General features: G+C 61.3%; 121 protein-coding genes, 2 tRNA genes and 1 riboswitch (2 of these 124 cut by a window edge). Of the genes, 76 read left to right on the plus strand and 47 right to left on the minus strand.

From position 1 onward, the window contains the following. Positions 1–411, minus strand: partial view of an aldo/keto reductase gene (locus KUV51_RS14325; RefSeq protein ID WP_222522312.1) — the beginning only. Its footprint begins 636 nt before the window's first position; 411 of the gene's 1,047 nt are visible here — the first part of the coding sequence; it begins with the start codon at positions 409–411; its stop codon lies off the left edge, out of view. 221 nt (positions 412–632) lie between these two features. On the opposite strand from KUV51_RS14325, the gene KUV51_RS14330 reads away from it, so the two are divergent. Then, positions 633–1,292: a dimethylsulfonioproprionate lyase family protein gene (locus KUV51_RS14330; protein ID WP_222522313.1), complete on the plus strand. Its 660-nt coding sequence runs from the start codon at positions 633–635 to the stop codon at positions 1,290–1,292. A 123-nt stretch (positions 1,293–1,415) separates the two neighbouring features. Then, on the plus strand, positions 1,416–1,910 hold the full coding sequence (locus KUV51_RS14335) for a GNAT family N-acetyltransferase (RefSeq protein WP_222522314.1): 495 nt from the start codon (positions 1,416–1,418) through the stop codon (positions 1,908–1,910). Between the two features lie 82 nt (positions 1,911–1,992). On the opposite strand, the gene KUV51_RS14340 is transcribed toward KUV51_RS14335, so the two are convergent. From KUV51_RS14340 to KUV51_RS14375, 8 genes are all read right to left on the minus strand, one after another. Then, a complete protein-coding gene (locus tag KUV51_RS14340) occupies positions 1,993–4,191 on the minus strand; it encodes a 3-hydroxyacyl-CoA dehydrogenase NAD-binding domain-containing protein (RefSeq protein WP_222522315.1) in 2,199 nt (732 codons plus the stop codon). A 15-nt stretch (positions 4,192–4,206) separates the two neighbouring features. Continuing rightward, positions 4,207–5,418, minus strand: coding sequence for an acetyl-CoA C-acetyltransferase (locus KUV51_RS14345; protein ID WP_222522316.1), 1,212 nt, complete (start codon positions 5,416–5,418; stop codon positions 4,207–4,209). A gap of 96 nt (positions 5,419–5,514) precedes the next feature. Next, entirely contained in the window at positions 5,515–6,147 is a 633-nt protein-coding gene (locus KUV51_RS14350; RefSeq protein WP_222522317.1) for a glutathione S-transferase family protein, read from the minus strand. 307 nt (positions 6,148–6,454) lie between these two features. Beyond that, on the minus strand, positions 6,455–7,579 hold the full coding sequence (locus KUV51_RS14355; RefSeq protein WP_410001079.1) for an acyl-CoA dehydrogenase family protein: 1,125 nt from the start codon (positions 7,577–7,579) through the stop codon (positions 6,455–6,457). Between the two features lie 29 nt (positions 7,580–7,608). Further along, on the minus strand, positions 7,609–7,905 hold the full coding sequence (locus KUV51_RS14360) for a hypothetical protein (RefSeq protein WP_222522319.1): 297 nt from the start codon (positions 7,903–7,905) through the stop codon (positions 7,609–7,611). Between the two features lie 8 nt (positions 7,906–7,913). Further along, the gene (locus tag KUV51_RS14365; RefSeq protein ID WP_076626669.1) at positions 7,914–8,126 is read right to left on the minus strand and encodes a hypothetical protein; all 213 of its coding nucleotides are present in this window, start codon (positions 8,124–8,126) and stop codon (positions 7,914–7,916) included. 50 nt (positions 8,127–8,176) lie between these two features. After that, the gene (locus tag KUV51_RS14370; RefSeq protein ID WP_222522320.1) at positions 8,177–9,958 is read right to left on the minus strand and encodes an acyl-CoA dehydrogenase C-terminal domain-containing protein; all 1,782 of its coding nucleotides are present in this window, start codon (positions 9,956–9,958) and stop codon (positions 8,177–8,179) included. A gap of 27 nt (positions 9,959–9,985) precedes the next feature. Continuing rightward, complete coding sequence (locus tag KUV51_RS14375) at positions 9,986–10,387, minus strand: MerR family transcriptional regulator (RefSeq protein WP_222522321.1); 402 nt, start codon at positions 10,385–10,387, stop codon at positions 9,986–9,988. Positions 10,388–10,667: 280 nt separating this feature from the next. On the opposite strand from KUV51_RS14375, the gene KUV51_RS14380 reads away from it, so the two are divergent. Both KUV51_RS14380 and KUV51_RS14385 read left to right on the plus strand, forming a co-directional pair. Then, entirely contained in the window at positions 10,668–11,114 is a 447-nt protein-coding gene (locus KUV51_RS14380; RefSeq protein WP_222522322.1) for a universal stress protein, read from the plus strand. A gap of 233 nt (positions 11,115–11,347) precedes the next feature. Next, positions 11,348–12,436: an AI-2E family transporter gene (locus tag KUV51_RS14385; RefSeq protein ID WP_222522323.1), complete on the plus strand. Its 1,089-nt coding sequence runs from the start codon at positions 11,348–11,350 to the stop codon at positions 12,434–12,436. Here the strand turns inward: KUV51_RS14385 and KUV51_RS14390 are convergent. Further along, entirely contained in the window at positions 12,433–12,804 is a 372-nt protein-coding gene (locus KUV51_RS14390) for a MerR family transcriptional regulator (protein ID WP_222522324.1), read from the minus strand. The genes KUV51_RS14385 and KUV51_RS14390 overlap by 4 nt on opposite strands. Before the next feature lie 125 nt (positions 12,805–12,929). Between KUV51_RS14390 and KUV51_RS14395 the strand changes: the two genes are divergently transcribed. From KUV51_RS14395 to KUV51_RS14405, 3 genes are read left to right on the plus strand one after another with little or no spacing between them, the layout of a single operon-like run. Continuing rightward, positions 12,930–13,358, plus strand: coding sequence for a PaaI family thioesterase (locus KUV51_RS14395; protein ID WP_222522325.1), 429 nt, complete (start codon positions 12,930–12,932; stop codon positions 13,356–13,358). Further along, the gene (locus KUV51_RS14400) at positions 13,355–13,855 is read left to right on the plus strand and encodes a PaaI family thioesterase (protein ID WP_222522326.1); all 501 of its coding nucleotides are present in this window, start codon (positions 13,355–13,357) and stop codon (positions 13,853–13,855) included. Before KUV51_RS14395 ends, KUV51_RS14400 begins: the two co-directional genes overlap by 4 nt. A 1-nt stretch (position 13,856) precedes the next feature. Next, complete coding sequence (locus KUV51_RS14405; protein ID WP_222522327.1) at positions 13,857–15,188, plus strand: MATE family efflux transporter; 1,332 nt, start codon at positions 13,857–13,859, stop codon at positions 15,186–15,188. 50 nt (positions 15,189–15,238) lie between these two features. Here the strand turns inward: KUV51_RS14405 and KUV51_RS14410 are convergent, their stop codons facing one another. Genes KUV51_RS14410 through KUV51_RS14420 form a run of 3 tightly spaced genes read right to left on the minus strand, consistent with a single transcriptional unit; the run spans position 15,239 to position 17,051 of the window. After that, positions 15,239–16,282, minus strand: a complete 1,044-nt coding sequence (locus tag KUV51_RS14410; RefSeq protein ID WP_222522328.1) for a quinone-dependent dihydroorotate dehydrogenase — start codon at positions 16,280–16,282, stop codon at positions 15,239–15,241. Further along, positions 16,279–16,707, minus strand: coding sequence for a DUF1330 domain-containing protein (locus tag KUV51_RS14415; protein ID WP_222522329.1), 429 nt, complete (start codon positions 16,705–16,707; stop codon positions 16,279–16,281). The genes KUV51_RS14410 and KUV51_RS14415 overlap by 4 nt, the downstream gene beginning before the upstream one ends. Continuing rightward, entirely contained in the window at positions 16,704–17,051 is a 348-nt protein-coding gene (locus KUV51_RS14420) for a DUF952 domain-containing protein (RefSeq protein WP_222522330.1), read from the minus strand. The genes KUV51_RS14415 and KUV51_RS14420 overlap by 4 nt, the downstream gene beginning before the upstream one ends. Before the next feature lie 143 nt (positions 17,052–17,194). Here KUV51_RS14420 and KUV51_RS14425 point away from each other — a divergent pair, with 143 nt between their 5' ends. Both KUV51_RS14425 and KUV51_RS14430 read left to right on the plus strand, forming a co-directional pair. Further along, positions 17,195–18,754 (plus strand): bifunctional metallophosphatase/5'-nucleotidase, encoded by a 1,560-nt coding sequence (locus KUV51_RS14425; protein WP_222522331.1) that lies wholly within the window; start codon positions 17,195–17,197, stop codon positions 18,752–18,754. 131 nt (positions 18,755–18,885) lie between these two features. Then, positions 18,886–19,557, plus strand: coding sequence for an SOS response-associated peptidase (locus KUV51_RS14430; RefSeq protein ID WP_222522332.1), 672 nt, complete (start codon positions 18,886–18,888; stop codon positions 19,555–19,557). On the opposite strand, the gene KUV51_RS14435 is transcribed toward KUV51_RS14430, so the two are convergent. Then, positions 19,554–19,904 carry a hypothetical protein gene (locus KUV51_RS14435; protein ID WP_222522333.1) on the minus strand — a complete coding sequence of 117 codons (351 nt, stop codon included), beginning with the start codon at positions 19,902–19,904 and terminating at the stop codon, positions 19,554–19,556. The genes KUV51_RS14430 and KUV51_RS14435 overlap by 4 nt on opposite strands. 213 nt (positions 19,905–20,117) lie before the next feature. Between KUV51_RS14435 and KUV51_RS14440 the strand changes: the two genes are divergently transcribed. Next, positions 20,118–21,341 (plus strand): acyl-CoA dehydrogenase, encoded by a 1,224-nt coding sequence (locus KUV51_RS14440; protein WP_222522423.1) that lies wholly within the window; start codon positions 20,118–20,120, stop codon positions 21,339–21,341. 61 nt (positions 21,342–21,402) lie between these two features. Here the strand turns inward: KUV51_RS14440 and KUV51_RS14445 are convergent, their stop codons facing one another. After that, positions 21,403–22,374 carry an ester cyclase gene (locus KUV51_RS14445; RefSeq protein ID WP_222522334.1) on the minus strand — a complete coding sequence of 324 codons (972 nt, stop codon included), beginning with the start codon at positions 22,372–22,374 and terminating at the stop codon, positions 21,403–21,405. Between the two features lie 104 nt (positions 22,375–22,478). Here KUV51_RS14445 and KUV51_RS14450 point away from each other — a divergent pair, with 104 nt between their 5' ends. From KUV51_RS14450 to KUV51_RS14535, 18 genes are all read left to right on the plus strand, one after another. Continuing rightward, positions 22,479–23,525 (plus strand): ABC transporter ATP-binding protein, encoded by a 1,047-nt coding sequence (locus tag KUV51_RS14450; RefSeq protein ID WP_222522335.1) that lies wholly within the window; start codon positions 22,479–22,481, stop codon positions 23,523–23,525. Between the two features lie 94 nt (positions 23,526–23,619). After that, positions 23,620–24,840 (plus strand): ABC transporter substrate-binding protein, encoded by a 1,221-nt coding sequence (locus KUV51_RS14455; RefSeq protein ID WP_222522336.1) that lies wholly within the window; start codon positions 23,620–23,622, stop codon positions 24,838–24,840. A 195-nt stretch (positions 24,841–25,035) separates the two neighbouring features. After that, complete coding sequence (locus KUV51_RS14460) at positions 25,036–26,064, plus strand: carbohydrate ABC transporter permease (RefSeq protein ID WP_222522337.1); 1,029 nt, start codon at positions 25,036–25,038, stop codon at positions 26,062–26,064. Further along, the gene (locus tag KUV51_RS14465) at positions 26,064–27,215 is read left to right on the plus strand and encodes a carbohydrate ABC transporter permease (protein ID WP_222522338.1); all 1,152 of its coding nucleotides are present in this window, start codon (positions 26,064–26,066) and stop codon (positions 27,213–27,215) included. Before KUV51_RS14460 ends, KUV51_RS14465 begins: the two co-directional genes overlap by 1 nt. A 71-nt stretch (positions 27,216–27,286) precedes the next feature. Further along, the gene (locus tag KUV51_RS14470) at positions 27,287–27,817 is read left to right on the plus strand and encodes an ester cyclase (RefSeq protein ID WP_222522339.1); all 531 of its coding nucleotides are present in this window, start codon (positions 27,287–27,289) and stop codon (positions 27,815–27,817) included. 9 nt (positions 27,818–27,826) lie between these two features. Next, positions 27,827–29,155: a histidinol dehydrogenase gene (gene hisD / locus KUV51_RS14475; RefSeq protein ID WP_222522340.1), complete on the plus strand. Its 1,329-nt coding sequence runs from the start codon at positions 27,827–27,829 to the stop codon at positions 29,153–29,155. 3 nt (positions 29,156–29,158) lie between these two features. Next, the gene (locus tag KUV51_RS22295; RefSeq protein ID WP_222522341.1) at positions 29,159–30,163 is read left to right on the plus strand and encodes an ester cyclase; all 1,005 of its coding nucleotides are present in this window, start codon (positions 29,159–29,161) and stop codon (positions 30,161–30,163) included. Beyond that, complete coding sequence (locus KUV51_RS14485; protein WP_222522342.1) at positions 30,160–31,209, plus strand: ester cyclase; 1,050 nt, start codon at positions 30,160–30,162, stop codon at positions 31,207–31,209. The genes KUV51_RS22295 and KUV51_RS14485 overlap by 4 nt, the downstream gene beginning before the upstream one ends. Continuing rightward, a complete protein-coding gene (locus tag KUV51_RS14490) occupies positions 31,206–31,964 on the plus strand; it encodes an SDR family NAD(P)-dependent oxidoreductase (RefSeq protein WP_222522343.1) in 759 nt (252 codons plus the stop codon). Before KUV51_RS14485 ends, KUV51_RS14490 begins: the two co-directional genes overlap by 4 nt. After that, positions 31,964–32,983 carry a LacI family DNA-binding transcriptional regulator gene (locus KUV51_RS14495; RefSeq protein WP_222522344.1) on the plus strand — a complete coding sequence of 340 codons (1,020 nt, stop codon included), beginning with the start codon at positions 31,964–31,966 and terminating at the stop codon, positions 32,981–32,983. Before KUV51_RS14490 ends, KUV51_RS14495 begins: the two co-directional genes overlap by 1 nt. Then, a complete protein-coding gene (locus KUV51_RS14500) occupies positions 32,980–33,948 on the plus strand; it encodes an ester cyclase (protein WP_222522345.1) in 969 nt (322 codons plus the stop codon). The genes KUV51_RS14495 and KUV51_RS14500 overlap by 4 nt, the downstream gene beginning before the upstream one ends. A gap of 42 nt (positions 33,949–33,990) precedes the next feature. Then, on the plus strand, positions 33,991–34,605 hold the full coding sequence (locus KUV51_RS14505; protein WP_315898833.1) for a pyridoxamine 5'-phosphate oxidase family protein: 615 nt from the start codon (positions 33,991–33,993) through the stop codon (positions 34,603–34,605). Then, positions 34,602–35,138 (plus strand): DUF6653 family protein, encoded by a 537-nt coding sequence (locus KUV51_RS14510; RefSeq protein ID WP_222522346.1) that lies wholly within the window; start codon positions 34,602–34,604, stop codon positions 35,136–35,138. Before KUV51_RS14505 ends, KUV51_RS14510 begins: the two co-directional genes overlap by 4 nt. Then, entirely contained in the window at positions 35,135–36,100 is a 966-nt protein-coding gene (locus tag KUV51_RS14515) for a cupin domain-containing protein (protein ID WP_222522347.1), read from the plus strand. Before KUV51_RS14510 ends, KUV51_RS14515 begins: the two co-directional genes overlap by 4 nt. Then, positions 36,088–36,699: a class I SAM-dependent DNA methyltransferase gene (locus KUV51_RS14520; RefSeq protein ID WP_222522348.1), complete on the plus strand. Its 612-nt coding sequence runs from the start codon at positions 36,088–36,090 to the stop codon at positions 36,697–36,699. Before KUV51_RS14515 ends, KUV51_RS14520 begins: the two co-directional genes overlap by 13 nt. A gap of 11 nt (positions 36,700–36,710) precedes the next feature. After that, a complete protein-coding gene (locus KUV51_RS14525; RefSeq protein WP_222522349.1) occupies positions 36,711–37,835 on the plus strand; it encodes a cobalamin-independent methionine synthase II family protein in 1,125 nt (374 codons plus the stop codon). A gap of 3 nt (positions 37,836–37,838) precedes the next feature. Beyond that, positions 37,839–38,531 (plus strand): RraA family protein, encoded by a 693-nt coding sequence (locus KUV51_RS14530; protein ID WP_222522350.1) that lies wholly within the window; start codon positions 37,839–37,841, stop codon positions 38,529–38,531. Then, on the plus strand, positions 38,528–39,052 hold the full coding sequence (locus KUV51_RS14535) for a CIA30 family protein (protein WP_315898834.1): 525 nt from the start codon (positions 38,528–38,530) through the stop codon (positions 39,050–39,052). Before KUV51_RS14530 ends, KUV51_RS14535 begins: the two co-directional genes overlap by 4 nt. On the opposite strand, the gene KUV51_RS14540 is transcribed toward KUV51_RS14535, so the two are convergent. The 9 genes from KUV51_RS14540 to KUV51_RS14580 all read right to left on the minus strand — a co-directional run bounded on the left by KUV51_RS14540 (position 39,049) and on the right by KUV51_RS14580 (position 48,521). After that, positions 39,049–40,281: a mandelate racemase/muconate lactonizing enzyme family protein gene (locus tag KUV51_RS14540; RefSeq protein ID WP_222522351.1), complete on the minus strand. Its 1,233-nt coding sequence runs from the start codon at positions 40,279–40,281 to the stop codon at positions 39,049–39,051. The genes KUV51_RS14535 and KUV51_RS14540 overlap by 4 nt on opposite strands. A gap of 72 nt (positions 40,282–40,353) precedes the next feature. Continuing rightward, complete coding sequence (locus KUV51_RS14545; protein WP_222522352.1) at positions 40,354–41,445, minus strand: Zn-dependent alcohol dehydrogenase; 1,092 nt, start codon at positions 41,443–41,445, stop codon at positions 40,354–40,356. Between the two features lie 74 nt (positions 41,446–41,519). Next, on the minus strand, positions 41,520–42,749 hold the full coding sequence (locus KUV51_RS14550; RefSeq protein WP_222522353.1) for a TCR/Tet family MFS transporter: 1,230 nt from the start codon (positions 42,747–42,749) through the stop codon (positions 41,520–41,522). Next, a complete protein-coding gene (locus KUV51_RS14555) occupies positions 42,746–44,068 on the minus strand; it encodes a lyase family protein (RefSeq protein WP_222522354.1) in 1,323 nt (440 codons plus the stop codon). The genes KUV51_RS14550 and KUV51_RS14555 overlap by 4 nt, the downstream gene beginning before the upstream one ends. 3 nt (positions 44,069–44,071) lie before the next feature. Continuing rightward, on the minus strand, positions 44,072–44,860 hold the full coding sequence (gene pcaD, locus KUV51_RS14560; protein WP_222522355.1) for a 3-oxoadipate enol-lactonase: 789 nt from the start codon (positions 44,858–44,860) through the stop codon (positions 44,072–44,074). Positions 44,861–44,864: 4 nt separating this feature from the next. Continuing rightward, on the minus strand, positions 44,865–46,055 hold the full coding sequence (locus tag KUV51_RS14565; RefSeq protein WP_222522356.1) for an endonuclease/exonuclease/phosphatase family protein: 1,191 nt from the start codon (positions 46,053–46,055) through the stop codon (positions 44,865–44,867). Then, the gene (locus KUV51_RS14570; RefSeq protein ID WP_222522357.1) at positions 46,052–47,023 is read right to left on the minus strand and encodes a threonine/serine dehydratase; all 972 of its coding nucleotides are present in this window, start codon (positions 47,021–47,023) and stop codon (positions 46,052–46,054) included. Before KUV51_RS14570 ends, KUV51_RS14565 begins: the two co-directional genes overlap by 4 nt. After that, positions 47,020–47,838: an alpha/beta fold hydrolase gene (locus tag KUV51_RS14575; RefSeq protein ID WP_222522358.1), complete on the minus strand. Its 819-nt coding sequence runs from the start codon at positions 47,836–47,838 to the stop codon at positions 47,020–47,022. Before KUV51_RS14575 ends, KUV51_RS14570 begins: the two co-directional genes overlap by 4 nt. Next, positions 47,835–48,521: a haloacid dehalogenase type II gene (locus tag KUV51_RS14580; protein ID WP_222522359.1), complete on the minus strand. Its 687-nt coding sequence runs from the start codon at positions 48,519–48,521 to the stop codon at positions 47,835–47,837. The genes KUV51_RS14575 and KUV51_RS14580 overlap by 4 nt, the downstream gene beginning before the upstream one ends. 133 nt (positions 48,522–48,654) lie before the next feature. Between KUV51_RS14580 and KUV51_RS14585 the strand changes: the two genes are divergently transcribed. Continuing rightward, the gene (locus KUV51_RS14585; protein WP_222522360.1) at positions 48,655–49,089 is read left to right on the plus strand and encodes a peptidylprolyl isomerase; all 435 of its coding nucleotides are present in this window, start codon (positions 48,655–48,657) and stop codon (positions 49,087–49,089) included. 45 nt (positions 49,090–49,134) lie between these two features. On the opposite strand, the gene KUV51_RS14590 is transcribed toward KUV51_RS14585, so the two are convergent. Further along, entirely contained in the window at positions 49,135–49,506 is a 372-nt protein-coding gene (locus KUV51_RS14590; RefSeq protein WP_222522361.1) for a hypothetical protein, read from the minus strand. Between the two features lie 148 nt (positions 49,507–49,654). On the opposite strand from KUV51_RS14590, the gene KUV51_RS14595 reads away from it, so the two are divergent. Continuing rightward, on the plus strand, positions 49,655–50,635 hold the full coding sequence (locus KUV51_RS14595) for a glycerophosphodiester phosphodiesterase family protein (RefSeq protein WP_222522362.1): 981 nt from the start codon (positions 49,655–49,657) through the stop codon (positions 50,633–50,635). A gap of 3 nt (positions 50,636–50,638) precedes the next feature. Here the strand turns inward: KUV51_RS14595 and KUV51_RS14600 are convergent, their stop codons facing one another. From KUV51_RS14600 to fabA, 3 genes are read right to left on the minus strand one after another with little or no spacing between them, the layout of a single operon-like run. Further along, positions 50,639–51,430, minus strand: a complete 792-nt coding sequence (locus KUV51_RS14600; RefSeq protein ID WP_222522363.1) for an enoyl-ACP reductase — start codon at positions 51,428–51,430, stop codon at positions 50,639–50,641. 9 nt (positions 51,431–51,439) lie between these two features. Beyond that, positions 51,440–52,669: a beta-ketoacyl-ACP synthase I gene (gene fabB / locus KUV51_RS14605; RefSeq protein ID WP_222522364.1), complete on the minus strand. Its 1,230-nt coding sequence runs from the start codon at positions 52,667–52,669 to the stop codon at positions 51,440–51,442. Between the two features lie 33 nt (positions 52,670–52,702). Then, on the minus strand, positions 52,703–53,212 hold the full coding sequence (gene fabA / locus KUV51_RS14610; RefSeq protein ID WP_222522426.1) for a bifunctional 3-hydroxydecanoyl-ACP dehydratase/trans-2-decenoyl-ACP isomerase: 510 nt from the start codon (positions 53,210–53,212) through the stop codon (positions 52,703–52,705). Between the two features lie 132 nt (positions 53,213–53,344). On the opposite strand from fabA, the gene KUV51_RS14615 reads away from it, so the two are divergent. Next, positions 53,345–54,130: a 2OG-Fe(II) oxygenase gene (locus tag KUV51_RS14615; RefSeq protein WP_222522365.1), complete on the plus strand. Its 786-nt coding sequence runs from the start codon at positions 53,345–53,347 to the stop codon at positions 54,128–54,130. Positions 54,131–54,203: 73 nt separating this feature from the next. Next, positions 54,204–54,623, plus strand: coding sequence for an iron response transcriptional regulator IrrA (gene irrA / locus KUV51_RS14620; RefSeq protein ID WP_222522366.1), 420 nt, complete (start codon positions 54,204–54,206; stop codon positions 54,621–54,623). A 107-nt stretch (positions 54,624–54,730) separates the two neighbouring features. On the opposite strand, the gene KUV51_RS14625 is transcribed toward irrA, so the two are convergent. Beyond that, positions 54,731–55,597 carry a glycosyltransferase family 2 protein gene (locus KUV51_RS14625; RefSeq protein WP_222522367.1) on the minus strand — a complete coding sequence of 289 codons (867 nt, stop codon included), beginning with the start codon at positions 55,595–55,597 and terminating at the stop codon, positions 54,731–54,733. Between the two features lie 117 nt (positions 55,598–55,714). Here KUV51_RS14625 and miaB point away from each other — a divergent pair, with 117 nt between their 5' ends. The 9 genes from miaB to KUV51_RS14670 all read left to right on the plus strand — a co-directional run bounded on the left by miaB (position 55,715) and on the right by KUV51_RS14670 (position 64,244). Next, positions 55,715–57,037 (plus strand): tRNA (N6-isopentenyl adenosine(37)-C2)-methylthiotransferase MiaB, encoded by a 1,323-nt coding sequence (miaB, locus tag KUV51_RS14630; RefSeq protein WP_222522368.1) that lies wholly within the window; start codon positions 55,715–55,717, stop codon positions 57,035–57,037. Positions 57,038–57,237: 200 nt separating this feature from the next. Next, positions 57,238–57,837: an OmpA family protein gene (locus KUV51_RS14635; protein ID WP_410001080.1), complete on the plus strand. Its 600-nt coding sequence runs from the start codon at positions 57,238–57,240 to the stop codon at positions 57,835–57,837. 10 nt (positions 57,838–57,847) lie between these two features. Continuing rightward, positions 57,848–58,150: a hypothetical protein gene (locus KUV51_RS14640; RefSeq protein ID WP_222522369.1), complete on the plus strand. Its 303-nt coding sequence runs from the start codon at positions 57,848–57,850 to the stop codon at positions 58,148–58,150. 146 nt (positions 58,151–58,296) lie between these two features. Beyond that, entirely contained in the window at positions 58,297–59,289 is a 993-nt protein-coding gene (locus KUV51_RS14645) for a PhoH family protein (protein WP_222522370.1), read from the plus strand. Between the two features lie 56 nt (positions 59,290–59,345). Then, positions 59,346–59,840 (plus strand): rRNA maturation RNase YbeY, encoded by a 495-nt coding sequence (gene ybeY, locus KUV51_RS14650; protein WP_222522371.1) that lies wholly within the window; start codon positions 59,346–59,348, stop codon positions 59,838–59,840. Between the two features lie 46 nt (positions 59,841–59,886). Further along, positions 59,887–60,774 (plus strand): hemolysin family protein, encoded by an 888-nt coding sequence (locus tag KUV51_RS14655; protein ID WP_222522372.1) that lies wholly within the window; start codon positions 59,887–59,889, stop codon positions 60,772–60,774. Beyond that, entirely contained in the window at positions 60,771–62,288 is a 1,518-nt protein-coding gene (lnt, locus tag KUV51_RS14660) for an apolipoprotein N-acyltransferase (protein ID WP_222522373.1), read from the plus strand. The genes KUV51_RS14655 and lnt overlap by 4 nt, the downstream gene beginning before the upstream one ends. A gap of 9 nt (positions 62,289–62,297) precedes the next feature. Beyond that, positions 62,298–62,347: riboswitch (SAM-SAH riboswitch) on the plus strand. Between the two features lie 3 nt (positions 62,348–62,350). Continuing rightward, positions 62,351–63,532 carry a methionine adenosyltransferase gene (gene metK, locus KUV51_RS14665; protein WP_222522374.1) on the plus strand — a complete coding sequence of 394 codons (1,182 nt, stop codon included), beginning with the start codon at positions 62,351–62,353 and terminating at the stop codon, positions 63,530–63,532. A gap of 115 nt (positions 63,533–63,647) precedes the next feature. Beyond that, a complete protein-coding gene (locus KUV51_RS14670) occupies positions 63,648–64,244 on the plus strand; it encodes a hypothetical protein (RefSeq protein WP_261385851.1) in 597 nt (198 codons plus the stop codon). A 14-nt stretch (positions 64,245–64,258) separates the two neighbouring features. Here KUV51_RS14670 and KUV51_RS14675 read toward each other — a convergent pair whose 3' ends face one another. The 3 genes from KUV51_RS14675 to KUV51_RS14685 form a co-directional block, all read right to left on the minus strand. Next, positions 64,259–64,852 (minus strand): hypothetical protein, encoded by a 594-nt coding sequence (locus tag KUV51_RS14675; protein ID WP_222522375.1) that lies wholly within the window; start codon positions 64,850–64,852, stop codon positions 64,259–64,261. 32 nt (positions 64,853–64,884) lie between these two features. Next, on the minus strand, positions 64,885–65,205 hold the full coding sequence (locus tag KUV51_RS14680) for a MarR family transcriptional regulator (protein WP_222522376.1): 321 nt from the start codon (positions 65,203–65,205) through the stop codon (positions 64,885–64,887). 129 nt (positions 65,206–65,334) lie between these two features. Continuing rightward, positions 65,335–65,955 (minus strand): hypothetical protein, encoded by a 621-nt coding sequence (locus tag KUV51_RS14685; protein ID WP_222522377.1) that lies wholly within the window; start codon positions 65,953–65,955, stop codon positions 65,335–65,337. Positions 65,956–66,411: 456 nt separating this feature from the next. On the opposite strand from KUV51_RS14685, the gene rpsA reads away from it, so the two are divergent. The 9 genes from rpsA to KUV51_RS14730 all read left to right on the plus strand — a co-directional run bounded on the left by rpsA (position 66,412) and on the right by KUV51_RS14730 (position 72,834). After that, the gene (rpsA, locus tag KUV51_RS14690; protein ID WP_410001081.1) at positions 66,412–68,073 is read left to right on the plus strand and encodes a 30S ribosomal protein S1; all 1,662 of its coding nucleotides are present in this window, start codon (positions 66,412–66,414) and stop codon (positions 68,071–68,073) included. A gap of 275 nt (positions 68,074–68,348) precedes the next feature. Beyond that, positions 68,349–68,633 (plus strand): integration host factor subunit beta, encoded by a 285-nt coding sequence (gene ihfB, locus KUV51_RS14695; protein ID WP_189369183.1) that lies wholly within the window; start codon positions 68,349–68,351, stop codon positions 68,631–68,633. Beyond that, positions 68,633–68,983, plus strand: coding sequence for a LapA family protein (locus KUV51_RS14700; protein WP_222522379.1), 351 nt, complete (start codon positions 68,633–68,635; stop codon positions 68,981–68,983). The genes ihfB and KUV51_RS14700 overlap by 1 nt, the downstream gene beginning before the upstream one ends. Positions 68,984–68,992: 9 nt before the next feature. Beyond that, a complete protein-coding gene (locus KUV51_RS14705; protein WP_222522380.1) occupies positions 68,993–69,637 on the plus strand; it encodes a phosphoribosylanthranilate isomerase in 645 nt (214 codons plus the stop codon). Then, positions 69,634–70,083 (plus strand): GNAT family N-acetyltransferase, encoded by a 450-nt coding sequence (locus KUV51_RS14710; RefSeq protein WP_222522381.1) that lies wholly within the window; start codon positions 69,634–69,636, stop codon positions 70,081–70,083. Before KUV51_RS14705 ends, KUV51_RS14710 begins: the two co-directional genes overlap by 4 nt. Before the next feature lie 15 nt (positions 70,084–70,098). Next, a complete protein-coding gene (gene trpB, locus KUV51_RS14715; protein WP_222522382.1) occupies positions 70,099–71,346 on the plus strand; it encodes a tryptophan synthase subunit beta in 1,248 nt (415 codons plus the stop codon). Between the two features lie 227 nt (positions 71,347–71,573). After that, the gene (locus KUV51_RS14720; RefSeq protein WP_222522383.1) at positions 71,574–71,816 is read left to right on the plus strand and encodes a hypothetical protein; all 243 of its coding nucleotides are present in this window, start codon (positions 71,574–71,576) and stop codon (positions 71,814–71,816) included. Between the two features lie 78 nt (positions 71,817–71,894). Next, positions 71,895–72,326, plus strand: coding sequence for a hypothetical protein (locus KUV51_RS14725; protein WP_222522384.1), 432 nt, complete (start codon positions 71,895–71,897; stop codon positions 72,324–72,326). Next, positions 72,310–72,834 carry a helix-turn-helix transcriptional regulator gene (locus tag KUV51_RS14730; RefSeq protein WP_222522385.1) on the plus strand — a complete coding sequence of 175 codons (525 nt, stop codon included), beginning with the start codon at positions 72,310–72,312 and terminating at the stop codon, positions 72,832–72,834. Before KUV51_RS14725 ends, KUV51_RS14730 begins: the two co-directional genes overlap by 17 nt. A 2-nt stretch (positions 72,835–72,836) precedes the next feature. On the opposite strand, the gene KUV51_RS14735 is transcribed toward KUV51_RS14730, so the two are convergent. From KUV51_RS14735 to KUV51_RS14755, 5 genes are all read right to left on the minus strand, one after another. Then, the gene (locus KUV51_RS14735) at positions 72,837–73,205 is read right to left on the minus strand and encodes a DUF2237 family protein (RefSeq protein WP_222522386.1); all 369 of its coding nucleotides are present in this window, start codon (positions 73,203–73,205) and stop codon (positions 72,837–72,839) included. A 3-nt stretch (positions 73,206–73,208) separates the two neighbouring features. Beyond that, positions 73,209–74,375 (minus strand): serine hydrolase domain-containing protein, encoded by a 1,167-nt coding sequence (locus tag KUV51_RS14740; protein WP_222522387.1) that lies wholly within the window; start codon positions 74,373–74,375, stop codon positions 73,209–73,211. 54 nt (positions 74,376–74,429) lie between these two features. Next, positions 74,430–75,464, minus strand: a complete 1,035-nt coding sequence (locus KUV51_RS14745) for a DUF2332 domain-containing protein (RefSeq protein ID WP_222522388.1) — start codon at positions 75,462–75,464, stop codon at positions 74,430–74,432. After that, positions 75,461–76,138 (minus strand): aminoacyl-tRNA hydrolase, encoded by a 678-nt coding sequence (gene pth, locus KUV51_RS14750; RefSeq protein ID WP_222522389.1) that lies wholly within the window; start codon positions 76,136–76,138, stop codon positions 75,461–75,463. The genes KUV51_RS14745 and pth overlap by 4 nt, the downstream gene beginning before the upstream one ends. Positions 76,139–76,502: 364 nt before the next feature. Then, positions 76,503–77,144: a 50S ribosomal protein L25/general stress protein Ctc gene (locus KUV51_RS14755; RefSeq protein WP_222522390.1), complete on the minus strand. Its 642-nt coding sequence runs from the start codon at positions 77,142–77,144 to the stop codon at positions 76,503–76,505. Between the two features lie 148 nt (positions 77,145–77,292). Between KUV51_RS14755 and KUV51_RS14760 the strand changes: the two genes are divergently transcribed. Then, the gene (locus KUV51_RS14760; protein WP_222522391.1) at positions 77,293–78,465 is read left to right on the plus strand and encodes an MFS transporter; all 1,173 of its coding nucleotides are present in this window, start codon (positions 77,293–77,295) and stop codon (positions 78,463–78,465) included. Between the two features lie 62 nt (positions 78,466–78,527). Here the strand turns inward: KUV51_RS14760 and KUV51_RS14765 are convergent, their stop codons facing one another. Then, positions 78,528–79,691: an alpha-hydroxy acid oxidase gene (locus KUV51_RS14765; RefSeq protein WP_218463174.1), complete on the minus strand. Its 1,164-nt coding sequence runs from the start codon at positions 79,689–79,691 to the stop codon at positions 78,528–78,530. A 158-nt stretch (positions 79,692–79,849) separates the two neighbouring features. Here KUV51_RS14765 and KUV51_RS14770 point away from each other — a divergent pair, with 158 nt between their 5' ends. The 5 genes from KUV51_RS14770 (at position 79,850) to KUV51_RS14790 (ending at position 84,330) form a co-directional block, all read left to right on the plus strand. Continuing rightward, positions 79,850–80,995 carry an Acg family FMN-binding oxidoreductase gene (locus tag KUV51_RS14770; RefSeq protein WP_255553515.1) on the plus strand — a complete coding sequence of 382 codons (1,146 nt, stop codon included), beginning with the start codon at positions 79,850–79,852 and terminating at the stop codon, positions 80,993–80,995. Continuing rightward, positions 80,988–81,434 (plus strand): MarR family winged helix-turn-helix transcriptional regulator, encoded by a 447-nt coding sequence (locus KUV51_RS14775; RefSeq protein WP_218463173.1) that lies wholly within the window; start codon positions 80,988–80,990, stop codon positions 81,432–81,434. Before KUV51_RS14770 ends, KUV51_RS14775 begins: the two co-directional genes overlap by 8 nt. A 75-nt stretch (positions 81,435–81,509) precedes the next feature. After that, positions 81,510–82,208, plus strand: a complete 699-nt coding sequence (locus tag KUV51_RS14780) for a tRNA (guanine(46)-N(7))-methyltransferase TrmB (RefSeq protein WP_218463172.1) — start codon at positions 81,510–81,512, stop codon at positions 82,206–82,208. A 143-nt stretch (positions 82,209–82,351) separates the two neighbouring features. Continuing rightward, positions 82,352–83,701, plus strand: a complete 1,350-nt coding sequence (gene aroA, locus KUV51_RS14785) for a 3-phosphoshikimate 1-carboxyvinyltransferase (protein ID WP_218463171.1) — start codon at positions 82,352–82,354, stop codon at positions 83,699–83,701. After that, positions 83,701–84,330 (plus strand): (d)CMP kinase, encoded by a 630-nt coding sequence (locus tag KUV51_RS14790; protein WP_218463170.1) that lies wholly within the window; start codon positions 83,701–83,703, stop codon positions 84,328–84,330. The genes aroA and KUV51_RS14790 overlap by 1 nt, the downstream gene beginning before the upstream one ends. Here KUV51_RS14790 and KUV51_RS14795 read toward each other — a convergent pair. The 3 genes from KUV51_RS14795 to KUV51_RS14805 form a co-directional block, all read right to left on the minus strand. After that, positions 84,327–84,761 (minus strand): hypothetical protein, encoded by a 435-nt coding sequence (locus tag KUV51_RS14795; protein WP_218464888.1) that lies wholly within the window; start codon positions 84,759–84,761, stop codon positions 84,327–84,329. The two genes, KUV51_RS14790 and KUV51_RS14795, sit on opposite strands and share 4 nt — an antisense overlap. A 109-nt stretch (positions 84,762–84,870) precedes the next feature. Beyond that, positions 84,871–85,665, minus strand: a complete 795-nt coding sequence (gene trpA, locus KUV51_RS14800) for a tryptophan synthase subunit alpha (protein ID WP_218463169.1) — start codon at positions 85,663–85,665, stop codon at positions 84,871–84,873. 61 nt (positions 85,666–85,726) lie between these two features. Further along, positions 85,727–86,212 carry an acyloxyacyl hydrolase gene (locus KUV51_RS14805; RefSeq protein ID WP_218464887.1) on the minus strand — a complete coding sequence of 162 codons (486 nt, stop codon included), beginning with the start codon at positions 86,210–86,212 and terminating at the stop codon, positions 85,727–85,729. Between the two features lie 188 nt (positions 86,213–86,400). Between KUV51_RS14805 and ychF the strand changes: the two genes are divergently transcribed. Next, positions 86,401–87,495 carry a redox-regulated ATPase YchF gene (ychF, locus tag KUV51_RS14810; protein WP_218463168.1) on the plus strand — a complete coding sequence of 365 codons (1,095 nt, stop codon included), beginning with the start codon at positions 86,401–86,403 and terminating at the stop codon, positions 87,493–87,495. 45 nt (positions 87,496–87,540) lie between these two features. Here the strand turns inward: ychF and KUV51_RS14815 are convergent, their stop codons facing one another. After that, positions 87,541–88,545, minus strand: a complete 1,005-nt coding sequence (locus KUV51_RS14815) for an NADP-dependent oxidoreductase (RefSeq protein WP_222522392.1) — start codon at positions 88,543–88,545, stop codon at positions 87,541–87,543. A gap of 207 nt (positions 88,546–88,752) precedes the next feature. Here KUV51_RS14815 and KUV51_RS14820 point away from each other — a divergent pair. Next, a tRNA-Ser gene (locus KUV51_RS14820) sits at positions 88,753–88,842 on the plus strand. 150 nt (positions 88,843–88,992) lie between these two features. Here KUV51_RS14820 and KUV51_RS14825 read toward each other — a convergent pair. Continuing rightward, positions 88,993–92,013, minus strand: coding sequence for a hypothetical protein (locus KUV51_RS14825; protein WP_218463166.1), 3,021 nt, complete (start codon positions 92,011–92,013; stop codon positions 88,993–88,995). A 329-nt stretch (positions 92,014–92,342) separates the two neighbouring features. On the opposite strand from KUV51_RS14825, the gene KUV51_RS14830 reads away from it, so the two are divergent. Then, complete coding sequence (locus tag KUV51_RS14830) at positions 92,343–92,840, plus strand: Dps family protein (protein ID WP_218463165.1); 498 nt, start codon at positions 92,343–92,345, stop codon at positions 92,838–92,840. A 41-nt stretch (positions 92,841–92,881) separates the two neighbouring features. Here the strand turns inward: KUV51_RS14830 and KUV51_RS14835 are convergent, their stop codons facing one another. Further along, complete coding sequence (locus KUV51_RS14835) at positions 92,882–93,697, minus strand: response regulator (protein ID WP_218463164.1); 816 nt, start codon at positions 93,695–93,697, stop codon at positions 92,882–92,884. 99 nt (positions 93,698–93,796) lie between these two features. Between KUV51_RS14835 and KUV51_RS14840 the strand changes: the two genes are divergently transcribed. Genes KUV51_RS14840 through KUV51_RS14850 form a run of 3 tightly spaced genes read left to right on the plus strand, consistent with a single transcriptional unit; the run spans position 93,797 to position 96,257 of the window. Continuing rightward, positions 93,797–93,973 (plus strand): NepR family anti-sigma factor, encoded by a 177-nt coding sequence (locus KUV51_RS14840; RefSeq protein WP_218463163.1) that lies wholly within the window; start codon positions 93,797–93,799, stop codon positions 93,971–93,973. After that, a complete protein-coding gene (locus KUV51_RS14845) occupies positions 93,963–94,511 on the plus strand; it encodes an RNA polymerase sigma factor (protein WP_218463162.1) in 549 nt (182 codons plus the stop codon). The genes KUV51_RS14840 and KUV51_RS14845 overlap by 11 nt, the downstream gene beginning before the upstream one ends. Positions 94,512–94,565: 54 nt before the next feature. Next, a complete protein-coding gene (locus KUV51_RS14850; protein WP_218463161.1) occupies positions 94,566–96,257 on the plus strand; it encodes a sensor histidine kinase in 1,692 nt (563 codons plus the stop codon). Positions 96,258–96,280: 23 nt separating this feature from the next. Here the strand turns inward: KUV51_RS14850 and KUV51_RS14855 are convergent, their stop codons facing one another. Next, complete coding sequence (locus KUV51_RS14855; protein WP_218464886.1) at positions 96,281–96,931, minus strand: Crp/Fnr family transcriptional regulator; 651 nt, start codon at positions 96,929–96,931, stop codon at positions 96,281–96,283. Between the two features lie 167 nt (positions 96,932–97,098). Here KUV51_RS14855 and KUV51_RS14860 point away from each other — a divergent pair, with 167 nt between their 5' ends. Then, positions 97,099–97,497, plus strand: a complete 399-nt coding sequence (locus KUV51_RS14860; protein ID WP_218463160.1) for a hypothetical protein — start codon at positions 97,099–97,101, stop codon at positions 97,495–97,497. A 46-nt stretch (positions 97,498–97,543) separates the two neighbouring features. On the opposite strand, the gene KUV51_RS14865 is transcribed toward KUV51_RS14860, so the two are convergent. Further along, on the minus strand, positions 97,544–97,723 hold the full coding sequence (locus KUV51_RS14865; protein ID WP_218463159.1) for a hypothetical protein: 180 nt from the start codon (positions 97,721–97,723) through the stop codon (positions 97,544–97,546). Positions 97,724–97,925: 202 nt separating this feature from the next. On the opposite strand from KUV51_RS14865, the gene KUV51_RS14870 reads away from it, so the two are divergent. Continuing rightward, a complete protein-coding gene (locus tag KUV51_RS14870; RefSeq protein ID WP_370630853.1) occupies positions 97,926–98,768 on the plus strand; it encodes a formate/nitrite transporter family protein in 843 nt (280 codons plus the stop codon). A 32-nt stretch (positions 98,769–98,800) separates the two neighbouring features. On the opposite strand, the gene KUV51_RS14875 is transcribed toward KUV51_RS14870, so the two are convergent. Continuing rightward, positions 98,801–98,944, minus strand: a complete 144-nt coding sequence (locus KUV51_RS14875) for a hypothetical protein (protein ID WP_218463157.1) — start codon at positions 98,942–98,944, stop codon at positions 98,801–98,803. Positions 98,945–99,342: 398 nt separating this feature from the next. On the opposite strand from KUV51_RS14875, the gene KUV51_RS14880 reads away from it, so the two are divergent. The 12 genes from KUV51_RS14880 to KUV51_RS14935 form a co-directional block, all read left to right on the plus strand. Continuing rightward, entirely contained in the window at positions 99,343–100,653 is a 1,311-nt protein-coding gene (locus tag KUV51_RS14880; RefSeq protein ID WP_370630887.1) for an ABC transporter substrate-binding protein, read from the plus strand. A 103-nt stretch (positions 100,654–100,756) separates the two neighbouring features. After that, complete coding sequence (locus KUV51_RS14885) at positions 100,757–101,704, plus strand: carbohydrate ABC transporter permease (protein WP_218463155.1); 948 nt, start codon at positions 100,757–100,759, stop codon at positions 101,702–101,704. A gap of 115 nt (positions 101,705–101,819) precedes the next feature. Then, the gene (locus KUV51_RS14890; RefSeq protein WP_039682756.1) at positions 101,820–102,758 is read left to right on the plus strand and encodes a carbohydrate ABC transporter permease; all 939 of its coding nucleotides are present in this window, start codon (positions 101,820–101,822) and stop codon (positions 102,756–102,758) included. A 121-nt stretch (positions 102,759–102,879) separates the two neighbouring features. Continuing rightward, on the plus strand, positions 102,880–103,074 hold the full coding sequence (locus tag KUV51_RS14895) for a hypothetical protein (RefSeq protein WP_218463154.1): 195 nt from the start codon (positions 102,880–102,882) through the stop codon (positions 103,072–103,074). Continuing rightward, complete coding sequence (locus KUV51_RS14900) at positions 103,074–104,171, plus strand: ABC transporter ATP-binding protein (protein WP_218463153.1); 1,098 nt, start codon at positions 103,074–103,076, stop codon at positions 104,169–104,171. The genes KUV51_RS14895 and KUV51_RS14900 overlap by 1 nt, the downstream gene beginning before the upstream one ends. Next, positions 104,164–105,162 carry an ABC transporter ATP-binding protein gene (locus tag KUV51_RS14905; RefSeq protein ID WP_218463152.1) on the plus strand — a complete coding sequence of 333 codons (999 nt, stop codon included), beginning with the start codon at positions 104,164–104,166 and terminating at the stop codon, positions 105,160–105,162. Before KUV51_RS14900 ends, KUV51_RS14905 begins: the two co-directional genes overlap by 8 nt. A 15-nt stretch (positions 105,163–105,177) precedes the next feature. After that, the gene (locus KUV51_RS14910; protein WP_218463151.1) at positions 105,178–106,800 is read left to right on the plus strand and encodes a dihydroxyacetone kinase subunit DhaK; all 1,623 of its coding nucleotides are present in this window, start codon (positions 105,178–105,180) and stop codon (positions 106,798–106,800) included. A 6-nt stretch (positions 106,801–106,806) separates the two neighbouring features. Continuing rightward, positions 106,807–107,859 (plus strand): LacI family DNA-binding transcriptional regulator, encoded by a 1,053-nt coding sequence (locus tag KUV51_RS14915; protein ID WP_218463150.1) that lies wholly within the window; start codon positions 106,807–106,809, stop codon positions 107,857–107,859. 22 nt (positions 107,860–107,881) lie between these two features. Beyond that, positions 107,882–108,940: a sugar phosphate isomerase/epimerase family protein gene (locus KUV51_RS14920; protein WP_222522393.1), complete on the plus strand. Its 1,059-nt coding sequence runs from the start codon at positions 107,882–107,884 to the stop codon at positions 108,938–108,940. Between the two features lie 95 nt (positions 108,941–109,035). Next, the gene (locus tag KUV51_RS14925; RefSeq protein WP_218463148.1) at positions 109,036–110,166 is read left to right on the plus strand and encodes a Gfo/Idh/MocA family protein; all 1,131 of its coding nucleotides are present in this window, start codon (positions 109,036–109,038) and stop codon (positions 110,164–110,166) included. Positions 110,167–110,229: 63 nt separating this feature from the next. Next, positions 110,230–110,303, plus strand: a tRNA-Gly gene (locus KUV51_RS14930). An 85-nt stretch (positions 110,304–110,388) separates the two neighbouring features. Then, a protein-coding gene (locus KUV51_RS14935; RefSeq protein WP_218463147.1) for an ABC transporter transmembrane domain-containing protein crosses the window boundary here: on the plus strand, positions 110,389–110,413 show its beginning. 1,787 nt of this gene lie beyond the right edge of the window; the window shows 25 of its 1,812 coding nt (coding positions 1–25); the start codon lies at positions 110,389–110,391; its stop codon lies beyond the right edge, outside the window.

A 110,413-nucleotide genomic window follows, 5' to 3' on the forward strand; every position in this document is an offset into this window, starting at 1 on the left:
GTCGGCAATGTCGGTATCCTTGTCCCAGCCATGGACGTAGTAGAGGTCGATGGCCTCGACCTGCAGCCGCTTCAGGCTGGCGTCAATGGACCGCACAAGGCTGCGGCGCGAGGCACCGGTGCTGCCCGGGGGCGGTGCAAAGCGGCCCTTGGTCGCGATGATCAGATCGTCCATGCCGCCGCGCGCCTTGCCCCACGCGCCGATGATCTCCTCTGAAGCTCCGGCACCGTATCCGTCCGCGGTGTCGATCAGGGTGCCACCATGTTCGATGAACAGATCAAGCTGCCCGTGCGCCTCCGCCGCCTCGGTTTCGACCCCAAAGGTCATGGTGCCCAGTCCCATGCGGGACACGCGCAGCCCGCCGCGACCCAAGATCGTCTGGCCCAACGATGTCGTTTTGTCTGTGCTCATCGGTTCGCCTCCTCTTGTCGCGCGATCCTAGGGTCAATCCGCAGCCTGTGCCCGTCCCCGGCGCTGCAACCCGATTTGCAGGATTGCAAACGCGCATGATTTGAGCATCCCACACACCCGTGCAGTCTACCACAGGGATGCGACGCAACGGGCCATTGCAGGTGCCGCGCTTTCCAGCCATGGGGCGTTTTGACAGACACCTCCAAGCCAGCAGGCCCGGCATGACCACACCTTCGCGACTTTCTGACCACCCGGACTGGACCTACGTGCTGCGCGACAGTTACGACTTCTATCGCCGCCAGTCGGCGGGCGGCAGTGCAAAGATCCGGACCCACCAGCGCAGCGTGCGCGAGCGGATCAACCGCGTGATCAAGGCCAATGCCGAGGTGCGCTTTCCCGAACCGGCGGACAAGCCCGTGACCCAGCACCTGCGCCGCGCGCTCGACAACGGGCGGATGGAGCGGCACGCGCCGTTCATCCGGTCGCTCGATGCGATCCGGCACCGGCTGACCTGGCAATACGGCTATGAGAAAGTACCGCGCGGGCTCGAACGCAAGTTCGCCTATGCCGAACTGGTGGGGCCGAGTGGGCCGGTCATCACGAACGAAGTCATTTTGGGGCTGGTTCTGTTTGCCCCCGCGTGTACCTATCCGGCCCATGCCCATGACGGGATCACCGAAAGCTATATCTGCCTGTCGGGTGCCGTGTCCGAGAACGATCAGGGCGTTTACGGCCCCGGCTCGCTGATCTTCAACCCACCGGAACAGTTGCACCGGATCACGGTGGCCGACCATGTGCCTGCGCTGCTCTTTTATGCGTGGGAAGGCGCGCCGGAGAAGTTGGCGGAACAGAAGATGGTGTTCACTCGCAAGTCACGGTGACGGTGCGCAGTGAATGCGCACCCTACGGGCGTTCGGCTGGTCTTTGCCCGTTCTTTCGGTCGATGTTCAAACGTCTGGTGTCGCTGGGTACACAAGGCGCAAAGCACATCGGGACCGACGGCCATGTTCACATATCGCACTCTGATGGGCGCTAATGCACCCGCGTGGCTGGATTTGCGGCAGGAGGGGGCGCGGGTGGCGCCCGATGGCTTTCTCGTCACGCTGGAAGAAGTGCTTGAAATGGATACAGACCGCGCCCAACAGGTGCTGGATTTCGGCGGTCTCCGGGGTGTGTTCGAAGGGGACAGGCTTGTCGGGTTTTGCGGTTATCGTCCTCAGCGGTTGCAGCGCATTCGGCACCGGGCCGAGCTTGGCCCGTTCTATGTTACACCGTCGCGGCAGGGTTCGGGCGCTGCGCAGGTGATGATGCAGGGCGTGGTGGACGAGGCGCGGGCGGGTGGCGTCGCTCAGATCGAGCTGACAGTCGCGCCGGGCAATGCACGGGCCATTGCGTTTTATGAGAGGCAGGGGTTCCGGAAATACGGGGTCCGTCCGGATGCGATCCGTGAGGGTGGCGTGTCGGAGGACGAGCTGTTGTACCTGCTGCGGGTGGTCTGAGCGCCGCGCATGAAAAAGGGCCGCGTGCTGCGGCCCTTTGTGGTGTTTCGGGTGCGGTGCGCAGTGAATGCGCACCCTGCATTTAAGCGGCCTTGGCGGCGTCGGGGCCGAAGCGGCCATAGAAGCTCTGGTTCTTCTCGGCCATCTCGCGCAGCAGGGCGGGGCATTTGAACCGCTCGCCATACTTGGCTTCCAACTGGTCGCAGCGTTCGGCAGCGTAAGGCGCGCCGATGATGTCGAGCCAGCTGAGCGGGCCACCGGACCAAGGGGCAAAGCCCCAGCCGAGGATTGCGCCCACGTCGCCTTCGCGGATGTCCATCAGCACACCTTCTTCCAGCGCGCGGACGGCCTCAAGCACCTGGGAGAACAGCAGGCGGTGCTGGACTTCGCCCAGCTCGGGCTGGTCGTCCATCAGAGGGTACTTGTCATGCACGCCGCGCCAGATGCCCTGACGTTTGCCCTTCTCATCGTAGTCGTAAAAGCCCGCGTTCGCCTTGCGACCCATGCGGCCCAGCTCTTCCATCCAGAAGATCAGGTCGTCGGAGGGGCTGTCAGGATAGGCGTCGCCCATGGCGGCCTTGGTCGCGCGGGCGATTTTCGCGCCCAGATCAATGGCCGTTTCATCCGTCAATTGCAACGGACCCAGCGGCATGCCGACCATCTTGGCGGCGTTCTCGATCAGCGCAGGCTCGACCCCTTCGGTGACCATCCGCGTCCCCTCGTTGATGTAGGGGATGATGCAGCGGTTGGCGTAGAAGAAGCGCGCGTCGTTGACCACGATGGGCGTCTTGCGGATCTGGCGCACATAGTCGAGTGCCTTGGCCACGGCCCGGTCGCCGGTCTCGGCACCCTTGATGATCTCGACCAGCAGCATTTTCTCGACGGGCGAGAAGAAGTGGATGCCGATGAACTGTTCCTGGTTCTTCGAGGCCTTCGCCAGTTCGGAGATCGGCAGGGTCGAGGTGTTGGAGGCAAAGATGCAGTCGTCGGGGATGATCGCCTCGACCTTCTGGGTGATCTCGGCCTTGACCTTGGGGTCTTCGAACACGGCTTCGATGATCAGATCGCAGCCTTTGAGTTGCTCAAGATCAGGCGTGGCGGTGATGCGGGACAGGAGCGCTTCACCCTTATCCTGCGTGGTCTTGCCGCGCTTGATGCCGCCCTCGACATACTTCTCGGAGTAGTTCTTGCCCCGATCCGCCGACTCTTGGTCGCGGTCGATCAGGACCACTTCGATGCCCGCTTGGGCTGACACCAGAGCAATACCTGCGCCCATCAGGCCCGCACCCAGCACGCCGAGCTTCTTGACCCGCTGGTCTTCGATGCCTTGCGGACGCACAGCGCCTTTTTCCAGCGCTTCCTTGTTGAGGAAGAGCGAGCGGATCATGGCACCGGAGGAGGGGTTCAGCAGCACATTGGTGAACCAGCGCGCCTCGATCTTCAGCGCCGTGTCAAAGGGCACCAGCGCGCCTTCATAGACAGCGCTCAACAGCGCCTTGGCAGCTGGGTAGACGCCTTGGGTCTTGCCGTTCACCATCGCGGCAGCACCGACAAAGGTCATGAAGCCAGCGGGGTGATAGGGGGCACCGCCGGGCATCTTGTAGCCCTTCTGGTCCCAGGGTTTCACAAGGTCCGCGTCAGTCGCGTTCAGCACCCATTCGCGGGCGGCGGCAACGGGGTCTGCGACGACCTCATCGACCAGCTTGCCCTTGGCTTTGGCGGGGGGAACCATCTTGCCTTCCAGTAGGAAGGGCGACGCTTCCATCGCGCCCAGCTTGCGGGCGAGGCGGGTTGTACCACCCGCGCCGGGGAAGATGCCGACGAGGATTTCGGGCAGGCCGACCTTGGCTTTAGGGTTGTCCGCAATGAAGGTGCGGTGGGTCGCCAGCGGCAGTTCCAGACCGATGCCAGCAGCCGTGCCGGGCAGGGCAGCGGCAATCGGCTTTCCGCCCTTGTTGGTCTTGGGATCCATGCCCGCGCGTTCGATCTTGCGCAGGAGCCCGTGCATTTTCATGGTGCCTTCGAACAGGCCTTTGGCGGGGTTGTCGCCCGCCTCTTCCTTCATCTTGGCGAGCAGGTTCAGGTCCATGCCGCCGGCGAAGGTGTCCTTGCCGGAGGTGATCACGACACCTTTGACGGCATCGTCAGCCAGCACCTCGTCGATCATATCGTTGAGCAGTTCCAGCCCTTCGAAGGACATGACGTTCATGGTTTTGCCGGGCACGTCCCAAGTGATGGTGGCGATGCCGTCGGCGTCTTTGGTGAGTGTAAAGTCAGCCATAGTCGTGTTCTCCCCTTACACGCGTTCGATGATTGTGGCGGCACCCATGCCGGAGGCGACGCAGAGGGTGGCAAGGCCGGTTTCCTTGTCGGTCCGCTCCATCTCGTCCAGCAGTGTGCCGAGGATCATGGCACCCGTGGCGCCCAGCGGGTGGCCCATGGCGATGGCACCGCCGTTCACGTTCACCTTGCCGTGGTCGACGTCAAAGGCCTGCAGGAAGCGCAGGACAACGGCGGCGAAGGCTTCGTTGACTTCGAACAGGTCGATGTCACCGATGTTCATGCCATTGTCGCGCAGGATCTTTTCGGTGACAGGCACGGGGCCGGTCAGGTTGATGGTTGGATCGGTGCCGATCTTGGCGGTCGACTTGATGCGGGCACGGGGTTTGATGCCCAGTTTTTTGCCCAAGTCTTCGTTCCCGATCAGCAGGGCGGCGGCCCCGTCCACGATGCCGGAGGAGTTGCCCGCATGGTGCACGTGGTTGATGCGCTCAAGGTGCGGGTACTTCATCAACGCCACCTTGTCGAAACCGGGCATGACCTTGCCCATGGCTTCAAAAGCGGGGTTCAGGCTGCCCAGCGACTGCATGTCGGTCTGCGGGCGCATGTATTCGTCGTGATCGAGGATCGGCAGACCGTTCTGATCCTTGACGGTGATGACCGACTTTTCGAACCGCTTGTCGTCCCACGCCTCTTTCGCGCGACGCTGGCTTTCGACCGAGTACTGGTCAACGTCATCGCGTGAGAAGCCATATTCCGTTGCGATCAGGTCCGCGCCAATGCCTTGAGGGGCAAAGTAGCTTTCCATCGCGATCGAAGGATCGGCAGCAATCGCGGCGCCATCGGAGCCCATGGCGACACGGCCCATCATCTCGACCCCACCAGCGATGTAGCCGTCACCAGCCCCGCCGCGCACCTGGTTGGCAGCGATGTTCACGGCCTCAAGACCGGAGGCGCAGAAGCGGTTGATGGCGATGCCGGGGATGGCTTCATCCAGGTCCGAGGCCAGAACAGCGGTCCGTGCAAGGTTACCACCTTGTTCCATCACCTGCGTTACGTTGCCCCAGATCACATCCTCGACCACGTGGCCGTCGATGTTGTTGCGCTCTTTCAGCGCGTTCAGGGTCAGCGTGGACAGGCGCAGCGAGGTCACCTCGTGCAGCGCACCGTCCTTGCGGCCCTTGCCGCGCGGTGTGCGGATCGCGTCATAGATATAGGCTTCGGTCATCGGGTTGGTCCTCCTGCCATGTGGCGTGTCTTTGTCTTCAAGTGGTGTAGACCGGGTGGTCTAATCAAGGGTGACGTTGCGGCGGTTTAGGTAAACTTACGCACGGTCGGCGGGAGAGCCCGGCATGAGGTCGTAAGGCGCCTTCCAGCCGGGCGTGGCCGAGATGTTGTCGAGCCAACGGTCGATATTGGGCCAGTCAGCGCGCTCAAAGCCGAAGGGTTCGGGGTAGTAGAGGTAGCCGCAGCAACTGAGGTCCGCATTAGTGATCCCGTCCCCCACGATCCAGTCGCGCCCCTCGAGATGGCTGTTGAGCACGGCATAGGCGGCCTTGAGACGTCCCTGGTTGAAGGCAATGACCTCCTGCGGGCGTTTGTCCTCGGGCAGGAAGTTCATCAGAAAGCGGGTCATGCCGCACATCGAACTGAGCTTGTGATTGTCCCACAACACCCAGCGCAGCACCTCGTATCTGTCGTCGTCCTCACCGCCGAACTTGCCGGTCTTGTCGGTGATGTATTGCTGAATGACGCCAGATTGGCTGATGCAGTGCTCGCCATCCTGCAAAAGCGGCGTTTCGCCCATCGGATTGAGCGCCCGAAACTCATCCGTACGGGCGGCCCCACCAAAGAAATCAACAAACACCGGCTCCCAGTCGAGGCCCGACAATTGCAGGGCCAGCGCGGCTTTGTAGGAATTCCCGCTTTCTCCAAAGCAGTGCAGTTTGAGGGTCATGTGTGCGGGCCTTCCCGGTCTTGAGAATTGAGAGGGCAGGACCGGTGGGTTTCACACCCCCCGGCCCCCCCGTGGAGTTTACTTGGCAAGATGAAGTTGGATCTGTTCACCAAGCATTAACGTTAACGCCTCATTCTGAAGGTGCATGGCAGGCTGGAGAGCTGAGCCATGTGCAAGGTGAAGCCCCAACATTCCGCTGTCACAGGCCGGATGGAGGGGTGGATCTTGAGCAGCGACACAGTCTTCATCTTGCCAAGAAAACTCCCCCCGGAGGGCCGATCAGCCACGACCCAATCGGCTAGCCGCATCAAAAGGCCCTCGCAATCAGCTCTTTCATGATCTCGTTGGTGCCGCCGTAAATGCGCTGCACGCGCGCGTCCGTCCACATGCCGCCGATGTCATAGTCATTGGTGAAGCCGTAGCCGCCATGTAGTTGCAGGCACTCGTCCAGCACCCAGGCTTGCGTGTCCGTCGTCCAGTATTTGCACATGGCGGCCTTATCAACCGACAGCTCGCCACGGATATGTTCGGCCACGCATTCATCAAAGAACGACCGGCTGACCATGGTCTTGGTCTTGGCTTCCGCCAGTTTGAACCGGGTGTTCTGGAATTGCAGGAGGTTGCCGCCAAAAGCTTCGCGGTCTTTGCAATAGGCAATCGTGCGCTCGACCGCGCCTTCCATCGCGCCCACAGCAGAGCAGGCGATGACCAGCCGTTCTTGCGGCAATTGCTGCATAAGCTGATAAAACCCTTGCCCCTCGGCGCCGCCAAGAATGTTTTCCGGCGCAATCTCGACATTGTCGAAGAACAGTTCCGACGTGTCCGAGGCGTGCATGCCGATCTTGTCGAGGTTGCGGCCGCGCTGGAACCCGTCCGCCCTGTCGGTTTCCAGCACCACGAGCGAGACGCCTTTGGAGCCTTGGGAAGGGTCGGTTTTCGCGGCCACCACGATCAGGTTGGCGTGCTGGCCGTTGGTGATGAAGGTCTTGGAGCCCGTCAGCTTGTAGGCGTTGCCATCCTTGATTGCGCGGGTCTTGATCGCCTGTACGTCAGACCCGGTCGAGGGTTCGGTCATCGCCAGCGCGCCGACCAACTCACCTGTGACCAGCTTGGGCAGCCAGCGCTGTTTCTGGTCTTCCGTCCCGTAGGCCAGCACGTAGTGCGCGACGATGCCCGAATGGATGCCGTGGCCCCAGCTTGCGAGGTTGGCGCGCGCCGCTTCGATCAGGATGGCCGCCTCGTGGCCGAAATCGCCGCCGGCGCCGCCGTACTCTTCGGGGATCGAGGGGCAGAGCAGACCCAGCTGACCCGCTTGGGCCCAGGTCTCGCGGTCCATTTCGCCCTGCTTGCGCCAGCGCTCGAAGTGAGGCGCCCATTCATTGGTGATGAATTGCGCCGTCATGTCGGCGATCATCTGGTGTTCGTCCGTCATCCATGTGGATGACCCTGTAACCATGTCCTTCAACTCACAGACCTCCCAAATTCAGATATCAGGTAAACGATGCCGGCCACCAACACGATCGCCAGCCCTCCTGTAGCCCAGAGGGCGGAAAAGGCGGCTGCGTATCCGGCGCCGACATAAGACAATGTGTCAGGGTTGATATTCCAGATACCAAAGAGCTTTCCGCATTCTAGGGCGCTTTCGATCGTTTCACATCCAGCGCTCCATCGCACCAGCCCAATGCCCGCAATCATCGCAACCACTGCCAGCAAAGGGCCGAAAGCGAGGACGAGAAAAGTCTTGGCGCCAAGTTGCATATGCAGGACTACCGCTTCCGCGCCTCCAACTCGGAATTGAACAACCGCAACCGGGCTGTCAGGTTTTCCTCGTTCATCACGCTATCGAAATTCTCGAACAGGAACGACAGGGCCTCGCCTTCGTCCAGACCCGCGTCGGCGGCAAACCGCTTGAGGCGGCGATAGCCATCCTCGGTCATCGCAACGGGAAAGCGGCGGGTCAGGCGAAAGCGTTTGGGCATAAGCGGTCCTTCAAAAAAGTAAGGCGGGGGTGTCCCCCGCCTTGACCAGTTTAGAAGTTTGCCGCTTCCAGGGCCATGACTGTGTCGGCCCCGGTCTCGATGCGCGCGAGATGCAGCGCAGTCGCGGGCAGTTGGCGGGCCATGTAATAGCGACCCGTTGCAAGCTTGGTCTCGTGGAACTCCGGATCGGACGTTCCACCCGCCAGCGCTTCACGCGACGCCTTGCCCATCTTGGCCCACATCAGACCCAGACAGACATGACCGAACATGTGCATGAAGTCGTAGCTTCCGCTCAAAGCGTTGTTCGGGTTCGTCATGCCGTTCTGCATGAAGTACATGCCTGCGGCCTGCAGATCCTTGGACGCAGCTTTCAGTGGCTCCAGATACTCCTTGTCGAACGCCTCATCCTGACCGGAGTTCTCTTTGACGAAGCTCTTCACCAGATCAAAGAACGCCATCACGTGCTTGCCGCCGTCCTGCGCCAGCTTGCGGCCCACGAGGTCGAGCGCCTGCACACCGTTCGCCCCTTCGTAGATCATCGCGATACGGGCGTCGCGGGTGTATTGCGACATGCCCCATTCTTCGATGTAGCCGTGACCACCATAAACCTGCTGCGCCTTGATCGTGTTGTCGTACCCCACGTCCGTCAGGAAGCCCTTGATGATCGGGGTCAGGAGCGACACGAGGCCGTCTGCATCCTTGTCGCCCGAGCGGTGTGCGGCGTCGATCATGGTGGCGCCCCACAGGATGAAGGCGCGCGCACCTTCGGCAAAGGACTTCTGGTCCATCAGCGAGCGGCGGATATCGGGGTGCACGATCAGCGGGTCGGCGGGTTTCTCGGGCGCTTTGGCACCGGTCACGTCGCGGCCTTGAAGGCGGTCCTTGGCGTATTCCAGCGCGTTCTGATACGCGACTTCGGCCTGGCTCAGACCCTGCATGCCGACACCGAGACGCGCTTCGTTCATCATGGTGAACATCGCACGCATGCCCTTGTGCTCTTCACCGATAAGATAGCCCACGGCGCCGTCATAGTTCATCACGCAGGTGGAGTTGCCGTGAATGCCCATCTTCTCTTCGATGTTGCCGACGGCGACGCCGTTGCGGGCACCCAGCGAACCATCTTCGTTCACCAGGAACTTGGGCACGATGAACAGCGACACGCCCTTGATCCCCTCGGGGCCACCGACGATTTTCGCCAGCACGAGGTGGATGATGTTGTCGGCCATGTCGTGCTCACCGGCGGAGATGAAAATCTTCTGGCCGGAGATTTTGTAGGTGCCGTCGTCCTGCGGTTCGGCTTTGGTACGCATCAGGCCCAGGTCGGTGCCGCAATGCGGTTCGGTCAGGTTCATGGTGCCGGTCCATTCGCAGGACACCATCTTGGGCAGATAGGTCTCTTTCTGCTGGTCCGACCCGTGTGCCAGAATGGCCGATGCCGCACCGTGGGTCAGGCCCTGGTACATGGTGAAGGCCATGTTGGCGGACGAGAACATCTCGCCCACAGCCGTGCCCATGACATAAGGCATGTTCTGGCCGCCAAACTCTTCGGGCATGTCCAGACCTGGCCAGCCACCTTCCTTGACCTGCTCGAAGGCGTCCTTGAACCCGGTGGGGGTGTAGACAACGCCGTTTTCCAATCGGCAACCTTCCTTGTCACCCACGACGTTCAGGGGCGCCAACACTTCGGATGTCAGCTTGCCCGCTTCGTCGAGGATGGCCGAGGTGAAGTCGGCTTCCAGCTCGTCATAGCCGGGAATGTCGGACCCTGTGACGTTCAGCACGTCGTGCAGGATGAATTGCATGTCCTTGGTGGGGGGCGTGTAGCTTGGCATAAGTCTCTCTCCCTAAGTCTTTGGCGCTTATTCAGCGGCCTTTTTCGTCATGTTCATCGAGGCGATCATCTTCTCGCCCCACTTCAACTGGTCTTTCAGCTCGTCGATGGCTTCAGTCAGCTCGTCGCGCTGGCGCTCCATGTCGGCCAGACGGTCGCGGGCAATGTCATAGGTGCGGGCCAGTTGCGTCTGCTGCTGGTCGCCCATGTCGTAGAGGTCCAGAAGCTGGCGGATTTCCTCGAGGCTGAAACCAAAGCGCTTGCCGCGCAGGATCAGCTTCAGGCGGGCCCGGTCACGCTTGGTGAACAGGCGCTTCTGGCCTTCGCGGATCGGGAACAGCAATTCCTTGGCTTCGTAAAAGCGCAGGGTCCGCGGCGTGACGTCGAAGGCGTCGCACATCTCGCGGATGGTCATCGTTTTCTCGGTCATAAGATCACTCGCATCTCGTGTTACGGCAAGGACATGGGACAGGGGCCAATTCAATGCAACAGCCACCTGACGTTGACGTAAGTTGTACGTTGCGTCACTTCCAAAGTTGACGTGCTCAGGGCTCACGTAAAGCATTATTTCGCGTTCAATCGGGCCCGCACTCTGGCCTCAGGCACTATACCCGCCCATGTCAGCGGCACTTACGAGCTGTTGATTCAGGTCAAGGTTGGCACCGAAACGATCTCCTAGGCTCAACATCGAAGCGAATGGAGGACTGAGCATGTTCAGTAAAATCGTGGTTGGCGTCGATGGGTCCGAAACCTCTGACAACGCGGTGCGTATCGCCTGTGACCTGGCGGACAAATATGGCAGCGAAATTCACATGGTGCATACGCCGCAGCCGCAAACCGTGGCCTTCGCACTTGGGGCGGTGGCGGGCTATCACGCGGTCACCACCATGCCCAGCCATGACGAGGTGGTCAAAGCGGCGCAAAAGATCGTCGATGCTGCCACCGATGTGGCCAAGAACTGCGGGTGCACCGTTGTCAGCACGCAAATCGAACAGGGCGATCCGGGCACCGAAATCACCGGCTTTGCCCAGAAACTCGGTGCCGACCTGATCGTTACCGGGCGGCGCGGGCTGGGCAGCATCGGCTCGCTCGTGCAGGGCAGCACCAGCCAGCAGGTCAACCATCTGGCCAAATGCGCGACGCTGTCGGTGATCTGACAGTCTGCCGACAAACGCCATACGCAGTACCGCACAATAGTCGGAACTTAATCAAAGGGTGCGCCGTTACCTCAACGATGTGAAGAAAGCGAAGAGGAAGGCCGTCATGCATGGCATTATCTATCTGGTTGGTCTGGTCGTGATTGTTCTGGCGATTGTGAACTTTGTCTTGTGATCCGGGTGGGCAGCGTACGCTTGGTGCGCTGCCCACGGACACGACAGCGGATCACTCCATGACCTCTTCACTTGGCGGACCGGTCGGTGCGGCCGTTGTTCTGCTGGCAGTGCTTGCCGCGCTGACGGCTTTGTCAGTGGCAAGCGTCTTCGTGGTGCCGGTCATCCTGTCGATCCTTCTGGCTCTGGTGTTCAGCCCGCCCTGTCGGTGGCTCAGACGGCGGGGCGTTCCCGAACCGCTCAGCGCTGCGGCGATTGTTCTGTCTCTGCTGGTGATCGTGGGCTTTTTTGCCGCTGCCTTGGCGATCCCCGTGGCGGGTTGGATCGAAGATGCGCCACGCATGGCACAAGAGGTGGAATGGAAGCTGCGCAACCTGTCAGGCGTGGCCGCCGCAGTGGTCGAGGCCGAGGAGCAGATCGCAAATGCCGCTGCCGTCGCGGCAGCCACCGATCAGGCAAATGCCCCGCTCGAAGTTGTGGTCGAACAGCGCGGACCCCTGACCGAAGTGGCCCTTGGCGCGCCCCTGATCGTCGCACAAACCGTATTCGTCCTGATCCTGACCTTCTTCATTCTGGCCTCGGGCAGCCTGTTCTACGAACGCCTGGTGGCGGTCATGCCCAACTTTGCCGACAAGCGCCGGGCGATCAGCATCGCCTATGACGTCGAACGCGAAGTGTCGCGCTACCTGCTGCACATCACCCTGATCAACGCGGGTCTGGGCGTTGCGGTCGGCCTGGCGCTGGGCGCCCTCGGAATGCCGAGCCCGATGGCCTTCGGCCTTCTGGCTTTTGCCATGAACTTCGTGCCCTTCGTCGGGGCGCTCGTGGGCGTGATCCTGTCCTTTGCCGTCGCCCTGATCAACATGCCGAGCCTCTTTGACGCGGTTGTCGTGGCGGGGGTCTACTTCCTGCTGACGTCCATCGAAGGGCAGGTGGTCACACCATGGCTCGTCGGGCGTAAGCTGCGCCTGAACACGGTCGTGATCCTGATTGCAGTGGCCTTCTGGGCCTGGCTTTGGTCGATCATGGGGATGATCATGGCGGTGCCGCTTCTGGTGACGATGTCGGTGCTGTGCAAGCACATAGACGCGCTCAAACCTGTCGGGGAATTCCTGTCGGGGCCGGGACCCGATCCGGAACAGTCCTAGCCCTTCAATTCGCTGGCTACGCTGTCGCGCAGGTCCTGCAGTTCGTCACGGGCCTCGTCCAGTTGCTTGCGCTGCTCGTCCAGCTCCTTGAGCTGCCCGTCGGCCAGTTCGATCCAGGCGCGCATCTGCGCCTCGTTGCCTTCATGCTCGTAGATCAAAAGCCACTGCCGGATGTCTTCCAGCTGGAAACCGAATTTACGGCCCCGCAGAATCAGCTTCATCCGGGCACATTCGCGCGGGCCGTAGAAACGGGATCGCCCCTCCCGGTCCGGTTGTAAAAGCTCGATATACTCGTAGTAGCGCAGCGTGCGGGGGGTCACATCGAACTCCGCGCACATTTCCTTAAAGCTCAAGCGGTCGTCAGCCATGGCTTGCTCATGTCTCCATCCCTTGGGGTCAGCCTACGGTGCGTCGGCGGGCCGTGCAACAGGTGCCTTGCCCGCTGGCCGCGCAATGCCCATAACTTGGGTCGAAGACCGCGTGACGAGACCACATGACCGATCCCGACAAACTCAAGTTGGCCCGCCAATTCATTGAAGCCATTCCACATTCCCGCGACCTCGGGATGGAGCTGACCGAGATGGACGACGGCGTGGCCGAGATCACGATGCCCTATGACGAAAAGCTGATCGGCGATCCGGAAACGGGCGTGATCAGCGGCGGCGCGGTGTCGGCACTGATGGACACCTGTTGCGGGGCCGCGGTGATGAGCCACCCCAAGAACCTCGCGGGCACCGCCACGCTGGATCTGCGCATCGACTACATGCGCGCGGCCACGCCGGGCCAGCAGATCACCACGCGCGCCACCTGCTACCACGTCACCCGATCGGTCGCCTTTGTCCGCGCCACGGCCTGTGACGAGGACAAGGAGAACCCCGTTGCCACCGCCACCGGTGCCTTCACGGTAGAGGGCAGCGCATGAAACGGCCCGAACCGGTGCAGGTGGTCAAGCAACGGCGCGACGCCGCCCTGCGCGCGCTCGTCGATGGCGTGCCCTACATCCAGTATCTCGGCGTCACCTTCGACCGGCGCGGAGACGAGCTGACCGGCGTGCTGCCCTTTGACGAAAAGCTGATCGGCAACCCGCTTTTGCCGGCGCTGCACGGCGGTGTGACGGCTGCGTTCATGGAGATGACGGCGGTCATCACGCTGTCGTGGTCCTATCTGTGGGAAGACATCGAAAGCGGCAGCCTCGACTTCGATCCTAGTGGCGGCACGCGCATGCCGCGCCTGCCCAAGACGGTGGATTTCTCGGTCGATTACCTGCGCTCCGGCCTGCCGCGCGACGCCTATGCGCGGGCGCGCATCAACCGCTCCGGGCGGCGCTATGCGTCGGTGCACGTGGAGGGCTGGCAGGACAACCGCGACCGGCTCTTTGCCCAGGCGACGGGGCATTTCGTGATGCCGCAGCGGCGGTAGCTTGGACGCCGTCGGTCCCAAGGCCGCACCCGCCCCGCTGACCCATAAGCGGGTGCTCAGGATCGCCCTGCCGATCGTGCTGTCGAATGCCACCGTGCCCATCCTGGGGGCCGTGGACGTGGGCGTCGTTGGCCAGATGGGCGAAGCGGCCCCCATCGGCGCTGTCGCCATGGGCGCCATCATACTGACGACGATCTACTGGATCTTCGGCTTCCTGCGCATGGGCACGGTCAGCCTTGTGGGACAGGCCGCCGGGGCAGGGGATGACGATGAGGTCTCGGCCTGGCTCACCCGCGCGCTGCTCGTGGCCGCCGTGGGCGGCGCCGGCCTGATCCTGTTGCAAATCCCAATCTTCTGGGCTGCGTTCGAACTCTCCCCGGCGAGTGAAGAGGTCGAAAGCCTGACCCGCGACTACCTCTTCATCCGCATCTGGACCGCACCCGCGGCCATCGCGGTCTACGCGCTCACCGGCTGGCTGGTCGCGATGGAGCACACGGGCGGCGTGTTCTGGGTGCAGCTGGTGATGAATGGCGTGAACATCGCGCTGAACTTCGTCTTTGTTCTAGGCTTTGGCTGGGGCGTCGCGGGCGTCGCTATCGCCACCGTGATCGCCGAGGTGATCGGCGCGGCCCTCGGCCTCTGGTTCTGCCGCGCGGCCTTTGCCCGGCCCGCATGGCGCGACTGGCCGCAGGTCCTTCGGCGCGCGCAACTGATCAAGATGGCGCTGCTGAACACCGACATCCTGCTGCGCTCGCTCATGCTGATGATCATCTTTTCCAGCTTCGTCTTCCTGGGCGCGCGCTTCGGCGACGTGACGCTGGCCGCGAACGAGGTGTTGATCCAGTTCATGTACATCACCGCCTACGCCATGGACGGCTTCGCATTCGCCGCCGAGACGCTGATCGCCCGCGCCTATGGCCGTCGCGATCCGGGCCGGGTGCGCAGGTCGGCGATTATGACCGGCATGTGGGGCATGGTTGTCTGCGGCACGACCGCTGTTGCATTTTTGCTGGCAGGGCCGTGGTTGATCGACCTCATGGCCAAGGACGCGCAGGTGCAGGCTGAGGCGCGGGACTACCTGCTCTACATGGTCGCCGCCCCGCTTCTTGGCTGTGCCGCCTGGATGCTCGACGGCATCTTTATCGGCGCAGGGCGCGGGCGGGACATGCGCAACATGATGGCGATTTCGTTCGTGCTGTATTGGCTCGCGGTGCTGATGCTGTTGCCGGTGCTCGGCAATCACGGGCTCTGGGCCGCGCTCCTCATTTCATTCGTCGCGCGGGGTGTGACGTTGGGCGTGCGGTATCCGGCCTTGGAGCGCGCGGCGGCCTGAAGGACTGGGGCGCTGCCCCAGACCCCGTCGTATTCTTCGTCAGAAGAAGACTAGAGCCAGTCCTGCGATCCCGTGCCGATCGCTTCGGTCACCGACTGGAAGCCGTCCTGTTGTAGCTGCACGTCGAGCCCCTTGGCGATGCGCGCGGCGAGGCTGAGGCCGCCATAGACGAGGCCAGTGTAGAGCTGCACGGCAGAGGCGCCCGCCCGGATCTTGGCATAGGCATCACGCGCGTTGGAGATGCCACCGACGCCGATAAGCGGGGTTTTCGTCAGGCTGTGCAGCTTCGCCAGCACGCGCGTCGACTTTTCAAAGAGTGGCGCGCCGGAGAGGCCCCCTTTTTCGTCTGCATGTGCACTGCGCAGACCGTCGCGGTCCAGCGTCGTGTTCGTGGCGATGATGGCAGCGACCCGCGCATCCTCTGCCACCTTGGCGATGTCGGCGAGGTCCTGGTCCGTCAGGTCCGGCGCGATTTTCAGGAACACGGGGATGTCGCCCCGCACCTGCATCACGCCGTCCAGCAGGGCCGCCAGTGCCATGGGGCCCTGGAGGTCGCGCAGTTTTTCGGTGTTGGGGCTTGAGACGTTGACCGTCGCAAAGTCGATATGCGGCGCGCAATGTTGCAGCACCTTTGCGAAGTCCTCGGCCCGATTGGCACTGTCCTTGTTTGCGCCCAGATTCAAGCCGACGGGCACGCCCTCGGGGCGTTTGGCAAGTCGGGCCGCAATCGCTTCCATCCCGTCATTGTTGAAGCCGAAGCGGTTGATCGCAGCCGCATCTTCCGCCAGTCGGAAGAGGCGCGGTTTGGGGTTGCCGGGTTGGGGCAGGGGGGTCGCTGCGCCCACCTCGATCCAGCCGAAACCGGCGCGGCTGAGGGGGGCAATGGCGGTGGCGTTCTTGTCAAACCCGGCGGCCAGCCCCACCGGGTTGGGCAGGTCCATACCCGCAAGCGTGGTGCGCAAGCGCGGGCTGGTCACCGGGCCGGGCAGAACGGCGAGGGGCGTGTGCAGCGCTTTCAGCGCCAGCCCATGGGCGGTTTCCGGGTCCAGCCTGCGCAGCGCCCGCGTACCGATCTGTTCCAGCGCCTGTTTCATCCGAAGGTCGCGCCCCGGTCGGTTGGTGCGCAGCGGATAAGGCGCGAGGTTCTGACCGCCGCCTGCCGGTGCACCACCGCGCGTTTGTAGTCAGGGTCAGTCACCATGGCAAGAAACGCGCCCGCATCCGGGTAGCGCGCGATGAACATGGCATCCCAAGCCTCCTCCGCCGGACCGATCAGCGTGGTTTCGAACCCGCCGCGCCACAGGATTGACCCACCAACCTTCTCCAGAACCGGACCGGAGTGCTTGCCATAGAGCGCATAGGCCTGCGCGCCCGTCAGCCCATCCCGAGCCAGCGCGTGATCACCGGGGTAGTTCGCCAGATCGCGAAAGGCCACGAGGTTCAACATCTCGATGGGCGTATCGCGGGGCAGGTCCTTGAATGCCTCGAACTGGTCGCGGCTGGGGTCCACGTGGCTCATGTGTCAAACCCCGCGCCTGCGGGGAATTGGTGCGCGCCATCCTCAAGCGGCAGGGGTTGCGCCCAGTGCACATCGGCCAGCCGTATCTCACGATAGAGATGCGGAAACTCCGCCCCGCCGCGCGACACTTCCCATTTCAGATCGTCGCCAAGGGCATCCGCATCGACCGCGATCAGGAACAGATCGTCCTCGCCCGCGAAATGCTTGGCCGCCGTCTCTGCCGCCTGTGTGGCCGTGGAAAAGTGGACATACCCGTCCTGCACATCAATCGGCGCGCCTGGCGTGGTGCCGTTTTCGCGCAAGGCGGCCCATTCGGGACCGCGAAAAATCTTGTAGATCAGCATGGGGGCGTGATGCCTATTGCCCAACGGCTGGTCAAGTGGGCACTGTCACCGTTTTGTCGCCCGCTTTCCCCTAGGAACCGCTTTGACTCGCGGCGCGCTTTGTAGTCACGATACGAACATAACCAACACGGGAGACCACCGACATGACCCGACTTCTGATGGGCACAGCCGCCCTCGCGCTCAGCGCTGGCATGGCATCCGCCGAATACACGCTGCACATCCTGCACACCAACGACATGCACAGCCGCATTGAATCGATCAACCGTTTCGATTCGACCTGCAACGCCGAGGGCGAGGCCGAAGGCAAATGCTTTGGCGGTGTGGCGCGCGTGAAATCGGCCATTGATGCCAAGAAGGCCGCACTCGACAACCAGAACGTTGTTGTGCTGGACGCGGGCGACCCGTTCCAGGGTTCGCTTTTCTACACCACGTACAAAGGTGCGGCCGAGGCCGAGTTCATGGAGAAAATCGGCTATGACGCGATGGCCGTCGGCAACCACGAATTCGACGATGGTCCGCCCAAACTGGCCGAGTTCATCGACGCGGTGAGCTTTCCGGTGATCTCCGGCAACCTTGATCTGTCCGCCGAGGAGACGCTGAAGGGCAAGATCGAAAACCACGTTGTGCTTGAGGTCGGTGGCAAAAAGATCGGCATCATCTCGGCGCTGGCCACCGATACTGTGGAAACCTCCTCGCCCGGTCCCAATGTCGTCTTCCAGGACGAGATCGAGGCGCTGCAGGCCGACGTTGCCACGCTGCAGGGCGAAGGCGTCGATATCATCATCGCGCTCAACCACGTGGGTCTGAACAAGGACCTGGCCATTGCCGAGGCCGTCGATGGTATCGACGTGGTGATCGGTGGGCATAGCCACACGCTGATGTCCAATGACGACGCGGAAACGCCTGCCTATCCGACCATGGTGGGCGATGCGGCAGTGGCGCAAGCCTATGCCTATACCAAGTATCTGGGCCACCTGACGGTGACTTTCGATGACGATGGCAATGTCACGGCCGCCTCGGGCGACCCGATGCTGCTGGACGCGTCGGTTGAACCGGACGCCGACTTCCTCGCCCGCATTGCAGAGATGGGTGCGCCCATCGAAGAGATGAAGACGCGTGTGGTGGCCGAAGCGGCGGAAGCCATTGAAGGCGGGCGCGACACGTGCCGCGCGATGGAATGCCCGATGGGCTCGCTGATCGCGGATGCGATGCTCGCCCGGGTCGCCGACCAGGGGATCGAGATCGCGATCCAGAACGGCGGCGGCATCCGCGCGTCGATTGACGCGGGCGAGATCACAATGGGTGAAGTGCTGACCGTGCTGCCCTTCCAGAACACGCTGTCGACCTTCCAGGTGCCGGGATCGGCCATCGTGGAAGCGCTTGAAAACGGCGTGGGCCAGATCGAGGATGGCGCGGGCCGCTTCCCGCAAGTGGCCGGCATGAGCTACGCATTCGATGCGGCGAAGTCTGCAGGCGAGCGGGTCAGCGACGTCATGGTGGGCGGGGCGCCGATCGAGATGGACAAGCTCTATGGCGTGGTCAGCAACAACTACGTGCGCAATGGCGGTGACGGCTACGCAATGTTCGTGGACGCCGAAAACGCCTACGATTTCGGGCCTGACCTGGCGGATGTGACGGCGGAATACCTGGCCGAACAGGGGCCGTTTACGCCTTACACTGACGGTCGGATCACCGTTAAGTAAAGCATGGCGCAGGACACCTGCGCCTTACGATCCTGAGAAGGCGGGGCAAGCGCTCCGCCTTTTTCTCGTCAATCGTCAGGCGGATCAGGATCTGCCTTACAGTTCGTTTCCTAGCGATATAGCGGCACCCCATGTGCGGACGTTTCTCTATCTCTCTCGCGCCCGACGACATGTCGGAACTGTTTGCTGCCGTGGCGGCGAACGACATGCCGGACGTGCCCAACTACAATGTTTGCCCCACCGATGCAGTGCACACCGTTACCACCCAGCGCGGTCAAAGATGGCTGGCGCCCATGCGCTGGGGGTTTATCCCGCATTGGTACAAGTCACCGACGGATGGCCCGCTGCTGATCAACGCGCGGGCCGAGACGATTGCCGACAAACCCGCCTTTCGAATGGCGTGCCGCGAACGGCGGGCGGTGATCGTGGCCTCTGGCTTCTATGAATGGACGCGGGAGGGGGAAACGCGGCTGCCCTGGTACATCACGCGCGGCGACGGGGCGCCGCTGGCCTTTGCGGCGGTCTGGCAGGACTGGCATACCCCCGGTGCGCCTGAGACGCGGCAACGCACGGCCGCCATTGTCACCACAGCGGCCAACGCGCCCATGTCAGCGATCCACCACCGCATGCCGGTGATCCTGGAACCCGACGACATCGCATTGTGGTTGGGCGAACAGGGCAAAGGGGCCGCCACGCTGATGCGGGCCGCCCCGGACGACGCCTTGACCTGGCACCGTGTGTCGAAAGCGGTCAATTCGAACCGGGCATCCGGCCCGGACCTCACCAACCCGTCCGAAGACTAGTCGAGCGGCGCTTCGCCAAAGCTCATCCGGCCTTCGACAAGGAACGAGCCATCCTCTTCCGATACCGCGTCGGCATCGTAAAACGTGGTCTGCGTGCCTTGCTCCATCACCATTGTGAATGATGCCTGATCTGCAATCGGCCCAATCGTCCAACTGCTGTTCTTGGCAATGATATTGTGCTCGGACCCGGTCAGGTTCGTGAACTTCACCGTATCGCCATCGTCGATATAGAGGATGGACGGGAAATAGGCGTCCGGCAGGATCAGGATCTCGTGTTCGGCGGCAGACACGGCGGTGGCCGTGGTCAGCGTGGCCATGACGGCCCCAATTTGCATCATGCGCTGCATGCCAGCACTCCTTTTGCTTCGGCCCCACCCGGAAGACAGAATCGTATATGCTCTCTATGCGCGTTGATTGCGGCTGAAATGAGGCGGCGCCGCGCCCGTGCCGCGGCAGGTCGTCAGCATTTTGGCTGGTCGGTATCGCTATGCCGCATGGTCACGGTCGGCCATCGGCATTAGATAGGGGTGCAACACATGCGAACCGTGGTGGAGGACCAGATGAACGTCGAGACGAAAATCCTGAAAGCCAAGGACGCCCCGGACCTCGGCTCCTTCGACTGGGCCGATCCTCTCCGCCTGTCGGACCAGCTGTCGGAAGACGAACGGATGATCCAGGCCTCCGCCCACGCCTATGCCCAGGAAAAACTGGCCCCGCGCGTGGTCTCCGCCTTCGCGGACGAGGCGACCGATCCAAGCATCTTCCGCGAGATGGGCGACATGGGCCTGTTGGGCGTGACCCTGCCCGAAGAATACGGCGGTCTTGGTGGCTCCTACGTCTCCTACGGCCTCGTCGCGCGCGAGGTCGAGCGGATCGACAGCGGCTACCGGTCGATGATGTCGGTGCAATCCTCGCTCGTCATCTACCCGATCTACGCCTACGGCTCGGAAGAGCAGCGCCAGAAATACCTGCCCAAGCTTGCGTCGGGCGAATGGATCGGCTGTTTCGGCCTGACCGAACCCGATGCAGGCTCCGACCCTGCGGGGATGAAGACCACGGCGAAGAAAACCGACAGCGGCTACGTCCTGAACGGCTCCAAGATGTGGATTTCAAACGCGCCCATCGCGGATGTCTTCGTGGTCTGGGCCAAGTCCGAGGCCCACGGCGGCAAGATCCGCGGCTTCGTTCTGGAAAAGGGGATGAAGGGCCTGTCCGCGCCCAAGATCGAAAACAAGCTGTCCCTGCGCGCCTCCATCACGGGTGAGATCGTGATGGATGGGGTTGAAGTGGGCGAAGACGCGCTTCTGCCCGACGTGCAGGGGCTCAAGGGGCCCTTCGGCTGCCTGAACCGCGCCCGCTACGGCATTTCCTGGGGTGCGATGGGGGCCGCCGAGTTCTGCTGGCATGCCGCCCGCCAATACGGGCTCGACCGCAAGCAATTCGGCAAGCCGCTGGCCCAGACGCAGCTTTTCCAGAAAAAACTGGCCGACATGCAGACCGAGATCACGCTGGGCCTGCAGGCGTCCTTGCAGGTGGGGCGGCTGATGGATGCGGCACAGGCCGCGCCCGAGATGATCTCCATCGTCAAACGCAACAATTGCGGGAAGGCGCTGGATATCGCGCGCGCCGCCCGCGACATGCATGGCGGCAACGGGATCTCGGGCGAGTTCCAGGTCATGCGCCATATGGTGAACCTGGAGACGGTGAACACCTATGAGGGCACCCATGACGTGCATGCCCTGATCCTCGGGCGCGCGCAAACCGGGCTGCAGGCGTTTTTCTGAGGGTAGGACTGGGGGTTTCACACCCCCAGACCCCCGTGCGGTTTATTTGGCGAAATGAAGCCTAGGTGGAATGAGCGCGCGCGATCAGGTCCACGCCCATCTGATGAAACAGGTCCATGTAATCGAGCATGACCCAGTTCTCCGCAATCTGACCTGCCTCGCACCGATAGAAATCCATCACCCGCAGCGTAAGGTTTTTGCCGGTCGGTTCCATGCCCAGGTAAGGGCCGCGATGCGTCATCGTCATCGACGGCCAGCCCGAGATCGCGGCGTAGTTGCCTTGCCCGATCCGCGCGTAGTGATTGCCCCCCTTGCGGTCCGGAAAGGCGGCGAGGAACGGTGCGCGGTGATCTTTCACAAACCCTGCCCAGCGGTGGTTTGACCCGATGCCGCCGGGCCCGTACCACAGCATGTCATCGGCCCAGTATCCGCCCTCTCCGGTCTGTCCCTTGGAGGTGCCGGTCTCGGGGTCGTAGACATGCAGATCGCCCAGCATCGCCTCGATCAGATCAAGGCTGGCTTCGCCGTCACCCGCAGGCAGGATGCCATCATGGGTCGCTGGCCCCGGAAACAGCATCTCTGTGCCCAAGAGCCCGCCGAAAGGATCGCGCCCGGCCTGCCGCATCAGGTCCGGCAGGTCGAGGATGATCCGCGCCTCGATGATCCGGCCATTCTCGACCTGGTAGAATTCGCCCGACCGCAGAAAGGCCAGCCGATTCGACGGCACGATGTTCCACAAAGGGGCCGCAAAGGTGCCCACATAGTGCGTGAACGTCGCGATCCATGTCCCGCCAACCTCCCGCCGGTTCGCGCCCGTGATGAAAATTTCATCGCGGCGCCGGCCATGCGGCAGTGCAGCACGCAATGGTCCATAAACCTCGGTCCAGGCATCGCCTGGCACATTCGCGGGATGCGAGAAATAAAAGGCGCAATCGCGTGCAAAGCAGGTTTCAAAAGCGCGCCGCGCTGCAGCATCATCATCTGCCCAAAGCGCATGCAAGGCTGCCCTCAATGCAGGAATATCGGAGGTCATTCTGGCTGTCCCGAGATCGTTTTGCACACGTGTGCAAAAAACAGTTGCCAAGTCAAAGCCCGGATGTCTAGCCTATTTCATCAACCTATGGGTCGGGGGTCCGGATGGCAGAGATTCAACTGCGCAACATCAACAAGCGGTGGGGTACGTTCGTTGGCGTCGACAATTTCGACCTGACCATCGCGGATGAGGAATTCCTGGTGCTGCTTGGTCCCTCGGGCTGCGGCAAGACCACGACGATGCGCATGATCGCGGGGCTGGAGGATGCGACCGAAGGCGACATCATGATCGACGGCAAACGGGTCAATGATCTGGACCCCAAGGACCGCGATGTGGCCATGGTGTTCCAGTCCTACGGCCTTTACCCGCACTTGAACGTCTACGAAAACATCCGCTTCCCGCTGAAGGTCCGCAAGGTGGACCCAGCCACCCATGACGAGCGCGTGCGTCGTGCCAGCGCCATGGTGGAACTGGACGATTTCTTGCATCGCAAGCCTGCCGAACTGTCAGGCGGTCAGCGTCAGCGTGTGGCCCTTGCCCGTGCTATTGTCCGCGAACCCAACGTGTTCCTGATGGACGAGCCGCTGTCGAACCTCGACGCCAAGCTGCGCGTCTCGACCCGTGCGCAGATCAAGAACTTGAGCCACGAGTTGAAGGTCACAACGGTTTACGTGACCCACGACCAGATCGAGGCGATGACACTCGCCGACCGCGTCGTCGTGATGAAACAGGGCAAGGTCCAACAGGTTGGAACGCCAACAGAAATCTACGACCGGCCTGCCAATACCTTTGTCGCCAGCTTTATCGGTTCACCGGCGATGAACCTGATGGATGGCACCATGTCCGGCGGCACCTTCACCGGCGACAGCGTGTCGATCAGCGGCCTGACGGCACCCGATGGACCCGCCACGCTAGGCTTCCGGGCCGAAGACGCCGCCTTGGCCGATGCGGACGGCCAGATCACGGCGCCCATCTACACCATCGAGCTTCTGGGCGACGCCACCATGCTCACCGTCCGCGCCGGCGGGCAACTGGTGTCGATCAAGGCACACAAGGAATTCCGGGCCGAGATCGGCGACAGCGTCTCCTTCTCGGTCCCTGCGGGCATCTGCCACGCATTCGATTCCTCTTCCGGCGAACGTCTCGCCTGAGGAAACCGGCCGCACGGGGATACCCGTGGGCCCAACACCGGCCAGTGCAGGCTTGCAAGATGCACTGGCGCAAAACGCAACAGGGAGTTTGCACATGTATCTGAAAAAACTGGCACTCGCGGGCGCCGTCTCGCTTTTGGGCAGCACGGCATTTGCCGCGTGTTCCTACGAAAACGAGGTGCCACTGAAGTCGCTGACCGCGGGCTTTGAAGCATGGAAGGCCGTCACCGACGCCATGGCTGAGTGCGGTAATTTCCAGGCCGAGTTGGACCAGGAGTTCCGCACCAAGCAGCCCGCCGCGTTCGAGGCGAACCCGTCGCTCTACCAGATCGGTGGTGTGTCGAACGGTACTATCACACCGCTGCTGAACGCAGGCACGATCCGTCCGCTGGATGATCTCGTTGAAAAATACGGCCAGAACCTGTCGCCCAACCAGCTGATCCGGGTGGATGGCAAGATCATGGCCGTCGCCATGATGGTGAACACGCAGCACCTGATGTACCGCAGCGACATTCTGGCCGATCTGGGCATTGAGACCCCCACCACATGGGACGAAGTCTTTGCCGCCGCCGAGAAGATCGAAGAGGCTGGCGTCGTCGACCACGCCATCGGTGCGACCATGAAGTCCGGCTGGAACCTCGCCCAGGAATTCGTGAACATGTATCCCGGCTTCGGCGGCGCATTCTTTAATGCCGACAACACCACTGCCGTGAATTCCGAAGCAGGGATGAAAGCGCTCGACACCATGAAGCGGACGCTGGACTTCACCGACCCGGAAGTTCTGGTCAGCGACTCCACTTACGTGCAGCAGCAGTTCCAGCAGGGCAAGATCGCCATGGCGAACCTGTGGGCCAGCCGCGCGGGCGCGATGAACGACGAAAGCGAGAGCACTGTCGTGGGCAAGGTTTCGATGGCCGCAGCCCCCATGGCGATGGACGGTGGTGCACCGGCCACCACGCTCTGGTGGGACGGTATCGTGATTGCGGCAAACATCACGGACGAAGAAGCGGATGCCGCCTTCCGTCTGGCGATGGAAGGTCTGGATACCGAGATGGTGCAGGGCGCGAACGAGGCAGCGATCTGGCTGGTCAATGGCTATGCGCCAGGCCCGCTGGCCGAAGGTGCGATTGCAACCGCAACCGCCAATCCGGCACCGCCTGCATACCCGTCGACCACGCAGATGGGTCTGCTGCACACAGCCCTCGGCAATGAACTGCCCGCCTTCCTGACAGGCGAGCGTGGTGCAGAGGCGACGCTGGTCGCGGTGACCGAAGCCTACACCACAGCCGCCAAAGAAGCTGGCGTGTTGGAATAAAACGACTGGCTGGCCGGGGACTTCTCGGCCAGCCGTTCACTCTGGGGGACAGATGAAACGCGAGTGCGATCATATCGTTGTGGGCGGTGGCTCTGCTGGATGCGTGGTGGCTGCGCGTCTTGCCGAACGACCGGGCGCACTCTTTGACTACCTGGCTGCCATATCGCTGCGACCCTGCAATTTGAGGACCAACGCATGAAGTTCAAAACCTTTTTCTGGTTCGTGGCCCCCTCGGTCTTCATGATGCTGCTCTTTATCGCGGCACCGCTCATCTCGGTCTTCATCCAGTCCTTCCAGATCACCCAGCCGGTCATGCAACAGATCGAGGTCGAGACCTGCACCCCAGGCTTCCTGACCCAGACCTGTGTCACGGAAACCAAAACGGTTCCGGTGATCAATGAAGAGACCGGGCGCACGGAAACCACCACGGCGTGGGTGGGCTTTCGCAGCTACCAGAACGTGTTGCAGATGGATAAATTCTGGTCCGCCATCGGGTCCGGCAACTGGGGTGAGATCCTGCAGATCGACTTCTGGAAGGCGCTGCGCTTCACGCTGATGTTCACGCTGGTGACACTGCCTTTGGTCATCGGTGTGGGTCTGATGATCGCGCTGGCCGTGAACAACGCCGCCAAGTCCTTGCGCGGCCCTGTCATCTTTGTCTCGCTTTTGCCCTTCATCATCACGCCCGTGATTGGGTCGCTATCAATCTACTGGCTCTTCGTGGGCGACGGCATCCTGACGGCCACGCTGGAACGCTGGACGGGCCAGGACATCGCCATGTTCGCGCAGGCCTGGACCATTGAGCTTCTGATGTATTTCTACCGCGTCTGGCACGTCGCCCCCTTCGCCTTCGTCATCTTCTACGCGGGCCTCCAGACCGTGAACATGGACACGCTGGAAAGCGCGATCATCGACGGCGCCAGCCGCTTTGAACGTTTGCGCTACGTGATCGTACCGCACCTGATGCCACTGATCATCTTCATCGCTTTGATCCACCTGATGGATTGCTACCGCGTCTTTGACGAGATCATCGGCTTCCGCAGCCAGGCGCATGTCATCTCGCTACAATGGCTGACCTTCGACTTCCTCACACCGGATGACGCGGGCAACCGGGCGATCAGTCGTGCCGCGGCGTCGGCGATGCTGACCATGGTGGGCATCGTGATCCTGCTGATCCTGCCGCTGCGCCGCACCTGGCGCGACCACAAAGGGGGGACACATTAATGTCCAAAGCCACCGCACAGCCGCTGTCGCTCAAGCTTGCATCGGGCGCGTTTCTCGCCTTCTGGTGCCTGATCGCGGCCTTCCCAATCGCCTGGATCGCGGTGATGAGCGTGAAGTCCCCGCGCGACGCCTTTGATGCGAGCGCTTGGAACGTGATCACTGGTCCAGCCACGCGGGCCGCTGGCAACGGCCTCAGCTTCCTCGACATCCTGCTGGGGCTGATCGTGCTCTACTTCGCGATCCGCTGGGCCTTTACGAAGCTGCCGAGGTTGGTCGAGCAATTCTCGCCCCCCGGCTTCATCGTGTTGGGCTGGCTTGTTGGTGCCGCTGTCTACGGTCTGCTATTCGTGCTGATCTTTTTCGGCGCATTACCGGTCATCTTCGGCGCACTCAACAGCATCGCTGGGCCGCTGGGCACACCGATCCTCGGCCTGACGACGGAACATTACGTGGCGGTCTGGGGCGAAAACCAGTTCTACCGCAACTTCATCAACTCGATGATCGTGACGGCAGGCGTGGTGACTGTCTCGCTCACGGTCGGCACGCTCGCGGGCTACGGCCTTGCGCGCTCCGGCTCGAACCTCGCCTTCTGGCTCCTGATCATTGCGCTTGTCTTCCGCGCCCTGCCGCACTCGGTGCTGGTGGCAGGCTACCTGCCTTGGTTCATTAACTCGGCCGAAATCCTGCGCCCGATCCTCGGGGACCTCAGCCCCACGCTCTACGGCCAGCCCTGGGCGATCATCGCGGTGCTTGTGGCGATCAACCAACCCTTTACCATCTGGATGCTGCGGTCATTCTTTCAGAACATCCCTAGCGAACTCGACGAAGCTGCACGGGTCGACGGCTGCAGTCACTTTCAGGCCTTCCGCCGCGTGATCATGCCGGTCATGTGGCCCGGGGTAATCACCACGGGGCTCTTCAGCTTCCTTCTGGGATATAACGACTTCCTGGTCACGGCTCTGCTGCTCGACGCGCAAAACCAGACCATGGTCCCGGCCATCGCGGGCTACTTCAACCGCGAAACCACCACCACGGATCAGGTCGAGGCGGTGGCAGCCGCGGTCTCCATCACGGCGCCTCTGTTCCTGCTCGTCATGGTCTTCCAACGCCAGATCGTGTCGGGCCTGACTGCGGGTGCGGTGAAGGGATGAGACGCTCTTCAAGCCCATCTGGGCTTTCATCGCTGGCCCAAACGAAGACAGCCCAAAGGGGTGGATGAGAGATGAAAGGTTCCCGACCGGAACAGGCGGTTCTGACCCGCGATACGGACATGTCCAAAACGGATGACACCCGCGCTGTGATCGAAGGGATGGTGGATGGTCTGAACGACCACCGCATTGACGACATCGGCCAGTTCTTTGCCGAAAGTTTCCGCTGGATGGGCAACACCGGCTGCGGTGCCAAGACTGGGCTGCAGGAGTTTCAGGACAACTGGCAGCGCCCGTTTCAGGCCGCTTTTGCCGACAAGGTCTGTGTCGACGAGGCACGGCTTTATATGGGGGAATGGGCCGCCGCCTTTGGCCGGCAGGAGGCCACACATGCCGGTGAGTTCATGGGGATTGCCCCCACCGGCAAGCGGATCGAGATCCGGTACATGGATTTCTGGAAAGTCGAAGATGGCCGCATCACCGACAACTACGTGATGGTCGATTTTCCCCACGTCCTCGCCCAGCTGGGGCGGGACGTTTTTGATGGTGAGGGCTGGGAAGCCTTCGATCGCGGCGACAAGACCCCGCCGCGCCCCGATGTATGAGGTGAGGACATGACAATCGAATACTTGAAGAGCGGTAAACCCGAGGCTGAACGGGCCGAGGACGACGCCAAGACCCGCGCTATTGTCGAGGCGACTTTGGCCGATATCGAAGCGCGCGGGGATGCTGCGGTGCGCGAGCTCTCGGAGAAGTTCGATGGCTACAGCCCCGACAGCTTCCGCCTGACGCAAGCCGAGATCGACGCTCTGATCGCCGAGCTGACCCCGCGCGAGCTGGCCGACATCCAGTTTGCGCAACAGCAGGTGCGCGACTTTGCCCAAGCGCAGCGGGACTCGATGCTGGACATTGAGGTCGAGACGATGCCGGGCGTGATCCTGGGCCACAAAAACATCCCCGTGCAGTCCGTGGGCTGCTACGTGCCGGGTGGCAAGTTCCCCATGGTGGCCTCGGCCCACATGTCCGTCGCCACCGCCAGCGTCGCCGGTGTGCCCCGCATCATCGCCTGCACTCCGCCGTGGCAGGGCAAGCCGAACCCCGCCGTGATCGCGGCGATGCATCTGGGTGGCGCGCATGAGATCTACGTCATGGGCGGCATTCAGGCCGTGGGCGCCATGGCCATCGGGACGGAGACGATTGATCCCGTCCACATGCTCGTCGGCCCAGGCAATGCCTTCGTTGCCGAAGCCAAGCGCCAGCTCTTTGGCCGCGTGGGCATCGACCTTTTCGCAGGCCCCACCGAAACAATGGTCATTGCGGACGAGACAGTGGATGCGGAGATGTGCGCCACCGACCTCTTGGGGCAGGCGGAACATGGCTACAACTCGCCTGCCGTTCTGCTGACGAACTCGCGCAAGCTGGCGGATGAAACGGCGGCAGAGATCGAGCGTATTCTTGGCATCCTACCCACCGCCGACACAGCCCGGAAAAGCTGGGAGGATTATGGTGAGATCATCCTCTGCGATACTTATGATGAGATGTTGCAGGTGGCTGATGATGTGGCCAGTGAGCACGTGCAGGTGATGACGGACCGCGATGACTGGTTCCTTGAGCACATGACCTGCTACGGCGCGCTGTTCCTTGGGCCGCGCACCAACGTCGCCAACGGGGATAAGGTGATCGGGACCAACCACACGCTGCCGACCAAGAAAGCGGGGCGGTATACGGGTGGTCTTTGGGTCGGCAAGTATCTCAAGACCCACAGCTACCAGAAGGTCACCACGGACGAGGCGGCGGCAGAGATCGGGGCCTATGGTTCGCGTCTGTGCATGCTCGAAGGGTTCGTGGGCCATGCCGAGCAGTGCAACCTGCGCGTCCGCCGCTATGGCGGGATCAACGTGCCTTATGGTGAGGGGGCCCCTGCGCGCGACGCAGCGGAGTAGGCCGTGACCGACCAGAACCAACGCAACAAGGCCACGGCGCTGACGCTGTGGGCGGCCTTGGATCGCGACCCGGAGAGTGCGGCGGCATTGCTGCCTGCGTTGGAAGGGTGGCACGGCCCTGCGCCCATAGGGATGCAAGGGAGTACGGATGGGATTATCGGCGAGCTCTTTTCGCCTTTGCGCGCAGCGATCCCGGATTTGCGGCGGCAGACGCATATCTTCCTGGGCGGTGCATCCTCCGCGCATGAAAGCGATGAGGGCGATGGTGCGTATTGGGTGGCGGGAACCGGGTACTATACCGGGCGCGCCACGCGAGAGGTGTTCGGCATCCCGGCGACGGGGCATGAGCTGCGTATTCGTTGGGGCGAATTTCTGCGGTTCGATGAGGCCGGGAACATCACCTATGCCCAGACAATCTGGGACTTTGTGGATTGGTTCGACCAGATCGGTTTGCCCGCCCTGCCGCGCCCGCGCGGGGCGGCGCATGTATACCCCGCACCCACCGCATATGACGGTGTTTTGACAGCCGTGCAACTGGAAGTTGAGTCTGTAAAATCAATGACTTTGGGGCGCGCGTTAATATTTGGCGGCCTCAACAGTTTTGACGAAAGTGACCTGTCCAGCATGGGCATGGCGCGGTTCTTTCATCCCAATATCAAGTGGTACGGACCGGGCGGCATTGGCGCCTGCCTGTCGCTGGCGGAGTTCGAAAGGCTGCATCAGCAGCCGTGGCTCACGGCGTTTCCTGACCGCAAGGTGATGCACCTTGAAAGCCTGTTCGCCGAAGACCGGATGGTCGCGGCCTCTGGTCCCAAAGGGGTGGTTGGCACCCATGGCGGCACCTATCTGGGCCATGCTGCCACGGGCGCACCGATCGAGGTGTCGGGCCTTGATTTCTGGCTGCGCACCGACGGGCAGTTCACCGAGAACTGGGTGTTCGTGGACATGGTCCACCTGTTTCAGCAGATGGGCGTGGACCTGTTTGCCCGGATGCAGGCGCGGGCATGACCGACCGGCACACACATCACAAGGCGCTGATCGCGCCGCTGCGCGCGGCACTTTATGACTATGATGAATCTGCGGTCCGGGCGGTTTTGCACCATCTGTGTGCCCCGGACGTGATCTTTCGCCTCGCCTTTCCCTTCGAAAGCATTGCGGGCGTGGATGCGTTTGTGGATGCGGCCTTTGTCCCTTTGGTGGCTGCGATCCCGGATCTGGAGCGACGGGATTACATTGTGATGGCTGGCCCGACGCCCGAAGGGGCCGACTGGGTCGGCTGTGGCGGGTATTACACCGGAACCTTCACGGCCCCGTGGCTCGACATCCCGCCGACCGGGCACATCGTGCATATGCGGTTTCACGAGTTCTACCGTTTCGAGAATGGCAAGATCGTCGAGATGCAGGCGCTTTGGGACATCCCCGAGGTGATGATGCAGGCGGGTGCCTGGCCGATGGTGCCGTCGCTGGGCCGCGAGTGGCATGTACCGGGGCCTGCGTTCTGCGATGGGCTGGTGCCGGGGCCTTATGATGCCGAGATGTCCGCCAGGTCCTGCCAGCACATCATCGAGATGCTCGATTACCTCAAGAAACACCCGAGCCAGGGTGGGCCCGAGGTGATGGAGATGGAGCGGTTCTGGCATCCGAAGATGATGTGGTACGGGCCCAGCGGCATCGGGTCGGGGCGTGGCATCGCGGGCTTTCGCAACTGGCACCAGATCCCTTTTCTGAACGGGATGCCGGACCGGGGGCAATATGTGGACGAGATTGTCTATCACTTCTTTGGTGACGGGCCTTATGCTGCGGTCACGGGCTGGCCGGATATGTACCAAACGATAACGCATGGAGGCTGGCTCGGCCTGCCGCCCACGAACAAGCGGATCGAGATGCGATCGCTTGATTTCTGGCGGTTGGAGAACGGGTTGATACGGGAGAATTGGGTGATGGTGGATATGTTGCAGATGTACGACCAGATCGGGGTCGATGTGCTGGCGCGGATGCGCGAATTCAACAAGGCGCGTGTCGGTTTTGATCCGGAGACGGGGAGGGCGCCATGAGCCTTCCTCGGACCCCCTCTTTTGATCTGTCGGGCAAGCGGGCGCTGGTGACCGGGGCGTCCTCGGGCATTGGCCTTGGTTGCGCGGTGGCACTGGCCGAGGCAGGCGCGCATGTGGTCTGTGCCGCGCGGCGGGCGGATGCTTTGGCGGAAGTTGTTGGCGCCATGACTGAGCAGGGATGGAGCGCGGAGGCGCTGCAGTTCGATCAGTCGGATATGGGCGCCATCGACGCGGCTTTCGATGAGCCATACGACATCGTACTGAACTCGGCCGGTCTGGCCCGTCACGGTCCGTCGATGGAGACGCAGCCAGAGGATTTCGACGCAGTTGTCGGGATCAACTTGAAGGGGGCCTATTTCCTGTCGACGGCGGCGGCGCGGGCGCTGATTGAAGCGGGCAAGCCGGGGTCGATCATCCATATTTCATCCCAGATGGGCCATGTGGGCGGCATCGACCGCGCGGTCTATTGCGCGACGAAACATGGCGTCGAGGGGATGGTAAAGGCCATGGCCATCGAGTGGGGCAAGGCGAATATCCGCATCAACACCGTCTGTCCGACCTTTGTGCGTACGGCCTTTACCGAGAAGTCGTTTCAGGACCCAGAGCGCTATGCCTGGATCATGGACAAGATCAAGCTGCCCCGTGTGGCGGAGGTTGAGGACATCATGGGGGCGGTGTTGTTTCTGGCCTCGGATGCGTCGGCCATGGTCACGGGCACGTCGATGCTGATCGACGGCGGGTGGACGGCGGACTGATGCCGGACAAGGTGACAGCACTCGATGTGGCGGAGCGGGCAGGCGTGTCCCGCTCGGCTGTCAGTCGTGTCTTCACCCCCGGTGCGTCGGTGTCGAAGCGCACCGCTGACAAGGTGCGGCAGGCGGCGGATGATCTGGGGTATCGGCCCAACGTGCTTGCGCGCAGCCTGATTACCGGACGGAGCCGTATTGTCGGGTTGCTGGTCGCCTATCTGGAGAACCATTTCTACCCCGAGGCCATTGAACGGCTGAGCCGCAAGTTGCAGGAACAGGGCTATCACGTTCTGGTTTTTATCTCGTCGAACTCGGACGACGATGCGGATGAGGTGATGCGGGAATTACTGGATTACCAAGTGGATGGCATCATTGCGGCGAGCGTGGGGATGTCCAATGATCTGACGCAACGCTGTGAGGCGGCGGGGATTCCCATTGTCCTGTTCAACCGGGCACAGGATGATGACAGGCTGTCGTCTGTGACATCGGATAATTATCACGGTGGGCGCAAGCTGGCGGAATTTTTGATCGCGGGTGGGCACCAACGCATTGCCCATGTCGCGGGGTGGGAAGGTGCCTCGACCCAGCGGGACCGTGAGGCGGGCTTTGTCGCGGGGCTTGAGGCGGCGGGTCATCGCCTGTTTGCGCGTGGCGTCAGTGACTTCAACTTTGAAACCGCCAAGGATGTGGCGCGTGAGATGTTTGCGGGGCCGGAGCGGCCCGATGCCGTGTTCTGTGCCAATGATCACATGGCCTTTGCCGTGATGGATGTGCTGCGATTCGAGCTTGGCCTGGACGTGCCGGGCGATGTGTCTGTCGTGGGCTATGACGATGTGACCCTGGCTGCCTGGCCCAGCTATGACCTGACCACCGTGCGCCAGCCTGCCGGGCAGATGGCCGATGCCACGGTTGATATTCTGATGGATCGGCTTGCCGATCCCGACACCAAACCCCGCCGCGTCGCGCTGGATGGACCACTCATCTTGCGCGGCTCGGCTCGTATACCCAAAGGATGGACCGCATGAAGGGTTTTTCGAACCGGTGGAAGGATTTCCCCGACTATATCATCGGCATCACCAAGGAGATCTGGGAAGACCGCGGCATCGCGACCCTGCATCACTATTACAGCCCGGACATCGTGGTGCGCTCGCCCGGTTCGGTGGTGATTGGGAGTGAGAAGGTCATTGGCGCGACCATGGCGACGCTCGCCGAGTTTCCGGACCGGACGCTGCTGGGCGAGGATGTGATCTGGTCGGGGACGCCGGAGGAGGGGATGCTGTCGTCGCACCGCATCCTGTCGACGGCGACGCATATGGCGGATGGGGTCTATGGCAAGGCATCTGGCAAGACGCTGCAATACCGCATCATTGCGGACTGTCATGCGATTAACGATCAGATCAACGACGAGTGGTTGATCCGCGACCAGACGGCCATCGTGAATCAGATCGGGTGGGAGGCGAAGGCTTACGCTGCGGACCTGATCGAGCGTGAGGGTGGGATGGAGAAGGCGGTGCGTCCGTTGTCTCCAGCGACCGACCAGCCGGGACCCTACAAGGGGCGGGGCAATGATAGTGAGTGGGGTGCGAAGTACGCCGACATCCTGACTCGGATCATGGGTGCCGATATGGCCGTGATCCCGGGCGAATATGACCGGGCGGTACAGTCGGAGTATCCCGGCGGGCTGACCGGGCATGGCACGGGGCCGGTGGACCGGTTCTGGATGGGGCTGCGGGCGTCGTTCCCCGATGCAGAGTTCACCATCGACCACCAGATCGGGCGTGACGATGAGATGATGCCGCCCCGGGCTGCGATCCGCTGGAGCCTGCATGGCAAGCACGACGGCTGGGGGTATTTTGGCGCGCCGACGGGGGCGGAAGTTTATGTGCTGGGGATTTCCCATGCCGAGTTCGGGCCATGGGGGCTGCGCCGGGAATATGCTCTGTTTGACGAGACGGCGATCTGGAAGCAGATCCTGTTGCAGACGGGCTGAAGTCGCATTTGCATATTTAGAGAACAATGAAAGGTCAGGGCTGTGCGCCGCTATGACGAGGTGATGTTCACGGAGGCCGTGAAGGCGCTGCAGGAGGCGGATGGGTCTGCCGAGATGTACGCCCGCGGCTATGGTGCGCGGATCCATGCGCTGAACGCGGATGAGGTCGCTTTTATTGCCTCACGCACATCGTTTTACATGGCGACCGTTTCCGAGACGGGCTGGCCCTATATCCAGCATCGCGGCGGGCCGGCGGGCTTTCTGAAGGTGCTGGATGATCACACGCTGGGTTTTGCGGACTATCGTGGCAACAAGCAGCACATTTCCGAAGGCAATCTGGCGGGCGATGACCGGGTGTCGCTGTTCCTGATGGACTACCCGCGCAAAGCGCGGATGAAGCTGCAGGGGCGTGCCACCTTTGCCAAGGCCGAGGATGCGCCAGAGCTTGCAGAGCGGCTGGCTGTCGAGGGGCAGGGCCGGGTCGAGCGAGTGGTGACCATCAACGTGGAAGCCTTTGACTGGAACTGTCCGCAGTTCATCACGCCGCGCTTTGATGCCTCTGAGATCGCGCAATTGGTGGCGCCGGAAATGGACAAGCTGCAGGCGCGGATTGCCGAGTTGGAAGCGGAGAATGCAGTGCTGAAGGGGCAGGGATGATTGACATTTACCGTGCTGCCGAACGTCTGATGGGTATGCAGGACGCTGATTGGCGGCGGCACGCAAGCCCGTGGAGCTTTTGGACGAGGTTTTCTTGCCTGCCGTTGATCGCGCTGGCGATCTATGCGCGGCAGTGGATCGGTTGGTGGGCGTTGCCGTTGTTCCTGCTGGCCGCAGTGTGGACGTGGGTGAACCCCCGAGCCTTTCCGCCGCCGCGCGACTTTGGCAGCTGGGCGTCGCGCGGTACGTTGGGCGAGCGCATCTTTCTGTCGCGGGATCGCTATGACATTGCCCCACATCACATCCGGGTCGGGCACGTGCTGACGACCCTCTCCGCCCTTGTCGTGTTGCCACTGTTCTATGGCCTGATTGTGCTGAACCCTTGGGCGACGCTCCTCGGGCTGGTCGCAACCATCCTGCCGAAGGTTTGGTTCGTGGACCGCATGGTCTGGATCCACGCCGACATCACCAATACCACACCGGGCGATCCGTTGCCCGATCCAACCCTCCCACATGAAAGGACCCCCACATGACCCCCGCCGAGATGGAGCCGCGCATTGTGCGTTATGGCGATCTGATGCCTTGCAAGACCGCGTTTATCGACGCGCATACGCCGGGTTCGGACCAGAAGGAGAACTTTACCATCATCGGTGGCGGGGTGTCGGAAAGCCCGGATCAGCATGTGCATATCTCGATCCCGCATGGCTTCAATATCGGGGCCGCCGGGCAGCCGCCGAAGTGCCGGAACTCGCTGCATTCGCACCGCACGGCTGAGGTGTTCTTTGTCCTGTCGGGGCGTTGGCGGTTTTTCTGGGGGCGCTGGGGGAAGGCGGGTGAGGTCGTGCTGGAAGAGGGCGACATCATTAACATTCCGACCGGTATCTTTCGGGGGTTCGAGAATATCGGCACCGATTACGGGATGATCATGGCGATCCTTGGCGGTGACGATGCGGGCGGTGGCGTCATCTGGGCCCCGCAAGTGATCGAGGAGGCGGGCGCGCATGGCCTGGTGCTTGGCGAGAATGGCAGCCTTTATGACAGCAAGAAGGGGCAGAGCCTGCCCGATGGTGTGGGGCCGATGCCGTTGCTGAGCGCGGAGGAGTTGACGGAGTTCCCCGAGATGTCGCCGATGCAGGTCGTTGGCATGGGCGTGCGCCGGTATTGGGACATGGTGTGTCTGGCCAAGGACGCGCCCTGCAAGGTGATCGGCGAGAGCGGGATTATTCGCGACAAGCCGGGCTTTGAAGTGGATCTGGTGACGCGCAGCAGCGCGTCGGATGACATGCACACGCATGACAAGCCGTCGGTTCTTATGCCTGTGAAAGGGCACTGGAAGGTGACGTGGGACGGCGGCAGCACCACGCTGGCACCGGGCGACACGATGAGCGTGCCGGAGAACATGCCGCACAGTGCCGTGCCGTCGATGACGGGGGAGGCTGCGCTCTATCACGTGGTGGGCACGGATGATCCGGCGGGGCCGACGTGGACAGGGTGAGCGCTGATCCGGAGGACATTCAGGGCGTCTATGACCGGCAGGCGGCGGTCTATGATGCCCGCCGGTCGCGTGCCTTGTTCGAGGCGCGATGGTTGGCACGGTTTGCTGCCGCCTTGCCCCAAGGCGCGCGCGTGCTGGATCTGGGCTGCGGTACGGGCGATCCGATTGCGCGATGGTTCATGGCCGAAGGGTTCGGCGTGACCGGTGTCGATTTTTCGGAACCGATGCTCGCGATTGCGCGGGAGCGGTGGCCAGATGGGGACTGGCGGCGGGCCGACATGCGGGTGCTGGATTTGGGCGAGACCTTTGACGGCATCGTCGCCTGGAACAGCTTTTTCCACCTGACTGCAGAGGCGCAGCGGGACTGTATCGGGCGTATGTCTGCACATCTGGAACCGAGTGGCAGCTTGATGCTGACCGTCGGGCCGAGCGCTGGCGAGGGGGAAGGCACGGTTGGCGATGAGCAGGTCTATCACGCCTCGCTCTCACCTGCGGAATATGCCAAATGTCTTGAGGACAACGGCCTGCGCCTGACCGGCTTTCTCGCCGAAGACCCGGACGCCAATCAGCATACCGTGCTGATGGCGCGCAAAGACTGAAGGAGATTGCCATGTCTGTCACAACCACCCATGTGGGGTCCTTGCCCCGGACGCAGAAGGTTGTCGATTTCATCTTTGCCCGCGAGCGGGAGGAGCCGTTTGAGCAGGCTGATTTCGATGCAGCGATGGCGGAGGCGGTGGACGAGACGGTTGCGAAGCAGGTGGCCGCCGGGGTGGACATTGTAAGCGATGGCGAGACGTCGAAGATCAGCTATGCGACTTATGTGAAGGATCGCTATACCGGCTTTTCCGGCGACAGCCCGCGGAATGCACCTGCGGATTTGAAGCAGTTTCCAAGTTTTCTCAAGCGGTTGGCCGAGGGTGGTGGCACGCCGCAATATGCGCGCCCTATGTGCACCGGTGAGGTGAAGAGCAAGGGGCAGGGCGAGTTGGAGAAGGACATCGCGAACCTCAAGGCGGCGATGAAGAAGCATGGGGTTGAGCGTGGGTTTATGAATGCGGCCTCGCCCGGCGTGATTTCTCTGTTCCTGCAGAACGATTTCTATCCGACGCGCGATGCGTATCTGGCGGCCCTCGCCGATGCGATGAAGGCGGAGTATGAGACCATCGTGGGCGCGGGGTTGGATTTGCAGCTGGACTGCCCGGACTTGGCCCTGTCGCGGCATATGCTGTTCAATGATCTGAGCGATGCGGAATTTCTGAAGATTGCGGATGCGCATGTGGAGGCGTTGAACCATGCGCTGGCGGATGTCCCTGCAGAGAAGGTGCGCGTGCATATTTGCTGGGGCAACTACGAGGGGCCGCATGTCTGTGATGTACCCATGGACACGGTCTTTCCAACGTTGATGGCGACCAAGGCGCGCTATGTGTTATTCGAGACGTCGAACCCGCGCCATGCCCATGAGTGGACGGTGTTTCGGGACAGAAAGTCGGAGATCCCGGAGGACAAGGTGCTGGTGCCGGGTGTGGTCGATACAACGACCAACTTTGTCGAGCATCCGGAGGTGGTGCGGCAGCGGATCGAGCGGTTTACGGATATTGTCGGGGCGGATCGAGTGATTGCGGGGAGCGATTGCGGGTTTGGCACCTTTGCAGGTTTTGGCTCGGTTGATCCGGAGATCGCCTATGCCAAGTTGAATGCCTTGTCCGAAGGGGCGGCGATGGTGAAGGGCTGAGCGATGGATGACGCGCTTCATGATCTGCTGAAGTCGGTCGATACGCCCACGGTCTGCAACGCCATCGAGGTGGCGCAGGGCAAGCGTGGGTTCAATGCCTTCACCCGTGGCACGATGCTGGCGTCGGACCCGGACGGTGTGATGGTGGGCTACGCTCGCACTGCGCGCATTCGAGCGCTCGCGCCGCCGACGGAAGCGCCAGGTGTGATCAAGGCGCGGCGCATGGCGTACTACAAATACATGTCCGAGGGCGCGAGACCGTCGGTCTGTGTGGTTCAGGATCTGGATGTGCCGAACGCTATTGGGGCGTATTGGGGCGAGGTGAACACCAATATTCACAAGGCTTTTGGTCTGGCTGGAACGCTCACCGACGGTGTGATGCGCGACCTTGGTGATCTGGCCGACGGCTATCCGGTTGTCGCAGGCTCCATCGGGCCGAGCCATGGGTTTGTGCATGTGGTGGATTATGACCAGCCGGTGCGTATCCACGGGCTGGACATTCGGCCCGGTGATCTGGTGCATGCCGACCGGCATGGGGCGGTGGTCATCCCGGAGGATGTGGTGACCGGGCTGGCACATGCCATCGCAACGCTGATGCGGTCGGAGAAGATCGTGTTCGATGCGGTGAAGGGCAAGCGGATCGGCTTTAAGGAGTTCGAAGCGGTCTGGGCCGCGTTCGAGGCGGCGCGGACGTGATCCGCTGGGCAATCGCCTTTGCCCTGCTATGTTCGCCGGTTATGGCAGATGATCTGGTTCTGACCCCCGACTGGGAATACGTGGCCGACACCGTGATGGGGGGCGTGTCGTCTGGGCAGGCGGTTATCGAAGTCGTCGAGGGGCGCGAGGCTGTTCGGCTGACCGGGGCCGTTTCGCTGGAGAACAATGGCGGCTTTGTTCAGATCGCCTTTGATCTGGCGGGCGGTGGTGCGTTCGACGCGAGTGGCTATGCGGGTGTCGCGCTGGATGTGCTGGGCAATGGTGAGAGCTATGACCTGCGTTTGCGCACCGATGCGCTGACGCGGCCATGGCAATCCTTCAGGTCCGAGTTTGTTGCAAACGAGGCGTGGACGACGATCCGAATCCCCTTCACCGCATTTGAGGCGCATCGCACCGACGCGTCGTTCGACCCGAGCAGGCTGCGCCGCATCGGCATCCTTGCCATCGGGCGCGAGATGCAGGCGGATATTGCCGTGTCAGGCGTACGGTTCTACCGCTAGTCGCGCGGGGCGGGGGCGCCACCTTCGAAGTTGTTGCCGCGTTCGTAGTCGCACGGGGCTTCCTGCATCTGCAGATGGAGTCCGTCGCCCGTATAGGGGTGCGCGCGGGCCAGATCTTCGTCTACGTCGATGCCGAGACCGGGGGCTTCGGGCGGTGTGATGAAGCCGCGCTCGACCCGGATGCTGCCCTTGATCAGCTGGTCGTGGAACGACGTTTCGATGGTTTCGCACATCAAGAGGTTGGGGATAGAGGCGGCGAGGTGGATGTTGGCGGCCCATTCGACGGGGCCTGCGTAGAGATGTGGCGCCATCTGGGCATTATAAACCTCGGCCATGGCGGCGACCTTCTTCATCTCCCAGATGCCTCCTGCGCGGCCGAGGGCCGGTTGCAGGATCGTGGCTGCTCCGCTGCGCAGGATGGGGGCGAATTCGGCCTTGGTGGTCAGACGCTCGCCGGTTGCGATGGGGATGCGCACCGCACGGGCGGCCTTGGCCATCTCCTCGACCGCGTCGGGGGGTATCGGTTCCTCGAACCAGAGCGGCGCGTAGGGCTCCAGCGCCTGTCCCAGTCGGATGGCGCCTGCGGTGGTGAACTGGCCGTGGGTGCCGAATAGCAGGTCGGCGCGGTCGGCGACGGCCTCGCGGATGGCCTTGCAGAAGTCCACCGACATCGAGATGTCGCGCATCCCCGGCATGTGTCCGCCGCGCAGGGTGTAGGGGCCTGCGGGGTCGAATTTGACGGCGGTATAGCCACGGTCGACGCAATCAAGCGCCGCTTCGGCCGCGAGAACGGGCGAGGTCCAGAAGGCGTCGAGCCCGTGATGGGGCAGGGGATAGAGGTAGGTGTAGGCGCGGATGCGGTCGTTCATCTTGCCGCCCAGCAGTGCCCAGACGGGCCGGTTGCGGGCCTTGCCCAGGATGTCCCAGCAGGCAATTTCCAGCCCCGAAAACGCGCCCATGACTGTGAGGTCGGGGCGCTGGGTGAAGCCCGAGGAATAGGCGCGGCGGAACATCAGTTCAATGTTCTCCGGGTTTTCGCCTTCCATATGGCGGGCAAACACATCCTCGATCACGGCCCGCATCGCATCCGGTCCGACCGAGGAGGCATAGCATTCGCCCCAGCCGGTGATCCCGTTGTCCGTGGTCAGCTTCACGAGGATCCAGTAGCGACCGCCCCAACCTGGGGCGGGTGGCGCCGTGATGATGATGTCGAGGTCCTTGAGCTTCATCTTGCGGTCCCTCTTCTCTGGTTCAAAAAAATCCCGGGGGTGCGGCCATAGGCCGAGGGGGCTGGCCCCCTCTTACCTCTCAAACAGGATCACGTTCCGCCGTGCTGTCCCGGACTTGGTGTCCGCGATGGCCTCGTTGATCTGATCCAGCGACCAGCGGCCTGAAATCAGGCTGTCGAGTTGCAGGCGCCCTTGCTGGTAGAGGTCCACCATCCACGGAATGTCGCGCTGGATCACCACGTCGCCCATTTTTGACCCGACCATGCCCTGTCCAATGGCGGCGAGGATCACTGGCTCGTACTCTGCCGTCGCACCAGAATGGGGCATACCGACCATGACGACCTTGCCGCCGCGGCCCATATATTTGGGTGCTTGTTCATAGGCCGGGATCGCGCCGACGGTGACAATCACGGCTTCGGCGCCTTTGCCACCGAGCGCTTTGTAGCTGGCGCGCCAGGGTGACTTTTGTGTGGCAAGCACGCCATGGGTCGCGCCGAAGGCCTTGGCGTCTTCCAGCTTTTCCTCGGTCATGTCGACGGCGACGATGCGGCGGGCACCTGCGAGGCGTGCGCCTTGGATGGCGTTCAGTCCCACGCCGCCCGCGCCGATGACCACCACGTCTTGCCCCGCGCGCAGACCGGCGGCGTTGACCACTGCGCCGACGCCCGTGATGACGCCGCAGGCGATGAGGCTTGCCGCTTCTTTCGACATGTCAGCGGGGATTTTCACAAGCTGTTTCTGGTCCACGACCACCTTCTCGGCAAAGGCACCGCAGGCCATGGCCTGATGCAGTTTACCATCCTCCGCCGTACGGATCGGCCCGGCGTCGCCGTCATAGGGTGTTTCGCAGATCGTAGGTTTGCCGCTGGCGCAGGAGGGGCAGGTGCCGCATGCCCGGATCAAGGTCACGACGACGCTGTCGCCCTCGGCCAGCCGGGCCACGCCGGGTCCGACGGCGCTGACCACCCCAGCCGCCTCGTGCCCATAGACAGCGGGCAGGCTGCCGCCCCAGGCCCCTTCGGCGTAAGAGATGTCGGAATGACAGATTGCCACCGCGTCCAGTGTCACCTCAACCTCGCCCATCTCCGGTGCTCGGATCAGGATATCCTCGACCACGAGGGGTGCTCCGAAGTCGTGGCACACGGCGGCTTTGATGGTTTGCATATCCGTACCTTTGACTGTCTTTGTCGCGACGGTGACGCAGTGGCTGGGTGCAAGCAAGTCGGAAAACGACCTGATCAGGGCGCAGTTGAACCGCTGACGTCAGGTGAGCGCCTTGGCTGGGCGCTGCGCATGAACACCATCAGGGCCAAAGCGATCAGCACGGCGGCCAGCAGGAAGGGTGCGCCGGGCAGGTAGATGCCGTTTGCCGGTTCGGTGAACCTGTAGAACACGAAGGTCATCAGCATTGGTGATACGATCATGGCAAGGGCGGCGATGGAAACAAGCGCGCCCTGCAACTCGCCCTGTTCGTCGTCGCCGACGGCCTTGGACATGATGCCCTGCAGGGCTGGTGTGATGACGGCGGGCAGCGCCGCAAGCGGTGTCAGGATCAGGAGCCACGTGCCCGAGCTGACAAATCCGATCAGCAGGAACACCGCCACGTCCGCCACATGGCCGTAGATGACGGCACCCCGTTCGCCCATCAGCCTCAGCATGGGCCGGATCAGCCCGCCCTGCACCACGGCCATCGAGATACCGAACAGGCTGAGCGACAGGCCGACCATACCGGGCGACCAATCGAACCGCTCGGCCGTGTAGTAGGCCCAGATTGCGGGGTAGACGGTGAAGGCGACCTGGTAGATGAAAAAGACCAGGAGGAGTGGGCCGAGGCCGGGCAGCTTTGCCAAGTGCCGGAACAGGCCGAACGGGTTGGCACGTCGCCACGCAAAGGGGCGGCGGATGCGGTCATCGACCGTTTCCTTGAGTACGAGGTAGCCGAAGACCGCGTTGGCGGCGGCAAGGCCTGCCGCGGCATAGAACGGCGCGCGTGTGCCGTATTCGGCCAGAAAGCCGCCCAGTGCCGGGCCCAACACGAAACCCAGGCCAAAGGCAGCACCGATCAGTCCGAAATTCGCGGCCTTGTCTTCGGGTTTCGAGATGTCGGCCATGTAGGCGTTGGCCGTTGATTGCGTGGCTGCCGTGATCCCACCGACCACCCGGCCCAGCAACAGCAACCAGATTGAGCCCGCAACGGCCATGACCAGGTAGTCGATGGCCAGCACGACAAGCGACAGCAGTAGCACCGGTCGTCGTCCGTAGCGGTCGGACAGGGCACCGAGAAGCGGGCCGAAGAGGAACTGCATCGCAGCAAAGGTGGTCGCGAGGACACCGCCCCAAAGGGCCGCTGTGCCGAGGCCCGCGCCCTGAACCTCCTGGATCAGAGCGGGCATGACCGGCACGATCAGCCCGATGCCCATGGCGTCGATCATCACCGTCAGCAGGATGAAGACGACCGGCAGCTTCACAGGGAAGCCACCCGCGCAGCAAAGCTGCGGGCCTGATCTGGTGCGGTGCCCATCTGCGCCTTGGGGTCGAACAGGTCTGCGGGCAGGTCGGGATGGGCTGCTCGCGCTACCGCTTCGAGCGATTTGCCTTTTGCAGTGGCGTCGGCGATCAGGGTTTTGGTCGCTGTTTGGGCGTCTGGGCGCGGCATGTTTGCAGCGAGTGCAAAGCTCAACGCTTCTGCGTGCACGCCGCCCAGCCCGTTGAACTTGACTGCCATAGCATCGGCGTCGGGGCGCCAATGCGACACGAGGTTTTCGGCGATGTGCAAGGCTGCGGCACAGGACAGGGCGATCTGCGGAAGCACCATCCATTCGGTGAACCACGCAGCACCGTCGCGCTGGTGCTGGTGGCTGGCGGCGGCGTGCAGGCTCGCTGTCAGCCCGTTCATCTGGTGCCCAAGGGCGGCGAGCGCTGATGGTCCTACCGGGTTCTGTTTTTGCGGCATTGTCGATGAGGACCCCGCACCGGGCAGCACCAGTTCGGCGCAGTCTGTGGCGGTCAGCGCCACGGCAGTCTGACCCAGACCCGCGAGCGTCGCGACGATCCGTGCCATCCAATCCGCGATACGCAGGATGGGTCCTCGGTCCGTGTGCCAACTTCGCCCGGGGTCGCCCAGCTTCAAGGCGTCAGCCAGTTTCGCCCGTGTTTCATTGCTGTGCGGCCCCAGTGCAGATGCGGTGCCTGCCGCGCCGCTCAGAGAGACCCAGAGCGCGGTTGACTTCACTGCCGATAGGTCGTCGAGCGCATCCGCCAAGGGTTGCCCCCATTGTGCCAGAACAGCCCCCCAACTTGTCGGGGTTGCATGCTGACCATAGGTGCGGGCGACCATAGGGGTATCTGCATGCGCGTCGGCTTGCGCGCCGAGCACTTTCAGCAGCGCACGTAGTATTACCTCTTGCGCGGCTAGTGTCTGGCGCATGCGCAGCATGAGGGCGGTGTCGATGATGTCCTGGCTGGTGGCCCCCCAATGGGCGTATTGGGCGTGTTCCGGTGCCTCCATCACCTTGCGGAACTCGGACACGAGGGCGGGGACGCTGACCCCGTTCCGTCCAGTGGCGTCGGCGAGGCCGCCTGGGTCGATTTGCACTTCCAGTGAGGATCGGTGGATGAAGGCGGCGCTGATCTCGGGGATCACGCCTTGGGCACCCTGGACCTTGGCCAGTGCCCCCTCGACCAGCAGCATGGCGCGCACCTCGGCGCTGTCGGACCAGAGCCGTCCCACGTCGCCCGTTGGGAACAGCTTGGCATAGAGCGCTGACGAAAACACCGAAGCGGCCATGGATCAGATATGCCCCGTGGCGCGCATGAAGTCGGTAAGGACGCGGGCATATTCTTCGGGTTGTTCGACGCAGGGCAGGTGGCCAGCCCGGCGGATCAGGTGGAATTGGCTGCCGGGGATCAGGTCCACCGTTTCGCGCACGAGATCGGGCGGGGTTGAGCCGTCCTCGGATCCGGCGATGCCGAGTGTGGGCAGGCGCAGTTTGGCTGTGGTCGAGAAAAAATCGGTGCCGGAGATGGCGGCGGAGCAGCCTGCATATCCTTCATCTTCTTGGCGGGTCAGCATGTTGCGCCACAGCTCAAGTTCAACCCCTTGGTGGAAGTCGCGCGAGAACCAGCGGTCCATGACGGCATCTGCCAGCTTTTCGATGCCGCCGGTGTTCACGTCCTGAATGCGGTCGGCCCACATCTCTTTCGTGCCGATCTTGGCGCCTGTGTTCGACAGCACCATGGCGCGCATCAGATCGAGGCGTTTGACGGCGAGCCCCTGAGCGATCATACCGCCGATGGAAAGACCGACGAACATCACGTCCTTGAAGCCCAGCATGTCCATCAACTGTTCGCAATCGCTGACGAGCGCGCCCATGGCATAGGGTGCGGGCGGGCAGGTCGACAGGCCATGCCCGCGCTTGTCGAACCGCAGGATGCGCAGGCCATCGGGCAGCAGCGGCAGGATCGGGTCCCAGAGCCGCAGATCGGTGCCGAGCGAGTTCACGAAAACGACAGGTGCGCCTTCGTCCGGTCCGTCAATCTGGTAGTGCAGGCGGACGTCGCCCAGATCTGCCATGTGCATGGTGCTAATCCTTCAGTCGCATATGCGCGATGATCTGCCCGTGATCCGAGGCCAGCTTGTTATACGGCGCTTCGGCATGGCTGCCATCGGTCAGATGATCGTTCAGCACACTGAAATAGTCCATCTGTCCGATGCTTCCCTTGGCGTCAGCCAGAAAGTGTCGGGACATGTAGATCTGGTCGATGCTTTCATACACACCGCCGAACGCTGCCGTATAGACCATGTCGCGGGTGGATTTGCGGATGAATTGCTTTTCTGCCGAATGCAGGCGGACCGCTTCTATGTCTTCGCGGATCTGTGCGTCTTCCTCTTCCGAATAGCGGTCGCGGGGCGTTTCGGCGTCGTGGCGCAGCATCCAGGCGTAGTTCTTAAACGGGACCTCGCCGCTGATGATTTCGGAGCTGACCGCGTGTTCGCCATCGTTGAAATCGCCCATGGCGATGACCGGGTGGCCTGCTTGCAGCTCGGCGACGATGGCGCGGCGCAGGACCCAGGCTTCGGCCATGCGGCGCAAGGAGGCCCGCAAACCTCCTAGCGCGCGGCCAACGGGGTCGTAGTTCGTGAGGTCTACCTCGGGTGGGAATTCCGCACCGCCGGGTCGGACGAATTCACCCAGTTTGGACTTCAAATGGCAATTGAACACCGTAATGACGTGACGACCGACCGGTACACGCACCTTCAGGATCGGGCGGCTGAGACGGGTCAGGCGAAAGCTGCCGCCGCCGTCTGGACCCATCGGGCCAAAGTCGATGTCGACGGGTTGGGCGAGGTCCTGAATGATCTCGGGCTCTCCCACGAAACCAAAGCGCGACAGGATCGCGACCCCGGGTCGCCTCTGGCCCGGGCCCGCATCGTTGACGTTGGGCGCCACCGCCAGGGCCGCGTCGGTATAGGGACGATAGGCCAGTTTGCGGAAGATCGCCTTGCGCCGGTAGCGTTTGTCTGGGCCGGGGATGTGCTGGGCGTTGTCGGCTGTCCCTTCGGCATCCGCGGCGTCGATCACGGCGCGCAGGGCGCTTTCTTCGAATATCTCCTGAAAGCCGACGATGTCGGCGTCCATAGTTTGCACCTGTTCCGACAGCCAGTCGACCTTCCAGGCGTATTCCTCGGGCGTGTAGGACTGGAAGCGGTAGTATTCCTGATCCGGGCCGATCAGGTTCTTGACGTTGAAACTGGCGATGGTGAAGTCGGTCATTCAAGTGTGTCCAATGCGCGTTGGAAAAGGTCTGGGTCCACGTTGCCGCCCGAAATCGTGACGATCACGTCATCCCCTTCAATCTGATCCTGCCGACACAATGCGGCAGCAAGGGCCACCGCGCCGCCCGGTTCGGCGACGAGTTTGAGCCGGAGAAACGCCTGCGCCATGGCGTAAAGCGCTTCATCTTCGCTCACTACCAGACCGGGGCCGCAGAGCCGGTGCATGATGGGAAAGGTCAGATCGCCGGGCTGCGGGGTGATGATGGCGTCGCAGATGTTGCCGGAGACAGCGGTGTTGCATTCGATGGTGCCGGAACGGAGCGAGCGGGTCACGTCGTCGAACCCGTCTGGCTCGGCCGGGCGCACGCGCAGGCCGGGGGCTTCGGCCTCCAGCGCGAGGGCGATGCCGCTGGTGAAACCGCCCCCGCCACAGCAGACGATCACGTCGGCGGCCACCACGCCAACGGCGGCCGCCTGTTCGGCGATCTCAAGGCCCGTTGTTCCCTGACCTGCGATCACCTGTGGTTCATCAAAGGGTTTGATCAGGGTCAGGCCACGTTCTTCGGCCAGTTGCGCGCCGATGGCGTCGCGGTTGCCGGAGCCCCGTTCGTAGAGGACGACTTCGGCGCCGAGTGCCTTGGTGTTCTCGATCTTCAGGCTCGGCGCATCGCTGGGCATGACAATGACGGCGGGTACGCCGTGCATTTGCGCGGCCAGTGCGACGCCCTGAGCATGGTTGCCGCTTGAAAAGGCGATAACGCCCGCACTGCGCGTGGCGTCGTCCAGCGCGGATAGGGCGGAGAGCGCGCCACGGAACTTGAAGCTGCCGGTGTGTTGCAGGCATTCGGGTTTGATCCACACCCGGCGGCCCGCGATGTCGTCCAGAAAGGGCGAGTTCAGCAGGGGTGTTGCGCGTGCGTGCCCGTTGAGCCGGGTGGCTGCGGCGCGGATCATGTCGATATTCATATCATCTGCTCCATCCAGGCGCGTATTGCGTGCAGTGCTTCGGGTTCATCAAGGAAAGGGACGTGGCCACGGCCCGGCACCTCGGCATAGATCATGTCCGGGCGCCGATCCTGCATCTTCCGGGCAATGTCGACGCTGAGCAGGTCGGATCCCGCGCCGCGGATCAGGGCCAGCGGCTTGCCTGCAAGCGCGTCGAAGAAGGGCCAGAGGTCCGGCACCTCTCCTCCCGCTTCGACCGCGTCGCGCAGATGTGGATCGTAAGTGATGTCTAGGCCGTCGTCGGTTTCAATGAAGTGTGTCTGCGCCTCTTGCATCCAGCGTTCGGCTGTCACGCCGTCAAACCCTTTGAGGACATGGGGCAGGGCGGCTGCAACCTCGGCATGGGTGCGGGCGGCGGGGCGTTTGCCGAGATAGGCTATGATCCCGGCGAGACCTGCGGGGTCGAGTTCGGGGCCGACGTCGTTCAGCGCCGCGCCCAGGAGCCGGTCCGGCGCCGCAGCGGCGAGGCCCATCGCGTTCAACCCACCGCGCGAGGTGCCGAGGATGGCGACCGATGCAATGGACAGGTGGTCCATCAGTTCCATCACGTCGCGGATTTCGATGGGCAGGGCGTAGTTTTGCCAGTTCTCGTCCCATTGCGAGCGTCCACGCCCACGGTAGTCCATCTTGATCAACCGGCAGGGGGGCAGGTGTGGGGTCACGTATTGGAAGTCTTGGGTCGTGCGCGTCAGGCCGGGCAGGCACAGGAGGGGCAGGCCCTGACCCTCATCCTCGAAATAGAGGGTGAGGCCGTCGGACGTTTGGAATGTGCTCATGCGGTTGCAAGCTCCGGGATGGATGTGAGGTCGGACAGCACATGTGCGGGGGTCCAGGGAAGGCGGTCCATTGGCTCACCGGCGCGGTTGACCCAGGCTGTGGTGAAGCCGTAGCCGGTGGCACCTGCCGCGTCCCAGCCATTGGAGGAGACGAAGAGCACCTCGTCCCGCGCGCAGTCAAAGCGCTGGCCGACGAGGTCGTAGACCCGTGCGTCGGGTTTGAAGATGCCGACGCTTTCGACGGACAGGCAGTCGTCAAGAACGTCGCCGATACCAGCCGACTGGACGGCCCCGTTCAACATGTCCGGCGAGCCGTTGGAGAGGATCGCGGTATTGAGACCGGCGCCCTTGAGCGTGTGCAGCATTGCCGGCACTTCCGGGTAGGCCTGCAACTCCCAGTAAAGAGCCAACAGCCGTTTCCGAAGCGCCGGGTCGTCGCCCAATCCGTTGTGCTCGAGCGACCAATCGAGGCCATCCTGCGTGACCTGCCAGAAATCCGTGTGCGCGCCGGTGATGGCGCGCAGCCAAGTGTATTGCAGCTGTTTCAGTCGCCAGTGTTCGGCCACCGTGGGCCACGTGTCGACCAGCTGGGGGAAAGCGGGCTCGGATGCGGCAATGCGCGCAGCGGCGGCCACGTCGAAGAGGGTGCCATAGGCATCGAATATACAGGTGGTGATGGGCATGGCGCTCTCCTTTGTCGGCAGACTGGCACGCGGCGTCCGGGACGAAAAGGGGCGAGGTGGGGTTTACCCTACTCACACTGACAGGCAGGGTGTGGCATCTGTCGGGCAGACAAGAATTATTGGGAGACGGATCATGGCGGCAATCAAGGACGGCGACACGGTGCGCATCCACTATACCGGGACATTGCTGGATGGCACCGTCTTTGACAGCTCGGACGGGCGGGACCCGTTGGAATTCGTCGTAGGGTCGGGCCAGATCATCCCTGGCCTCGATGTTGCCTTGCCCGGGATGATCGAGGGCGAGAAGAAAAAGGTGAGCATTCCCTGCGATCAGGCCTACGGCCCGATCAACCCGGCCTTGCGGCAAGGTGTGCCGAAGGATGCGATACCTGATGACATCCAGCTTGAAGTGGGCCTGCAATTGCAGATGCAGACGCCGCAGGGGCAACCGATGCCGGTGACCGTGGTCGAGGTGGGCGCGGAGGAGGTCATGCTGGACGCCAACCATCCGCTGGCCGGCAAGGACCTGATTTTTGATTTTGAAGTGGTGTCGATCAACGCTGGCTGACGCGCGTTCACGCTGACGCGGAACGACGCCCCACCCACCGTCCCTTCAACCACCGCCTGGGGTCAGGGCGCGCAAGGTGTTTGCGACATCATCGGCTTGTGCCTGTATGTCCACTTGCTCTGTTTGTCCGGGCGCTGATGACCCCAAGCGACGCACCGGCACCGCATCTGTCGGCATACGCCGCACATGAACGTCGCTTGGCGCCTCGAAGCTGCTGTCCTGAGTGCGGGGCGGCACGTCATGCGCCAGGGCGACCACATCTTCTACAATGCCCGGGTTCATTCTGAGTATCATAAGCAGACCGAAACCCGTCATCGAGAAGATCACGCGCCCAAGCCATTTCGACCGCCGGGCGCGTGCGGCGCGGCGCTCCAGAATGCGGGCATGACGGGCCGGGTCTGTGTGTCGAAGCAACATGTGAAATGCCTATCTCAGCAAATGGGCCGATTTACGGCGCTTTTCCGCAGTTTTGCGGGTCAAAGGTTGACCATGGGTTAAGAGCGACCAACGGTAGGAGCGTGGACCGAGTTGCTGCGGTCGATGTCCTTTTCGTTTGCCGAGACCCATGACCCTTAAACGCATACTCACGGTGGTTTCCGTCGGTCTGTTTGCCATTTGGCTGGCCAACAGCTCGATTTGGGTGCGGGGCGGAAGTGCCGAAAGCACAAAGTTGATTGCCCATCGCGGCGTGCAACAGATCTATGTGGGTACGGATCGTTCGACCGAGGGGTGTCATGCTGCTCCGGTCGAGCCGGTCACGCATCCGTTCATTGCCAACACGATTGGGTCCATGGAAGAGGCGTTTCGGCTGGGCGCGGATGTCGTTGAACTGGATGTGCACCGGACGACCGACAACGCTTTTGCCGTGTTTCATGACTGGACCGTCGATTGCCGGACGGATGGGGCAGGCGTGACGCATGAACAAGCGCTTGTTGATTTGAAGGCCCTTGATCTGGGTTACCGGATTGACGACGGGAGCGGTACATTTCCCCTGCGCGGCACGGCAGTGGGTCAAATGCCGTCGTTGGACGAGGTGTTTCGGGCCGAGCTCGATGGCCAGTTCCTGATTAACTTCAAAAGCAAGCGTCGTGGGGACGGTGAAAGGTTGGCGGAGATTTTGCAGGATACCGCATGGCGGGCGCAGGTGTACGGCGTTTATGGGGGCGCTCCGCCGACGGAACTTGCCGTTGCTGCAGTCGAGGATTTGAGGGGCTTTTCAAAGGGTAGCATAACGGCGTGCTTGCTGCGCTATATAGGCTTGGGTTGGACGGGCTACGTGCCTGCCGGTTGCCGCAACAGCATGGTCCTTGTCCCTCAGAATTATGCTTGGGCGCTGTGGGGCTGGCCGCACCGGTTTACGCGCCGAATGAGCGCCGTGGGCACCGATGTCATTCTGATCGGGCCCTATGATGGATCAGGCTTCACCAGCGGTGTCGACAGTGCCGATGCGTTCGAAAAGGTTCCGCATGGGTTTGATGGCTATGTCTGGACGAACCGAATCCAGCTGATCGGGCCGCTCAATGACGCGCGCCGGGCTGCGCCGTAGAACCTACAGGTGATCCTGTTGCGGCATGCCCAGAACGTGGAAGCCACCATCGACGCGGACAACCTCACCCGTGGTGCAGGCGCCTGCATCCGAGCAAAGGTAGACCGCGGTGCCGCCGACAGCCTCAAGCGTTGCGTTTGAGCGCATCGGGGCGTTCTGGTCGGTATGCTTGTACGTTTTGCGAGCGCCTGCGATGGCCGAACCAGCGAGTGTTTTCATCGGACCGGGTGAGATCGCATTCACGCGGATACCTTCGGGTCCCAGATCATTTGCCAGATAGCGGGTGGCGGATTCTAGGGCCGCTTTGGCCACGCCCATCACGTTGTAGTTAGGCACAACCCGGTTCGAGCCGAGATAGGTGAGCGTCAACAGCGTGCCGCCATTTTCGACCATCATGGGGTGCGCGCGGCGCGCGACCTCGACAAAGGAATAGGCCGAGATTTCCATGGAATGCTTAAAGTTCGACCGGCTGGTGTTCAGGAACCGGCCCGTCAGCTCAGACTTGTCTGAGTACGCGATGGCATGAACGAGGAAGTCGATGGTGTCCCACCGGGCCTGTAGTGCGTCGAACGCGGCATCAAGCGATGCGTCATCGGTGACGTCCACATCTACCATGAAGTCGGACCCGACGCTGGCCGCCAGAGGCTCCAGCCGCTTGCCGAACGCTTCGCCCTGGTAGGTGAAGGCCAGTTCGGCTCCGGCCTCGTGCATCGCCTTGGCAATACCCCAGGCGATTGAGCGGTCGTTGGCAACGCCCATCACAAGGCCGCGTTTTCCTGTCAGCAATCCTGTCATGGCGAAATACTACCCGTGAAATTTCGAAAGGATCATGGATCCGTTGGTGCCGCCGAAGCCGAAGGAGTTCGTCATCACCGAATCAAGCCCTGCATCGGGCCGCATTTCGGTCGCGATCTCGGAGGCGTTCAGGTCAGGGTCGAGGGTTTCGACGTTGATGGATGGCGTGATGAAATCGTTGTCGAGCATCAGGAGGCTGAAAATCGCTTCGAGCGCCCCTGCAGCGCCCTGAGCGTGGCCTGTCATCGACTTGGTGGAGCTTACGGGGGGCGTGCTGCCCTCGCCAAAGACGCGGCGGACGGCTTCGATCTCGCCCACATCGCCCACGGGAGTCGAGGTGCCGTGGGCGTTGATGTAGTCTACGCTGCGCCCTTCGGGCAGTGTTTGCAAGGCCAGACGCATGGCGCGTTCGCCGCCCTCGCCGGACGGTGCGACCATGTCGTGCCCATCTGATGTGGCGGCGTAACCTGTCACTTCCGCGTAGATCTTGGCACCGCGCGCCTTGGCGTGTTCAAGCTCTTCCAACACGACGATGCCACCGCCGCCGGAGATCACGAACCCGTCGCGGTCTGCGTCGAAGGCGCGGCTCGCACGGGCAGGGGTATCGTTATACTTGGAAGACATCGCGCCCATGGCGTCGAAAAGGCAGGACAGGGTCCAGTCCAGTTCTTCTCCGCCACCCGCGAACATCACGTCCTGCTTGCCCAGCATGATCTGTTCAGCCGCGTTGCCGATGCAGTGCAGCGACGTCGAGCAGGCGCTGGTGATGGAGTAGTTGATGCCCTTGATCTTGAATCCGGTCGCGAGGTTCGCGCTGATGGTCGAGGACATGCACTTGGGCACGGCGAAGGGGCCGATGCGCTTGGTCGCGCCGGTTTTCAGCACAGTCTGGTGCGCGGTCAGCATGGCGGATGTGGATGGTCCGCCCGACCCGGCAACGAGGCCCGTACGCGGATTCACAATGTCGCTTTCTTCCAGTCCCGCATCAGCGATCGCCTGCGTCATGGCGATGTGAGCATAGGCGGCACCCGGTCCCATGAACCGTAGTGTGCGCTTGTCCACGTGTTCCTTGACGTCCAGCTTGAGCGTCCCGGCGATCTGGCTGCGAAAGCCGTGTTCCGCCATCTCTTCGCTGGCCACGATCCCGGACGTTCCGGACTTGAGTGAGGCGAGCACTTCCTCGGCATTATTGCCGATGGACGACACGATTCCCAAACCGGTGACAACAACACGGCGCATGATCAGGGTCCTTTCTGGCCTCGGTCCGACAGGTCAGCTTTCTGACAAAGCGACTTTCATGTCCTTGACCTGATAGATCACTTCGCCGTCGGCTTCCACCCGCCCGTCGGCGACACCCATGGTCAGGCGGCGGGTCTGGATCGCCTTGGTGAAATCCACGTAGTAGGTCAGCATCTTGCGGTCAGGCCGAACCATGCCGGTGAGCTTCACTTCGCCGACGCCGAGGGCATAACCGCGGCCTTGCCAACCGCGCCAGCCCAGATTGAAGCCGGTGAGCTGCCACAGACCATCAAGGCCAAGGCAGCCGGGCATGATCGGGTTGCCGGGAAAGTGACAGTCAAAGAACCAAAGGTCCGGAGTGATGTCGAACTCGGCGACCACATGCCCCTTGCCGTGTTCCCCGGCATCACCGGAGATATCGGTGATCCGGTCCATCATCAGCATTGGCGGTTCGGGCAGCTGCGCATTGCCGGGGCCAAAGAGCTCGCCGCGGGCGCATTTCAACAGGTCGTCTTTGTCAAAACGGGTGGGGTAGTCTGCCATTGGGGCCTCGTATTGGTCGCGCATGTGGTCCCGTTCACAGGGTTCCGGCCCCTCTAGCACCGCCCGGGCGAAGGGCGCAAGGGTGGCGGCTGCGGCTTGCCAGCTTGTGATTGCTGCGGCAGGGTCGCGCGCATGGAACACATTATCGACCTCGATCGCTATCCCCTTCACATGCCTGGCAGCGCTGCTTGGGACGCCTTGGTGAGACAAGCGAAGGCATGGCTTGAGCGCGATGGGTTGTTCAATTTGCCTGGCTTCATCCGGCCGGGCGCGCTTGCCGACGTTCTGGGTCACGTACATCCCCGTATGGCGGCCGAGAGTTTTCACCATCGCCGCGCCCACAATATCTATTTCAAGGATGCGGTCGAAGGGCTCGCGCCGGATGATCCCGCGCTGAAAAAGGTCGAAACGGCAAATCACACGTTGTGCCATGACCAGATGCGGGGCACGGCGCTGGACCAGCTTTACCTTTGGCCGGAATTTGCGACGTTTCTTGCTGCGGTCATGGACAAGTCGCAGCTTTTTATCATGGACGACGCCCTCGCTGGGCTGAACGTGCTGGAGTATCGACCGGGCGAAGCGCTGAACTGGCACTTCGATCGCTCGATCTTTACCACCACGCTCCTGTTGCAGGAGGCGAGCGAGGGCGGTCTTTTCGAATATGCCAAGGATCTGCGCAGTGAAGATGATCCCAATCACGCAGGTATCGCCGATCTGCTGGAGGGCCGGATCACACCCACGACGCTCGCCCAGTCTGCGGGGACGCTGAACGTCTTTCTGGGCGTAAACACGGCGCATCGTGTGTCCACGGTCGGGCAGGGCACCTCTCGTATTGTCGCGGTGCTGTCACATTACGACACGCCGGGCCGTGCCTTTACCGCAGACGAGCAGATGGGCTTTTTTGGGCGTGTGGCATAGTGCGCATCCCCCTTTTGCGATTGAATTGCAAAACGATGGTCCTTTATATGTAGGGTAACGCCACGAGGACGGTATGACCCAGACGCAGCAAGAAACAGGTATCAAATGGCTGGCAGGCGCCGGGCTGCGCCCGACGCGGCAGCGTGTGACACTGGCGACGTTGCTGATCGGGGACGGTCAGCACCGGCACGTGACCGCGGAAAGCCTGTTTGAGTCAGCCAAGGCGGAAGGGGAAGCGGTGTCGCTGGCGACGGTCTACAACACGCTGCGCGCGTTCTGTGATGCCGGGCTGATGCAGGAAGTGACCGTGGATGGGTCGAAAAGCTATTTCGACACCAACACGCACGACCACCCCCATTTCTTCTGGGAAGACGAAGCGAAGCTGACCGATGCGCCGTCGGACGAACTCGTCATTGCTCAGCTGCCCGACGCGCCAGAGGGTGCCGAGATTGCATCTGTTGATGTTGTAATCCGTTTGCGGCGCAAAACCTGACCCGGCACATCGTCAAACCAGTTCTAGAGAACACTGCTGCCATGCAGGGTAGACCGCGTTTTGCAATCTACTGGTTTTGATGTGAAGGTCGCTTGCGGACAGGGCGCCTAGAACCATTGCCCGGGTTCCATCAACCCCAGGTCAAGCAGTTGGCGCGAGTGCCATTCGAAGGCCGCTGAATTGTGCCACTTGAACGTCTCGATGTCGTAGGTGCTGCCGGGGTTCAGTTTGAGCGCCTTTGCCGTCCGGAACGAACAGATTGCCGCCGTCAGGTTGTGATGCCATTGGCACGCATATGTATTGTATTCTTCGTCGTTGAACGTGTGATCCTCGCGCAATTGCAGACCGGGTTTGGTTTTGAACAGCGAAATGCGGTCGATCTTGCGCCGCGCTTCGGGCACGTGTTCCTCGAACCGCCAACGCAGCCCGCCAAAGAAATCCAGTTGCCGGTCCTTGGGGTGCCCGTCTGATCCCTTGCGTGCCAAGGCGTAGTAGCCCGAACGGTCAAGATGCGCGCGGTCCAACGATACGGCATCAGGACAGGTCCACAGGTCGTCGGCATAGAGATCAACCACGTAGGTCAGCATGGCGTCGCGCCGTTCTTCGGTGTGGAAGGCCAGCATTTCGCCGACGGTGCGTGTCTCGCAAAACGGGTGGAACAGAAACTCCGCATTGTAGCAATAAAACATCCACGTGCCTTCCGGCACGGCCTTGATCACGCCATTGACAGCGGTTTCCAAGGCGCCGGGGATCGATGTATCAAAGTCGATGCGGATGATCTCTTCGGACAGGTCACGCGCCAGTTCGAAGCGTTTGCTCATGAATGCGATGATGTGCTTGAACCCTGCCTGCTGGTGGTGCCGCAGGGTCGTGTCCAACTCGACGTCGTCCTCGGCCATGATCAACGCCACCGGTCCTTTCCTTGGAACCGCTTCTTTGTCTGCGAGGAAACTGTTCAGACTGTCGAATTGCATGGCCCGTCCCTTGTGGCGTTCGTGGGGTCAAATTTCCGTTAATCGGCGCCGCATTGCAAGACGCCCTAGGGACTGCTAAGCGGCGCACTCAATCCGCACAACCCGGGATCCAGGCCCATGTCGACGCCCAAGAAGCTCTTTATCAAGACCTATGGCTGTCAGATGAACGTCTATGACAGCGAACGCATGGCCGAGGCGCTGGGCGGGCAGGGCTATGTCGAAACGTCGACACCGGATGATGCGGACATGATCCTGCTGAACACGTGTCACATCCGGGAAAAGGCGGCGGAGAAGATCTATTCCGAACTGGGTCGCTACAAGGGGCTGAAGGCGGACAAGCCCGATCTCAAGATCGGGGTGGCCGGGTGTGTGGCGCAGGCCGAAGGGCAAGAGATCATGCGCCGTCAGCCCATGGTCGATCTGGTTGTGGGCCCGCAAAGCTATCACCGCCTGCCGGAGATGGAGGCCAAGACCCGAGCCGGGGAAAAGGCGCTGGACACGGATTTTCCGGAAGAAGACAAGTTCGAGAAGCTCAAACGCCGTCCCAAGGCGCAACGTGGCCCGACCGCGTTTTTGACGGTGCAGGAAGGGTGCGACAAGTTTTGCGCTTTCTGTGTTGTGCCTTACACGCGCGGCGCTGAAGTCAGCCGTCCGGTCGATCGTATCCTGACAGAAGCCCGCGATCTGGTTGAACGTGGTGTGCGCGAGATCACCCTGCTTGGGCAGAACGTCAACGCTTACCACGGTGCGGGCTCGGATGGCTCGGATTACACTTTGGCCAAGCTGATCTGGGACTTGGACAAGGTGGACGGGCTGGAGCGTATCCGCTTCACGACCAGCCACCCCAACGACATGACCGACGATCTGATCGAAGCGCATGGTACCTGTTCGAAGCTGATGCCCTACCTGCATCTGCCGGTGCAGTCCGGCAGCGACCGGATCCTCAAGCGGATGAACCGGAGCCACACCGCGGATAGCTACCTGCGGCTGATCGAGCGTATCCGTGCCGCACGGCCCGACATTCTGATGTCCGGGGACTTCATCGTCGGCTTCCCGGAAGAGACGGAGGAAGACTTTCAGGCCACGCTCGATCTGGTGGAAGAAGTGAACTACGGCTATGCCTACAGCTTCAAATACTCGACCCGCCCCGGCACACCGGCCGCAGAACGGCCGCAGGTCGATCCGGCGGCAGCGGATGACCGTTTGCAGCGGCTGCAGGCACTGATCACCCGTCAGCAGCGAGACATTCAGAGCAGTATGGTCGGCCGCACGGTCAGCGTTCTGTTTGAAAAGCCGGGGCGCCTGCCGGGTCAGATGGGTGGCAAGAGCGAGTATCTTCACGCCGTGCACGTTGCCGATGCGCCTGTCGGCGTGGGCGACATCGCGCAAGTGAGAATCGTTGACGCAGCGGCAAATTCACTTGCCGGTGTAATCGATTGATCCCGATCAGTTGCCGCGATTTTGGGCGAAAAAGGCTCGGATCAGTTGTAAGCCCCCCTTTTTAGAGCACAATATCTGGTAAAAGCGGGTTCACAGGTCGTTAATTTTTTCCTAGTCTTTGCAGCAGTGTAGCAAGGGTCCGTCTGGTTTCAGACTTGTTGGTGATCCTTGTGGGGGACCAACAAAAAAAGGACAGGGCTGTGGCGAAATTCTTTTCGAAAACAGTTGATAGGCTTCTGACCACGGCGGCTGCCACCGCTGTGGCGTTGACGTCATTCATGGTGTCTGACGTGTCTGCGCAGACATTCAGCACCGACACACGGTCGCAACAGGGCCGCGACAATGGACAATATATTCCGACGATCTGGGTGGACCCGGATGGTTGCGAGCACTGGGTCATGGACGACGGGGCGGAGGGCTACATGACCCCGCACGTCAACCGTAAGGGCATCCCGGTTTGCCGTCGCGGGAACCTGTGTGGCGTGATGAATACGGACCAGTTTTTTGCCACCGACAGCTTCCGTATCCATGCGGCAGGCAAGCAGCGGCTGGCGGAATTCTTCCGCGGCTCCACTGCGCAAGCCTTTATCATAACCGGTCACACCGACAGCCGGGCCAGCGACGCATATAACCTGCGCCTGTCCTTGAACCGTGCAAATGCCGTTGCGGCAGTGGCTCAGCAATCAGGCGCACGGATCGCCGATGTTCGCGGTTACGGCGAACGTCTGCCGGCGCAGCCGAACAACACAGCCAAAGGCATGGCGGCCAACCGCCGTGTCGAAATCATCTGCATTCAGTAAGGGGCGTATCATGACCAAATTGAAATTCGTCCCTCTCATCATTGCGGGTCTGACCTTGGCGGCGTGCGGAGACGGTCTTCCGGCGGACAAGACTGTGGACCGTGGAACGGATCGGAAGGACCTGAGCCAGCTTCAGGCCGGTATATGGGTTGATCCCAACGGATGTGATCACTGGATCATCGACGACGGTGTGGAAGGGTATCTGTCGGCTCGGCTCGACAAATATGGCAAGCCGGTGTGTTCCGGTGTTGCTCAGCCCACTTACACTGCAGGCGATTTCAAGCGCGGTTCGCGCATCGGGGATCCGAACTGATTTTTCCTGCATACAGGTTCAGGGGCCGGAGTGTGCGAACACTCCGGCCCTTTTTTGTTTCATTTGGATGAAATCGGGTCGGCGCCCGTTGCACCCCGGCGCCGAACTTGCAACGCTAAGGTCAACAAAGACTCAAGGAGCAGCATTTGACCCTAGACCAACCAGCCCAGGAACTGGTCCTGGAATTCCCTGACAACCGTCTGCTGATCGACCTGTGCGGTCCTTATGACAGTCATCTGACGGCAATCGAGTCGGCGCTTGAAGTGCAGATCGTCAGACGGGGAAACGTGCTGGCCGTCATGGGAGAAGAGGGCGCGCAGAAACGCGCCAGCGAGGTCTTGAATGCACTCTACCTGCGGCTTGAAACCGGCAAGGAGGTTGAACCGGCCGACGTGGATCGCGAGTTGCGTATGGGGCAGTCAGCGGAGGGAACCGGAAGCCGTCAGGGTGATCAACTCGAGATGCCAGTGGGCAACCGCATCGAGATCAAGACCCGAAAGAAACTGGTCGAGCCCCGCACGGATGCGCAAAAGGCCTATGTCCAGGCGCTGTTCGACAATGAAATGGCCTTTGGCATCGGGCCTGCGGGGACGGGCAAGACCTATCTTGCCGTTGCCGTCGGCGTGTCCATGTTCATTTCGGGTCATGTGGATCGGATCATCCTGTGCCGCCCGGCGGTTGAAGCGGGCGAGCGCCTCGGGTTTCTGCCCGGCACGCAGGAGGAAAAGGTCGATCCCTATATGCAGCCGCTCTACGACGCGCTGAACGACTTCCTGCCCGGCAAGCAATTGGCAAAGCTGAAAGAGGAAAAGACGATAGAGATCGCTCCGCTCGCCTTCATGCGCGGTCGCACCCTGAGCCGCGCCTTTGTCGTGTTGGACGAAGCACAGAATGCCACGACGATGCAGATGAAAATGTTCCTGACGCGGCTGGGCGAAGGCTCTCGCATGGTGATCACGGGCGACCGGACCCAGATCGATTTGCCGCGCGGTGTCGCCTCGGGGCTTTGGGACGCCGAGCGGCTGCTCAAGTCGATCCCCAACATCAGCTTCAACTACTTTACATCCAAGGATGTGGTGCGTCACCCGCTTGTGGCCGCCATCATCGAAGCCTATGAGGCGGACGCGGAGAGCGCCTAGGCTCTTCCGCGTTTCAAGACATCGCTGGAGTTCGGGGCTACCCCCGGTTCGGATATTTGCCATATGATATCGACATCCTGATCGAAGATCACCGCTGGCACGAGGCGGGGCTCGAGGCTTTGGCGCGGGATGTCATTGCGGCGACACTACAGGATCAGGGCATTCATTCCGCCTCCGTCTCGCTGCTTGCGTGTGATGACGCACGGATCGCCGTGCTGAATGCAGATTTTCGCGACAAGTCCGCGCCGACGAATGTGCTGAGCTGGCCGGAGGAAGACCTGTCGCCCGATCTCGACGGTGACGCGCCTCGACCCCCACACCCTGACCCGACCGGAGAGATCAGCCTTGGCGACATCGCGATAGCCTATGACACGTGTGCTCGGGAAGCTGCCGAACAGGGCAAGCCGTTCGCAACCCATGTGACGCATCTGCTTGTTCACGGAACGTTACATTTGCTGGGTTACGACCACATTCGTGACCTCGACGCCACGCGGATGGAGCAGCTTGAGGTCGAAACACTTGGCAAACTGGGTCTGCCTAACCCATATTAGGCGCTGTTGTGGGGCAATGCCCCGTTTTTGATTTGGATAGGAGCCAATGGGCGATATCGACGGATCGTCTGACGCGGCGCAGCGCGCGCAGTCAGATACTGACATGACCGAACCTTCGAAAAGCGGTGGCTTTCTCGCGCGCGTCATCGGCGCGCTCAGCCCGAACGACGGCACAGACGTCTCGTCCGAACCCGCTGCACCTCGCCCCCAATCCCACGGCATGAACAACCTGCGCCGCTTGCGGGTCGAGGACGTGGCGGTGCCCAAGGCCGATATCACGGCAGTGGCCGATACCGTGTCGCTCGACGAATTGGTGGAGGTGTTCAAGGACAGCGGGTACACCCGACTGCCGGTCTTTGAGGGTACGCTGGATACACCTATCGGATTTGCACACCTCAAGGACGTGGCGCTGCAACACGGATTCAACGGTGGGGCGGCTAACTTTGATCTGCGTGCGCGACTTCGTCCTCTGCTCTTTGTTCCGCCGTCCATGACCATCGGGGTCTTGCTGACCAAGATGCAGACGGAACGGCGGCACATGGCGCTGGTGATTGACGAATATGGCGGTGTAGACGGCCTGGTCACCATCGAGGACCTGATCGAGCAAGTCATCGGCGATATCGAGGACGAGCACGACGTGGACGAAGGTGTGCTCTATACCCGCGAAAAAACTGGTTGCTATCTGGCACTGGCCAAGACGCCGTTGAAAGAGTTCGAGGCGGAGATCGGCGTGTCTCTGACCACTCACGACGATGTTGATGAGGAAGAGATCGACACTCTTGGCGGCCTTGTTTTCATGCTTGCAGGCCGTGTGCCTGCGCGGGGCGAGGTGGTGCTGCACCCGGATGGCCCACAATTCGAAGTCATTGATGCCGACCCACGGCGTATCAAACGCCTGCGGGTGCGGCCCAGCGGGTCGGAGCCTGCTGAATGAGGCAGTTGAGCGCCCGGCTTGCCCAAGGCCCGCTTTGGGTGCAAGCTGCGGCTGCTTTGCTGGCAGGGGCACTGGGTGCGCTGTCCCATGCACCGTTTGACCTGTCTGTCGCGATCCTGATCCCGCTGATTGCCGCCTTTGGTATTTTGTCCATTGCGCGATCAACGGTTGCGGCGGGAGTGTTGGGTGTTGCCCTTGGCGCCGGATATTTTGCTGTCACGCTCAATTGGATCACGGAACCGTTTCAGGTTGATGCGGCGACAACGGGATGGATGGCGCCTTTTGCGCTTCTTTTTCTGTCCATCGGCCTTGGCCTGTTTTGGGGGGCGGCGCTCGCCTTCTCACGATGGGCCTGCGCGCGGGCTTGGGTGCTGGTCTTTGCCCTGACCGGCGCCGAGATACTTCGCGCCTACGTGCTGACGGGTTTTCCCTGGGCCACGCCGCCTCAGGCGCTTGTCGGAGGCGTGGCGGGGCAGGCACTGGCCTGGGGCGGACCCCATGGAACAATGTTGCTGTTGACCGCGGTGGCAGGTCTGGCTTGGTCGGCGTCACGTGAATGGACGAGGGTTGCCGTGGTCGTTTTGGGCGCAGCGGTCATCGGCGTGATTCCGTTGCACGTCTCGGATAGCCTGCTTACCGAAAAGACCGTTCGCCTTGTGCAACCCAATGCGCCGCAGGACGAAAAGTGGGATCCCGCGCGTATCCCCGTCTTTATCAACCGCCAGATCGACTACACCGCCGATGGCGATGTGCCTGACCTGGTTGTCTGGCCTGAAACAGCACTGCCCTACCTGTTGGAACAGGCGCAACCGGCCTTTGATGTTATTGCAGACGCCGCCCGCGGTGCGCCGGTTGTGCTGGGTATTCAGCGAAGTGAGGCGGGTCGGTACTACAACAGCCTGGCGGTGTTGGATGCGACGGGGCAGGTGACACAGACCTATGACAAGCACCATCTGGTGCCGTTCGGGGAATATATGCCCTTGCCGGGTCTGTTTCGCAGGCTTGGTATTCAATCCATCGCAGATCGGGTGGATGGGGGGTACACATCCGGGCCGGGACCGCAGCTTCTGGACATGGGGACATTGGGTATGGCGCTGCCGCTGATCTGCTACGAGGCGGTGTTTGCCCATGACGTTGGGGCATCTCCCGAGCGTCCGGATTTTCTGATGCAGCTGACCAATGACGCCTGGTTCGGCATGCGGTCGGGGCCACAGCAGCATCTGGTACAGGCGCAGATGCGGGCGATCGAGCAGGGTTTGCCCCTGATCCGCGCTGCCAATACCGGGATTTCTGCCGTTGTCGATCCAAAGGGTAGGATCACAGCCGCACTTGCGCTCAATCAGGCGGGATACGTGGACGCATTGCTGCCTGCGCCGGGCCCGGCCACTCTTTACAGCCGGACGGGGGATTTGCCTTGGGTTGTGCTCATCATGCTAGGTCTGATTGGCGCGGTGTTGCAACGGGCAAGAACACGCCGCGCGCAGCCCATTGACGCCCCCGCACCCGAGGCGTAAGCGGGTCCGGACCCATCACAACGGCTTCCTGACGTGATGCGGATTAAACCAATGGAGCGCTCATGTCCCGCCAGAACTACACTTTCACTTCGGAGTCCGTTTCCGAGGGTCACCCGGATAAAGTCTGTGATCGCATCTCGGACGCTGTCCTTGATGCCTTTCTTGGTGAAGAGCCCGAAGCGCGCGTCGCTTGCGAGACATTTGCAACCACAAATCGCGTCGTCATCGGCGGTGAAGTGGGGCTCAGTGACCAGGATACGCTGCACGACTACATGGGCAAGATCGACGAGATCGCGCGCGCCTGCATCAAGGACATTGGGTACGAGCAGGAGAAATTTCACCACGCCACATGCGAGGTGACAAATCTGCTGCACGAACAGTCGGCCCACATTGCGCAGGGCGTTGATGCGGCTGATGACAAGGATGAAGGGGCAGGGGACCAGGGCATCATGTTTGGTTTTGCGACCAACGAGACGCCCGAACTCATGCCGGCGCCCATCCACTATGCCCACGCAATCCTGCGCCGTCTGGCAGAGGTACGCAAAGACGGGACAGAACCCGCTCTTGGACCGGATGCCAAGTCACAGCTTTCCGTGATCTACCGTGACGGCAAACCTGTCGGTGTCAGCTCTCTCGTGCTGTCGACGCAGCATCTCGACGAAGCGCTGAGCAGTGATGACATCCGCGCCATCGTTGCCCCGTATATCGAAGAGGTTCTACCGGACGGCTGGTTGACGGCTGACACTGAGTGGCACGTGAACCCCACCGGGAAATTCGTGATCGGCGGGCCCGATGGGGACGCAGGTCTGACGGGCCGAAAGATCATTGTGGACACCTATGGTGGCGCAGCCCCGCACGGTGGTGGCGCATTCTCGGGCAAGGATCCGACCAAGGTCGATCGCTCTGCAGCCTATGCCGCACGCTACTTGGCCAAGAATGTCGTCGCAGCGGGGCTTGCCGACAAGTGCACGATCCAGCTCAGCTATGCCATCGGGGTGTCGAAGCCGCTGTCGATCTACTGCGATACATTCGGCACAGGCCAGGTCGAGGATGCAGCGATCGAGAACGCCGTGGCGCGGGCAATGGATCTGACGCCTCGCGGGATCCGCGAGCATCTGTCGCTGAACAAGCCGATCTACCAGCGTACGGCAGCCTATGGCCATTTCGGCCGGGCACCTGATGCTGACGGCGGGTTCAGCTGGGAACGCACCGATCTGTCGAATGTTCTGAGGTCGGCAGTCTGACGTTGTACGGGCGCGAAGCACGGCGCGCCTATTTCAATTGATCACCAAACGGTGCTTGGTGTTTGAGCCTTGGCTGGCCTAGCTTTCTTGCATTGCAAGATGAAAGGCGTTCGCCATGGCATTCCTCCGCACGGCATTTGTTGCATCCCTTCTGGCCGGTATGGCTGTTTTGGGCGCTGCCCAGGCCCAGACATCCGGCAACGGTTCAGATGCCGAGGTTCTGCCCGATGCAGAAGCCTTGCCGGAGGCGCCGCTTGAACCCCCGATGACGCTGTTGCGGATGGCTGAGATCATCCGCGCCATAGACCCCGAGGCGCAGCCTGCGGGCAACGCGATCCAGTTTACCATCGATGATATCCCGATCATCGTGATTGCCGATCCGGTTGCCGACCGGATGCGGGCGATGGTGCCCATCCGCTCGGCCGACGGTTTGGATGCGTCCGAGTTGATGCGCTTGATGCAGGCCAATTTCGACAGTGCGCTTGATGCGCGCTATGCCGTGGCACAGGGGCGCCTCTGGGGCGTGTTCATTCATCCGCTTAGCCCGCTTGAAAAGGACCAGCTTCTTTCGGCCTTTGTGCAGACCATCAACGTGGCTCGCACTTACGGCCAAACCTACTCCGGTGGCGCGACGGTTTTTGGCGGAGGCGATAGCAACGGCATCTACCAAGAGCTGCTGAAAGAGCTTCAAGAGCTGGGCGAGGAGATCTGAGGGGTGCCCGGGCGTCAGCGCACCTTGCGCAGATAGCGGAACAAACCCATTAGAATTGCAAGGATGAGCAGTAGGCCCAGCATGTCGCCGATCATGTATTTGAGCATGCTCAAGATGAAATCATCCTGAGGGATGTTCCGATGCCGTATGACATGCACGAGTACGGAAATCGCGACCGATGCAGCGGCGCCACCGGCAATCATGGTGCGCCATGCCTGTCCTGCCGTCACCCGGCGACGGTCGTCCTGTGTTGCCCAATCGAGCGCCGCGAAGATGGCAGGCGCAGTACCGTAGCTTGCAAGCCAGGTGATATATGTGGTGGCCGTATCAAACGGCATTCCAACCCAGAAGAAATTGCCGATGACAATCCCTGGCGCCATGTAGATGATGCAACGCCAGCCCTCGAAGAAGGCAGAAATGACCTTTATCCCGAACGGGAGGTAGAACAGCGTCGCCAAGGTGGGCAGCATGGTCATGAACATGCGTTGACCTGGCATGATCAGTTCCCACGTCACGAAATACGCAAGCATGAGCGCCCCGCTGTGCAAGGCAACTTTCAATATAAAATCGTTGTTCAGCGGAGCTGATGAGTACAGGGATTTTGACAAGCGATACGCTTTTTTGTTTGAGCGCCAGCTCTTTAAATTTGACCTGCCGCGCGATCAGAGAGCCGATAGACCCCCATTGGAAACCCCTCGCATCGTTCAATCAATCCCCGTTTGATCAACTGTTTGAGGGTTCTGTGAAAAGTCGGTTGTGATATTTCCTTGACGATCGGATTGGCGCGCACGACATCCGTTGAGCACCTGTTGTCGCCGTTCTTGTTGTCTTTGATACATGCGCAGAATGCCAGAACGATGTCGCGCTCGTTGCGCGACAGCTCGTGCATGCCAAAGTCCTTCTCCATTTCTTCAAGCAAAGCGCGCAACTGTGCGATTTGCCCTAGCAGTTTCGTATCCACTGTACACCCAGCCTACACCGTTCGCATGACGGCGCTTTTTTCCGTTGATACTGCGCTGCAGTCATTCTGACAACTCAATGTCGGCGGAAACGCGCTTTCATTGCAGTTCTGTAGTCAAAATTTAACACATCAGCTCTCGTTGTCGTATGATGTCCGAAAGAAGGCGTTCGTCACTGCAAAGTGCAATGCGACGGACATTTCATATTCTGAGGCAGGTAGCCGCAAGCTTGCGTCCGAGAAATCAGAGTTTTCGCGGTGCATAACGCATGTACGGGAGAATGACTGTGACATGGTCAGGACCGCAAGAGACTTGTTGGCCTGCCGAAGTTCGGAGAGTTGTATGAACGTGTCTCCGATATTCGTGGCTGCGTCCAGATCCAGCGCGAGCAGGATATCCGACCCGTCACAGCACGCTGCCAATTGGAATGCAGGCTTGAAGTTGTTCAGTGTTGTCAGCGACTGCATACGGTCCGATAGACCATTCATCGTCTCGAATGCGGTCGATGCCCTGTCACAAACCAGAAAGACGTCGCGCGCCCATAGATCGTTTTCGATGTCGAGGGCGCCATCTTCACCAGTATTCTCCAGTGACACGTCCGCCGGGTTGGAGGCGTGTCTTGATGTGCCCGGAAAGGCCACGACGTTGTCGAATGGCAAGTCGGGTTTTCGTCTTGTTGGTGATGCTTCAACGGATCGCGCACCGGAGAGATCGGACGTGCCCGTTGCAAATCCAAGGTCGTAGTAGTCCATTTTCTTCCCCAAGGTAGTCCAAATGAAATCCCCCAGTTTCAAATCAACCTAGAATTATTCAAAAATTTGGCTGATTTCTGAGGTGTCTACTTCGTTCTTATAGTCATAATGACTATGATTTGAAGTTGTCAATCTTTGTGCAGGGGCAAACGTGACCGTATCTCGGTCAGATGGGTCCATCTAGCGTCACGGTTCAGTGTCACGGTCGGTTTGTTTGGCTCCCTCGTTCCGTAAGCGTCTTGCTAAATTGATGCGCGTGGACTAAACCGCGCCCGTCGACGCGCCCAGACGAGTCACGACAGCAGGCAGGGCCCCGTTTATCGGTGGCCCTAAAGTCGTTTCCTCGGTCTGACGCGGTGGCCAACGGCTCAAACCCAGCAAGACCGGCGGAGACAACCGCTCGGCCCGAAAAACTGAACATAGTTAGGAAACCGACGCCACATGGCTGATAAAATGATGGAGGAATTCGAAGCCCTCCTGCAAGAAAGCTTCGAAATGGACACGCCCGAAGAGGGGTCAGTTGTCAAAGGCAAGGTTCTCGCCATCGAGGCGGGCCAAGCCATCATCGACGTAGGCTACAAGATGGAAGGCCGCGTCGAGCTCAAAGAATTCGCAAATCCCGGTGAAGCGCCCGAAATCTCCGTCGGGGATGAGGTCGAAGTGTACCTGCGCGCGGCCGAAAACGCCCGTGGCGAAGCTGTCATCTCGCGCGAGATGGCCCGCCGCGAAGAAGCCTGGGATCGCCTGGAAAAAGCATATGCCGACGACGCCCGCGTCGAAGGTGCCATCTTTGGCCGCGTCAAGGGTGGCTTCACGGTCGACCTCGGCGGTGCCGTGGCCTTCCTGCCCGGTTCGCAAGTCGACGTCCGCCCCGTGCGCGACGCTGGCCCGCTGATGGGCCTGAAGCAGCCGTTCCAGATCCTCAAGATGGACCGTCGTCGTGGCAACATCGTTGTGTCGCGCCGTGCGATCCTCGAAGAATCCCGCGCCGAACAGCGCGCCGAGGTTATCGGCAACCTGTCCGAAGGTCAGAACGTCGACGGTGTGGTCAAGAACATCACCGAATACGGTGCGTTTGTTGACCTTGGCGGCGTTGACGGCCTGCTGCACGTCACCGACATGGCATGGCGCCGCGTGAACCACCCATCCGAGATCCTCACCATCGGTGAAACGATCAAGGTGCAGGTCATCAAGATCAACAAAGAGACGCATCGCATCTCGCTGGGCATGAAGCAGCTGCAGGAAGATCCGTGGGATCTGGTGGCCGCCAAGTACCCGCTGGAAAGCACGCACACGGGCCGCGTCACGAACATCACCGATTACGGTGCGTTCGTCGAGCTGGAGCCGGGTGTCGAGGGCCTCGTTCACGTGTCCGAAATGTCCTGGACCAAAAAGAACGTGCACCCCGGCAAGATCGTGTCCACCTCGCAAGAAGTCGAAGTCATGGTTCTGGAAATCGACGGTGCCAAGCGCCGGGTGTCCCTGGGCCTCAAGCAGACCATGCGCAACCCATGGGAAGTGTTTGCAGAAACACACCCCGAGGGCACCGAGGTAGAAGGCGAAGTCAAGAACATCACCGAGTTCGGTTTGTTCGTTGGCCTCGAAGGCGACATCGACGGCATGGTTCACCTGTCCGACCTGTCGTGGGACCAGCGTGGCGAAGAAGCCATTCAGGACTACCGCAAGGGCGACATGGTCCACGCGGTTGTGTCCGAAGTGGACGTCGAGAAAGAGCGCATCTCGCTCTCGATCAAAGCGGTTGGCGGCGACAAGTTTGCCGAAGCCGTGGGCGGCGTGAAGCGCGGCTCGATCGTGACCGTGGAAGTGACAGCCATCGAAGATGGCGGTGTCGAGGTGGAATACGAAGGCATGAAATCCTTCATCCGCCGCTCCGACCTGTCGCGTGACCGCGCCGAACAGCGCCCCGAGCGTTTCTCGGTCGGTGACAAGGTGGACGTCCGCATCACCAACATCGACAACAAGACCCGCCGTCTGGGTGTGTCGATCAAGGCGCGCGAGATCGCGGAAGAGAAGGAAGCCGTGGAACAGTATGGTTCGTCGGACTCCGGCGCATCGCTCGGCGACATCCTTGGCGCAGCGCTCAAGGGCGACGAGTAAGCCTTTCGCTCATACAATGTTTTCGAAGGGGCCCTGCGGGGCCCCTTTTTGCTATGTCGGATCGGGGCTCGAATCGTTTCTGACACATGGCGTGCATGATGCTGCATATCCGGCTCAGGCACCGAACCGCCGTCCAAAAACCGCTCACGCGCGGGTGCAGATGCCAAAAAAAGCCTGCACGCGCAGATACGGGCTATTCCCGAAAGGCCCGTTTGTTCTTATAGTTACGGGACGGCAAAAGACAAAAAGTCCGAGTCTCTCGGGAGGGAAGTAAGATGATCCGGTCAGAGTTGATCCAAAAGATCGCAGACGAAAATCCACACCTCTACCAAAGAGACGTTGAGCGGATCGTAAACACAATCTTTGACGAAGTGACCAATGCGATGGCGCGGGGCGACCGGGTCGAGTTACGTGGCTTTGGCGCCTTTTCGGTCAAAAAGCGCGACGCGCGGACCGGGCGCAACCCCCGCACGGGAGAAACCGTCGAGGTCGAAGAAAAGCACGTGCCCTTCTTCAAGACCGGTAAGCTGCTGCGTGATCGCCTGAACGGGAAAGCCTGATGCGCTACATTCGCTATGCCTGCATTGCCATTTTCGCCGTGGCCTTGATTGCGGTCGCCTTGGCCAATCGCGGGATGGTGACATTGAAGCTGCTGCCGGACGAAATCGCCGGTCTTTTCGCAGTTGCCCCGACAATCGAACTTCCGCTGTTCGTGGTAATTTTTGGCGGCATCGTTGCCGGGCTGCTGGTCGGTTTTGTGTGGGAATGGATGCGCGAACACGCCATCCGGGCCGAGAATGCGCGCAATGCCCGCGACAAGCGTCGGCTTGAGCGTGAGGTCAAACGCCTCAAGACCGAAAAGCACGAAGGCAAGGACGAGGTGCTGGCGCTTCTGGACGAAGCCAGCTAATCCAATCCCATGTCAGATGTATCCGTGAAGATCTGCGGCCTTGGCCGCCCCGATCACGTTGCCGCCGCCGTTGAGGCGGGCGCGAAATACATCGGTCTGGTGTTTTTTCCCAAGTCTCCACGCAATATCAGCATTGAGGACGCGCGCGCCTTGGCGCTGGAGGTGCCAGTCGGTGTCGCCAAGGTCGCCCTTGTCGTGAACCCGGATGATGCGTTTCTGGATGAGCTTGTCGCACACGTCCCGCTGGACATGTTCCAACTGCACGGCTCCGAGACGCCTGAACGGGTGGCCGAGATCAAGGCGCGCTATGGCCTGCCCGTGATGAAGGCCGTGGGCGTTGCCGATGCGGACGATCTGCCTGCAATCGACGCCTATGTCCGGGTTGCGGACCAGATCCTTGTCGATGCGAAACCGCCCAAGAACGCAGATCTGCCGGGGGGCAATGGCCTGACCTTTGATTGGCGACTGATCTCCGGGCGACGTTGGCCGGTGCCCTGGATGCTTGCTGGTGGCCTGACAGCTGAGAATGTGGCCGAAGCGGTTGCTTTGACCGGTGCGCGTCAGGTGGACATCAGCTCCGGAGTTGAGGCCGCGCCTGGAGAAAAGGATGCAAACCTGATCCGCGACTTCATGGCGGCCGTGCAAAGCGCATGAGCGTCACCTTTCGCGACGCGACTGAGGCGGATGTTCCTGCAATCCTATCGCTTCTGATAGATGACAAGCTGGGCGCTACCCGCGAAAGCACCCGTTCCGATGCTTACCTGCCGACGTTTAGAGAGATTGAAGCAGATCCGAACAACACCGTCATCGTGGGTGAACTGGATGGTGAAATCATTGCCACCTACCACCTGACCTTCATTGCGGGCTTATCCCTAAGCGCAATGCGCCGCGCGCAGGTCGAAGGCGTGCGTGTGGCCAGCCGTTTGCGGGGGCAAAGCATTGGCGAAGCCATGTTTGCTGATGCCGAACAGCGGTCGCGCGCGGCCGGGTGCAAGCTGATGCAACTCACCATGAACAAAAGTCGCACCGATAGCGCCCGTTTCTACGAGCGCCTCGGCTTTACCCCTTCTCACATCGGGTATAAACGCGATCTGACCTGAACGCGGGAGGCGACGATGGCCAACGATCTTTTCAATTCCTTCATGACCGGCCCCGATGAAAACGGGCGCTTTGGCGACTTTGGCGGGCGGTTCGTGTCCGAGACATTGATGCCGCTGATCCTGTCGCTGGAAGAGGAATACGAAAAGGCCAAGACCGACGACAGCTTCTGGGCCGAGATGGATCATCTCTGGAAGCACTATGTCGGCCGTCCCAGCCCGCTCTATTTCGCCGAACGCCTGACCGATCACCTGGGCGGCGCCAAGATCTACATGAAGCGTGACGAGCTGAATCACACCGGTGCGCACAAGATCAACAACGTGTTGGGCCAGATCATCCTGGCGCGCCGCATGGGCAAGACCCGGATCATCGCCGAAACCGGGGCAGGGCAGCATGGTGTGGCCACGGCCACAGTCTGTGCGAAATTCGGTCTGAAGTGTGTGGTCTACATGGGCGCCCATGACGTCGAGCGTCAGGCCCCCAATGTGTTCCGCATGAAGCTGCTGGGGGCAGAGGTGATCCCCGTCACGTCAGGCCGTGGCACGCTCAAGGACGCCATGAACGATGCGTTGCGGGATTGGGTGACGAATGTCCGTGATACGTTCTATTGCATCGGCACAGTGGCCGGGCCGCACCCGTACCCCGCCATGGTCCGCGATTTCCAAAGCATCATCGGCAAGGAAGTCCGCGAGCAAATGACCGAGGCCGAAGGCCGTTTCCCCGACACCATCATTGCCGCCATCGGTGGCGGGTCCAATGCGATGGGACTGTTCTATCCCTTTCTCGACGACAAAGAGGTCGCGATCATCGGTGTCGAAGCGGGTGGCAAGGGCGTGAACGCCAAGATGGAGCATTGCGCGTCGCTCACCGGCGGTCGCCCGGGTGTGCTGCACGGCAACCGGACCTATCTGCTGCAGGACGACGACGGTCAGATCCTCGAAGGGTTCTCGATCTCCGCAGGGCTCGATTACCCGGGCATCGGACCTGAGCACGCCTGGCTGCATGATATTGGCCGCGCCGAATATGTCTCGATCACGGATGTGGAGGCGCTGGAGGCATTCCAGCTCTGCTGCACGACCGAGGGGATCATTCCCGCGCTTGAGCCGTCCCATGCCCTCGCGCATGTTATGAAGATTGCGCCGACGCTGCCATCCGATCACATCATATGCATGAATATGTGCGGGCGTGGGGACAAGGACATCTTTACCGTCGCACGGCATCTGGGCTTTGACATGTCCGGACCCGAAGGGCGCAACGTGGAGTAGCGCGACCGCGATCCAGTCAAGCAAGGCGGGTTTCGGCCCGCCTTTTTTGTGGCCATTCGACTGGCGTCGCATCATTCTTGGACCATAAACTGCGGTTTAGACTGTTTGGCCATGTGTTTACTCTGCGCAGATTAAACCCATAGAGCATGGGCATTGATGCATTCCTGTCCCTTTTCTGGGTGACGTCGCGGATTTCCGCCGCGATGCCTACACAGAGAGGACACGAGATGAAAAAGACAGTGACTTTGACGGCGATTGCCATGCTGATTGCAACTACGGGCGAGGCCGATACCGACGGGCGGTTCAAATTCTCGGACCTGTTCGAACGCGGTGGGTGGTCGCCTCAGGCGGGTGACGACGACGATGATGACCGTCTGGGCTGGTATAGTGACCGTGGCGACGAGCGGGGTGACGATGATGACGATGACAAGGATGACCGGCGCAGCGAGGATCGCAGTGACGACGACTAGGACGAGAATGCAGAACCTAAAGCACCACATGTCCGACCGCCTGCCTGTGCCCGAGCTTTGCGGGTCGGAGGACGTGATATGAAGACGTGGCTTTGTGCCTTTGCGATTTCCTGTGCGCTTGGATCTGCAGGCTTTGCCGGACCGATCGAAGACAGCATCGTGCGACAACTGCGGGATCAAGGATACTCCCAGATCGAGGTGCGCCGTACATTGCTGGGCCGCTCACGCATCGTGGCGCGCAGCAGGGATCTGTATCGCGAGATCGTCGTGAGCCCTGTAACCGGAGAGATCTTGCGCGACTTCTGGCGCGAACTGGACGGTGGGGGGCAGGGCACTCAAATCGTCGACCCGGGTCGGTCCGGTGGCGGCGCCAGTGATCGCGATGACGATGACGACCAGGACGATGATGACGACGACGGCGATGATGATGACGGCGACGACGGCGGCGATGACAACGGCGGCGGCGACGACGGGGGGGATGACGGAGGCGACGATGGCGACGACGACTGAGGGTCGCGTGACGTTCAGTGTATCACGACGCACGGTGGTTTTTTCGATAGTGCTTTTGGTTCAGGCGTTGTGTGCGGTGTTTTTTGTGTCGGAGATACTCATTACCCTGCTGGGCCTTCCCATTGCGCCGATCAGTTGGCAGGTCCACGAACTTATTGAAATTGCAGCCGCTCTTGGCCTGATCATTGGTGTTGGTGTGGGGGCGTATATGTTGCGCGCTGCCGTGCGCAGGTCCGATCATGTGGAAAGCCAGCTCCGGGCCGCTTCCGGGGCGTTCATGGAGTTGCTGGAGGACAAATTCACCCTGTGGGGCCTGACCCCGGCTGAGCGGGACGTGGCATTGTTTTCGATCAAGGGGTTCAGCACGCAGGACATTGCGGCAATGCGCGAAACGTCCGAGGGCACGGTCAAGGCGCAAACCAACGCCATTTACCGCAAGGCAGGCGTGTCCGGGCGGCCCCAATTGCTGAGCCTGTTCATTGATGATCTGATGGACGGGCCGCTATAGCACTAGGCGGCGTGTTGTTTCAGGATTTCGAGAGGCACGATATCCAGGGCTCGCAAGTGTGTCGCCGACAGACTGACTTTCGGCGCGCAGCCTTCGTCATGCGCCTGTAGGAAGCGCGAGGCGCACAGACACCAGCTGTCACCGGGTTTCAAACCTTTGAAGCGGTACTCCGGTCGCGGTGTACTCAGGTCGTTGCCCACATATTTGGAATAGGCGAGGAACTCGGAGGTCATCACTGCGCAAACCGTGTGGCTGCCCTGGTCCGCCGCGCAGGTGTTGCAATGTCCGTCGCGGAAGAACCCGGTGACCGGGTCCATGCCGCACACCTCAAGCGCTGTGCCCAGGACGTTGACGCTGTCATCGGGTTCCATGTCTCACTCCGTTGCGGCCACGATCTGGCGGAACATGTCGATATTCGAAGCACTTACGCCAGCCTCGCGAAACTTGCGATCCGCCGCAGTGGTCACAATGACTACACCCGCCTGCCTATCGATATAGAGGTACTGACCGTAGATGCCACGGCCCATGAACTGTCCTTCTGAGGCGCCAACAGGGATCCACCATTGATATCCGTACCCGATCTTGCCCGGCTGTGTCGGCGCGCTCGGGCGGGTGGAGGCTGCAATCCAGTCGGCTGGCACGATCTGCTGGCCCTGCCACGTGCCGTTTTGCAGGATCATCTGACCGAAGCGCGCATAGTCGCGCGTTGTGATGTTGAGCCCACCAAGCACAAAGGCCACGCCGATCCCATCCGTCAGATAAAGCGGCGACTGTTCCAACCCAAGTGGCCCGATCAGCTTTTCAGCCATCAAATCCGGGATGTCGCGCCCGGTCGCGCCGCGCGCCACCATGCCAACCACATGCGTGTCGATTGAAGTGTACTGCCAGGTCTCGCCCGCCGGAGCGAAGGTTTCCGTCAGGCCTGCGGCGAAGTCATCCATCTTGCCGCCCAATGCGAGGACACGGCCCATCCTGTTGATATCGCTGTCGTAATCCAGATAGTCCTCGTCAAATGTGATGCCGCTGGTCATTTGCAGGACGTTTCGAATGGTGGCCCCGTCATATGCACCGCCCGCAAGGGAAGGGGCGTAGTCCGTCACCGGCGCATCAAGGGATGTGATCGCGCCTTCGTCCACAAGGATGCCGAACAGGGCGGACAGATAGCTCTTGGCGACGGACCAACTGATGCGCAGATCGTCCGGGGCCGTCCCTTGGTAGTAGGCTTCGTGCACGATCTGCCCGTCCTTGAGGACCAGTGTGGAGGTCACCGTGCGGTCGGTTACCCATCCGGCATAGCTGTCGGGCATCTCGAGTGGTGCACCTATGGGCAGGGTGCTGATGGGGGTGTCACCCTTCGGGATTTCGCGATGCAGGAATGCGCCATCCATGTTCGAAAAGTTCGATACAATGCGGTCTTCGTCGAACAATGTGTTGACGGCCAACAGGCGCGTGATCTCTTCGCGCTTCCACAAACCGATCACAAGTGCCGCGAGTGCTAGTGCAAGCAGTGCACGAAATATCCATTTTACGACTTTTCGCATATTCGTCCCCTACCTGCGCGTAACTATCCACAGCACCATGGTCGTCGTCAGGAGTTACCCTGCCCAGTTGATCCAGCGGCCATGAAAATCGGCACGTCCAAGGTTGAGGGTGATGTCGCCGGGCCACAAGCGCAAGGTTAACGCAGCGCCAACCGCGCCCGTCGTGTTGCTGTCGGTTTCCATTTGCATCCAGGCGAGGGGTGTCTCGGGCGTCGCGTTCGCCCCAGCCGCTTCGATCATGGCCGTGCCGCGTGCCTGCGCCTCCGCCGGGAAATACTGCCAGGCAACCGTGTGTTGGATCATGTGCATGTGACCCTCCGGCGCTGCTGCCAGACGCTGTTCCAGCCAGTCTATTGCGTCGCCCTGTTCGACCTTTGCCTTCAGCACGGACGTGGCCGAGCGGGTCAATTCGACCCTGTGTGGTTGATCCGCCCACAGATAGGACAGCAACGCCATGCGGCCCTTTTTATTTTTCAAATTCAGTGGATTGAGGTCCACACCTGATCTATCCACAACCTGTGGAGAACACAGCGGCGGCACCGGTCCAGTCCATTCGGGGCTGAGGGTCAGGGCCGCATCCTCCGGCCCGAAGCGGTGCTTGGGTGTGTCGAGCGCGAAATGGTCCCACATCAGGTTCAGTCCGCCGCTTGCGCCCAGCTCAGACAGAACGATGGGCCGGTCGAAATGCGACACGGCGACATGAGCCATCGGGATCAGGGCCGCGCTGCGCCGAACTTCGTTCGTTTGTGGCGCGTGCCTGATCCAGTCGAGGAAGAAATCTTCGTGCGTTTTCAAAGCGTTCAGAACAGCGCTTTCGAGTGCTGCATCATCAGCCGTGTTGGGAGGATAGGCGTTGATCAGGTCCGCATCCTTGCCCTGAAGCACCAGCGCGTGAAGTCCGCCGCCGATCCGAAGCGGCAGTGAATGCCCGGCAGGGCCGATATCCCCTTGATATTCAGCCATTTTTTGACCGAGCGCTGTGTCTGGATCCCAGCGGTCTGCCAGAATGCCGAGAACACGTCCCATCAGCGGTGACCCCATGTGGGCACAAGACTTGGACTGGTGCAGAAAGGCTTCGCGCAGGGTCATGAAAATCGGTCCATCAGTTTTTGAATGGGTGAGCGTGTGTCGGGCTCGGGCTCGTTTTCAGAAGCCTTTGTATTTGTTTCTTTTTTCTCGGATTTACTGGAGCGGGGAGGTGCCACGCAGAGCGCTACGGCATTCATGAATTTGGCCCCGTCACCCAGGGCAAGATGGGGGGCGCCGTCCGAGCATCCGCGTATGACATCGTCGAGCCACACGTCATCGGCTTTCGGAAAGTCACGCAGAACATAGCCCGGCACCGCATCCTTGTGCCCCGGATGCCCGACGCCGAGCCGCACGCGGGCATAGTCGGGGCCGATATGCGCGTGGATCGAGCGCAGGCCGTTGTGACCGGCATGTCCGCCGCCGACCTTCCAGCGCACCTTGCCCGGGGCGAGGTCAATTTCATCATGTAAAACAATGACATCCTCCGGTTCCAGCTTGTGAAACCGCATGGCGGCACCGACGCTGTCACCAGATTTGTTCATGTAAGTTTCGGGCTTGAGCAGGATCGCGCGGGTCGATCCGAACCGCCCTTCGGATACCGATCCCTGATGCTTGGACTTCCATGCGGGAAAGCCGTGATCGGACGCGATGCGGTCCAGAACCATGAAGCCGATATTGTGCCGGTTCCGCGCGTATTTCTGTCCGGGGTTGCCCAGACCGACGATCAGTTTCATGGATGCCCTCGTACAATGTTGCAGCGCAGCATAGAGGGCGGTGAGGGGCGGGTCCAGCAATGCGTAAACGCACCGTACGCTAGGGGCTTTCGGCCTGAGCGTGATGAAAATGCACATTTTTCAACGCAAACTGCGTGTTTTGACCCCTCGAAAACCTGGCAATTTCGGGTCGATCTGCACAAACTGCACATTTTCGCCCGTAAACTGCGCGTTTTGGGTGGTGTGCAGCTGTTAAGATATTGAAAAGAATTAACCTTTGGGCGTGCCGCTTCAGATTTCGTTAAGAACCGCGCAGAACACGCTGAAACGAAAAAGGCCGCCCCGGATCGGAGCGGCCTGATCTGAACCGACATTTGGTCGGTGATTATTCTTCGCCAGCCTCTTCGGTGGCGTCTTCGCCCTCGGCGTCGCCCTCTTCGTTCTCGGACGAGCGCAGGCCGGACGGTGCCGTGATCGTTGCGATCACGAAGTCACGGTCGATGGTCGGCTTGGCGCCGCTCGGCAGCGTCACCGACGAGATGGTGATGCTGTCGCCAACTTCCGCGCCGCTCACGTCGATGGTGATGCTTTCGGGGATGTCGCCAGCGGTCACGACCAGTTCCACCTCGGGACGGACCAGCGACAGCACACCGCCTTTTTTCAGGCCGGGCGAGACGTCTTCGCCTTCCACTTCAACACCGATGAACAGGTTGATCTTGGTGGTGCGGCGCAGGCGCATGAAGTCCACGTGTGTCGGCAGGTCCTTGACCACGTCGCGCTGCACGTCACGGCAGATGACGCGAACGTCGTCGTGGCCTTCGACTTTCATGTTGAAGAGGGTCGACTTGAACCGACCGGCTTTCAGCATTTTGAACAGCTTGTTGAAGGGCAGATTGATCGGCAGCGGATCTGCGTCGCCACCAAAAACAATCCCTGGAACCATGCCGTCGCGGCGGGCCTGACGAGCGGCGCCCTTGCCTGTCCCCGTGCGTTCCAGGGCTTCGAGATCAGGAATCTCTCCAGCCATAGTATTTCTCCAAAGTTAGGGCAGGGTGCCTCCAAGGCTGTCACCCCGCGTGAAGGCTGCGCTATAGACCGGTTTTTCGCCCATGAAAAGACGCAAAATACGCGCGCGAGGGCTGGACGATGTGAGGGCCGCGTGTCACCGCTTGGCCATGAGACTTCTGGACGACATCATCGCTTCGCGCCGCGCCCTGATGGGGTTTGTTATTGTGGGCTTTGGCTGGGCTGCGTTTTCGGCGCAGATGCCGGTGATCAAGGCGCAGGTGGGTGTGGGCGACGGGGCCTGGGGCACGCTTGTGCTGATCGGGTCGACCGGTGCGATCATGGCGATGTGGCTGGCGCCGTTTTTGCATCGTTTGATCGGACGGTGGGCTATGATCGCTGGCGCGGTGATCATGGCACTGGGGTTCGTGCTGGCGGGGGCGGCGCAGGTCCCGGTGGTCATGGGCATTGCCCTGTTTCTGGCGGCAGGCGGGTCCGGCATCACCGATGTGCTCGCCAATGCCGAGGTGAGCGAGGCCGAGGCGAGCACCGGGCGATCCCTGATGAACCTGAACCACGGTCTGTTTTCAGTGTCTTATGCGCTGGCTGCCGTTGCGGTTGGGGTTGCACGCGAGGGCGGCTGGGGGCCGGTGGCGATCTTTGCGGGTCTTGCGCTTGCCGTGGCCGTTCTGAGCCCCTGGTTGATCCTGCCGGTAAGGACGCTGAGCGAGGAAGACACGCAGGACACAACGGGTATGCCGCGCCTGCTGGTCTGGGTTGGCGGTCTCGTGGTTCTGTCTGCCTTTCTGGGAGAGGCCGCATCGGAGGGTTGGTCGGCCCTGCACGTGGAACGGACGCTGGGTGGTGGACCGGCGGAGGGCGCCCTGGGCCCGGCGCTGCTTGCCACCGGCATGGCGGTGGGCCGATTGGGCGGTCATATCTTTGGCGCGAGTTGGCCGCCCTTCCGGGTGATGGTTGTGGCCTCCTGCCTTGCCGGACTGGGTCTTGCACTGGCCGGGGCGGCAACGGGTTTGCCCATGGCCTATGCCGGGTTTCTGCTGGGTGGGCTTGGCGTGTCGGTTGTGGGCCCCCTGGCCTTGGGGCTGGTGGGGCAGGCCGTGCGTCCGAAATATCGTCTTGCCGCGATCAGCCAGGCCGCGGCCCTTGGCTATGCAGCGTTTTTCCTTGGCCCCGTCATCATGGGTTTTGTCGCCGAAGGCTTCGGGCTGCGCGTCTCTTTCTATGTGATCGCCGGCATCATGTTTGCGGTGGCTGCACTCCTCCTCCCGTCATGGGGACGGATGCTTGGCCGCCAACGCGCGCATATCCCTTCTTCTGGCTAAAAATACTTCGGGGTCTGGGGCAGAGCCCCAGCCGGTCGCCGCGGGGCACCGCGGCGAAATCCCTATTGCCAGCGCCCTTCGAACCCTTCGGGCACCAGCAGGTTGTGCCGCCCAAGATTGGCAACATTCGTCTCGCCACAAAGCGCCATGGTCGTGTCGAGTTCCTTGTGGATGACGTTCAGCGCCTCGGTCACGCCCTGTTGGCCCATCGCACCCAGCCCGTAGACAAAGGCGCGGCCGATATAGGTGCCCTTGACCCCCATGGCGAGCGCCTTCAGGACGTCCTGGCCGGAACGGATCCCGCTGTCGAGATGCACTTCGACCTGATCGCCCACCGCATCGAGGATCGAGGGCAGGGCACGGATGGAGCTGAGCGCGCCGTCGAGCTGCCGCCCGCCGTGGTTCGACACGATGATGGCATCCGCACCGACCTTGAGCGCCATTTTCGCGTCGTCAGCGTCGAGAATGCCCTTGAGAATGACCTTGCCGCCCCATTGCTCTTTCAGCTTGGCGACCTTGGACCAATCGAGCGTCGGGTCGAATTGTTCGGCGGTCCAAGCACCGAGCGATGAGGCGTCGCTGATGCCGTCCACATGGCCGACGATATTGCCAAACTCGCGGCGCTTGGCCGACAGCATCTCGATCCCCCAGGACCATTTGGTCATCAGGTTCGCAATGGTTTTGGCCGTGAGTTTCGGCGGGGCGGAGAGGCCGTTTTTCAGGTCCTTGTGTCGTTGGCCGAGGATTTGCAGGTCGAGCGTGATGACGAGGGCGGAACAGTTTGCGTCCTTGGCCCGCTGGATCAGGCGGGCGACATAGTTCTGGTCCTTCATCGTGTAGAGCTGGAACCAGAAGGGCGCGTCGGTGAAGCCGGCCACATCCTCGATCGAATTGATGGACATGGTGGAGAGGGTGAAGGGCACACCGAATTTCTCTGCGGCCCGCGCGGCTTTCATTTCGCCGTCGGCGTGTTGCATTCCGGTCAGGCCTACGGGCGCGAGAGCGACGGGCATGGCCACGTCCTGGCCGATCATCTGGCTTTTGGTGCTGCGCCCGGACATGTCCACGGCCACGCGCTGGCGCAGGCGGATGTCATCGAAGTCCGAAGAATTGTCGCGGAAGGTCTGTTCGGTCCAGCTGCCGGATTCGCAGTAGTCGTAGAACATGCGCGGCACGCGGCGTTCGTAGATGCGTTTCAGATCGTCGATGGTGGTGATCACGGGCATGGGAAACTTCCGATATTGGTTAGGTTTGCTTACCAATATGGACTGTTTTGGGCAAGGGATGATGTGCTGGCAGCGAAAAAGTACGAAATGGGACTTGTTTGGTGCGATATCGTATTATATCTCGTATTTGGTTCGAAATCGCACAAATGGAGATCTTCATGTCGCTGTCCCGCCGTAAAACACTTGCCCTGATCGGAGGTGGTTCGATCCTCGCCGCGTCCGGTGCCGCCGCCTATGCCGTGACCCGCAGACCGCAGACTGCTTTGAAACCCTGGTCGGTCGCCGGTACCTACGCCGAGCCCCGTATGCGGGCGCTGTCCTATGCCATTCTGGCCCCGAACCCGCACAACCGTCAGCCCTGGCAGGTTGATCTGCGCAAAGAGGGCGAAGTGACCCTGCGCGTGGATACGGAGCGGCTGCTGCCGCATACCGACCCGTTCGGCCGTCAGATCGTGATCGGTCTTGGCTGCTTTCTGGAGCTGATGACGCTTGCGGCGGCAGAACAGGGGTACGGGGTCGATCTGGATCTCTTCCCGGATGGCGAAGACCCCGACGGTCTCGACCACCGCCGGGTGGCTGTTGCGCGCTTTTTCGAAGGGGCGGGCACGCCTGAGCCGGACCTGTTCGGGCAGGTCATGCATCGTCGGTCCCTTAAGGAGCCGTTCGATACGGACCGCCCGGTTGATCAGGCAACGCTGGATGCGGTTCTGAGTGTTGCGACCCGCACGACCGTGGCAGGCTCGGTCGCGGCTGACGATATCGCTGCGCTGCGGGTGCTGAGCCATGAGGCGCTGCGGATCGAGATCGAGACACCGCACACCTACAAGGAAAGCGTGGACCTGTTCCGCATTGGCAGGCGCGAGGTTGATGCAAACCCCGACGGGATCGACTTTAGCGGTCCGATGTTCGAGGCGATGGCCCTGACCGGCACCTTTTCCCGGGAGGCGGCGCTGGCGCAGGATTCGCTGGCCTATGAGGGTGGTCTAAAGGCGGTCTTTGCCAATGCGGACACTGCCATGGGGCATCTGTGGCAGATCACGCCGACCAACACGCGGGTGGATCAGATCGCCGCAGGTCGCGATTGGCTGCGTTTGAACCTTGCCACAACGCGGGCAGGGCTTGGTCTGCAACCGCTGAGCCAGGCGCTGCAGGAATATCCCGAGATGGCCGGGCTTTATGCCGAGGTGCATGACAGGCTGGCGCCAGCGGGCGGAACCGTGCAAATGTTTGCGCGGATCGGGTATGGCCCCGACATCGCACAGAGCCCGCGCTGGGGATTGGAAAGCAAGATCGTGCATGCGTGACAATGACCCGTCGGTCTTTTTCGAGGTGTTCAATGAGATCGGCATCATCGAACAGTTGAGCCGCGCCATTTTGGAGGCGCGGCTGCCCCATGGGCTGATTGCGCCGCATTTTTCGGTGCTCAATCATTTGACCCGCGTTGGCGATGGGCGCACGCCGATGGAGATGGCGCGCGCCTTTCAGGTGCCTAAGACCAGCATGACGCACACGCTGAAAGGGCTGGAGCAGCATGGTCTGGTCGAGATGCGCCCGAACCCGGACGACGGTCGGTCCAAACGCGTGTGGCTGACCGAAAGGGGACGCGAGGTGCGCGCAGAAACGATTGCGGCCCTTGGGCCTGACTTTGCGAAGTTGGCGCAGGGCTTTGATGTGGCGCAACTGGTGGAGATGCGCCCTGTGCTGACTGCGCTGCGGGAGTATCTGGACGCGGCAAGAGACTGAGCCGGGCGCAGGACACCTGCGCCTTACGCGCCCCGCCCATTGCCCCTGTCTGCGCCGCGCGCTAAAGGGCGCGCCATGACTGAACGCCCCCATCGCAACTTCTATGGACGTCTCAAGGGCAAGACCCTGAAGGACAGTCAGAAACGCTATCTGGATGAAGATCTGGAGGCGCTGTCGCCGGGGCCCGTGTCGTGGGAGGACAACCCCGCGCGTGAGCCGCTGGATCTGGATGCGCTTTTTGGGGGCAAGCCCGTGTGGCTGGAGGTGGGTTTTGGTGGCGGTGAGCATCTGGTGCATCAGGCCGCTGAAAATCCGGACGTCGGCATCATTGGGGCGGAGCCTTATATCAACGGCGTTGCGATGCTGCTGGGCAAGATCCGGAGGGCAGGGGTCGAGAACCTGGCCGTGCATCCGGGCGATGCGCGCGATCTGATGGATGTGCTGCCTGCGGCGTCGATTGCGCGGGCCTTTCTGCTTTATCCCGATCCCTGGCCCAAGGCGCGGCATCACCGGCGCCGCTTTGTCACACAGGAACATCTGGAGCCCCTGGCCCGTGCGTTGAAGCCGGGTGCGATCTTTCGCGTGGCAACCGATATTCCCGATTACGTGCGTCAGACGTTGGAAGAGGTGCCGAAGGCGGGGTTCGAGTGGTTGGCGGAGCGCCCGGCCGATTGGCGGGAGCCGTGGGGCGACTGGATCAGCACCCGCTATGAGCAGAAGGCCCTGCGCGAGGGACGGGTGCCGCATTACCTGACGTTTCGGCGAAAGGACTAGCGTTTTTGGGAGCTCTGCCCCCGCGCGTGCCGCGCTCCCCCGAAGTATTTTTGGCCAGAAGAAGAGACAGGCGCGTGCGCGGTCTGGACGGGCTTGTGCGGGCGGGGTAGGTCTGCGCCGATTGAATTGATGCGAGCGCAAACATGTCCAGCCACGGTGATCCGATACCCATGACCTCTTCCGCCTGTGGGCCGCTGAGCGGCACGGCGGAGGTGCCCGGCGACAAGTCGATTTCGCATCGCTCGCTGATCCTGGGTGCCATGGCGGTGGGCGAGACGACCATCACCGGGTTGCTCGAAGGGCAGGATGTGCTGGACACCGGCAAGGCGATGCAGGCCTTTGGTGCCGAGGTCATCAACCATGGTGGCGGGTCATGGTCGGTGCATGGGGTTGGTGTTGGCGGCTTTGCCGAGCCGGATCAGGTAATTGATTGCGGCAATTCGGGCACGGGTGTGCGTTTGCTTATGGGGGCGATGGCAACCTCGCCCATTTCGGTGACCTTTACAGGCGATGCGAGCCTGAACGGGCGGCCCATGGCGCGGGTGACCGATCCGCTGGCTCTGTTCGGCTGTCAGGCGGTGGGCCGTTCCGGGGGGCGGTTGCCCATGACGCTTGTGGGCGCGGTTGATCCCGTGCCTGTGCGCTACACCGTGCCGGTGCCGTCGGCGCAGGTGAAGTCCGCCGTGTTGCTGGCCGGGCTGAATGCGCCGGGTGAGACCGTTGTGATCGAGCAGGAGGCGACCCGCGATCATACCGAGCGGATGCTGGCAGGCTTTGGGGCCGAGATCAGCACGGACGTGACGGAGGAAGGCCGCGTCATCACGTTGAAGGGGCAGCCAGAGTTGACGCGGCAGCATATTGATGTGCCGCGCGATCCGTCCTCGGCCGCCTTTCCGGTTTGCGCGGCGCTGATTGTGCCGGGGTCGGATGTGCTGGTGCCCAATATCGGGCTGAACCCCACGCGCGCTGGGCTGTTTACCACGCTGCGCGAGATGGGGGCCGACCTGGCCTATGAGAATGAGCGGGAAGAGGGCGGGGAGCCTGTGGCCGATCTGCGGGCGCGGTTTTCGCCTGATTTGAAGGGTATTGAGGTGCCAGCCGAGCGTGCGGCCAGCATGATCGATGAATACCCGGTGCTGTCGGTCGTGGCGTCCTTTGCCAGCGGCAAGACCCATATGCCGGGGGTCAAGGAGTTGCGGGTCAAGGAAAGTGACCGGATTGACGCGATGGCCGTTGGCCTGCGTGCGGCCGGTGTGACGGTTGAGGATGGGCCGGATTGGTGGACTGTCACGGGCTTGGGCCATGGCAACGTGCCGGGCGGTGTGACCTGTGCCAGCCATCTGGATCACCGGATTGCGATGTCGTTCCTGGTGATGGGGATGGCGACGCAGAAACCGATGCAGGTGGATGATGGCGGGCCGATTGCGACCTCCTTCCCGATTTTCGAGCCGTTGATGGCGGGTCTGGGTGCCGACATCCAGCGCGCCGGGTGATGACACCGCGCGCGTTCACGGTCGCGATTGATGGGCCTGCAGCTGCGGGCAAGGGGACGATCGCGCGCGCTGTTGCGGGACATTTCGGCTTTGCCCATCTGGATACTGGGCTTTTGTATCGCGCCGTGGGCGCGCTGACGCTGGACGGGGCTGATCCGATCGAGGCGGCGCGGGCGCTGGATCCACGTGCACTCGAAGACGGGCGGTTGCGCACGGCAGAGGTGGCGCAGGCCGCAAGCCGGGTTGCCGTGATCCCAGAGGTAAGGGCGGCGCTTCTGGACTTTCAGCGCAGTTTTGCCCGGCGTCCCGGGGGTGCCGTGCTGGATGGGCGCGACATCTGCACCGTGATTTATCCGGGCGCTGAGGCACAGCTTTTTGTCACCGCCAGCGCGGAGGTGCGGGCCGAACGGCGCTGGAAGGAGCTGCGTGACAAAGGCGATGATCGCACGCTGGCCGAGGTGTTGGCGGATGTACGAGCCCGCGATGCGCGGGACAGTGAGCGCGAGGCGGCACCTTTGCGCCCGGCAGACGGGGCGATGCTGCTCGACACCTCGAAGATGTCCATTGACGAGGCCGTTGCGGCAGCCATCGCGCATGTTGCCGCGAAGGGCGGTGCCCCACGCGCCTAGGCGTGAAGTGCGTTGTTGAGATCCGCGGAATCGACAATGACGTAGGACGTGAACGCAACTTTCCATACGCCATTCGGCTGGCGTTTGATCAGCGAAAAAGCCGGGTAGGGGTCCTGCACCAGAATATCGCGGCTGATCAGGCGCGTTTCATGCGTGGCGGCCACTTCGTTCGGTGACCGGAAGCTGGCGGACACACAGTGGCGCGCCATGATCGTCACCTGCTGCTTCAGAAGATGCGCGTGTACGGCATCGAAGGTGAGGTTCAGATTTTCGCGCGACCCGATGGTGCGTTTTCCGTTTACGGTCTCGATGCCGTATGGAATGAAAAAGCAATCTGCAAAACTGTCGAAGTCATGCGACAGCAATGCGTCACCTGTTCGTTCCAACAGGGTTTCCGAAATCTCGGACGGCGATGAGTAGGTCTTGATCACGGCAAAGAGGCGTTCGTTATTGATACGAACATCGCCGCATTCTGCCGAAACTTCAATAATTACGATTGCACCCCGGTCGGCGCCCGGACTTTCGGCGCGGACTTGCCGGTCAGGCGGCGTGCGCGCCGTCGGCGAGGCTTTTGACAAACTCCAAGACACTGTCGACGCTGTCGCCTGCGCCAATGCGGCTGACGATGGCGGACCCGACGACGGCGCCGTCTGCGACAGATGCAATGGCCTTTGATTTGTCAGGGGTGTTGATGCCAAAGCCGACGATGATCGGCAGATCCGTGGCTGCCTTGATGCGGGCAACCTCGGGTCCGACGTCGCCCGCTTCGGCTTCGGCCGCGCCGGTGATCCCGGTGATCGACACGTAATATACAAAGCCGGACGTGTTTTGCAGCACGCGCGGCAGGCGCTTGTCGTCGGTGGTGGGTGTCGCGAGCCGGATAAAGTTGAGCCCTGCCGCTTGCGCGGGGATGCAGAGTTCGCTGTCTTCCTCGGGCGGCAGGTCAACCACGATCAGCCCGTCGATACCTGCCTCTTGCGCTTGCGCGAGGAAGGTGTCGACGCCGCGCGAATAGATCGGGTTGTAGTAGCCCATCAGCACGATGGGTGTGGTGTCGTCGGATTGGCGGAAGGCGCGGGCCAGATCGAGAGTGCGGTCCAGGGTCATCCCGGCCTCCAGAGCGCGTTGTCCGGCCAATTGAATGGTGGGCCCATCGGCCATCGGATCGGTAAAGGGCAAGCCCAGTTCGATGACATCGACCCCGGCCGCTGGCAGACCGCGCACAACCTCGAGCGATGTGTCATAATCCGGGTCGCCTGCCATAACATAGGCGACGAATGCCTTGCGGCCTTCGGCCTTGAGTGCCGCGAATTTGGCATCGATCCGGGTTGTCATCATGCTCTCCCTTTAACGTCCCGCTGTCCCTGCCAAAGCGGTGCGGGAAAGGCAAGCGTCCTCAGAACCGGAAATGATAGCGGAGGGTGTAGGTGTTCATGCCGGGGTTGTCGTCAGCCAGGCTGGCATTCGACTTGTGCGAGATCGCGGCCGAGAGCGCATGGCCGTTGTCGAACTGGTAGCCGACCCCGAGCAGGGAGCGAATCTCGAACGACGACCCGAGGTCGTTGCCTGCGGTTCCTTCCTCGAAGAAGCCGGGCATGATGCTGTTGTCGATGAACCAGCCGTTCTGCCATTGCCACCGCGACCAGATACCCCCACCGATGAAACTGTCACCCTCTGCCGACAGAGCGACATTTACGCCCCATGCGACCGACAACACCCGCTTTTCGATAAAAGGTGTGTGCCGGTATTCGAGGTCCAGTGCGAGGCTGTCCTGGCCCTGATCTCCGAAATCTGTCGTGCCAAGCCCCAGTGTCCATTCCTGGGCGGAAGCGCTTGTCGCGCCAACAAACAGAATGAAAAAAGCAAAACAAATACGCAGCATCGCGAAAGTCCAAGTCTCAATCAATAGATCGTGGCGCATATGGCACCGAATGCCGACAATATGTGGTACGCCACAGGGCTGTCACTCCTTTTGGACGGGCCCGGTTGAAATTTTCCCGACATGTCACCGCCTTGCACCTGTTGACCGTCCTGCTAGAAGCGGCTCAACCGCACAAAAGGATGACTCCGATGGGTTTCAAGATGGGTATCGTCGGCCTGCCGAATGTTGGTAAGTCGACCCTGTTCAACGCATTGACCAAGACGGCTGCCGCGCAGGCTGCCAACTTTCCTTTTTGCACCATCGAACCCAATGTGGGCGAGGTGGCCGTGCCCGATGCACGCCTGGACAAGTTGGCCGCGATTGCAGCGTCCAAGCAGATCATTCCGACCCGCATGACATTTGTCGACATTGCGGGCCTCGTCAAAGGGGCGTCGAAGGGCGAGGGGCTGGGCAACCAGTTTCTGGCCAACATTCGCGAGGTCGACGCCATCGCCCATGTGCTGCGCTGTTTCGAGGATGGGGATGTGACCCATGTCGAAGGCCGGGTGGATCCTGTGGCCGATGCCGAAACCATCGAAACCGAATTGATGCTGGCCGATATCGAGAGCTTGGAAAAACGCCTGCAAAACATCGTGCGCAAGGTGCGCGGCGGCGACAAGGAGGCGGTGCAGCAGGAACGTCTGATGAAGCAGGCGCTGGAGGTTCTTGAGGACGGCAAACCGGCGCGTGTGGTCGAAATCGACGACGAAGACGCCAAAGCCTGGGCCATGCTGCAACTGCTGACCACCAAGCCCGTTCTCTACGTCTGCAATGTGGGCGAAGCGGAAGCTGCTGACGGCAACGCCCATTCCGCCAAGGTGGCGGAGATGGCGTCCGCGCAGGGCAACAGTCACGTGGTGATTTCGGCCCAGATCGAGGAAGAGATCAGCCAGCTTGAAGATGATGAAGCCCAGATGTTCCTTGAGGAGATGGGCCTTTCCGAGGCGGGCCTCGACCGGTTGATCCGCGCTGGCTACGAGCTGCTCCACCTCGAGACATACTTTACCGTCGGCCCGAAAGAGGCCCGCGCCTGGACCATCAAATCCGGCACTTCCGCACCCAAGGCGGCCGGCGTGATCCACGGGGACTTCGAAAAGGGGTTCATCCGGGCCGAAACCATCGCCTATGACGACTTCGTCGAGCTGGGCGGCGAGGGGCCGGCCAAGGAAGCAGGCAAGATGCGGGCCGAGGGCAAGGCATATGTCGTCAAGGATGGCGACGTGATGCACTTCCTGCATTCCTGAGCCACCGGGCGACGCGGCGGTGTGCCCCGCGCCCGGCAACGGGTGTCAGTGCATACGCACAAGGACCTTTCCGGTGTTGCCACCGGTGTAGAGCAGGTTCACCGCGTCCACGGCGTTTTCGAGCCCATCGACCACATGCAGCGGCAGGCGGAGCTCGCCCGCTTGCATCCACGCACCAAGATCCGCGACGACCTGCGGCATGAGATCCATGTAGTCGAGGATCACGAAACCGCGCATGGTCAGGCGCCGCATGATGATGTTGCGGAACATGTACGGTCCAGGCGTGGGGGACTTGGTGTTGTATGTGGAGATCAACCCACAGATCACGACCCGGCCATAGTCGCGCATATGCACAAGTGATGCATCGAGGATGTCGCCGCCAACATTTTCGAAACAGAGGTCGATGCCATCGGGGCAGGCCGAACCGAGGGCGTCCCGAACATCTTCGGTCTTGTAGTTGATGGCCGCATCGATCCCGAACTCTTCGGTGAGCATCTGGCACTTCTCGGCCGATCCGGCGATGCCGACCACACGACACCCCCGCCGCTTGGCCATCTGGCAGACCATCAGCCCGACCGCGCCTGCCGCACCGCTGACCACGACCGTTTCGTTGTCCTGCAGCTCTCCGACATGATGCAGGCCGACATGGGCGGTGGGCCCCGCGATGCTCATGACGGCAAAGGCGTGCCCGAGGTCCTTGTCGATTGGAAACGGTGTGAACCGCTCTGCGTCACCGATCACGTAATCCGCCCAGGACGCCATGCCCGATGCAAAGCTGCCGACGGGGAAGTCCGCGTTCCGGCTTTCGGTCACCTCCCCGACCACAAAGCCGCGCATCGGATCGCCAAGGCGGACCGGATCCATGTAGATGTCCCAATCCGACAACCAGACACGGTTGGTGGCGTCGAGGGACAGGTAGTGGGTTTTTACCCTGAACTCACCCTCCAGAAGATCGGGCAGCGTATGTTCGCGCAGGGTCAGTGTGGTTTCTGAAATCAAGTCTTTTGGGCGCTCGTTAAAAAACCAAGATGTCGCTGTGTGTTCAGTCATCATCTTCTCCCATTTTGAAATGCTGCACCGTATGGTGCAAATTCAATTCATGGTTGAATTTTTGATTCCGGCAACGATTTTCTTGCGTGCCGCGTCACATGTTGGTCACGGCCGATGAATTGGCCTGACTTCTCATCATCGAGGTTCGTTGATAGGCGCCCTGCTTTCTGCTTGCCCTGCCCGGGGGGGAACGATAGACGGGTCAGCGGAGACGTGGCCGAGTGGTCGAAGGCGCTCCCCTGCTAAGGGAGTAGGCGGGAAACCGTCTCGAGGGTTCGAATCCCTTCGTCTCCGCCACTTTTTCCGGCAACAGCTTTCAGAATGGATGGAAACTGCACCAGGCGCTGCGGCCGTTCGATTGATCTCGCAAGGCTTGGAGCGCGCGGTTGCAAGGATTTGTCGGAACACCGGCCAAAGCCAGCTGGCCGGTGTTCGGGTGCGCTGTCCTTACTGCAGTTGCGCGCTGTCGCTCTGGATCTTGAGTTTCCAGTCTTCGATCAAGGTGCCCTTGGTCTTTAGACGGCTCGCGAGATAGTAGAGCCGTTGCGTCGCGGGGCCCGTAGGCGCCGTTTCGAAGCGCTGCTTGAGATAGTAGGGCGGGATCGCCTGCGAGTAGAGCGTGGCGGAGATCATACCGCCGCTGATATCCACGCCGGATGGCAACGTGATCTTGTAGGTCAACTCGTCCTTGCCAGCCTTGACGCCCGCGTCATGTTCGGCGCGCCCTTCGGGCATCGTCGCTTTCATGAACGCGGCCGTCACCTCCGAGTCTCCAAACCGCGCCTTGAAGGCTTCCGTGCCGGGCTCCGCCGCGCCCCACGGCAGCAGCCGGTTGTCCTTGGGGTGGTAGACGCGGTGCACGAAGCTGGAGGTGAACTCCTTCTTCGCATTCTGGGTCAACTCCTCGTAGATCTGCACCTGCGTTTCACTGTCGATCAGATCGTAATGCGGTTGGTAGAGCGCTTCCGTCGCACCGTCGGGGACGAAGTCGAGGAATTCGGTCTTCAGCGGCTTCCCATCCGGGCCGATGATGACCCCCGCGCCATTCGTACAGCCGGAACACCAGACCTGCTTGCCATTCGCATCCGTCAGCTTCACCTCAAGGAACGCGCGGCGGAAGCCGACGCCCGACGGCAGGCGGTGCCCTGTCTTGTTGTCAACACTGACGACCGCTTCCAGTACGCCACCCGTGGCCGACAGGCTTTCGATGGCCACATCCGCCGTTTCATCCCGGGCCTGCAGGGCCATCGTCTCCAATGACAGGGCTGCACCGTTGGTCGCGTAGGTCATCGGGTCCTTGGGCCCCAGTCCCATCTCTTCGTCGAATTGCGACAGCATCTCGACCATGAAGGCGTTCAGGCCCACGAAATTGTGCCGCTTGTAGTCGTCGCGGAAGGGCACATCCAACTCGTCATGTGGCAGCGCGTTGGGCACTTCGGGCAGGTTCGTGTCCTGAATGGTCGCGATCTGCGTGGTCAGGCTTTCGATCTTGATCCTGCCATCCATGGTCTCGAAATTGCTTTTCATGTGGCAGTCCTGACAGGACTGGGCCGTGCCTGCGTCCGCGAACTGGCTGTTCTGCCATTCGAGGAAGGTGGCCTGCTCGACCGAGTGCTGGAATTGCACAAGCGGCTCACGATAGGTCACGCCGAACTCGTCCTTGAGGAATTCGACAGCGTTCTGTGCCGATTGGTTCAGGATCGCCTGTTCCTCGACCGTGAATCCGGGCAGGGGCTTGTCTGTCGCGGCGTCGACATTGGGCAGGTTGATGGTGTGGCACGCGCCGCACATCTCGCTTTCCGTGATGTAGTCGTCATGCAGCGGCGTGATGCCCATGGCGTTCTGCATCGGCTTCTGGCGCACGTCCTGGAACGGGCCGATCAGCTCGTTGGCCGGGTTCGTGCGGAACACGCCCGTGGTGCCGTTCATCAGATAGGTGTCGAGCGTGTTGTAGTCCGGCTGCCCTTCCGCGCGTTCCGGCGGCGCGATGTGGTGGCATACGGCACAGGAGATCCCCTCGCGGGCGAGGTTGCCGTATTCATGGTAGTCGTAGGTGCCGTCGGCGATCTGCTGTTCCTTTTCAGCCGTGGTCAGCGGATCATGCAGCAGGGTGTAGGCCACCTTGAAGGTGTTGCCGTCCAGACCGCTGTCCGGGTTGTTGTGTGCGTCGATCTCAAGCTGGCGTTGACCCATCGCACCGTGGCAGGACAGGCACGTGGTGCCGAGGTTTTCGGACAGATCACCTACGCCCGCCTCTTCCAGCAGGGCAAATTCGGATTCGAGTTGCGCATAGAAAATCGGGTCACGCCCGGCCAGCCCCATCGGTGACCAGCGCCATTCGCCGTATTCGGAGATGTTGAACCCGTCGCCATAGGCGGGGCCGTCCTTGATGAACATGGTCACCCCGGAAGGCGCACCGCCCAGGCCACCGTGGCAGCCCACGCAATTGTCCGAGGTCAGGAAATGCTGGGTGTCGTTGGGCCGCGCAGGCACGTGATCCAGCCATTCGCTGGGCAGCGTTTGCAGATTGGCGCGCGTGATGTCGACACCGCCCGTACCCGGGAACATATCGGTAAATGCCTTGTTCTGGTCGACCGGTGACGCCTTGGCCGCGGCCACATGTGCGGCGCGCATGGCGGCAGGGTCGTGGGGGTCGTTCACGTAGGACTTGATCATCTCCTCGAGGCTCGCACCAAAGGCGGGCTTTTGCGCCATGGGCAGGTCGCGCCAGCTGGCGTCCACGCGGTAAATCACCGGTTCACCCGGATACCCTTCGATGTTCTCGAGCGCGGAAAAGATCAGCTCTTCGGCGGCAGAGGCGTGACAGCGCATGCACATCCCGTCGCCACCCGCACCCAGCGGCGGGCTGAAGGGCGCCTCGAATGTGTCGATGACCGGTTTGCGCGCCTTCATATCCTCTGTGTTCGCAAAATAGACCGATGCGAAGAACCACCCGCCGTGGGACAGGGCGCTGTCCTTGACCATAACCGTCCAGTTCAGGCCACCTTCGTTGTAGGCATAATGTTCCATCTCCCGCGCGACCCTTTCCGGGTCGTTCGGGTGTTCTTTCAGCAGGCTTGCATAATGCTCGTTGTATCGGGCCGACGGCGGGTTCACCATTTCCTTGACAACGATGGCCCCGTCCTCGATCGCGCCTTCGCGGCCGCCCTCCAGCCAGGTCATGATCTCGGGCGAGTAGTACATGCGGACAGCCGGGTGGATGCCGAAACTCATATTGAAGACAAACGGGCCCGTGTCGCGCCAGCTTTTGTCGCGTTTCCAGTCCAGCGCCACATACTCGCGTTTCGCGATCCACGGAAACAGCACGTTTTCATAGTCGATCAGGGGCAAGGTGCTTGGCAACGGAAGCTCAGCACTCTGGCCCGCTTGCGGCGGCTCTTCGGCCGAGGTGATGTGCGACATTGAAAACAGGGCGAGAAGAACGGGGACGAGAAAACGAGCGCGCATAGAATTGGTCTCCTGCATCGAATATCGGCAGAATGCCACCTAAGCGCGAATTTGTATACGCAAAATTTCGCTCATTCCGGGTGATCTCCCATGCTGATGCGACTTTTTGCAGGTCTGTCTCTTGACGGAAGGCCGGGGTGGCCTATCGCGCTCAATCGCTTTGTCGAGCGGGTGGTCAGCCTCGGATCGACCTGGATCTTGGTGCCCTGCGGCTGCGCCATCGGGCTTGGTACCGGCCCGTCTGCGCTCGGGCGGATTTTGCGTGGAAAAAGGAACTCTTGGTCGCTTTTCCCGTTGAATAGGCAACGCAACCCATAACGGAGATCACGATGACTGACGCATTGAAAGTTGTTCCTTCAAGCGACGACGTCTCAACCGGCGTCCAGAATACGGAAGCGGTGGCAACCGGTCTTTCGGATGTTCTGGCGGACACCTATTGCCTTGTTTTCAAAACACATGCCTACCACTGGAATGTCGAGGGGCCGCTGTTCTATTCGGTGCACAACCTGACGGAAGAGCATTACACCAACATGTTCGAAGCCGCGGATGCGCTGGCAGAGCGGGTGCGTGCCTTGGGTGAGCTTGCGCCCTCCGCGCTCAGGGACATCGTGAGCCGGTCGCGGGTCGAGGATCCCAAGGGGCCGATGTCCACCGCGCAGATGGTCGAAGACCTGGCAGCAGATCATGAGCGCCTGGCGCACCGTTTGCATGCGCTTGCAGAACTGGCGGAACGCAATCGCGACATCGTCACCGAAGACATGGCGACCGCGCGTTCGGCCTTCCACGAACAGGCGGCATGGATGCTGCGCGCCATTTCCAAGTCATGAGACACGGAACCCCGCCGCAAGCGTGCGGCGGGGTTTTTTCCTCAGGCTTTCAACGTTTCCGTCGATGAAAAGAACATGGCCTGACTGACGGCCGATTTGACCTGCGCTTCGGTGTACGGCTTTGAGATGAGGAATGCCGGTTCCGGCCCCTCGCCGGTCAGAAGCCGTTCGGGAAACGCGGTGATGAAGATGACGGGACGCTCGCCTTGCGCGGCGATGATGTCGTTCACCGCGTCAATCCCGCTGGAATTGTCCGCAAGCTGGATGTCCGACAGGATCAGATCCGCGCTTTCTTCCTTGGCCAGTTGCACGGCGCGGTCACGTGTGCGCGCGATGCCGGTGACGCGGTGGCCCATGTCGGCGACGATGGTTTCGAGATCCATGGAAATGATCGCCTCATCCTCGATGATCATGACCCTCCCCGATACGTTTTGGCCCATCTCGGCATAGGCGATGTCGATCAATTCCTGCGCTTCCTCCGGGGGCACATCCATGATGGTGCCAACATCGGCGGGCGAAAAGTCTTCTACGGTGTGAAGCAGCAGCGCCTCGCGTGTGTTCGGCGTCAGCTTCGACAGATGGTCGCGTGCCTTGCGGGCAAGATCTGTCGCATCTGAATCGTTTCCAAAGACCGCGCCGGATGTCGTCCAGATCGCGTGGAAACTGCGGAACAGGGCAACTTTTGCATCCGGGCCGCCATTGTATTGATCGGGATCGGACAAAATCGCCTCGAGCGTTGCGAGTGCATAGGTGTCACCGCTGTCCTGGCTGCCTGTCAGAGCGCGCGCATAGCGGCGCAGGTAAGGAAGGTTGGCACTCACATCGTCGGCGAGTTGCTCCCTTGCGTCCTTGTTCATTTTCTTTGCCTTTTTTCGACCTAGTCTTGGAACCATACGCGCTGTCATGCGTATTGGTTCCGTGACACGCTAATAAAATTGATCGAGAAGCCAGACCTGATGACACGGCAGACCCGAAAAACAGAGATCGAAGCAGAGATTGACGCGAACCTCAAACGCGCATTCGACAACATGGCCAATGAGCCCGTGCCTGACCGGTTCACGGATCTGCTCAACCAGTTGCGGACCGGAAACGTACAGGCATCTTCTGACAAGGGAGAAAAGCATGACGACTGACCCGCGAGACGAGTTGGTCGAGCATCTGGGTCCGCTGCGCGCATTTGCTCTCAGCCTGTGCCGAAATGGTGCGACGGCCGACGATCTGGTCCAGGATGCTTTGATCAAGGCGTGGACGAATATCGACAAGTTCGAACCCGGCTCGAACATGCGTGCTTGGCTGTTCACCATTTTGCGCAACACGTACTATTCGCTGCACCGCAAGCGGAAGCGTGAGGTGGAGGATGTCGACGGGGTCTATGCTGACACGCTTGCACAGAAGCCGGACCATGACGGGCGGTTGGCCATGCGTGACTTTGCCGTGGCCTTCGACCAGCTGAACGATGAGCAGCGCGAAGCGTTGGTGTTGGTCGGTGCCGGTGGATTTTCCTACGAGGAAGCCGCAGAGACCTGCGGCGTTGCCGTTGGCACCATCAAGAGCCGCGTCAATCGTGGACGTGCGCGACTGGCAGAGCTGATGGCCGTCGACGATCCGGATGATATCGAATTGACAGACAGCGTGACCGCGGGGATCGTGTCGGCTCAAAACGTGGCGTAAGACTTGCAACGAGATACGTGGACACGCGGGCTTTTTGTCCGTCTGGCAGGGCTGATGACTTTGGCCCTGTTCCCGTTGGGGGCCATTGCCCTGTGGCAGACCAATGAAGTCGTGACCGCAACAATTCAGCTGTCCGAAGAGATCGTCCTTTCAGAAACCGAGCGCGCCGCCGCCAACGAGCGTCGGCTGCTTGAGCGCGGGCGCGGCGCTGCCGAGGGCCTGGCCGCTCTTTTGGGGCCGGTGGCCGATGACGCCGCGCAATGCTCGGACATGATGGCGCGTTTCGTCAGTCGTCAGGACACATTCGTTTTTGCCGGCTTCATTGACAGGACCGGCATGATGGAATGCGCATCGAACGGTGTGACATTCGATTTTGCGGATGATCCCAGCTTTGCCCGTGCCCTGGAACAGGAGGGGCAGATATTCGAGGTGAACCTGTCGGGTGTCGCCACGGGCGAGTCGGTCGTCATCATCAGCAATCCGGTCAAGATAGAGGGCAGGTTTGCGGGTTTCGTGTCGCTGTCCTTGCCACATGAAGCCGCAAACCCGCTGATCGCCGGGGACAGTGGTTTTGATCACGTGACGATCAATCGGTCTGGTCGGGTTCTGTTTTCGACAAATGATCTGTCGTCGGCCGGACAGCTTCTGCCTGCCAATGTCGCGCCAACCGACTTCATTCAAAGAGACGGTGACACGTTCATTGCGCGGGCCATAGACGGGCGTGAGCGGCTGTTTGCGATATCGTCCATCATTCCCGACGAAGTGGTTGTCGTGGGCTCCTGGCCGACGGGGCGCAGCATTGACAGCATCGGCACGCTGCCAGTGTGGGTGCCATTGCTGTTTCCGATCCTGATGTGGTTTGCTGGGCTGGCGGTCGCGTTCCTTGGGCTGCACCGCCTGGTCATCCGACATATCTATGCACTTCGCAGTGCGATGCGGCGGTTCGCGCTGGGCGAGCGGGATGAGCCGAAACTGCAATTCGTGGATCCTCCGGCAGAGTTCGAAGTGCTTGAGACGTCGTTCAACCGAATGGTCCAGTCGCTCGTGCGCGCGGAGCGTCAGGCGGAACAGGATCTGGATGAAAAGACCATTCTGCTGCGCGAGATACACCACCGGGTGAAAAACAATCTGCAGCTGATCGCGTCGATCATGAACATGCACGCACGCGCCGCCAAGACGCCCGAGACCCGTGCGCTCTTGTCACAATTGCAGCAACGCGTGCGGGGTCTGGCCACGGTGCATCAAACGATGAACACCAACTCCGATGAAACCAGCATCGACGCGAGAAAACTGATCCAGCGCCTGGTCAACGAATTGATCCCGATGGCCAACGGCCTGAAGCGCAAGATTCAGACGACGACAGATGTCGCGTCCGTTCAGCTGGGGCAAGACCAGGCGGTGACATTGTCCATGCTCGCGGCCGAAGCGTTGACGAATGCGGTCAAGTACATAGACGCCCCGATGGACGATGTTCTGACCCTTGAAATCACGCTCGAGGAATTGGGCGAGCGCATGTTGCGTTTCACCATCACCAACACGGTAGGCGCGGGGTCGAACGAGTCACCGGCTCTGATGGAAAGCAGTGGTATCGGTACGCGGCTGATACGTGCCTTCGTGGCGCAGCTCGACGGTGAAGAGGACCGTGAGGTGTCGGATACGCATTTCAAATATGTCGTCACCTTCCCGCGGGCCGATGCCGAACCGGCCGTTCCAAGGCCGTGGGCGCAGCAGACGGCAGCGTCGTAATCCAGCCGCGGGCTAAAACGGCCCTAGATAAGGGGCCGACGTTGCACGGTGTCGGGATCGATCCCCGAAAGCTCGGTCAGCGCGTCTTCGTCCAGTATGTTCAACACGCCATTTGACCATTGTACGACGCCATTCGCCTTGAGTTTCGCAAGGGTCTTGTTGGTGTGCACCAGTGACAGCCCCAGCGCATCCGCCAGATCCTGTTGCCTGAAGGGCAGGGGGCATGTCTGCCCTTTGTTCAAGTCCAGCATGGAGGCGCGGCGAAAGAAGCGGTGCAGGCTCCAAGCGATCTTTTCCAACGCGCCGCGTTGGCCGACAGTCGTCAGCGCATCGCCCAGAAAGTGCTCTTCAACGGCAGCAATGTGGGTCAACGCAAAGGCGCGCTCGGGCTGGTTTTGAAACAGTTCGAACACACGGCTTCTGTTGAACACGCACAACCGCATCGGTGTCGACGCTTCGACGGAGTGGCACATTGCGTCCAGCACACCGGCCTGCAAGCCAATGAAATCGCCGGGCATGACAAAGCCGATGACTTGTCGGCGCCCGTCTTCCAATGTCTTGTAACGTATCCCCATACCCGACAGTACGGTGAAAAGCTGTGCGGCGCGTGACCCCTCCATGAACAGTTGCGTCCCGGTCTCGGCAACCATTTCACCTGTTTTAAAGCGTTTCATGAAGGTCACTTCTTCCGGCTCGAACGGCAGGAAGCCGTCTTTCCGCCGCAACGGGCATTTGTCGCAACTAATTGTCGAAACATCGTCTTGGTATGTCACAGTTTATTGCTCCCTTGAGCAGTCAGGTGGAATGAGGACGTCCAAACATAAGAAAGGGCGATACCTCGATGACAGCGCGCACAACACCCGATCAGACCCTGGGTCTGGTCGTCACTCCGAATTTTGTAGAAGCCGAAGACATCACAGACGCGCTGCAGCGCTTCGGTTTCGTAGAGATCGTCCATTGTCGCTCTGCGACCGAGGTTGCCTCGTTGTTGGAGCAAGGACATCGTCTGCCGTCCCTCGCACTTCTGTCGTTTCATGGCGAGGACAAGGTGGCCGATCATGTGTGCAAGAGCCTGCGGGATGCGGGCGTGGGGCAGATCCTCATCAATGGCGATGCGCACCGTGCTCGGAACGTGGATGCCGTCTTCTTGCAAAGACCCTATTCGGATCAGGACCTTGACCTCTGCATCGGACACGCCGTGCAGGCCATCCGCGCAGCCAGGGATCCCGAAAGCGCGTAAGCATCACGTTGCCCCGATCATCCGATCGGGTGCGCGGTGTGCAAGTCTAGCTCTGCGGCTCGATCATCTGGGCATCGTCACCCACGAGCGCGGCGTTATCGTCGACACTTGAATAGACATTTGCCACGAAAAAGACGCCTGCGATCAGAACCACGACGCCTAGTCCGGCCAGAACAAACCAGTGTTTGCGTGTTTGCGTTTCGACATCTGTGTCGGGTGCCGACATGTATCGTCTCCTTTCGGTCATGCGTTGTTATGACAACGTCGAAAGGACGCGGGAGTTCCAACAATAATGTGCGCGACACCATTCCAACAGCCGAATGTGTTTGCCGGCTCCGTACCAAAATGCAGACCACGGTTCGGGCAATTGCCGTCGGAACGAAACCGATGGATTTGCGTTGAAGCGTAAATGATTTGCACGTCGGACCATGAAAATGACCCACAATTCGTCTTCCACTCTTGTCGAAAAGAAAAGCGAGGATGAGGCGGTAACAGAGGCGTCCGGTCTGTCGCCGCGGCTCATTTTCGAAACCATACGCAGGCATGGGGACGAGGAGCTTGGGCGGCCAATTAACACGTTGTTCTGGTCGGGCATCGCGGCTGGCATTCTCATCAGCTTTTCGGTGTTGGGAGAAGCGTATCTCCGCGCCCATTTGCCCGATACCGGCTGGCGCTACATCATTGAAAACCTGGGTTATTCCCTTGGCTTCCTGCTTGTCATACTGGGCCGGATGCAATTGTTCACCGAAAACACGATCACGACCGTCGTGCCGATGGTACTCGACCCCTGCCGATCGATATTTGCGCGTGTTGCCACGCTGTGGTCGGTCGTGCTCTTTGCGAATGTCATTGGCGCATTTCTGATTGCTCTGTTCCTGGTCTACACGCCCGCGCTCACGCCAGAGATGTTGGCCGTAGTCAACGAACTGAGTGCGCACGCGACAGGTTTCCCTGCTGTCGAAGGTTTGGTGCGCGGTATTCCCGCAGGCATTCTGATCGCCTCCATCGTGTGGATGTTGCCATCGGCCCAAAACAACGAAGTGTTGCTTATCGTCATCTTTACGTGGCTGATTGCGTTGGGCGACTTCACGCATATCGTTGCAGGATCCGTCGAAATGGCCGTTCTGGCCGTTCAAGGGATGATCAGTGCACCGCAAGCTGTGTTCGGTTTTTTCCTGCCCGTTCTGGTCGGAAACGTGATCGGCGGAACAGCCGTCTTCACGATGATGACCTACGCCCAGATCCGCCCGGAAATTGACGACGCCAAATGAAGAACGGGGCGCTTTTGGGCGCCCCGTCTTTTCTAACCATCCTTCGCGAGACTGGACTTCTCGCGATCGCTTTCTTCCATGCGCTGTTCGGTGCGGCGCTTGCTGAGATACGCCCAGACCAGAACCATTCCAAAGGTCAATGCAGGAAGGATCACGATCAGTGCTTCGATGCTCATGTCTGCTCCTTTCTTTTCTGCTTGAAAGGAAAACGCATCTTCGGACCATCAGTTCCCGATATCTGGTCCTTGAGCGCCGCCGCCGAAACATCAATTGTCCAACCGCAGATGTCCCCGTCGGTGCAATTCTACTTTTTTGAACGTCCAAAGGGGGCGATACGAAACGCTTTCGGCGTGCCGCCGTCACAGTATTGTCGCGGGTTGCGTGCCGCTTCACATGGCGTCGATATTTTGAGGTGAAGTAAAATAGGTTTTTAACTCAGATAGATAGCCCAATTTCGTGTCAAAATGATGAACGTTCCTCAAAAATCCGTTGACATGATGTACGTCCCTCAAATAGCGTTTCCCCCCAAGGTCACCGCAAACACGGGACCGATAGGGAGGATCATATGAAAAAAATGACTTCAGCCGCCGTGGGTGCGGCCTTGATGACATCTGTCAGCGTGCCAACCTTGGCCATGGCAGATGATTTGACACTCTGCTGGGCCGCCTGGGACCCGGCAAATGCATTGGTGGAACTCAGCAAGGAGTTCGAGGCCCAATCCGGCCACACCATGAACTTCGAGTTCATCCCCTGGCCCAACTTCGCCGACCGGATGCTGAACGAGCTGAACTCGGGCGGCAAGCTCTGCGACCTGCTGATCGGTGACAGCCAATGGATCGGCGGCGGCGCCGAGAACGGGCATTACGTCAAGCTGAACGACTTCTTCGACGCCGAAGGGATCAGCATGGACGACTTCGCACCCGCGACCGTCTACGCCTATTCCACATGGCCCAAGGGCACGCCGAACTACTACGCACTGCCTGCCATGGGCGACGCCAACGGCTGGTTCTACCGCGCCGACTGGTTCGCCGATGCCGACATCCAGGCTGCCTACAAGGAAGCCACGGGCGAAGACCTGCGCGAGCCGCAAAGCCAGCGCGAGATGCTGCAAATCGCCCAGTTCTTCCAGGGCCGCGAGATCGATGGCAAGACCGTCTACGGCGCGTCCATCTTCACCGAGCGCGGCTCCGAAGGGATCACAATGGGCGTGACCTCGGCGCTTTATCCATGGGGGTTCAAGTACGAGAACACTCCCGGCTCTTACGACATGGAGGGGGCGGTAAACTCTGCAGAAGCCGTCGAAGCGCTGGAATTCTACAAAGAGTTCTACGAAACCGCGACGCCACCCGGTTACACCAACTCCTACATGGGTGAATCGCTCGACGCCTTTAAGTCCGGTCAGGTCGCCATGGCGATGAACTGGTTCGCGTTCTTCCCCGGCCTCTATGCCGATCCGGACACCGGCGGGGACAAGATCGACTTCTTCGTGAACCCACCTCAGAACCAGGCCGGCTCGACGCTGGGCGGGCAGGGGATCAGCGTGGTTGCCTATTCCGACAAACAGGATGCAGCGCTTGAGTACATCAAGTGGTTTGCCAACCCCGAGGTGCAGGCCAAGTGGTGGGAGCTGGGTGGCTACTCGGCCCACAACGCGGTCCTGAACGATCCGGGCTTCAAGGACAGCGCGCCGTTCGCCGGTGACTTCCTCGAAGCGATGAACGACGTTCAGGACTTCTGGCAGGAACCGACCTATGCCGAATTGCTGCTCGCCATGCAAAAGCGCATCCACGACTATGTGGTCGCGGATCAGGGCACGGCACAGGAAGCCCTCGACAAGCTGATCGAGGACTGGACCGAAGTCTTTGAGGACGAAGGCAAGCTCTAAGTCCTCCTCCCAGGGGTGGGCAGCAATGCCCACCCCACCTCCGACCGAACCCGACCCTTTGTAGGGTGTGCAATCTGCCCACCTCACGAGAAAGCTGTGCCAGATGACAGACACCATCGCCAACCGCGCCGCCAAGGCCACGCCCCAACGCGTCGCGCGCAAGATCAAGGGACTGAGCGACCGCGCGATCGCGTGGATCTTTGTCGCCCCCACGATCTTCCTGCTGCTGGCCATCAACATCTTCCCGCTGATCTGGACGATCCAGCTCAGCTTCACCAACTACCGCGCCAACCGGCTGAACCGCGAACCGGAATTCATCGGCCTGCGCAACTACGAACGCATCCTCACGGATAGCGACATCTGGCTGAACATGCAGGCCACGGCGCACTTCCTGTTCTGGACGATCGCGCTGCAGGTGCTGATCGGCTTCACGCTGGCCTGGCTGATCAACAAGAAATTCAAGGGCAACGACCTCTGGACCACGATCATCGTGCTGCCCATGATGCTGTCGCCCGCGGTGGTCGGGAATTTCTGGAAATTCCTCTACCAGCCGCAAATCGGCCTCTTCAACTACATCGTCGCCTTCTTCACCGGCAAAGACCCCAGCAGTTTCGAAATGCTCGGCTCCGTCCAGCTTGCGCCATGGTCCATCGTCATCGTGGACACGTGGATGTGGACGCCCTTCGTCATGCTCATCTGCCTCGCCGGGCTGCGGTCGATCCCCGACTACATCTATGAGGCGGCCGAGGTCGACCGCGCCTCCAAACTCCGCCAGTTTTTCACCATCACCATTCCGATGGTGCTGCCCTTCCTGATGCTCGCCGTGCTTTTCCGCGGCATCGAGAACTTCAAGATGTTCGACCTCGTCGTCCAACTCACCGGCGGCGGCCCGGGTTCGACAACCGAACTCACCTCGATCAACCTCAAGCGCGAGGCGTTCGAAAAATGGCGCACCGGCTACGCATCCGCCTACGCCATCATCCTCTTCGTCACGGTCTTCGGCCTCGCCAGCATCTACGTCAAAGCCCTCAACAAGGTGAAGGAGCGCTGATCATGACCCGATCCACCCTTCATCTTGCCAGAAAAACTCTCGGGGGGCGGTGCGCCAGCACCGGGGGGCAGACAGCCCCCCTCCGAACCCCGACGCCCAAACCGGACCGCAGATCATGAGCGCCTATTCCGTCACTGAACCCAGCACGCGGTCCAAATGGTTCGCGGGATCGCTGGTCATCCTCTACGCGCTGATCACGATGATCCCGCTGGCATGGATCATGCTCACCGGGTTCAAGTCGCCCAGCGATGCCATCAGCTACCCGCCCAAGGTCGTATTCGAGCCCACGCTCGAAGGCTACGTGAACCTCTTCACGACCCGCACACGGCAAACGCAGGAATTCCTCGACGCCAACCCGCCGCAGAACTGGGCGGATGAGATCGTGCGCGAATACGACATGGTCATCGTCGGCCCCTCGAAGTTCGGAGAACGGTTCCTGAACTCGGTCATCATCGGCTTCGGCTCGACCTTCCTGTCGGTCTTCCTCGGCACCCTCGCGGCCTACGCTTTCTCGCGTTTCAAGATACCCTTGGCGGATGACCTACTGTTCTTCATCCTCAGTACAAGGATGATGCCGCCCATCGCCGTCGCGATCCCGATCTTCCTGATGTACCGCAACCTCGGCCTGTCGGACACGCATCTGGGCATGATCCTGCTCTACACGGCCGTGAACATCTCGCTCGCGGTCTGGCTGCTCAAGGGCTTCATCGACGAAATCCCGCGCGAGTACGAAGAAGCGGCCCTGATCGACGGCTACACGCGGTTCCAAGCGTTCTATAAAGTGGTGCTGCCGCAAGCCGCCACCGGCATCGCCTCAACGGCTATCTTCTGCCTGATCTTCGCCTGGAATGAATACGCCTTCGCGGTGCTGCTCACCTCGGCCACGGCCCAGACGGCACCGCCCTTCATCCCCACGATCATCGGCGTCGGCGGCCTCGACTGGCCGGCAGTCGCGGCAGGGGCTACGATCTTCCTGTTGCCCGTCATGATCTTCACCATCCTGCTGCGCAAACACCTGCTGCGGGGCATCACATTCGGAGCGGTGCGCAAATGATCCGCCTATGTCCAACCACAACATCTTGGTGCACCGGGGGGGTGCATGGGGGGTGCACAGGGGGTGTACGGATGGTGTACGGATGTCACCCCCCTCGTTTCAGCCAATCGGAGGGCACGTCATGCGCACATTCCTGACCGGCCTCATGCGCCTGCGCCGCGGCCCGTGGGAGATGCTGGCCACCATCATCATCGCGCTCGGGGTCTTCATGCTGATGCAGCCCTTCGTCCTCTGGGCCTTCACCTATTCCTTCATCACGACGCTGGTGGGCACCGTCATGTTCATCGTCGTCAGCCACTTCCCGGAAGGTGAGTAATGGCCGAGATTGTCATCAAGAACGTCCGCAAAGAATTCGGCGATTTCATCGCTGTGAAAGAGTCGAGCTTCACGATCGAAGACGGTGAATTCTTTATGCTTTTGGGCCCCTCAGGCTGCGGCAAAACCACCACCTTGCGCATGATCGCGGGTCTCGAATTGCCCACGAGCGGCGAGATCTTTCTCGACGGCGAAGAGATCGGCCAGCGTCCCCCGTCGGAACGCGATATTGCTTTTGTTTTCCAGATGTTCGCCCTCTATCCTCACATGAACGTCTACAAGAACCTCAGCTACCCGCTGGTCAGCCAGGGCATGCCCCGCGCGCAAGTCCGGGCCAAGGTGGACGAGGTCGCAACAATCCTCGGCATCAAGGACATCCTCAAGAAACCCGTGGGCGGCCTGTCCGGCGGCGACCGGCAACGGGTTGCGCTCGGTCGCGCCATCGTTCGTGAACCCAAAGCGTTCATGATGGACGAACCCCTCGGCGCGCTCGACGCCGAATTCCGCGAACACATGGCGGAGGAGTTGCGCGCCCTCCATGACCGCATGGGGGCCACCACGGTCTACGTCACCCACGACCAGCTCGAAGCGATGCAGATGGGCGACAAGATCGTCGTGATGAACAACGCCGTTGTCGAACAGTTCGGCAAACCGCAGGACATCTACGACATGCCTGCCACCATGTTCGTAGCGGACTTCATCGGCTCACCGTCCATGAACTTCCTGAATTTTCAGGGAAAAGTCGCGAAAGGCGAAGAGTTGGTCACGCTTGCGGACCAAACGATGAGCGTGCCGACCTTGCGCGAAGGGGCTTCGGGCGATCTCGTCTTCGGCGTCCGCCCGGAACATATCAATCTGTCCGATGATGGCGCTTATCGTGGCAAAATCCTCGCCACTGAATACCTCGGAACGACCCAAATCATCACGCTCGACACGCCCAACGGAGAGGTGAAGGCACGCATCGCCTCCGACCAGCTCGCGACGGTGGGCGAGACGGTGGGCCTCGGCTTCAACGCCAAGACGGTGACCCTGTTCGACAAGGCCACGGGCCGCGCCCTGCGCTCAGAACTGAACGAAGGAGTGCTCGCCCATGGCTGAGGTGCAACTGACCGGCGTGTCCAAATCCTTCAAGACCACGCAAGCGGTTATCGACATGGACCTGACCATTCCCGACGGCGCTTTTGTCGTGCTGCTGGGACCCACTGGCGCAGGCAAGACCACGACCCTGCGCCTGATTGCTGGGCTGGAGAAACCGGACACCGGTGACATCAAGATCGGCGGCACATCCGTGACCAATCTGACCCCCGCACAGCGTGATGTGGCGATGGTGTTTCAGCAGTATTCCCTCTACCCACACATGTCCGTACGCGACAATCTCGCCTTTCCTCTGCGCTCGCCCATTCTCAAGACGCCCGAGGGTGAAATAGCACGCAAAGTCAATGAGGTGGCCGAAGTTCTTCATATCCCACATAAACTCGACAACAAGGCGACCGAGCTGTCGGGTGGCGAGATGCAGCGTGTCTCCATCGGGCGCGCGCTGGTGCGCGATCCGCAAGTCTATCTGATGGACGAACCGCTCAGCTCACTCGACGCCAAGCTGCGCGCTGACCTGCGGGTCGAGTTGAAACGTATTCACGCGGAACTGGCGGCAACACTGCTCTACGTGACCCACGACCAGATCGAAGCGATGACGATGGCCACCCATGTGGGTGTGCTCGATGAAGGGCGGCTCGTGCAGTTTGGCACGCCGCGCGACATCTACGAAAACCCGCGCACAGCTTATGTGGCGGCGCGTTTGGGCCAGCCTCGGATCAACCTGCTGCCCGTTGGTCTGATGGGTGAGGATGCCCCCGCAGGCGCCCATCAGGTCGGACTACGGCCTGAAAATATCCGACACGGTGCGGGCCGCGATGCGCAGGTGGTGCGGGTGGAGCACCTCGGCGACCAGACCCGGCTGCACCTGAAAGTGGCTGACCACGACGTCATCACCCTGACCGATCCACACACGACGCTCGAGGCCGGCGAGACCATCCAGATCGCCCCGGAAAATCCTGTGTTTTTCGATGCTTCCGGCGCACGGATCACCTGAGAAAAGGACAAGCACATGGCACAATTCGTCAATGCGAAAGAGGATCTGGTCAAGGAAGCCATCGACGGGCTTCTGGCCTGCTCGGGTGGCGCACTGGCGCGGCTGGATGGCTATCCGCACATCAAGGTGGTCTACCGCACGGACTGGGCGCGCGACCGGGTGGCGCTGATCTCGGGCGGTGGCTCGGGGCACGAACCCGCCCATGCCGGTTTTGTTGGTCCCGGAATGTTGACAGCAGCGGTCTGCGGCGAGGTGTTTGCCTCGCCTTCGGTCGAGGCCGTACTCGCGGGCATTCTGGCCGTTACGGGCGAGGCGGGGTGCCTGCTGATCGTCAAGAATTACACCGGCGACCGGCTGAACTTCGGCCTGGCCGCCGAGCGGGCGCGCGCACTGGGCCGAAAAGTCGAGATGGTGGTCGTCGATGATGACATCGCGCTGCCCGACCTGCCGCAGCCGCGCGGCGTCGCGGGCACGCTCTTCGTGCACAAGATTGCGGGCGCCATGGCCGAGGCAGGCAAGCCTCTGGAAGAGGTCGCCGACGCTGCCCGGCGCATCATCGCCAGCGTGGTCTCCATCGGCACCAGCCTCGACACATGCACCGTGCCCGGTTCACCGAAGGAGAACCGCATCCCGGCGGGCAAAGCCGAACTGGGTCTTGGTATTCATGGCGAACCGGGGGTGGAGCAGGTGGATTTCACCGGTGCGTCCCAGGCGATGAACACCGTGCTTGAAAAATTGCGCGAGCACGCCGGGCAGGGGCCGTGCGTGGCCCTTGTGAACAATCTTGGCTCGACCACACCGCTTGAAATGTCGGTGCTCAGCCACGGGCTTGCGCAGTCCGGCATCGCCAGCCACGTGATCGGCCCCGCACCGATGATGACTTCGCTCGACATGCACGGGTTTTCCGTGTCTGTGCTACCGGTGGGCGCCGATGATCTCGAAGCGCTGGCGACACCTGTCCCGATGGCAGCATGGCCCGGCCTCCAGGGGTTGGTCGATGTGCCGGTAACGCCGCTGCCAGACGGCCTCACCCCAATCGAGCCAATCCCTTCGGCCAATGCGCAGACGCGGGATATCATTGCGCAGGTGGCCGATGCGCTGATCGCTGCCGAAGGAGACCTGAACGAACTCGACGCCAAGTCCGGCGACGGGGACACGGGCAGCACGTTGGCCACCGCCGCGCGGGCGCTCAAGGATCGGCTTGATGCGATGCCGCTGGCCGACCTGACACAGCTTTTCCCGGCCCTCGGAAACGAGTTGAGCCAAACCATGGGCGGGTCTTCAGGCGTGATCCTCGCCATCTATTTCAACGCGGCAGGCGACGCCTGTGCTGGTGGTGCGCCGGTGCACAAGGCGCTGGCGGAAGGGCTGAAGCGGGTCAGTGATGTGGGCGGTGCCAAGGTCGGGGACCGGACGATGATCGACGCACTGGCGCCCGCTTTGGATGCGCTACCGGGGGGCATCGACGCCTCTGCCGCCGCCGCACGCGCGGGCGCGGACAGCACGGCGCAGATTCACCGTGCAAAGGCGGGCCGGGCGGCATATGTCCCGTCGGACAACCTCAAAGGGCACAACGACCCGGGGGCGGAAGCCGTGGCGCTGGTTTTTGAAGGGTTGGCAAAGGCCATGAAAGGGTAGGCACATTTGAACAAACAGGACACGAAGAGCGGCCTGAAACCGACCGTCAATGACATTGCCCGCGTGGCGGGTGTGTCGCTGGCGACGGTTGACCGTGTCCTGAACGCGCGCCCCGGCGTGCGCTCTGTCACCATCGACAAGGTGAACAAGGCGATTGCCGAGTTGGGCTATGTCCGCGACACGGCGGCGGCCAACCTGGCGCGGGGGCGTGTCTATAACATGCTGTTCATTCTGCCGGACACGGACAACGAGTTTGTCGTGGCGCTGGATGCGCATGTGACCGAACAGGGCGCAAAGCTGCGCCATCAGCGGACGACATTGGACACCGTGCGTGTGCCGCCCTTCGATCCGCAGGCCATCGTTCAGGCGCTCGACAGCGTGGATGCCACGCGGACGGACGGTGTGGCCGTCTTCGGGCCGGAAACTCCGTCGGTGCGGGACGCCGTCAAGCGCGCGCGGGCACGCGGAATTGTAGTCGTGGCCCTTGTTGCTGATCTGCCAAGTTCGGACCGCGACCACTTCATCGGTGTGGACAACGTGGCCGCTGGCCGGACAGCCGCGCATCTCATGGGCCGCTTTGCCAAACGGGGCGGGCGGGTGCTTGTCATCACGGGCTCGCGGCTTGCGCGGGACCACCTGGAGCGGCGCAAGGGCTTTGACGCCGTCATGTCGGACCGTTTTCCGGAGCTGGATGTTGTTGCCAGCATCGAGGGGCGGGACGATCCCGAGTTGATCCGCAGGATGCTGCCGGAGGTCTTTGCGTCCTATCCGGACCTCTGTGGCATCTACTCGTCTGCAGCAGGCAATCCGGGGCTGATCCAGTATCTGAGTGACAATCCGCATCCCGGTCTCGTCGTCGTTGCGCACGAGCTGACGCCGACCTCGCGCACCGCCTTGGAGCAGGATGTGTTTGATGCCATCATCTCTCAGGACACGGGCCATCTGGTGCGTTCTGCCGTGCGGCTGATGAAGGCCACGGCGGACCGCCAGCCCATTGATCACACGCAGGAACGGATCCGCATCGACATCTATTTGAAGGAAAACATGCCGTCCCCATAGCGGCATGAAGGGAGGAGACATCATGAAAACCATCAAGGGCCCGGCGCTGTTTCTGGCGCAGTTCGCAAGTGACGAGGCGCCGTTCAATTCGTGGGACGCGATCACCAAATGGGCGGCTGAGTGCGGCTACAAAGGCGTGCAGGTCCCCAGCTGGGACGGGCGTCTGTTCGATGTGATGAAGGCCGCGGGCTCGCAGGACTATTGCGATGAGTTTCTTGGGGTGGCGCGCGAGAACGGGGTCGAAGTGACCGAATTGTCGACGCACCTGCAGGGGCAGCTTGTGGCCGTGCATCCGGCTTATGACAGCGCGTTCGACGGGTTTGCCGCAGAAGAGGTGCGCGGCAATCCCAAGGCGCGGCAGGAATGGGCGGTGGAGCAGGTGAAATACGCCCTGTCCGCCTCATCCCGCATGGGGATCAAGGCGCACGCGACCTTCTCCGGCGCTTTGGCGTGGCCTTACATCTACCCGTGGCCGCAGCGCCCGGCGGGTCTGATCGAAGCGGCTTTTGACGAGTTGGCAGCGCGCTGGCGTCCGATCCTGGATCACGCGGAGGAGATGGGCGTCGATGTCTGCTATGAAATCCACCCCGGCGAAGACCTGCACGACGGTGTGACTTTCGAGATGTTCCTGGAGCGTTTGGACAACCATCCGCGCTGCAACATGCTCTACGATCCCAGCCACTATGTGCTGCAATGCCTTGATTACCTAGACAATATCGATATCTACAAGGATCGCATTCGCATGTTCCACGTTAAGGATGCGGAGTTCAATCCGACCGGGCGGCAGGGCGTCTATTCCGGCTATCAAAGCTGGGTGGATCGAGCCGGACGGTTCCGCAGCTTGGGTGACGGGCAGGTGGATTTTGGGGCTGTGTTTTCGAAGATGGCCGCCAACGACTTTGACGGTTGGGCTGTAGTGGAATGGGAATGCTGCCTGAAGCACCCCGAAGATGGCGCACGCGAAGGGGCGCAATTCGTCAAGGATCACATCATTCGCGTGACCGAACGTGCGTTCGATGACTTCGCTGACGGTGGCACGGACGAGGCAGCGAACCGGAAGATGCTGGGCATAGACGACTAAGCGTTGGCGCTTGTGGCAGATCGGCCCTTCGGGGAGGATTTTTTTGAAACAGGGAAGAGGGACGGTTGCGCTGACATGCCGACCGGGAGGATGACATGAGCCGGATCAAATTGGGTATGGTGGGTGGCGGCAATGACGCCTTTATCGGAGCGGTGCACCGTATCGCAAGCCGCATTGATGATCGTTTCGAATTGGTAGCGGGGGCGTTGAGTTCGACGCCAGAGAAGTCGCAGGCCAGTGGTGAGGCGCTGGGCCTGCCGCGTATTTACGACGACTTCAAGCAGATGGCGCAGCGTGAGGCGCGGCGGAAGGATGGCATCGATGCGGTCAGCATCGTGACGCCCAACCATGTGCACTACGCCGCCGCGCGCGAGTTTCTGAAGCGTGGCATTCACGTCATTTGCGACAAGCCGCTCACCTCGACCCTGGCAGACGCCAAGAAGCTGGTGAAGGCAGCCGAAGATAGCGATGCGCTGTTTATCCTGACCCACAATTACACGGGCTACCCGATGGTGCGGCAGGCGCGTGAGATGGTTGCAAATGGCGATATTGGCGCCATTCGGGTGGTGCAAGTAGAGTATCCGCAGGATTGGCTGACGGTCGAGCAAGACTTCAAGCAGGCCGAGTGGCGGACGGATCCGGCGCGCTCGGGTGCGGGTGGGTCTACGGGTGACATTGGCACGCACGCCTTCAACCTTGCTTGTTTCATCACCGGGCTCGAGGTCGATAGCCTCGCCGCCGATCTGACAGCCTTTGTTCCTGGACGGCAGGTGGATGACAACGGCCACGTCATGTTGCGCTTTGACGGCGGGGCCAAAGGAATGCTGTGGTGCAGCCAGGTGGCGCCTGGGAACGAGAACGCGCTGCGCATCCGGGTCTATGGCGACAAGGGCGGGTTTGAATGGGCGCAGGAGGATCCGAACTACCTGTGGCACACGCCTTTTGGTGAACCCAAGCGCCTGATCACGCGCAATGGGGCGGGGGCAGGTGATGCAGCGGCGCGTGTCTCGCGTATCCCGCCGGGTCACCCCGAAGGATATCTTGAGGGCTTTGCCAACATCTACACCGAAGCGGCGGACGCGATCATGGCGGCCAAGGCGGGACAGGGCGTGCCTGCTGACGTGCTCTATCCGACCGTCCATGACGGGTTGAAGGGCGTGCAATTCGTGTCGGCTTGCGTCAAGTCCTCGGCCCGGAACGCGGCTTGGGTCAAGCTCGACCACTAACAATAGGGGCCATGGGGCGGCTTGACCCGCCCCGGGCCTTGCCATATCTGAGGCATCGGAGCTGCGGGCGTTGTGTAGTGGTAAGACCTTAGCCTTCCAAGCTAATGACGCGGGTTCGATTCCCGCCGCCCGCTCCAAACCTTCCCCATGCGCCGCCCTGTCCACTTGACCAGACTGCACTGGTACATGCATGTGCGGGATTGAGTAGTTTCCGGAGACCGCATGGCCGACCAGACGACCGCCGCCG

The organism is Tateyamaria omphalii (genome assembly GCF_019802125.1).
Classification (GTDB): Bacteria; Pseudomonadota; Alphaproteobacteria; order Rhodobacterales; family Rhodobacteraceae; genus Tateyamaria; species Tateyamaria omphalii_B.

Coding starts and splice junctions, on each gene's coding strand:
- KUV51_RS14330 (WP_222522313.1), top strand. CDS start 633: ATGACCACACCTTCGCGACTTTCTGACCACCCGGACTGGACCTACGTG.
- KUV51_RS14335 (WP_222522314.1), top strand. CDS start 1,416: ATGTTCACATATCGCACTCTGATGGGCGCTAATGCACCCGCGTGGCTG.
- KUV51_RS14340 (WP_222522315.1), bottom strand. CDS start 4,191: ATGGCTGACTTTACACTCACCAAAGACGCCGACGGCATCGCCACCATC.
- KUV51_RS14345 (WP_222522316.1), bottom strand. CDS start 5,418: ATGACCGAAGCCTATATCTATGACGCGATCCGCACACCGCGCGGCAAG.
- KUV51_RS14350 (WP_222522317.1), bottom strand. CDS start 6,147: ATGACCCTCAAACTGCACTGCTTTGGAGAAAGCGGGAATTCCTACAAA.
- KUV51_RS14355 (WP_410001079.1), bottom strand. CDS start 7,579: ATGACGGACGAACACCAGATGATCGCCGACATGACGGCGCAATTCATC.
- KUV51_RS14360 (WP_222522319.1), bottom strand. CDS start 7,905: ATGCAACTTGGCGCCAAGACTTTTCTCGTCCTCGCTTTCGGCCCTTTG.
- KUV51_RS14365 (WP_076626669.1), bottom strand. CDS start 8,126: ATGCCCAAACGCTTTCGCCTGACCCGCCGCTTTCCCGTTGCGATGACC.
- KUV51_RS14370 (WP_222522320.1), bottom strand. CDS start 9,958: ATGCCAAGCTACACGCCCCCCACCAAGGACATGCAATTCATCCTGCAC.
- KUV51_RS14375 (WP_222522321.1), bottom strand. CDS start 10,387: ATGACCGAGAAAACGATGACCATCCGCGAGATGTGCGACGCCTTCGAC.
- KUV51_RS14380 (WP_222522322.1), top strand. CDS start 10,668: ATGTTCAGTAAAATCGTGGTTGGCGTCGATGGGTCCGAAACCTCTGAC.
- KUV51_RS14385 (WP_222522323.1), top strand. CDS start 11,348: ATGACCTCTTCACTTGGCGGACCGGTCGGTGCGGCCGTTGTTCTGCTG.
- KUV51_RS14390 (WP_222522324.1), bottom strand. CDS start 12,804: ATGGCTGACGACCGCTTGAGCTTTAAGGAAATGTGCGCGGAGTTCGAT.
- KUV51_RS14395 (WP_222522325.1), top strand. CDS start 12,930: ATGACCGATCCCGACAAACTCAAGTTGGCCCGCCAATTCATTGAAGCC.
- KUV51_RS14400 (WP_222522326.1), top strand. CDS start 13,355: ATGAAACGGCCCGAACCGGTGCAGGTGGTCAAGCAACGGCGCGACGCC.
- KUV51_RS14410 (WP_222522328.1), bottom strand. CDS start 16,282: ATGAAACAGGCGCTGGAACAGATCGGTACGCGGGCGCTGCGCAGGCTG.
- KUV51_RS14415 (WP_222522329.1), bottom strand. CDS start 16,707: ATGAGCCACGTGGACCCCAGCCGCGACCAGTTCGAGGCATTCAAGGAC.
- KUV51_RS14420 (WP_222522330.1), bottom strand. CDS start 17,051: ATGCTGATCTACAAGATTTTTCGCGGTCCCGAATGGGCCGCCTTGCGC.
- KUV51_RS14425 (WP_222522331.1), top strand. CDS start 17,195: ATGACCCGACTTCTGATGGGCACAGCCGCCCTCGCGCTCAGCGCTGGC.
- KUV51_RS14430 (WP_222522332.1), top strand. CDS start 18,886: ATGTGCGGACGTTTCTCTATCTCTCTCGCGCCCGACGACATGTCGGAA.
- KUV51_RS14435 (WP_222522333.1), bottom strand. CDS start 19,904: ATGCAGCGCATGATGCAAATTGGGGCCGTCATGGCCACGCTGACCACG.
- KUV51_RS14440 (WP_222522423.1), top strand. CDS start 20,118: ATGAACGTCGAGACGAAAATCCTGAAAGCCAAGGACGCCCCGGACCTC.
- KUV51_RS14445 (WP_222522334.1), bottom strand. CDS start 22,374: ATGACCTCCGATATTCCTGCATTGAGGGCAGCCTTGCATGCGCTTTGG.
- KUV51_RS14450 (WP_222522335.1), top strand. CDS start 22,479: ATGGCAGAGATTCAACTGCGCAACATCAACAAGCGGTGGGGTACGTTC.
- KUV51_RS14455 (WP_222522336.1), top strand. CDS start 23,620: ATGTATCTGAAAAAACTGGCACTCGCGGGCGCCGTCTCGCTTTTGGGC.
- KUV51_RS14460 (WP_222522337.1), top strand. CDS start 25,036: ATGAAGTTCAAAACCTTTTTCTGGTTCGTGGCCCCCTCGGTCTTCATG.
- KUV51_RS14465 (WP_222522338.1), top strand. CDS start 26,064: ATGTCCAAAGCCACCGCACAGCCGCTGTCGCTCAAGCTTGCATCGGGC.
- KUV51_RS14470 (WP_222522339.1), top strand. CDS start 27,287: ATGAAAGGTTCCCGACCGGAACAGGCGGTTCTGACCCGCGATACGGAC.
- hisD (WP_222522340.1), top strand. CDS start 27,827: ATGACAATCGAATACTTGAAGAGCGGTAAACCCGAGGCTGAACGGGCC.
- KUV51_RS14485 (WP_222522342.1), top strand. CDS start 30,160: ATGACCGACCGGCACACACATCACAAGGCGCTGATCGCGCCGCTGCGC.
- KUV51_RS14490 (WP_222522343.1), top strand. CDS start 31,206: ATGAGCCTTCCTCGGACCCCCTCTTTTGATCTGTCGGGCAAGCGGGCG.
- KUV51_RS14495 (WP_222522344.1), top strand. CDS start 31,964: ATGCCGGACAAGGTGACAGCACTCGATGTGGCGGAGCGGGCAGGCGTG.
- KUV51_RS14500 (WP_222522345.1), top strand. CDS start 32,980: ATGAAGGGTTTTTCGAACCGGTGGAAGGATTTCCCCGACTATATCATC.
- KUV51_RS14510 (WP_222522346.1), top strand. CDS start 34,602: ATGATTGACATTTACCGTGCTGCCGAACGTCTGATGGGTATGCAGGAC.
- KUV51_RS14515 (WP_222522347.1), top strand. CDS start 35,135: ATGACCCCCGCCGAGATGGAGCCGCGCATTGTGCGTTATGGCGATCTG.
- KUV51_RS14525 (WP_222522349.1), top strand. CDS start 36,711: ATGTCTGTCACAACCACCCATGTGGGGTCCTTGCCCCGGACGCAGAAG.
- KUV51_RS14530 (WP_222522350.1), top strand. CDS start 37,839: ATGGATGACGCGCTTCATGATCTGCTGAAGTCGGTCGATACGCCCACG.
- KUV51_RS14540 (WP_222522351.1), bottom strand. CDS start 40,281: ATGAAGCTCAAGGACCTCGACATCATCATCACGGCGCCACCCGCCCCA.
- KUV51_RS14545 (WP_222522352.1), bottom strand. CDS start 41,445: ATGCAAACCATCAAAGCCGCCGTGTGCCACGACTTCGGAGCACCCCTC.
- KUV51_RS14555 (WP_222522354.1), bottom strand. CDS start 44,068: ATGGCCGCTTCGGTGTTTTCGTCAGCGCTCTATGCCAAGCTGTTCCCA.
- pcaD (WP_222522355.1), bottom strand. CDS start 44,860: ATGCACATGGCAGATCTGGGCGACGTCCGCCTGCACTACCAGATTGAC.
- KUV51_RS14565 (WP_222522356.1), bottom strand. CDS start 46,055: ATGACCGACTTCACCATCGCCAGTTTCAACGTCAAGAACCTGATCGGC.
- KUV51_RS14570 (WP_222522357.1), bottom strand. CDS start 47,023: ATGAATATCGACATGATCCGCGCCGCAGCCACCCGGCTCAACGGGCAC.
- KUV51_RS14575 (WP_222522358.1), bottom strand. CDS start 47,838: ATGAGCACATTCCAAACGTCCGACGGCCTCACCCTCTATTTCGAGGAT.
- KUV51_RS14580 (WP_222522359.1), bottom strand. CDS start 48,521: ATGCCCATCACCACCTGTATATTCGATGCCTATGGCACCCTCTTCGAC.
- KUV51_RS14585 (WP_222522360.1), top strand. CDS start 48,655: ATGGCGGCAATCAAGGACGGCGACACGGTGCGCATCCACTATACCGGG.
- KUV51_RS14590 (WP_222522361.1), bottom strand. CDS start 49,506: ATGTTGCTTCGACACACAGACCCGGCCCGTCATGCCCGCATTCTGGAG.
- KUV51_RS14595 (WP_222522362.1), top strand. CDS start 49,655: ATGACCCTTAAACGCATACTCACGGTGGTTTCCGTCGGTCTGTTTGCC.
- KUV51_RS14600 (WP_222522363.1), bottom strand. CDS start 51,430: ATGACAGGATTGCTGACAGGAAAACGCGGCCTTGTGATGGGCGTTGCC.
- fabB (WP_222522364.1), bottom strand. CDS start 52,669: ATGCGCCGTGTTGTTGTCACCGGTTTGGGAATCGTGTCGTCCATCGGC.
- fabA (WP_222522426.1), bottom strand. CDS start 53,212: ATGGCAGACTACCCCACCCGTTTTGACAAAGACGACCTGTTGAAATGC.
- KUV51_RS14615 (WP_222522365.1), top strand. CDS start 53,345: ATGGAACACATTATCGACCTCGATCGCTATCCCCTTCACATGCCTGGC.
- irrA (WP_222522366.1), top strand. CDS start 54,204: ATGACCCAGACGCAGCAAGAAACAGGTATCAAATGGCTGGCAGGCGCC.
- KUV51_RS14625 (WP_222522367.1), bottom strand. CDS start 55,597: ATGCAATTCGACAGTCTGAACAGTTTCCTCGCAGACAAAGAAGCGGTT.
- miaB (WP_222522368.1), top strand. CDS start 55,715: ATGTCGACGCCCAAGAAGCTCTTTATCAAGACCTATGGCTGTCAGATG.
- KUV51_RS14640 (WP_222522369.1), top strand. CDS start 57,848: ATGACCAAATTGAAATTCGTCCCTCTCATCATTGCGGGTCTGACCTTG.
- KUV51_RS14655 (WP_222522372.1), top strand. CDS start 59,887: ATGGGCGATATCGACGGATCGTCTGACGCGGCGCAGCGCGCGCAGTCA.
- lnt (WP_222522373.1), top strand. CDS start 60,771: ATGAGGCAGTTGAGCGCCCGGCTTGCCCAAGGCCCGCTTTGGGTGCAA.
- metK (WP_222522374.1), top strand. CDS start 62,351: ATGTCCCGCCAGAACTACACTTTCACTTCGGAGTCCGTTTCCGAGGGT.
- KUV51_RS14670 (WP_261385851.1), top strand. CDS start 63,648: ATGGCATTCCTCCGCACGGCATTTGTTGCATCCCTTCTGGCCGGTATG.
- KUV51_RS14685 (WP_222522377.1), bottom strand. CDS start 65,955: ATGGACTACTACGACCTTGGATTTGCAACGGGCACGTCCGATCTCTCC.
- rpsA (WP_410001081.1), top strand. CDS start 66,412: ATGGAGGAATTCGAAGCCCTCCTGCAAGAAAGCTTCGAAATGGACACG.
- ihfB (WP_189369183.1), top strand. CDS start 68,349: ATGATCCGGTCAGAGTTGATCCAAAAGATCGCAGACGAAAATCCACAC.
- KUV51_RS14700 (WP_222522379.1), top strand. CDS start 68,633: ATGCGCTACATTCGCTATGCCTGCATTGCCATTTTCGCCGTGGCCTTG.
- KUV51_RS14705 (WP_222522380.1), top strand. CDS start 68,993: ATGTCAGATGTATCCGTGAAGATCTGCGGCCTTGGCCGCCCCGATCAC.
- KUV51_RS14710 (WP_222522381.1), top strand. CDS start 69,634: ATGAGCGTCACCTTTCGCGACGCGACTGAGGCGGATGTTCCTGCAATC.
- trpB (WP_222522382.1), top strand. CDS start 70,099: ATGGCCAACGATCTTTTCAATTCCTTCATGACCGGCCCCGATGAAAAC.
- KUV51_RS14720 (WP_222522383.1), top strand. CDS start 71,574: ATGAAAAAGACAGTGACTTTGACGGCGATTGCCATGCTGATTGCAACT.
- KUV51_RS14725 (WP_222522384.1), top strand. CDS start 71,895: ATGAAGACGTGGCTTTGTGCCTTTGCGATTTCCTGTGCGCTTGGATCT.
- KUV51_RS14730 (WP_222522385.1), top strand. CDS start 72,310: ATGGCGACGACGACTGAGGGTCGCGTGACGTTCAGTGTATCACGACGC.
- KUV51_RS14735 (WP_222522386.1), bottom strand. CDS start 73,205: ATGGAACCCGATGACAGCGTCAACGTCCTGGGCACAGCGCTTGAGGTG.
- KUV51_RS14740 (WP_222522387.1), bottom strand. CDS start 74,375: ATGCGAAAAGTCGTAAAATGGATATTTCGTGCACTGCTTGCACTAGCA.
- KUV51_RS14745 (WP_222522388.1), bottom strand. CDS start 75,464: ATGACCCTGCGCGAAGCCTTTCTGCACCAGTCCAAGTCTTGTGCCCAC.
- pth (WP_222522389.1), bottom strand. CDS start 76,138: ATGAAACTGATCGTCGGTCTGGGCAACCCCGGACAGAAATACGCGCGG.
- KUV51_RS14755 (WP_222522390.1), bottom strand. CDS start 77,144: ATGGCTGGAGAGATTCCTGATCTCGAAGCCCTGGAACGCACGGGGACA.
- KUV51_RS14760 (WP_222522391.1), top strand. CDS start 77,293: ATGAGACTTCTGGACGACATCATCGCTTCGCGCCGCGCCCTGATGGGG.
- KUV51_RS14765 (WP_218463174.1), bottom strand. CDS start 79,691: ATGCCCGTGATCACCACCATCGACGATCTGAAACGCATCTACGAACGC.
- KUV51_RS14770 (WP_255553515.1), top strand. CDS start 79,850: ATGTCGCTGTCCCGCCGTAAAACACTTGCCCTGATCGGAGGTGGTTCG.
- KUV51_RS14775 (WP_218463173.1), top strand. CDS start 80,988: ATGCGTGACAATGACCCGTCGGTCTTTTTCGAGGTGTTCAATGAGATC.
- KUV51_RS14780 (WP_218463172.1), top strand. CDS start 81,510: ATGACTGAACGCCCCCATCGCAACTTCTATGGACGTCTCAAGGGCAAG.
- aroA (WP_218463171.1), top strand. CDS start 82,352: ATGTCCAGCCACGGTGATCCGATACCCATGACCTCTTCCGCCTGTGGG.
- KUV51_RS14790 (WP_218463170.1), top strand. CDS start 83,701: ATGACACCGCGCGCGTTCACGGTCGCGATTGATGGGCCTGCAGCTGCG.
- trpA (WP_218463169.1), bottom strand. CDS start 85,665: ATGACAACCCGGATCGATGCCAAATTCGCGGCACTCAAGGCCGAAGGC.
- KUV51_RS14805 (WP_218464887.1), bottom strand. CDS start 86,212: ATGCTGCGTATTTGTTTTGCTTTTTTCATTCTGTTTGTTGGCGCGACA.
- ychF (WP_218463168.1), top strand. CDS start 86,401: ATGGGTTTCAAGATGGGTATCGTCGGCCTGCCGAATGTTGGTAAGTCG.
- KUV51_RS14815 (WP_222522392.1), bottom strand. CDS start 88,545: ATGACTGAACACACAGCGACATCTTGGTTTTTTAACGAGCGCCCAAAA.
- KUV51_RS14825 (WP_218463166.1), bottom strand. CDS start 92,013: ATGCGCGCTCGTTTTCTCGTCCCCGTTCTTCTCGCCCTGTTTTCAATG.
- KUV51_RS14830 (WP_218463165.1), top strand. CDS start 92,343: ATGACTGACGCATTGAAAGTTGTTCCTTCAAGCGACGACGTCTCAACC.
- KUV51_RS14835 (WP_218463164.1), bottom strand. CDS start 93,697: ATGAACAAGGACGCAAGGGAGCAACTCGCCGACGATGTGAGTGCCAAC.
- KUV51_RS14840 (WP_218463163.1), top strand. CDS start 93,797: ATGACACGGCAGACCCGAAAAACAGAGATCGAAGCAGAGATTGACGCG.
- KUV51_RS14845 (WP_218463162.1), top strand. CDS start 93,963: ATGACGACTGACCCGCGAGACGAGTTGGTCGAGCATCTGGGTCCGCTG.
- KUV51_RS14850 (WP_218463161.1), top strand. CDS start 94,566: ATGACTTTGGCCCTGTTCCCGTTGGGGGCCATTGCCCTGTGGCAGACC.
- KUV51_RS14855 (WP_218464886.1), bottom strand. CDS start 96,931: ATGAAACGCTTTAAAACAGGTGAAATGGTTGCCGAGACCGGGACGCAA.
- KUV51_RS14860 (WP_218463160.1), top strand. CDS start 97,099: ATGACAGCGCGCACAACACCCGATCAGACCCTGGGTCTGGTCGTCACT.
- KUV51_RS14865 (WP_218463159.1), bottom strand. CDS start 97,723: ATGTCGGCACCCGACACAGATGTCGAAACGCAAACACGCAAACACTGG.
- KUV51_RS14870 (WP_370630853.1), top strand. CDS start 97,926: ATGAAAATGACCCACAATTCGTCTTCCACTCTTGTCGAAAAGAAAAGC.
- KUV51_RS14875 (WP_218463157.1), bottom strand. CDS start 98,944: ATGAGCATCGAAGCACTGATCGTGATCCTTCCTGCATTGACCTTTGGA.
- KUV51_RS14880 (WP_370630887.1), top strand. CDS start 99,343: ATGACTTCAGCCGCCGTGGGTGCGGCCTTGATGACATCTGTCAGCGTG.
- KUV51_RS14885 (WP_218463155.1), top strand. CDS start 100,757: ATGACAGACACCATCGCCAACCGCGCCGCCAAGGCCACGCCCCAACGC.
- KUV51_RS14890 (WP_039682756.1), top strand. CDS start 101,820: ATGAGCGCCTATTCCGTCACTGAACCCAGCACGCGGTCCAAATGGTTC.
- KUV51_RS14895 (WP_218463154.1), top strand. CDS start 102,880: ATGCGCACATTCCTGACCGGCCTCATGCGCCTGCGCCGCGGCCCGTGG.
- KUV51_RS14900 (WP_218463153.1), top strand. CDS start 103,074: ATGGCCGAGATTGTCATCAAGAACGTCCGCAAAGAATTCGGCGATTTC.
- KUV51_RS14905 (WP_218463152.1), top strand. CDS start 104,164: ATGGCTGAGGTGCAACTGACCGGCGTGTCCAAATCCTTCAAGACCACG.
- KUV51_RS14910 (WP_218463151.1), top strand. CDS start 105,178: ATGGCACAATTCGTCAATGCGAAAGAGGATCTGGTCAAGGAAGCCATC.
- KUV51_RS14920 (WP_222522393.1), top strand. CDS start 107,882: ATGAAAACCATCAAGGGCCCGGCGCTGTTTCTGGCGCAGTTCGCAAGT.
- KUV51_RS14925 (WP_218463148.1), top strand. CDS start 109,036: ATGAGCCGGATCAAATTGGGTATGGTGGGTGGCGGCAATGACGCCTTT.